This is a genomic window from Pseudomonas sp. MF08831, from assembly GCF_059862645.1.
This window is the reverse complement of sequence record NZ_JCBCUX010000014.1, coordinates 113,496-208,477: the sequence shown is the minus strand read 5'-3', so window position 1 is coordinate 208,477 and position 94,982 is coordinate 113,496. Positions and strand designations below refer to the sequence as shown.

Annotated in this window: 97 protein-coding genes (1 of these 97 only partly in view); 64 read left to right on the top strand and 33 right to left on the bottom strand. The window is 60.7% G+C overall.

Going from position 1 to position 94,982, the window contains the following annotated elements:
• Positions 1–73 precede the first annotated feature (73 nt).
• Genes AC19YS_RS25310 through AC19YS_RS25300 form a run of 3 tightly spaced genes read left to right on the top strand, consistent with a single transcriptional unit; the run spans position 74 to position 1,324 of the window.
• Positions 74–328: a hypothetical protein gene (locus tag AC19YS_RS25310; RefSeq protein ID WP_500602858.1), complete on the top strand. Its 255-nt coding sequence runs from the start codon at positions 74–76 to the stop codon at positions 326–328.
• 58 nt (positions 329–386) lie between these two features.
• Positions 387–812: a structural protein gene (locus tag AC19YS_RS25305; RefSeq protein ID WP_500602857.1), complete on the top strand. Its 426-nt coding sequence runs from the start codon at positions 387–389 to the stop codon at positions 810–812.
• Entirely contained in the window at positions 809–1,324 is a 516-nt protein-coding gene (locus tag AC19YS_RS25300; RefSeq protein WP_500602856.1) for a lysis system i-spanin subunit Rz, read from the top strand. Before AC19YS_RS25305 ends, AC19YS_RS25300 begins: the two co-directional genes overlap by 4 nt.
• Before the next feature lie 581 nt (positions 1,325–1,905).
• Here the strand turns inward: AC19YS_RS25300 and AC19YS_RS25295 are convergent.
• Positions 1,906–2,583 carry an SOS response-associated peptidase gene (locus AC19YS_RS25295; RefSeq protein WP_500602855.1) on the bottom strand — a complete coding sequence of 226 codons (678 nt, stop codon included), beginning with the start codon at positions 2,581–2,583 and terminating at the stop codon, positions 1,906–1,908.
• A gap of 83 nt (positions 2,584–2,666) precedes the next feature.
• On the opposite strand from AC19YS_RS25295, the gene AC19YS_RS25290 reads away from it, so the two are divergent.
• Positions 2,667–2,876 carry a hypothetical protein gene (locus AC19YS_RS25290; RefSeq protein WP_500602854.1) on the top strand — a complete coding sequence of 70 codons (210 nt, stop codon included), beginning with the start codon at positions 2,667–2,669 and terminating at the stop codon, positions 2,874–2,876.
• Here the strand turns inward: AC19YS_RS25290 and AC19YS_RS25285 are convergent.
• The 3 genes from AC19YS_RS25285 to AC19YS_RS25275 all read right to left on the bottom strand — a co-directional run bounded on the left by AC19YS_RS25285 (position 2,868) and on the right by AC19YS_RS25275 (position 6,553).
• Positions 2,868–3,227, bottom strand: coding sequence for a hypothetical protein (locus AC19YS_RS25285; protein ID WP_500602852.1), 360 nt, complete (start codon positions 3,225–3,227; stop codon positions 2,868–2,870). The genes AC19YS_RS25290 and AC19YS_RS25285 overlap by 9 nt on opposite strands.
• Positions 3,228–3,877: 650 nt before the next feature.
• Complete coding sequence (locus AC19YS_RS25280) at positions 3,878–4,159, bottom strand: DUF3077 domain-containing protein (RefSeq protein WP_119738629.1); 282 nt, start codon at positions 4,157–4,159, stop codon at positions 3,878–3,880.
• Positions 4,160–4,930: 771 nt separating this feature from the next.
• Entirely contained in the window at positions 4,931–6,553 is a 1,623-nt protein-coding gene (locus tag AC19YS_RS25275) for a methyl-accepting chemotaxis protein (RefSeq protein WP_500602851.1), read from the bottom strand.
• Positions 6,554–6,863: 310 nt separating this feature from the next.
• On the opposite strand from AC19YS_RS25275, the gene AC19YS_RS25270 reads away from it, so the two are divergent.
• From AC19YS_RS25270 to recX, 24 genes are all read left to right on the top strand, one after another.
• Positions 6,864–7,598 carry a LexA family transcriptional regulator gene (locus AC19YS_RS25270; RefSeq protein ID WP_119738633.1) on the top strand — a complete coding sequence of 245 codons (735 nt, stop codon included), beginning with the start codon at positions 6,864–6,866 and terminating at the stop codon, positions 7,596–7,598.
• A complete protein-coding gene (locus tag AC19YS_RS25265; RefSeq protein WP_500602859.1) occupies positions 7,577–7,906 on the top strand; it encodes a hypothetical protein in 330 nt (109 codons plus the stop codon). Before AC19YS_RS25270 ends, AC19YS_RS25265 begins: the two co-directional genes overlap by 22 nt.
• A 290-nt stretch (positions 7,907–8,196) precedes the next feature.
• A complete protein-coding gene (locus tag AC19YS_RS25260) occupies positions 8,197–8,535 on the top strand; it encodes a phage holin family protein (protein WP_106577252.1) in 339 nt (112 codons plus the stop codon).
• Between the two features lie 23 nt (positions 8,536–8,558).
• Positions 8,559–9,074, top strand: a complete 516-nt coding sequence (locus AC19YS_RS25255) for a hypothetical protein (RefSeq protein ID WP_448198788.1) — start codon at positions 8,559–8,561, stop codon at positions 9,072–9,074.
• 3 nt (positions 9,075–9,077) lie between these two features.
• Positions 9,078–9,689 carry a phage baseplate assembly protein V gene (locus AC19YS_RS25250; RefSeq protein ID WP_124416550.1) on the top strand — a complete coding sequence of 204 codons (612 nt, stop codon included), beginning with the start codon at positions 9,078–9,080 and terminating at the stop codon, positions 9,687–9,689.
• 9 nt (positions 9,690–9,698) lie between these two features.
• The gene (locus AC19YS_RS25245) at positions 9,699–10,031 is read left to right on the top strand and encodes a phage baseplate protein (protein WP_106577249.1); all 333 of its coding nucleotides are present in this window, start codon (positions 9,699–9,701) and stop codon (positions 10,029–10,031) included.
• Positions 10,028–11,023: a baseplate J/gp47 family protein gene (locus tag AC19YS_RS25240; protein ID WP_500602850.1), complete on the top strand. Its 996-nt coding sequence runs from the start codon at positions 10,028–10,030 to the stop codon at positions 11,021–11,023. The genes AC19YS_RS25245 and AC19YS_RS25240 overlap by 4 nt, the downstream gene beginning before the upstream one ends.
• Positions 11,020–11,652: a phage tail protein I gene (locus tag AC19YS_RS25235; protein ID WP_500602849.1), complete on the top strand. Its 633-nt coding sequence runs from the start codon at positions 11,020–11,022 to the stop codon at positions 11,650–11,652. Before AC19YS_RS25240 ends, AC19YS_RS25235 begins: the two co-directional genes overlap by 4 nt.
• A gap of 2 nt (positions 11,653–11,654) precedes the next feature.
• Positions 11,655–14,033, top strand: coding sequence for a phage tail protein (locus AC19YS_RS25230; RefSeq protein ID WP_200624595.1), 2,379 nt, complete (start codon positions 11,655–11,657; stop codon positions 14,031–14,033).
• 20 nt (positions 14,034–14,053) lie between these two features.
• Positions 14,054–14,599: a phage tail assembly chaperone gene (locus AC19YS_RS25225; protein WP_119738648.1), complete on the top strand. Its 546-nt coding sequence runs from the start codon at positions 14,054–14,056 to the stop codon at positions 14,597–14,599.
• A 93-nt stretch (positions 14,600–14,692) separates the two neighbouring features.
• The gene (locus AC19YS_RS25220) at positions 14,693–14,872 is read left to right on the top strand and encodes a hypothetical protein (RefSeq protein WP_200624596.1); all 180 of its coding nucleotides are present in this window, start codon (positions 14,693–14,695) and stop codon (positions 14,870–14,872) included.
• A 2-nt stretch (positions 14,873–14,874) separates the two neighbouring features.
• Complete coding sequence (locus tag AC19YS_RS25215; protein WP_106577244.1) at positions 14,875–16,041, top strand: phage tail sheath protein; 1,167 nt, start codon at positions 14,875–14,877, stop codon at positions 16,039–16,041.
• Entirely contained in the window at positions 16,041–16,547 is a 507-nt protein-coding gene (locus tag AC19YS_RS25210) for a phage major tail tube protein (RefSeq protein ID WP_500602848.1), read from the top strand. Before AC19YS_RS25215 ends, AC19YS_RS25210 begins: the two co-directional genes overlap by 1 nt.
• Before the next feature lie 182 nt (positions 16,548–16,729).
• Positions 16,730–17,302, top strand: a complete 573-nt coding sequence (locus AC19YS_RS25205) for a phage tail assembly protein (RefSeq protein WP_500602847.1) — start codon at positions 16,730–16,732, stop codon at positions 17,300–17,302.
• Complete coding sequence (locus AC19YS_RS25200; RefSeq protein ID WP_017844653.1) at positions 17,299–17,424, top strand: hypothetical protein; 126 nt, start codon at positions 17,299–17,301, stop codon at positions 17,422–17,424. The genes AC19YS_RS25205 and AC19YS_RS25200 overlap by 4 nt, the downstream gene beginning before the upstream one ends.
• Before the next feature lie 6 nt (positions 17,425–17,430).
• Complete coding sequence (locus AC19YS_RS25195) at positions 17,431–19,644, top strand: phage tail tape measure protein (protein ID WP_500602846.1); 2,214 nt, start codon at positions 17,431–17,433, stop codon at positions 19,642–19,644.
• Positions 19,644–20,027, top strand: coding sequence for a phage tail protein (locus tag AC19YS_RS25190; protein ID WP_145161628.1), 384 nt, complete (start codon positions 19,644–19,646; stop codon positions 20,025–20,027). Before AC19YS_RS25195 ends, AC19YS_RS25190 begins: the two co-directional genes overlap by 1 nt.
• Positions 20,020–20,232: a tail protein X gene (locus AC19YS_RS25185; RefSeq protein WP_200624599.1), complete on the top strand. Its 213-nt coding sequence runs from the start codon at positions 20,020–20,022 to the stop codon at positions 20,230–20,232. Before AC19YS_RS25190 ends, AC19YS_RS25185 begins: the two co-directional genes overlap by 8 nt.
• A 9-nt stretch (positions 20,233–20,241) precedes the next feature.
• Positions 20,242–21,249, top strand: a complete 1,008-nt coding sequence (locus AC19YS_RS25180) for a contractile injection system protein, VgrG/Pvc8 family (RefSeq protein WP_106577238.1) — start codon at positions 20,242–20,244, stop codon at positions 21,247–21,249.
• Positions 21,250–21,255: 6 nt separating this feature from the next.
• Positions 21,256–21,813, top strand: coding sequence for a glycoside hydrolase family 19 protein (locus AC19YS_RS25175; RefSeq protein ID WP_179606633.1), 558 nt, complete (start codon positions 21,256–21,258; stop codon positions 21,811–21,813).
• Complete coding sequence (locus AC19YS_RS25170) at positions 21,801–22,280, top strand: lysis system i-spanin subunit Rz (protein ID WP_500602845.1); 480 nt, start codon at positions 21,801–21,803, stop codon at positions 22,278–22,280. Before AC19YS_RS25175 ends, AC19YS_RS25170 begins: the two co-directional genes overlap by 13 nt.
• 81 nt (positions 22,281–22,361) lie before the next feature.
• A complete protein-coding gene (locus AC19YS_RS25165; protein WP_106577235.1) occupies positions 22,362–22,862 on the top strand; it encodes a CinA family protein in 501 nt (166 codons plus the stop codon).
• Positions 22,863–22,945: 83 nt separating this feature from the next.
• Positions 22,946–24,004 carry a recombinase RecA gene (gene recA / locus AC19YS_RS25160; protein ID WP_003189042.1) on the top strand — a complete coding sequence of 353 codons (1,059 nt, stop codon included), beginning with the start codon at positions 22,946–22,948 and terminating at the stop codon, positions 24,002–24,004.
• Between the two features lie 8 nt (positions 24,005–24,012).
• A complete protein-coding gene (gene recX, locus AC19YS_RS25155; RefSeq protein ID WP_017137076.1) occupies positions 24,013–24,480 on the top strand; it encodes a recombination regulator RecX in 468 nt (155 codons plus the stop codon).
• A 195-nt stretch (positions 24,481–24,675) separates the two neighbouring features.
• Here the strand turns inward: recX and AC19YS_RS25150 are convergent, their stop codons facing one another.
• Together AC19YS_RS25150 and AC19YS_RS25145 are read right to left on the bottom strand one after the other, a co-directional pair.
• A complete protein-coding gene (locus AC19YS_RS25150; RefSeq protein WP_500602844.1) occupies positions 24,676–25,788 on the bottom strand; it encodes an LOG family protein in 1,113 nt (370 codons plus the stop codon).
• Positions 25,789–26,166: 378 nt separating this feature from the next.
• The gene (locus AC19YS_RS25145) at positions 26,167–26,607 is read right to left on the bottom strand and encodes a PA3611 family quorum-sensing-regulated virulence factor (protein ID WP_106577233.1); all 441 of its coding nucleotides are present in this window, start codon (positions 26,605–26,607) and stop codon (positions 26,167–26,169) included.
• A gap of 198 nt (positions 26,608–26,805) precedes the next feature.
• On the opposite strand from AC19YS_RS25145, the gene AC19YS_RS25140 reads away from it, so the two are divergent.
• From AC19YS_RS25140 to AC19YS_RS25130, 3 genes are all read left to right on the top strand, one after another.
• Positions 26,806–27,525 carry a tRNA-uridine aminocarboxypropyltransferase gene (locus AC19YS_RS25140; protein WP_124416582.1) on the top strand — a complete coding sequence of 240 codons (720 nt, stop codon included), beginning with the start codon at positions 26,806–26,808 and terminating at the stop codon, positions 27,523–27,525.
• Positions 27,526–27,777: 252 nt separating this feature from the next.
• Positions 27,778–28,428: a response regulator transcription factor ErdR gene (gene erdR / locus AC19YS_RS25135; RefSeq protein WP_106577231.1), complete on the top strand. Its 651-nt coding sequence runs from the start codon at positions 27,778–27,780 to the stop codon at positions 28,426–28,428.
• A 75-nt stretch (positions 28,429–28,503) separates the two neighbouring features.
• Positions 28,504–28,866 carry a diacylglycerol kinase gene (locus tag AC19YS_RS25130; RefSeq protein WP_094949927.1) on the top strand — a complete coding sequence of 121 codons (363 nt, stop codon included), beginning with the start codon at positions 28,504–28,506 and terminating at the stop codon, positions 28,864–28,866.
• 4 nt (positions 28,867–28,870) lie between these two features.
• Here the strand turns inward: AC19YS_RS25130 and AC19YS_RS25125 are convergent, their stop codons facing one another.
• Positions 28,871–29,797, bottom strand: coding sequence for a LysR family transcriptional regulator (locus AC19YS_RS25125; protein ID WP_057012105.1), 927 nt, complete (start codon positions 29,795–29,797; stop codon positions 28,871–28,873).
• A 124-nt stretch (positions 29,798–29,921) separates the two neighbouring features.
• Between AC19YS_RS25125 and AC19YS_RS25120 the strand changes: the two genes are divergently transcribed.
• Positions 29,922–30,701: a ferredoxin--NADP reductase gene (locus AC19YS_RS25120; RefSeq protein ID WP_500602842.1), complete on the top strand. Its 780-nt coding sequence runs from the start codon at positions 29,922–29,924 to the stop codon at positions 30,699–30,701.
• A gap of 131 nt (positions 30,702–30,832) precedes the next feature.
• Here the strand turns inward: AC19YS_RS25120 and tsaA are convergent, their stop codons facing one another.
• The 5 genes from tsaA to rimO all read right to left on the bottom strand — a co-directional run bounded on the left by tsaA (position 30,833) and on the right by rimO (position 34,955).
• On the bottom strand, positions 30,833–31,528 hold the full coding sequence (gene tsaA, locus AC19YS_RS25115; protein WP_106577230.1) for a tRNA (N6-threonylcarbamoyladenosine(37)-N6)-methyltransferase TrmO: 696 nt from the start codon (positions 31,526–31,528) through the stop codon (positions 30,833–30,835).
• Positions 31,529–31,597: 69 nt separating this feature from the next.
• Positions 31,598–32,059, bottom strand: coding sequence for a YehS family protein (locus AC19YS_RS25110; protein ID WP_034118394.1), 462 nt, complete (start codon positions 32,057–32,059; stop codon positions 31,598–31,600).
• Positions 32,060–32,127: 68 nt separating this feature from the next.
• Entirely contained in the window at positions 32,128–32,838 is a 711-nt protein-coding gene (locus tag AC19YS_RS25105; protein WP_106577229.1) for an rRNA pseudouridine synthase, read from the bottom strand.
• A gap of 211 nt (positions 32,839–33,049) precedes the next feature.
• Positions 33,050–33,517, bottom strand: coding sequence for a GNAT family N-acetyltransferase (locus AC19YS_RS25100; RefSeq protein ID WP_500602841.1), 468 nt, complete (start codon positions 33,515–33,517; stop codon positions 33,050–33,052).
• 97 nt (positions 33,518–33,614) lie between these two features.
• Positions 33,615–34,955 carry a 30S ribosomal protein S12 methylthiotransferase RimO gene (gene rimO, locus AC19YS_RS25095; RefSeq protein ID WP_106577227.1) on the bottom strand — a complete coding sequence of 447 codons (1,341 nt, stop codon included), beginning with the start codon at positions 34,953–34,955 and terminating at the stop codon, positions 33,615–33,617.
• Positions 34,956–35,244: 289 nt separating this feature from the next.
• Here rimO and AC19YS_RS25090 point away from each other — a divergent pair, with 289 nt between their 5' ends.
• From AC19YS_RS25090 to AC19YS_RS25080, 3 genes are all read left to right on the top strand, one after another.
• Complete coding sequence (locus tag AC19YS_RS25090) at positions 35,245–37,146, top strand: potassium transporter Kup (protein WP_200623426.1); 1,902 nt, start codon at positions 35,245–35,247, stop codon at positions 37,144–37,146.
• Between the two features lie 126 nt (positions 37,147–37,272).
• Positions 37,273–38,379 carry an NADH:flavin oxidoreductase/NADH oxidase gene (locus AC19YS_RS25085; protein WP_106577225.1) on the top strand — a complete coding sequence of 369 codons (1,107 nt, stop codon included), beginning with the start codon at positions 37,273–37,275 and terminating at the stop codon, positions 38,377–38,379.
• A gap of 302 nt (positions 38,380–38,681) precedes the next feature.
• Positions 38,682–38,867: a hypothetical protein gene (locus AC19YS_RS25080; protein ID WP_106577224.1), complete on the top strand. Its 186-nt coding sequence runs from the start codon at positions 38,682–38,684 to the stop codon at positions 38,865–38,867.
• Between the two features lie 50 nt (positions 38,868–38,917).
• Here AC19YS_RS25080 and AC19YS_RS25075 read toward each other — a convergent pair whose 3' ends face one another.
• The 9 genes from AC19YS_RS25075 to AC19YS_RS25035 form a co-directional block, all read right to left on the bottom strand.
• On the bottom strand, positions 38,918–40,543 hold the full coding sequence (locus tag AC19YS_RS25075) for a glucan biosynthesis protein D (RefSeq protein ID WP_124416585.1): 1,626 nt from the start codon (positions 40,541–40,543) through the stop codon (positions 38,918–38,920).
• A 355-nt stretch (positions 40,544–40,898) separates the two neighbouring features.
• Positions 40,899–42,761 carry a flavin monoamine oxidase family protein gene (locus tag AC19YS_RS25070; protein ID WP_500602840.1) on the bottom strand — a complete coding sequence of 621 codons (1,863 nt, stop codon included), beginning with the start codon at positions 42,759–42,761 and terminating at the stop codon, positions 40,899–40,901.
• A gap of 140 nt (positions 42,762–42,901) precedes the next feature.
• A complete protein-coding gene (locus tag AC19YS_RS25065) occupies positions 42,902–44,326 on the bottom strand; it encodes a gamma-aminobutyraldehyde dehydrogenase (RefSeq protein ID WP_500602839.1) in 1,425 nt (474 codons plus the stop codon).
• Positions 44,327–44,492: 166 nt separating this feature from the next.
• On the bottom strand, positions 44,493–45,302 hold the full coding sequence (locus AC19YS_RS25060; protein ID WP_106577220.1) for an ABC transporter permease: 810 nt from the start codon (positions 45,300–45,302) through the stop codon (positions 44,493–44,495).
• Entirely contained in the window at positions 45,292–46,221 is a 930-nt protein-coding gene (locus tag AC19YS_RS25055; protein ID WP_119738680.1) for an ABC transporter permease, read from the bottom strand. Before AC19YS_RS25055 ends, AC19YS_RS25060 begins: the two co-directional genes overlap by 11 nt.
• Position 46,222: 1 nt before the next feature.
• Positions 46,223–47,257, bottom strand: a complete 1,035-nt coding sequence (locus AC19YS_RS25050) for an ABC transporter ATP-binding protein (protein WP_500602838.1) — start codon at positions 47,255–47,257, stop codon at positions 46,223–46,225.
• Positions 47,258–47,455: 198 nt separating this feature from the next.
• The gene (ydcS, locus tag AC19YS_RS25045; RefSeq protein WP_500602837.1) at positions 47,456–48,607 is read right to left on the bottom strand and encodes a putative ABC transporter substrate-binding protein YdcS; all 1,152 of its coding nucleotides are present in this window, start codon (positions 48,605–48,607) and stop codon (positions 47,456–47,458) included.
• A gap of 72 nt (positions 48,608–48,679) precedes the next feature.
• The gene (locus AC19YS_RS25040; RefSeq protein ID WP_177416146.1) at positions 48,680–50,137 is read right to left on the bottom strand and encodes a gamma-aminobutyraldehyde dehydrogenase; all 1,458 of its coding nucleotides are present in this window, start codon (positions 50,135–50,137) and stop codon (positions 48,680–48,682) included.
• Positions 50,138–50,270: 133 nt separating this feature from the next.
• Positions 50,271–51,182, bottom strand: coding sequence for a LysR family transcriptional regulator (locus AC19YS_RS25035; protein WP_003209548.1), 912 nt, complete (start codon positions 51,180–51,182; stop codon positions 50,271–50,273).
• A 168-nt stretch (positions 51,183–51,350) separates the two neighbouring features.
• On the opposite strand from AC19YS_RS25035, the gene AC19YS_RS25030 reads away from it, so the two are divergent.
• From AC19YS_RS25030 to AC19YS_RS24955, 16 genes are all read left to right on the top strand, one after another.
• Positions 51,351–52,058: a tellurite resistance TerB family protein gene (locus AC19YS_RS25030; RefSeq protein WP_119738689.1), complete on the top strand. Its 708-nt coding sequence runs from the start codon at positions 51,351–51,353 to the stop codon at positions 52,056–52,058.
• 217 nt (positions 52,059–52,275) lie between these two features.
• Positions 52,276–53,898 carry a methyl-accepting chemotaxis protein gene (locus tag AC19YS_RS25025; protein ID WP_200623431.1) on the top strand — a complete coding sequence of 541 codons (1,623 nt, stop codon included), beginning with the start codon at positions 52,276–52,278 and terminating at the stop codon, positions 53,896–53,898.
• Entirely contained in the window at positions 53,898–54,410 is a 513-nt protein-coding gene (locus AC19YS_RS25020) for a chemotaxis protein CheW (RefSeq protein ID WP_500602836.1), read from the top strand. Before AC19YS_RS25025 ends, AC19YS_RS25020 begins: the two co-directional genes overlap by 1 nt.
• Entirely contained in the window at positions 54,407–55,666 is a 1,260-nt protein-coding gene (locus tag AC19YS_RS25015; protein WP_500602835.1) for a CheR family methyltransferase, read from the top strand. The genes AC19YS_RS25020 and AC19YS_RS25015 overlap by 4 nt, the downstream gene beginning before the upstream one ends.
• Positions 55,663–56,364 carry a chemotaxis protein CheW gene (locus tag AC19YS_RS25010; RefSeq protein WP_200623435.1) on the top strand — a complete coding sequence of 234 codons (702 nt, stop codon included), beginning with the start codon at positions 55,663–55,665 and terminating at the stop codon, positions 56,362–56,364. Before AC19YS_RS25015 ends, AC19YS_RS25010 begins: the two co-directional genes overlap by 4 nt.
• Entirely contained in the window at positions 56,361–58,640 is a 2,280-nt protein-coding gene (locus AC19YS_RS25005) for a hybrid sensor histidine kinase/response regulator (protein WP_500602834.1), read from the top strand. Before AC19YS_RS25010 ends, AC19YS_RS25005 begins: the two co-directional genes overlap by 4 nt.
• Entirely contained in the window at positions 58,637–59,647 is a 1,011-nt protein-coding gene (locus AC19YS_RS25000; protein WP_106577209.1) for a chemotaxis response regulator protein-glutamate methylesterase, read from the top strand. The genes AC19YS_RS25005 and AC19YS_RS25000 overlap by 4 nt, the downstream gene beginning before the upstream one ends.
• A 51-nt stretch (positions 59,648–59,698) precedes the next feature.
• A complete protein-coding gene (locus tag AC19YS_RS24995; protein WP_200623437.1) occupies positions 59,699–60,700 on the top strand; it encodes a response regulator in 1,002 nt (333 codons plus the stop codon).
• Between the two features lie 235 nt (positions 60,701–60,935).
• Positions 60,936–62,031, top strand: a protein-coding gene (prfB, locus tag AC19YS_RS24990; protein WP_096236834.1) for a peptide chain release factor 2 whose coding sequence is annotated in 2 segments (ribosomal slippage) — positions 60,936–61,007 and positions 61,009–62,031 — 1,095 coding nt in all. Because the reading frame shifts where the segments join, the coding sequence is not laid out codon by codon here.
• A gap of 95 nt (positions 62,032–62,126) precedes the next feature.
• Positions 62,127–63,629 carry a lysine--tRNA ligase gene (gene lysS, locus AC19YS_RS24985; RefSeq protein WP_119738697.1) on the top strand — a complete coding sequence of 501 codons (1,503 nt, stop codon included), beginning with the start codon at positions 62,127–62,129 and terminating at the stop codon, positions 63,627–63,629.
• A 152-nt stretch (positions 63,630–63,781) separates the two neighbouring features.
• Complete coding sequence (locus tag AC19YS_RS24980) at positions 63,782–64,498, top strand: TetR/AcrR family transcriptional regulator (protein ID WP_106577206.1); 717 nt, start codon at positions 63,782–63,784, stop codon at positions 64,496–64,498.
• A 128-nt stretch (positions 64,499–64,626) separates the two neighbouring features.
• Positions 64,627–65,187, top strand: a complete 561-nt coding sequence (locus AC19YS_RS24975; RefSeq protein ID WP_106577205.1) for a hypothetical protein — start codon at positions 64,627–64,629, stop codon at positions 65,185–65,187.
• Positions 65,188–65,208: 21 nt separating this feature from the next.
• Complete coding sequence (locus AC19YS_RS24970) at positions 65,209–66,486, top strand: flavohemoglobin expression-modulating QEGLA motif protein (protein WP_106577204.1); 1,278 nt, start codon at positions 65,209–65,211, stop codon at positions 66,484–66,486.
• Positions 66,487–66,598: 112 nt separating this feature from the next.
• Positions 66,599–67,504 (top strand): alpha/beta hydrolase, encoded by a 906-nt coding sequence (locus AC19YS_RS24965; protein WP_106577203.1) that lies wholly within the window; start codon positions 66,599–66,601, stop codon positions 67,502–67,504.
• Positions 67,501–67,827: a PA3694 family proteiin gene (locus AC19YS_RS24960; RefSeq protein WP_106577202.1), complete on the top strand. Its 327-nt coding sequence runs from the start codon at positions 67,501–67,503 to the stop codon at positions 67,825–67,827. The genes AC19YS_RS24965 and AC19YS_RS24960 overlap by 4 nt, the downstream gene beginning before the upstream one ends.
• Before the next feature lie 125 nt (positions 67,828–67,952).
• Positions 67,953–68,246 (top strand): hypothetical protein, encoded by a 294-nt coding sequence (locus AC19YS_RS24955; RefSeq protein WP_106577201.1) that lies wholly within the window; start codon positions 67,953–67,955, stop codon positions 68,244–68,246.
• Between the two features lie 51 nt (positions 68,247–68,297).
• On the opposite strand, the gene lptF is transcribed toward AC19YS_RS24955, so the two are convergent.
• The 3 genes from lptF to AC19YS_RS24940 form a co-directional block, all read right to left on the bottom strand.
• Entirely contained in the window at positions 68,298–69,083 is a 786-nt protein-coding gene (lptF, locus tag AC19YS_RS24950) for a lipotoxin F family OmpA-related lipoprotein LptF (protein ID WP_106577200.1), read from the bottom strand.
• Positions 69,084–69,137: 54 nt separating this feature from the next.
• Positions 69,138–69,563: a DUF4398 domain-containing protein gene (locus AC19YS_RS24945; protein ID WP_106577199.1), complete on the bottom strand. Its 426-nt coding sequence runs from the start codon at positions 69,561–69,563 to the stop codon at positions 69,138–69,140.
• Positions 69,564–69,846: 283 nt separating this feature from the next.
• The gene (locus AC19YS_RS24940; RefSeq protein WP_124416598.1) at positions 69,847–70,191 is read right to left on the bottom strand and encodes a pilin assembly protein; all 345 of its coding nucleotides are present in this window, start codon (positions 70,189–70,191) and stop codon (positions 69,847–69,849) included.
• A gap of 184 nt (positions 70,192–70,375) precedes the next feature.
• On the opposite strand from AC19YS_RS24940, the gene ppc reads away from it, so the two are divergent.
• The 7 genes from ppc (at position 70,376) to AC19YS_RS24905 (ending at position 77,618) form a co-directional block, all read left to right on the top strand.
• Entirely contained in the window at positions 70,376–73,021 is a 2,646-nt protein-coding gene (ppc, locus tag AC19YS_RS24935; protein WP_119738706.1) for a phosphoenolpyruvate carboxylase, read from the top strand.
• Positions 73,022–73,301: 280 nt separating this feature from the next.
• Positions 73,302–73,949 (top strand): adenylate kinase, encoded by a 648-nt coding sequence (gene adk, locus AC19YS_RS24930; RefSeq protein WP_106577196.1) that lies wholly within the window; start codon positions 73,302–73,304, stop codon positions 73,947–73,949.
• Positions 73,950–74,039: 90 nt separating this feature from the next.
• Positions 74,040–74,726, top strand: coding sequence for a tRNA (adenosine(37)-N6)-threonylcarbamoyltransferase complex dimerization subunit type 1 TsaB (tsaB, locus tag AC19YS_RS24925; RefSeq protein WP_500602832.1), 687 nt, complete (start codon positions 74,040–74,042; stop codon positions 74,724–74,726).
• A gap of 160 nt (positions 74,727–74,886) precedes the next feature.
• A complete protein-coding gene (locus AC19YS_RS24920; protein WP_500602831.1) occupies positions 74,887–75,201 on the top strand; it encodes a hypothetical protein in 315 nt (104 codons plus the stop codon).
• Positions 75,201–76,061: a DUF72 domain-containing protein gene (locus AC19YS_RS24915; RefSeq protein WP_500602830.1), complete on the top strand. Its 861-nt coding sequence runs from the start codon at positions 75,201–75,203 to the stop codon at positions 76,059–76,061. Before AC19YS_RS24920 ends, AC19YS_RS24915 begins: the two co-directional genes overlap by 1 nt.
• 27 nt (positions 76,062–76,088) lie before the next feature.
• Positions 76,089–76,916: an isocitrate lyase/PEP mutase family protein gene (locus AC19YS_RS24910; protein ID WP_500602829.1), complete on the top strand. Its 828-nt coding sequence runs from the start codon at positions 76,089–76,091 to the stop codon at positions 76,914–76,916.
• A gap of 3 nt (positions 76,917–76,919) precedes the next feature.
• Positions 76,920–77,618, top strand: a complete 699-nt coding sequence (locus tag AC19YS_RS24905) for an extensin-like domain-containing protein (protein WP_106577191.1) — start codon at positions 76,920–76,922, stop codon at positions 77,616–77,618.
• A gap of 3 nt (positions 77,619–77,621) precedes the next feature.
• On the opposite strand, the gene AC19YS_RS24900 is transcribed toward AC19YS_RS24905, so the two are convergent.
• Entirely contained in the window at positions 77,622–78,242 is a 621-nt protein-coding gene (locus tag AC19YS_RS24900) for an energy transducer TonB (RefSeq protein ID WP_106577190.1), read from the bottom strand.
• 96 nt (positions 78,243–78,338) lie between these two features.
• Here AC19YS_RS24900 and AC19YS_RS24895 point away from each other — a divergent pair, with 96 nt between their 5' ends.
• Entirely contained in the window at positions 78,339–79,121 is a 783-nt protein-coding gene (locus AC19YS_RS24895) for a class I SAM-dependent methyltransferase (protein WP_179606661.1), read from the top strand.
• Between the two features lie 114 nt (positions 79,122–79,235).
• Here the strand turns inward: AC19YS_RS24895 and AC19YS_RS24890 are convergent, their stop codons facing one another.
• The gene (locus AC19YS_RS24890) at positions 79,236–79,871 is read right to left on the bottom strand and encodes a TetR/AcrR family transcriptional regulator (RefSeq protein WP_448198802.1); all 636 of its coding nucleotides are present in this window, start codon (positions 79,869–79,871) and stop codon (positions 79,236–79,238) included.
• Positions 79,872–79,964: 93 nt separating this feature from the next.
• Here AC19YS_RS24890 and AC19YS_RS24885 point away from each other — a divergent pair, with 93 nt between their 5' ends.
• The 3 genes from AC19YS_RS24885 to AC19YS_RS24875 are packed head-to-tail and all read left to right on the top strand — an operon-like array spanning position 79,965 to position 84,739.
• Positions 79,965–81,068, top strand: a complete 1,104-nt coding sequence (locus AC19YS_RS24885; protein WP_119738723.1) for an efflux RND transporter periplasmic adaptor subunit — start codon at positions 79,965–79,967, stop codon at positions 81,066–81,068.
• A 6-nt stretch (positions 81,069–81,074) separates the two neighbouring features.
• Positions 81,075–84,140 carry an efflux RND transporter permease subunit gene (locus AC19YS_RS24880; protein WP_200623517.1) on the top strand — a complete coding sequence of 1,022 codons (3,066 nt, stop codon included), beginning with the start codon at positions 81,075–81,077 and terminating at the stop codon, positions 84,138–84,140.
• Positions 84,141–84,142: 2 nt separating this feature from the next.
• Entirely contained in the window at positions 84,143–84,739 is a 597-nt protein-coding gene (locus AC19YS_RS24875; protein WP_119738728.1) for a LysE family translocator, read from the top strand.
• Between the two features lie 65 nt (positions 84,740–84,804).
• Here AC19YS_RS24875 and AC19YS_RS24870 read toward each other — a convergent pair whose 3' ends face one another.
• The 3 genes from AC19YS_RS24870 to plsB are packed head-to-tail and all read right to left on the bottom strand — an operon-like array spanning position 84,805 to position 88,490.
• The gene (locus AC19YS_RS24870) at positions 84,805–85,494 is read right to left on the bottom strand and encodes a DUF4197 domain-containing protein (RefSeq protein ID WP_119738730.1); all 690 of its coding nucleotides are present in this window, start codon (positions 85,492–85,494) and stop codon (positions 84,805–84,807) included.
• 29 nt (positions 85,495–85,523) lie between these two features.
• Positions 85,524–85,919 (bottom strand): YbaY family lipoprotein, encoded by a 396-nt coding sequence (locus tag AC19YS_RS24865; protein ID WP_106577183.1) that lies wholly within the window; start codon positions 85,917–85,919, stop codon positions 85,524–85,526.
• 51 nt (positions 85,920–85,970) lie between these two features.
• Complete coding sequence (gene plsB, locus AC19YS_RS24860; RefSeq protein ID WP_106577182.1) at positions 85,971–88,490, bottom strand: glycerol-3-phosphate 1-O-acyltransferase PlsB; 2,520 nt, start codon at positions 88,488–88,490, stop codon at positions 85,971–85,973.
• 181 nt (positions 88,491–88,671) lie between these two features.
• Here plsB and AC19YS_RS24855 point away from each other — a divergent pair, with 181 nt between their 5' ends.
• Positions 88,672–88,881 carry a cold-shock protein gene (locus AC19YS_RS24855; protein ID WP_032891681.1) on the top strand — a complete coding sequence of 70 codons (210 nt, stop codon included), beginning with the start codon at positions 88,672–88,674 and terminating at the stop codon, positions 88,879–88,881.
• A gap of 143 nt (positions 88,882–89,024) precedes the next feature.
• On the opposite strand, the gene AC19YS_RS24850 is transcribed toward AC19YS_RS24855, so the two are convergent.
• The 4 genes from AC19YS_RS24850 to AC19YS_RS24835 form a co-directional block, all read right to left on the bottom strand.
• Complete coding sequence (locus AC19YS_RS24850) at positions 89,025–89,402, bottom strand: hypothetical protein (protein ID WP_106577181.1); 378 nt, start codon at positions 89,400–89,402, stop codon at positions 89,025–89,027.
• Positions 89,403–89,456: 54 nt separating this feature from the next.
• Positions 89,457–90,266 carry a putative RNA methyltransferase gene (locus AC19YS_RS24845; protein WP_448209692.1) on the bottom strand — a complete coding sequence of 270 codons (810 nt, stop codon included), beginning with the start codon at positions 90,264–90,266 and terminating at the stop codon, positions 89,457–89,459.
• Positions 90,266–91,417: a succinyl-diaminopimelate desuccinylase gene (gene dapE, locus AC19YS_RS24840; protein ID WP_119738734.1), complete on the bottom strand. Its 1,152-nt coding sequence runs from the start codon at positions 91,415–91,417 to the stop codon at positions 90,266–90,268. Before dapE ends, AC19YS_RS24845 begins: the two co-directional genes overlap by 1 nt.
• Before the next feature lie 252 nt (positions 91,418–91,669).
• Positions 91,670–94,261 carry a glycosyltransferase gene (locus AC19YS_RS24835; RefSeq protein WP_119738737.1) on the bottom strand — a complete coding sequence of 864 codons (2,592 nt, stop codon included), beginning with the start codon at positions 94,259–94,261 and terminating at the stop codon, positions 91,670–91,672.
• A gap of 217 nt (positions 94,262–94,478) precedes the next feature.
• On the opposite strand from AC19YS_RS24835, the gene tcdA reads away from it, so the two are divergent.
• Positions 94,479–94,982 carry the 5' portion of a tRNA cyclic N6-threonylcarbamoyladenosine(37) synthase TcdA gene (tcdA, locus tag AC19YS_RS24830; RefSeq protein ID WP_372239289.1) on the top strand. 306 nt of this gene lie beyond the right edge of the window, so the window shows 504 of its 810 coding nt (coding positions 1–504); its start codon is at positions 94,479–94,481; its stop codon lies beyond the right edge, outside the window.

The following is a 94,982-nucleotide window of genomic DNA, read 5'->3' as shown; positions in this document are numbered from 1 at the left end:
AGGACGCTACGGCCGCTGCAAACTTCCCCGCCGATATCGTCAGTCCGCCTGACGGGAACGTGAGTCTTCCCCAATGAAAAACATTGATTTCAGCAAGATGGTGACTGTCGAGCAGCGTCAGAAAGAAGACCGCCGGGCAACGCTAGAGGCTGTCCTGGCTTCTCGCCGGGCCGCATACCTCGCCGAGTCTGATCCGCTCCGCCTTGAGGCGGACTACGACGCACTGAGCCAAGGTCTCGAACCAGACTATGCCGCGTGGCTTTCCTCCGTGGCCGCCATCAAGGCGCGTTTCCCGCTTCCGGCGTCTGAATACCGCACTGAAGCCTGATCTTCCGCAGAACACCACAGCCGCCATTGAGCGGTTTTTTTTCGCCTGGAGAAAAGCTATGCCCATCACTGAAACCCGCGGCGTGCGCAACAATAACCCCGGAAACATCGACTACAACCCAGCCAACCAGTGGCAAGGCCAGCTCAAGCCAGATCCGCAGATCGAGAAGCGGTTCGCCCGGTTCGATACGCCCGAGAACGGCATCCGCGCCCTGGGCAAGGTGCTGCTGACCTACCAGCGAAAGCATGGCTTGAAGACGGTAAAGGCGATCATCAGTCGCTGGGCGCCGGCCGTGGAGAACGACACCGCGGCCTACGTGCGTGCCGTCGAGGCAAACACAGGCACCCGCCCTGGCGCCGAGGTGGACCTTTCGCAGCCTGCGGTGATGTCCGGTTTCGTCAAGGCGATCATCCACCACGAAAACGCCGGGTATGCATATCCCGATGCTGTGCTGGCGGAAGGCGTGCGGCGGGCGCTGGCATGACGCCGGTGCAGAAGCTGGCGAGCCTGGCTCTGCTGATTCTGATGCTGATGGCCGGCCCCGCGGGCGTGGCCTGGCAGGTGCAGGACTGGCGCATGGGAGAGAAGCTCGCCGAGCAGGCCGGCCTGCACAAGGATGATTTGGCCGCGATCAGCAATGCCGCAGCGGCCCAGGCCCGCGCTGAACAGGACAAGCGCCGGGCCATCGAGAAAGAACTAGCGGCCCAGGACCAACAACACACTCGAGAACTATCCGATGCTCAACGCAACCAGGCTCTTTTGCGCGACCGCCTTGCCACTGCTGATGTGCGGCTGTCAGTCCTCCTTGCCGACGATCCAGCCAGTGGCTGCAACGTGCCTGCCGCCGCCGGCGCCGTCAGCGTGGTTCATGCAGCCCGTCGAGCCCAACTTAACCCAGCGCATGCGCAACGAATTATCGCCATCACCGGCGATGGGGATAACGGATTGATAGCGCTGCGTGCGTGCCAGGCGTATGTCAGAGCTATCGCACGGTGAGCATGAGTCGATATGGATCAATTCAAATAAGCAGCCCCCATCCACCAGACACGAGCTCTGATTTTCAACTTTGTAAATACAGAAACCTCGTGTTTGAAGGATAGCCTTGGGATCTTTTGCGTCGCAGAGCAAGCGAACGCCCCAATAGGCGATTTACTCCGCATATACCCTACTTGAAATATCTCGTTCCTTGTCTCAAGTTTCGATGAGCTGCGTAGATCTGGGTGTTGGCTGCCGAAGCCCGGCTCACTTGACTCTGAGCGTATCGATCGTAAGCGATTGTCTTCATCTATCCACCCCCAGTCCATCAACTGGATCGGGTGATCACTGAGGCTTATGACGTGCATAAACTCTCGGGGATCGGGGTCGTGATATGTGGAATAAGGGGAAACAGTAAAGCGATCGCGTTTTCCTCGAACCTGAATCACAGCGTTAAACAAGCCAGTAAAGCCCGCTACGAGCGCACCAATTAAAGTTGCCCACCCCTTGAAGTCTTCCATGGAAAGCCTGTTGTTCTGTAGAGAGTTCGCGAGAATAGCGAAATAAAGGTTGGATGTGTTTGTTTGGATGTCGCCGTATTTTTACATCCGCTCAATCAGCTCCGGCCCTTTGTTCCTCACATTACCCACGGCGGTGCCGACACTGAACCACTCGAAGGCCTCGGACGGCTCGCCCTGGTGCAGCACCATCTGCTCGGCGCGCTCCTTGGGCGTATCCGGGTCCAACCATTCCCGAGCCAGGTCCGGCGTCAGTACCACTGGGCGCCGGTCGTGGATATCCACCATTCCGCCTGCGCTGTCGGCGGTGATGATCACGAACCCGTCATGCTCGCCCGGGCCTTCATCGCTGTCGGGTAGTTGGCCAATAGCGGCGCACAGCACGGGCGCGCCATCCCGCCGGCGGATCAGATAGGGCTGCTTCTTCGGGCCGCCTTCGTCCACCCACTCAAACCAGTTATCGATGGGCGTGATTGCCCGGTGCGGCCAGATCGCTCGGAAGAACGGGCCGTGGGCTACCTTCTCGACGCGGGCATTTATCGGCGCCGCACGATCCTTGGCCCAGTGTGGCCGCCAACCCCAGCGCACCAGGTCGGCGTGCAGCAGCTCGCCCCGCTGGTGGAGCAAGGCGACTTGTGTTGTAGGGGCAACGTTGTAGCGCTCGAGTGGCAACTCACCGACTGAGTTCGCCAGGGCATTGGGCATGCTCAGCGCTGTGACAAAGTCGTGGATGCCGCGGTACTGTGAAATTCTCCCGCACATGGTGTTCTCCGCTCGTCGGACCTGCTGAACAGCTGGGCGCTGGTCAATCTCTACACTGTAGACACTGACCTCGAGTATTCGTCATGACGATCAACATTGAACAAGTTAACGCGATGGAGGCGTGGTTCGCCTTGCGCAATGAGCCAGAGTTCATCGCGGCCACACCGGAGGAGCGTTACGAGAGGCGGCTGGCGCTGGCTGACGACATGAAAGAGCGCGGCGTAATCGACAGCGGCGAGTGGCGGGAGCTGACAGAAGAGGCAGTCGCAGCTTATGCCGACGAGTTAGGCTGAGGGTTCTTTCAGGCTTTTGATCTCGGTCAGCAGCCGCTGGTTCTCCACGAGCAACTGGTCGCGCTGCTCGGCAACGATCATCAGGCTGTTTACCTGGCGGCCCAGCAGAGAATTTTCCAGATAGGCATCGGCCAAATCGGCTGCAGCCTTTTTCAGTGCTACCTCGGCCAATGCTTTGCCAGTGGCCAGCAGGTCGCCCATCTGCACCAGCCCGGCAATATTCCGGCGCGCATCACTCAACCGCTTCAAGGTTTCGTTCAGCTCGTCCTCGAGCAGGGCGCACTGATGCTTGTACATTTCCAAGGGTGTAGGGCAGCCAAGCCACGCCGAGGTGTCTTCGTCGATGTTCATGGTGTTGAAACTCAAATACTGTATGTGCGTACAGTAATCGAGGTGTTGCGGATTTGGGAGTGGTGTTCGTCGGCAGGACGCCGGAGAGAGGTTTTTCTGTCTAATACTACCTGGCGCTAAGCCGGTTTCATTGGCCTTAAAGCCTCCAAAATGACGGTAGGGTTTTAGACGGCTACGCTCCGAAAGCCACGCGGAACGTGGCCTAAGCATTGTTCAAGCCCATACTGCTGCATCATCGGCGTGTGGGAAGACAGATCGGACGTGTTTTTACTCATTGGATAGTAGGCAAATTCGTTGAAAGTGATGGGGCAAAGGGCGCGCGTGGTCCAGTGTCGATCAGTTGCGCAGCGCAGGCTTCCAAACGACGCAGGCCGAATGTGGGAGCTGTCGAGCCTTAGCGAGGCTGCGAAGGGATCGCCGCGCTGTACCTGCAGGCCGCAGCCCCTGCATCGCTGAAGTTCGAAAGCTCAACATCGTGCCCAATCGGGGGCGCTTAACTAAACGGCATTGGGCGCTTGGCCCAGCATTTGTTGCGATGGGCGCAAGGTTAACACGTGAAGTCGGCCCTTCGCAGGTCGCAAACGGCCAGGTAAAACACAAAAAAGGGCGGTGCCTTTATATAAAGCGCCGCCCCTTTTTACGGTTGGCCCTTACTGAATGTTGCCGGGCGAATCCAACACCTTCACTGCATCATCAACCACCGCTTTCACCATCTCCTGCAAGTAATGCGACGCCCAGGCGTAACGGTCCGTCTCCCTGGTCATCGCCGCATCTTCTGCGAGCTGCTTGGCGACATGGAGGAGGTCGGAGGCATGGTGCAAGGCTTCGTGCAGGGAAACACCGCTGTTGACACGGAATAGCGGTTGGTCGGAATGAAAGGAGAAGGGGGTGACGCCGAGGGTGGTTAACGCAGACGGATCTGTAGCGGTCATCGGTAAAACTCCCATATCAATTGAGAGCTACCCCGTTCGTTCTCAGGCGAATGGGTGGCAGCTGTGCGCAGGCTGAGAAACCGGAGATACAGGAACCCGGCAGACCCGAAGGTCTCCCACGCACAGCCGCCATTGCACGAATTGTGAGGCGAAAAAAAACGCCTGCAAATCGGGTTTTGGGGGCGCTTGGTGCGCCTGCATCTTGCCGGGTTCTCAGGCCCGATCGCTGAATTGGCAGCGACGGGAAGGAGGGTAGCGTGGTGCTGGGGTGGGTGCAACTGGGAAAAAGGGGAGCCTCTTTGCTTTGCCAGTTGCCAGCGGGCCCATGCGGGGGGATACGCCCCGCCAATGATCACCTGAAGATAAGAGCCCTGGTCAGTGGCTTAAAGGTGAAAGCAGCTTTAGGCCACTACCGATCAATCGACTGATCAAGTGGAAACGGACAAAAGATGCCCGTCGCGAGAGCTCGACTGAACCTGACCTGTGGCCAGTTGAAAAGGTTTGGCAGCGCTACTCAATCAACGCGCTCGAAAAAGCGGAGACGCGATTATCGGATCTAACGCAGTTGCTGCCAAAAGAGCCTGGCAAAAAAGCTGTCCAGCGTGCCCGCAAAAAAAGCCTACGTTTCGTCGATTAGGTATCACCGCCGCAAGGTCACGCAAATGCTGAGAGTTTTTGGTCTGAGCATTGCCCCGTGTAAGGCTATGAAATACGGGGCTCGGTCTTCCAACACTGCTCAGCCTGAAGCCGATCTAACCGCTAACGGTCCGGCTAAGCACTCAGGCGTGCCGTCACTTCATTCAACTGCCCTGACAACCCGTGAAGGTTGCGGCTTGCCGCTTCGGTGCGCTGCATGTTGTCCAGGTTGGTACTGGCAATCGTGGTGATTTCGGTGAGGTTGCGCGAGATGTCTTCCGCCACCGAGGTTTGCTCTTCGGCGGCGGTGGCAATCTGGCGGTTCATGTCGCGAATGGCTTCCACGGCATGGGTGATGCGCTCCAGCATGGCGCCGGCCTCATTTACTTGCGCGACACTTTCTTCACTGCGCGACTGGCCACTTTCAATCGCCTGAGCCGCGTCCACCGCGCCGGTTTGCACTGTTTGGATGATCTGGTTGATTTCGATGATCGACGCCGCCGTGCGCTGGGCCAGGCTTCGCACTTCGTCGGCCACGACCGCAAAACCGCGTCCGGCTTCACCGGCGCGGGCGGCTTCGATCGCCGCGTTCAGCGCCAGCAAATTAGTCTGTTCGGCGATGCCGCGTATCACTTCCAGCACCTTGCCGATGCGGCCACTGTCGGTTTCCAGGCGACGGATCACCGTGGCTGTGTTGGCGATCTCGCCACGCATTTGGGTGATGGTGTGAATGGTGCCCCGCATGACTTTTTCGCCCTGCTGCGCGGATTGGTCGGCATCATCGGCAGCGCGTGCGGCATCGGCTGCGTGACGAGCCACTTCCTGGGCGGTGGCGGACATTTCGTTCATCGCCGTAGCCACCTGATCGGTACGGTTGAACTGCTCGTTGGTACCGCTGGCCATGAGACCGGCGATGGCGTTTAACTCGCCACTTGCGCTGTCCAGATCCTTGGCGCTGCGCTGCAAGCGGTTGAAGGTTTCGGCGAGAAAGTCGCGCAAGGTGTTGGCGGCCATGGCCAGTTTGCCCAGCTCGTCTTCACGGCTACTGACCACGCGTTCGGTCAATTTGCCTTGGCTCAGTTGCGCCACGTAGTCGATCAGCTTGCGGATGGGGTCAACCAAGTTGCGGTTGATGAGCCACAGGCTCAACAGGCCGATCAACAGACCCGAGGCGAGCATTACGATAATCCCCAGCATCACCGTGCGTTTTGCAGCAGCGCTGATCAGCGTCGATTGCTCGGTGCCCTGTTTGCGCAGTTCGCCGACAAGTTCGCTCATCTGGTCGCTGGTAGCACGGTCGACGCCTTTAACTGCGGTGTCGCCTGCGGTGGGGTCTGCACCCGCGGCGATATAGGCATCGCGACCTTTCTGGTAAGCGCTTCCCAGCTGACGGTGTTCGTCACGCAGGCGTTCGATGCGGGCCTTGAGTTGGCCGTCCAGGCCTTTCTGGTTAGCCAGTTCGCCGAGAATCCCCTGTACGTCGCGCTGACGTTCTTCGAATTGCTTCCAGTATTTATCCAGGTCTGCCGGCTGCTTGCCCCGTAGTAATACGTTTTTCCATTCCTGCACCTGCACCTTGAATTGCAGGTTGGCCTCGTCGATCAATTGCGACGTGTGCAGCGGACCTTCGATTAGGTTGGCGTAGTTTTGCACCCCGCTGGACAGGAAATGAAAGCATGCCAAAGCAATCAGCAACATCGCCAACAGGCTGCCGCTCAGCAGCGCGAGAATTTGGGTTCTTAGGGATCTTTGCAGCATCGGATGATACTCATGACAGAAATTAGGCACGCCTGGTTGGGCGTGAAAGACGTCCAAACATCCCTGTCTGCGGTTCCGGTTCGTGGCCGGAGCCGCGCAAATTAACACCTGTGGTATCGGCCTTCCAGAGCGGTGCTTGAGACGAGTCCGACCGCCGGTGCCTCATAATTTCTCGATTGTCGTTCTCCGTATAAATACCTCTTGTTTGAAGATCAGATGAATGACTGCTTTTGGCTGTCGCTTTCTGATTTGCATAAATTATGCAAATTAGCATTTGCCAACCCCTAAAACTCCCGGCACTATCCGCGTTATGCAAAAACGCAACGTTTCTATCGTCTTAAGAGAACTGCTGGACCGCGACCGGATCTCCCCCACGGAGCTTCACCGGCGTACCGGCGTGCCTCAATCCACACTCTCGCGGATCCTCAGCGGCAAGATCGTTGACCCGTCGGACAAGCACATCTCGCGCATCGCCGAGTACTTTCGCGTCAGCACCGACCACCTGCGCGGGCGCGCGGCGGCGGGGGCTTTGCGCGATGACGGGCGCGACCCGATGCATTCGGAACTCAAGGACATAAGCCTGTGGGACGACGACACGCCCGTTAATGATGACGAGGTGTCGATCCCCTTTCTGCGCGAGGTTGAATTGGCTGCTGGATCAGGAAGATTCGTCATCGAGGAAAGCGAGAAGGCCAGCCTGCGGTTCGGCAAGCGCAGCTTGCGGCATAACGGTGTGCAGTTCGACCAGGCCAAGTGTGTGACGGTGCGCGGCAACAGTATGTTGCCGGTGCTGCGCGACGGCGCCACGGTCGGGGTGAACGCAGGCAAGAGTGGCATTGGCGATATCGTCGATGGCGATTTGTATGCCATCAACCACAATGGCCAGTTGCGGGTGAAACAGCTCTACCGCCTGCCTACCGGGATTCGCCTGCGCAGCTTCAATCGCGATGAACACCCGGACGAGGACTACAGTTTCCAGGATATCCAGGATGAGCAGATCAGCATCCTCGGTCATGTGTTCTGGTGGGGCATGTACGCCCGTTAACCTCCTTACGTAAGACAACGCCCGCCATTGCGCGGGCTTTTTTTCGCCTGCAGAAAACCACCAAGCCCTCTGCCCGCAAGGCCGCGAATGCACGCATGCATTTCCACGGCAAAAATAAATGCATTTGTGCATTGACTGTATATGCATACATGCATATTCTTCGTCTCAAGCCAGCCAACAAGGTGGTGGAGGCGGCAAGGATGCTGCCAAGGAAAGTGACAAGGACGGCACGCAACATCGGCAAGGACGCCATCGAAGCGATGGCAGGGATGCCAGGCAACACCGGCAAGGATGCCGACGCTCTTTAGTTTCAACGCTTCAAAAACAGGCAGCGATGAACCGGCCTAATAACGGTTCAGAGGGTTGGCAACTGACCCGGGTGTGCAGCGTAAAGCACCAGAAGCAGTTATCCGGCAGACAGGGATCGTGGTCGGAAAAACATCTTAGGAAAGGTCCGTACCGCGCCAGTAGCGCCGAAAGACCGAATCTGGACCGCATTACTGAAAAGCCCGGGCGACCGGGCTTTTTGGAATGCCTACCTATCGAAGCATTTGTAAATGAAAAACGGACTATCTATTGCTCAGCCAGGAGGCGTGACATGACAAATGAACAGCAAGCGTTAGCGGAAATGCCTATCTGGCTGGTCATCGTATTGGCAGTGATCGGCGGGGTATCCGGCGAAATGTGGCGCGCCGACAAAGAGGGCGCACGGGGTTGGTCGCTGATCCGCCGTCTGGCCCTGCGCTCCGGGGCCTGCATGGTGTGCGGCGTTTCAGCGCTGATGCTGTGCTACGCCGCCGGCATGTCGATCTGGACGGCCGGCGCCATCGGCTGCCTGACCGCGATGGCGGGTGCCGATGTGGCCATCGGCCTTTATGAGCGGTGGGCGGCCAAGCGCATCGGAATCAACGAAAACTCCCGTCAGGACCCGCAGTAACTGTTGCAAGGACGCTACTTAAAATGATGCTCATCGAAAAGCCCTCTCAACTGCCCCTCGCCATTGGCGAGGCGCTGCAAGCGGCCTTCCCGGACCTGAAAATCGGCAATCACCAGGACTTTAACGGCACCGGGGATAACACCGGCGTATTGATCACGGTCGAGGGCAATGGCCCCGGCATTCGCTCCCGAGAAGGGCGCAAGGCTCACGCGTTGACCCTTTCGCTCAAGGCCATGGTTGCGCCCGGGGCATTGCCATTTGATGCCTGCGACCTGGCTAGCCAACTGATGGACCTGGTGCTGGATAACCGCTGGAACCTGCCGCAGGCACAGTGTGATTTGCCGATGAATATCGTCGCCGCGCCGTCTGTGCGCACCACGGCGGAAACGGACTACGACACCTGGACCGTTTCCTTCACCCAAACCCTTTACTTGGGACCTGTATTACTCACCGATCCCACAGGCCAACCGCTGTTCGCTCGCACCTGGGAAGTCTCGAACATCAACGACCCCGATCAATACAAACCCCTGGCGGAGTAGCCCATGTTCGACGCGCTGTTACGCATGCAACTGGGGCCGATCGTAGAGCGCCTGGTGGAAATGGAAACCCAGCTTGAAGACCTTTACCGGCGTGCCGAAAGCTTCTGCCGCATTGGCGTGTGTCAGGAGGTCGACGCCGCCAGCAATACCTGCAAGGTCAGCCACGGTGAGTTGCTCACGCCGGCCATCCGTTTTTTCAACCCTAGCGCCGGTGCACAGACTGAAACGCGCATTCCGTCCGTGGGCGAACAATGCCTGTTGCTCAACTACGGCGGCGGCGAGGGCGGCGGCCAGTCTGTGGCCTTGTTCGGCCTGAACACTAGTCAGTTTCCGCCGGTCTCCAGCGTTGCCAGCTTGACCCGGCGCCGCCATCAGGACGGCACTCAAAGCGACTACGACGACGCCAGCCACACGTTCAACTGGGTCAACGGCCCCACCACCTTTACCGGCTCCCGCGAGCAGGTCGACGTCAAGGTCGGCGCCGCCAGCCTGACCATGAGCGCCCAGGGCATCACCCTGCAAATCGGCGGCACCCGCCTGTTGCTCGATGCCGGCGGCGCACACTTCAGCGGCCCCGTAGTGGACCACCAAGGACGCGTCATCAGCCCCCGATAAGGACACCGCATGATCGGAATCGACAGGAACACCGGGGCAGCCGTTGATGACTGGCTGCAATTCGTGCAGCGCGCCACCCGAGCGCTGACCACCCCCGTGGGCACTCGCCAAAAACGCCCGCTGTACGGCTCGCAGATCCCGCAACTGCTCGGCCAGAACCTCGGCGACGACCTGCTGATTCTCGCCCAAAGCCACGCCGCCCAAGCGTTCTATAACGCGCAGAACGGCATCGGCGATTTCCAACCCCAGGTCATCGTCGCGACCCGCCAAGGCGCCGGCCTGTTGCTGCGCTTTGCCGGTACCTGGAAAAACCGCCAACAATCCTTTGAGGTCGTGACATGAGCATGCTGATCCCCGGCCAGAACCAACTGGCGGAACCGGCCATCATCGCGGTGGATGAGTTCGAACCGTTGCTGGCCGAATTCAAGGCGTTTGTCGTTGACTACGTCGCCACCCGAGCGCCGCAAAGCGCGGCCAAACTCAAGGTCAGCCTCGACAATGAAAGCGAGCTGCTGACCCTGGCGCTGGAAGCGTTTTGTGTGCGGCTGCAAACCCACGAGCGCAAATACAATGCGCGCATCAAACAGATGCTGGCGTGGTGGGCCACCGGTAGCAACCTGGATGCACGCCTGGCCGATATGGGCCTGGAGCGCCAAGTACTCGACCCTGGCGACCCGGCGGCATTTCCGCCTGTGCCGCCAACATTGGAGAGCGATGACGACGCTCGCCTGCGTTACTACCTGGCGCCACATGCCCCGGCGGCAGGTTCGCGAATGCAGTATCGGCGTGAGGTTTTCACTCTAGGCGAACGGCCGTCGGTGAAGGTGCAAAGCGCTACGCCAGGTGTGGTAACCGTCAGCTACACCTTTGACCCGGACGGCTATGCGGCCCAGGTCAAAGACGGCAACGGGCGTCGAACAGCGCCCGGCGAAGTGATGGTCACCGTGCTTTCCCGTGAGGGCGACGGCACGCCTTCTGTCGATTTGCTTGACGGCGTTCGTCGCCATTTCGCACGGCCGGATGTACGGCCGGAGACGGATCTGGTCAGCGTGCAAGGCGCGCAAATCCTGCCGTACAAAATCCGCGTGGTCGCCAAGATCAATGCCGGCCCGGATTCGGGGCTTACACAAGTCGCCGCTCAAAAGCTGCTGCAGGACTACGCGGAGTCTTGTCACCGGCTGGAAGGGCGGGTGGATCCGAGCTGGATTGATTATGCGATTCACAGCGCCGGCGCTGCGCAACTGCTGATCCTTGAGCCCGTTTCTCCGATTCAGGCAACGGCCTTTCAGGCTCCCTATTGCACCGATATCGAGATTGAGGTGCGAATCTTATGAGTGAAGAGCAAATCGATCATAGCCTCCTGCCAACGAATAGCTCGGCACTGGAGAGGGCGCTGGATCTCGGCTTCGCAAAGCTGGTCAACCGTATTACGCCGCCTTTTCCGAGTCTGATGAACCCTAATGAAACGCCTACGGAGTTTCTACCCTACCTGGCTGCGGATCGCGGTGTGGCGGAATGGAGTGCTAACGCTGCGGAGTCTGAAAAGCGTCTTACCGTCGGGTTTTCTTGGCCAACAAAACGCCAGGCAGGCACGCGCCTTGCGCTCGAAAATGCGGTCCGGGGGCTTGAATTATCGCCTCAGATACAGGCGTGGCATGAGAAGTCTCCTACGGGTGCGCCATACAGTTTCACCGTTAGAGCTTTCACTGATCGGCCTTACAGCGAAGAGATAAACACTCGGCTCGACAAGCGCCTCGCGGATGCAAAAAGCGAGCGTGACACGTTGGCGGTGAGTGTCGGGTTATCCGCATCAGGCAATCACTGCATCAGTGCGGTCACTGTGTGTGGGGAACTGACCACGATTTCCCCCTTCAAGTTGGAAGGCCTCTCATCCATTTCGCCGCTTTATATGGCGGCGGGTATTTACACCGTCGAGACCATGACCCTTTACCCGTTGGAGTAAAAATGGCTGATTACTACACACTGTTAACAAACGCCGGGATCGCGCACGAGACCGCTTGCAAGGCAAGCGGGACGCCTATCAAGTTGACGCATATGTCGGTCGGCGATGGCGGCGGTTCTGTTTATAACCCCGACGCGACCGCGGTCGCTTTGCGCCGTGAGGTATGGCGAGGCAGCATCAACGCATTGATGCAGGATCAAAAAAACTTAAGCTGGTTACTGGCTGAGGTGACGATTCCTAATGAGGTGGGTGGCTGGTATGTGCGTGAAGCCGCCATATGGACTGACACCGGTATCCTCTATGCGGTCATTAAGTATCCAGAGTCATTCAAACCGGTAATGGCCGATCAAGGCGCAGGCAAAGAGTTTTATCTGCGTGCTATTTTTCAAACAAGCAACGCGTCGAATGTGGTGCTGTCGATCGATGACTCGATCGTCAAGGCCACGCGTGCCTGGGTGGCCGATTACGTGGCAGGCGAGCTGGCGAAACTGGACACTAAAAAGTCCGTGCGAGCCGCTGCAACTGGGCCAATTGTGTTGAGCGGTGCTCAAATGCTCGACGGCGTTGCCGTTGTTGCGGGCGACAGCGTACTGGTAACGTTCCAGGCGATTGCGGCCAATAATGGTATTTACACTGTTGCCAATGGCACTTGGTTTCGCCGTACTGATGCAGATGTCAGTGGTGAAGTAACACCTAACTTGATAGTCAGTGTTGAGGAGGGCACGAAGTACGCTGACACGCTGTGGCAACTGACCACGAACGCACCGATTATCCTGGGCACTACAGCGCTCGAATTCGAGCAGATTTATGGCCCGAGTGGGGTCATTCCTGGCACGTATCGGAGTGTCTCGGTTGACCGTCGAGGTTTTGTGATCGGTGGCACCAACCCAACCAGTCTCGCGGGTTTCGGTATTGTGGATGCTTTCACAAAAACCGAGAGCGACGTGCGCTTTCAGTCAAAATTGACCTACCTCCCTGTTCAGCAAGGCACGGGTATTGGCCAGCTCCAAAACACGGTAAAGCTGGGGTGGTCAGGTAATAATCTGAAGTTGACCATCGATAATTCCGATCTCGGAAAAATCTGGACGTCTTCTGATTTCTCTCCCGATACCAAGGCTAATTGGGGGTCGACGCTTGCCGCTTATGGAGTGACTAACGCATTTACCAAGGACGAAACCAATTATCTGGTCGGGCAACGTGCTTTGCGCGACGGTGTTACTAACATAGGCATGGCCAGTAATGACCCATCACTTATGTATATGCGCCGTGAAACAGATAACCTGGTGTATTTCATACAGAAGAAATTGGATTACACACCCGTCTCGCAAGGGACCGGCGTAGGCCAAAATAACTCAAGAGTAAACATTGGATGGTCCAGCGCTGGTTTGAAAGTAACGGTTGATACAACAGACCTGGGGAATTTTTGGTATTCCGGAAACTTCTCTCCCGACGCCAAGGCAAATTGGGGGTCGACGCTTGCCGCCTATGGCATTACCAACGCTTATACCAAAGATGAAACAGGATACTTGGTTGCACAACGCGTCATGCGCGATGGTATTACCAACATCGGCATGGCCGGTAATGATCCAGCGCTTATGTACATGCGTCGTGAATCGGATAACGCGTTGTACTTTATCCAGAGAAAACTGGATTACACACCCGTCGCGCAAGGCACCGGGGTGGGACAGACGGGATCAAGGGTTAACATTGGCTGGTCCCCTGTCGGCTTGAAGGCGACGGTGGATACAACGGATCTTGGCAATTTTTGGTATTCCGGAAACTTTTCGCCTGACACCAAGGCAAATTGGGGCTCTACGCTTGCCGCCTATGGCATTACCAACGCGTATACAAAAGACGAAACAATTGCCAAGTGCGAAGAGTATGTTTTGTCCAGGCCAATTCGCGATGCCATCACCACGGTGGGAATGGCGTCCGATAACCCTGAATTCATGTACATGCGCCGTTTGACAGACGGTGTCGTTTATTACATTCAGCCGCGTTTGGGCTACACGCCGATACAACAGGGCGGTGGCGTGGGGCAGGTTAATAACAAAATCAAACTGGGCTTTAACTCGGCAGGGAGTCTGCGTTTAACGGTAGATGCAACAGATTTTGGCGATTTGATCAGTGACGCAAATCATGGTGCAAAAGTGGCTGCCCTTGGCCTAAGTGCAGTCGGACAATATGCATTTGCGCGTCCGCTGGTTGCGCAGCCTGCCTCTAACCAAGGCACGATATTGGCGGGCAGTCAGTTGCTCTATACATCGCTCACTGTAAGTGACGGTGCAGGCAATAATTCAGGCCTGCTCAACGTAGGGCAGTGGCGCTTGCATGGCGCTTTGACTGGCTACAACGCTTCGTTGTGGCAACGTGTTTCTTAACTAAAATATAAGGTGATCAAATGTTTACCGTTCTAAGTGCAAACAATCCACGTTGGACCGACCAGGCGCATAGCGCAATAGTGCTGAACGTGGTTTTTGAACAAACCAAAGAGACCATTGGGGAACAGCCCTTCGCGGCATCTCCTAATGACGCTGAGCCTCACGGTGTTGAGCTTTTCGAGCGTGCGAAGGCTGGCGAGTTTGGAGAGGTTCAAGAGCCTACGCGTGAAATGATCCTCGCGCTGGTGATGTGCATGCGTACGGATAAGGCTGCATCCGCTACCCAGAAAATCAACGAATTGCTGACGGCTGTTGAGGTATTGCAGGACACCATCGCAGCTGGTTTGGCGGGAGAGGAGGCGGACGAATTGCCCGCCAGGCAAGCTGAGGTGGCGGCTTGGCGCCTGTACCGCGTGCATCTTGCACAGATGGAGGGCCAACCTGATTTTCCACAGGCAGTGATCTGGCCGGAACAGCCCGCGAGCCCTTTCATTTACACACCGCCATCCGAGCCTGAAGTGAAGGCATTTCAGGGCGTCGATCCCTCCGAACTTCCGAAGAAATAACCTCGCGCCTTGGCGCGTAATGCTTAACCCGATATCTGAAACATCCCCCGAGAGCCGCGTTGCGGTTTTTTTTATGCCTGGAGATTCAAAAAAATGGCTACGTCTAATCGCCAGAAATACACCGTCCTCATCCCATTCCCCCTCGGAGGTGGCCACTGGTCCACCGCCGGCGAAGAACTGGAACTGCTGGACGTTGAAGCATCCGCCCTGCGCACCGCCGGCCGCCTGGAACTGACCAGCGTCCTCAACTCCACCCCCAAGAAGGCTGACTAACCATGGCTGAGGTTCTTAACTTCGAGCACAACGGCATCACCGTGAATGCCACTGAATCCCCCGAGGCCATGGGTGGCCTTGGCGATAACGTCATCGGCCTGGTCGGCACTGCGCCGAATGCCCACGCGTCGATCCCGAAAAACGCGCCATTCCGCATCAACAGTTTCACCACCCAGGCGTTGCTGGACCCGACCGGCGCCGAGTCGGGCACGCTGTTCCAGGCCGTCTACCAGATCCTCAAAGTGGTGAAGGTGCCGGTCTACGTGGTGATCGTGGAGGAGGGCGCAACCCCGGCCGACACCCTCAACAATGTGATCGGTGGCAACGAGCCGACCACTGGACGCAAACTGGGCCTGGCTGCCCTGAGCAGCGTCCCTGAAGACCTGACCATCATCGGCGCCCCGGGCTTCACCGGCACCAAAGCCGTGGCCGGTGAGTTCGCCTCTTTCGGCAAGCGCATCAAGGCCCGTGTGGTGCTGGATGGCAAGGATGCTTCGGTTGCTGATCAGGTGACCTACAGCGGCGAGCTGGGCGGTGCCGACCTCGGTTTCGACCGTTGCCTGCTGGTGCACAACATGCCGTCGGTGTACTCCAAGGCGGCGAAAAAGAACGTGTTCCTGTCGCCGTCCTCGCTGGCCATCGCTGCACTGGCCAAGGTCAAGCAATGGGAAAGCCCGGGCAACCAGGTGACCTTCGCCGAGGACGTTTCCCGCGTGGTCGAGTACAACATCCTCGACACCTCCACCGAAGGCGACCTGCTCAACCGCTACGGCGTGAGCTACTACGCGCGCACCATCCTCGGCGGCTTCTCGCTGCTGGGTAACCGCTCCATCACCGGCAAGTTCATCAGCTACGTCGGCCTGGAAGATGCCATCAGCCGCAAGCTGGTCAAGGCCGGCCAGAAAGCCATGGCCAAGAACCTCACCAAGTCGTTCATGGACCAGGAGGTCAAGCGCATCAACGACTGGCTGCAAACCCTGGTCGCCGACGAAACCATCCCCGGCGGCAGCGTGTACCTGCACCCGGAATTGAACAGTGTCGAGAAGTACAAGAACGGCACCTGGTTCATCGTCATCGACTACGGCCGCTATGCGCCGAATGAACACATGATTTACCAACTCAATGCCCGCGATGAAATCATCGAGCAGTTCCTGGAGGACGTTCTCTAATGTTTACCAACCGTGTAAGACAGGCCATTGCGGCCACCCTTCAAGGCCTGCCGTTGTCCGCGACGGTGGAGGAGTTCACCCCGCCAAAGATCGAGTTCGACATGGAATCCATGTCCGGCGGGCGCTTCATCGCCGAAGAGATGGCCAAGAGCGGCAAGGTGCTCAATGCCAAGTTGGTTCTGCAAGGTGCCGGGCCGGAAATCATGCTGGCCCTGGGCGTGCGTATGGGCGACGACATCCTGTTGAACGTGCGTGAAGCCGGTCAGGACCAGGACGGCAAGACCTATTTCACCTACCACACCGTCGGCGGAAAACTCAAATCCCTGGAGGAGGCGAAGCTGAAGATGGGCGACAAGGTCACCACCACTTTGGAGCTGTCCTGCCGTACCTACAACCGTCTGGAAAACGGCATTCCGGTGATCGACATCGACGTGCGTACCCAGAAGTTCATGCTCAACGGTGTCGACATTCTCGGCGATGCGCGCCGCGCGGTGCTGATGCCTTAAGGGCTACCGTGACCTGAAGTGAGCACAGTCAATGTGGGAGCCGGGCTTGCCCGCGATGCAGGCGACTCGGTGTGCCTGGCGTATCGAGGTGATGCCATCGCAGGCAAGCCAGCTCCCACATCGACCGCGCTCAGCTTTAGATTCGCGCTGCTTTCAACAACGCTTAAACAAGGAATTGCCCCATGGCCTGGATGCCACCGCTGCACATTCTGCTGTCTCCGATCACCGCCGACACCGGCGCGACGATCCAGCAAATTCAACTCAAGCCGCTGTTCTACGCCGCGCAAAAAAACGCGCTGGCCCGGGCCGGTGATGACGAGGACGACCAGTTTTTTGAACTGGCAAAACTCGCCACCGGCCTGTCGGAAAAAGAACTCGATCAGCTCAAGCGCCCGGACTACGTGAGCATTGCTCAGTACGTGCACGAAATGTCGACGCGCCCAGCGTCGTTCTTCCTCGGCGAACGCGATGAGCCGTCGCAGCATGAACAGGTGCACCTGCTGCTGCCCCTCGATGCCGCCGGCCGCAACCTGACCGCACTGAGCCTGGAAATGCCCGCCCTGCGCGCTACCAAGGCCATGAAGAAACTCGCCACCAACAAAGAACGCGCCGAATTCATCACCGCTCACTGCACCGGCCTGATGATCCCCGACCTGGCCGGGCTGACCGTTCCCGACTGGACGGAACTGCAGGAGCGCATCGACGATTTTTTAAACAAACCGGCGGACTTCTTTCGGAGCGCGACATCGAAGTGATCCTCGATGTGGTGCCACTGATTTACTCGGTCAATGAGGCGGAGATCCTCGACTGGGACGCCGGAAAAGCATTGCGCCGCTACGACATCGCGATCACTCGCCTTGGCGTCAAACAGGAGTAGAGCGGTATGGCAGGCAATAACCATGCAAGCCCGTCAGCCATCGCCACGGAAGGCGAGCTGACGCTGGGCTCACGTGACACCGCAGTGGCGCAGGCCAGTATCAAACCCATTGCGTCAACACTCGCCGGGCCCTCGGGCGCGATGCCGGTAGAGGCCGCGAGTCTGGGGTTGGCCCTGGCGACTGCCAGCCTTGAGATCAATCTCCTGGCGGCGGGGCAGGATCGGCTGGTGAATACCCTCGAGCTGTTCAACGCCTCACTGCTCAAGATGATGGACGCCCGGCAAGTTGAAGCTGGCGAAGGCGCGGGAGCAGCAAAAGCTGCAGCCCCCGCTGAGGCGCGCAAACCCTCGCACGCACTGGATGCCGCGATGACTGACCTGGATCAGTTGTTGATGTTTGTCGGCCGCCAGCGCAAACAACTGCGCGAAACCAACTTGGCCATGGCGTCGGAACCGATGGTAGCGGCGAGCGGTGCAAGCGCCGTGGACCTGGCACAGGTCGAGTATGTGGCCGCCCGGTCCGGCATCGGCAGCGACCGCAAGGATGCCTCGGGCAATATCGACCGCGCGGCTCGTCAGGACGACCTGACCCAGTTCGCCCGCGACGCAGCCATCATGGCGACGGCCTTCAAGGTCGACGTCAAAAATGCCGGCGACATGATGGGCGGCTGGCGCGAGTCGATGAAAATCGACCGCGAGCAAACCCGGGACCTGGCTGACGCGACCAATGTGTTGGGCACCCATGTTTCGCTCAAGGCAGAAGCGGCGGATATCGGCGCTATTGTGCAGCGCGCAGGGGGTACGGCCACCGCCGCGGGCATGAGCCCCGAGCAGGCAGCGGCGCTTTCGGCGGCATTGCTCAGTGCCGGCAACAGCAAGAGTGCAGCGGGTGTCGGGCTGGAAAAAATCAGCAGCACCCTGGCCAAAGGCGACAGCGCTTCTGAAAGCCAGCGCAACGCGTGGGCGACGCTCAAGCTTGATCCCACGTTGCTCGCTGGCGGGATGCAGCAGGATGCGCCCCAGACCCTGCTCACGGTGCTTGAAGCGCTCAAGGCGCAACCGGCTGAGAAACAAGCGGCGTTGGCCACTCAATTGTTCGATGGCAACCAGTCGATTCTGAGCCTGGTGCCCGCCATCGACACGGTAAAGCAGGCGTTTACGCTGGTGGCCGACAAGTCGGTGTACGCGACGTCGACACTTGGCGAACAAGGCTCGGTCCTGCGTTCGGCAGCGGTTCGCGCAGACTCCACACAGGCACGTCGTCAAGCCTTCGAGGCCAGCACCACGCGGCTGGATACCGTCAAGGATGCCGCGCTGGCGCCGATCGTGGACACCTCGTTGACCGCGATGACCGGGCTGGTGACGGGCGTGGGCTGGTTGGCCGAGGCGCTGCCCAAGACCACGGCCGCTGTAACGCTGGCTGGCGCGGCGCTGGGGCCGGTGTTTTCTGGTGTGTTCGATGCGGTGAAGGACAAGGTGTTCGAGAAGGTCGCCGGCAAGGTTCTCGGAGGCGGCGATACCACACCAGGCAAGGTGAGCGCGCCAGCCAGCCAGAACACACCTAAAGGCAACGAAACGCCGCGCGGTGATCACTCCGCAGACAAGCCTTCACGAACTGCGAGAGCCAGTAAGGTCGCACGAAGAGGCTCCCTTGGCGTGGTGCTGGCGGGTGCTGGCATTGACCTTGTCCAGGGCGCGATGTCGGGGAACCTGGGTAAAGCCGTCGGCACCACGGTAGGGTCAGTCGGCGGCGGCGTTGCCGGTGGCGTTGCTGGCGAATTTGCGGGCATGGCCGTTGGCCGCGCGCTCGGCACGCTCGCCGGGGCGGCGATCGGCTCGGTGGTGCCGGGGGCTGGCACAGTGCTGGGCGGGGTCATGGGCGGTGTCGCTGGCGGTGCCATCGGCAAAGTGGTCGGCGGCGCGCTGGGTACGTTTGCCGGCAGTGATATCGGCGCCTGGCTGAGTGAAAAACTGATGGGCTCCGATGACCGTCTGCCATCACCCGGCGAGACCAGCAAAAAACTCAGTAGCGCTCAAGCCGACAACCGCCAAGTCAACTTCGCGCCGCAAATCACCATCAACGCACCCGAGCAGGCCAACCCACAACAACTGGCCGCGATCGTGGTGCAACAGATCGAGGCGCAATTCTCGCCGCTGTCGATGGACAGCCTGCTGGCGACGCGACGTGACTCGGCCCTGACCGATACAGGAGTGGTGTGATGCGACAACAAATGGCGTTGGGCCCGTTTATTTTCGGGCTGTCCCGTGGGTTTGCCTACGACACCCTGGACCGTTTGAGCAGTGGGGGGTGGGGCAGCCTGGATATCGTTTCCGGCAAGCCCAAATCCACCCAAGTTGGCCAGGCGCTCGAAACGCTGTCATTCGGCGGCAAGGCTGCACGCGCGCTGGGCATGGCGCGGATGGACGAATTGCGTGCGCTGCAAGCCCAGCGTGTGCCGTTGCCGCTGGTCGATGGCGTAGGCCTGAACTGGGGGCTGTGGACCATCAAATCGGTGGACGAAAAACAGTCCTGTGTGATCGATGACGGCACGGCCATGGTGGTCAATTGGGTGTTGGTACTGGAGGAATTCGTCAATGCGTAAGGTTCGAAGTATTGCCGGTGACTCGGTCAACCTGTTGCTCTATCGCGAGCTCCGTCGCTGTGATGATGCCGCCGAAGAGGTGCTGTGGCGCTTGAATCCGCAGTTGGCCGAACAGGGCGCGGTATTGCCGGCAGGCGTCAATGTGATTGTGCCTGAGCTGGATACCCAGCCCGTGGCCAGGCAGCCGGTTACGGCCTGGGATTAAGGAGCAACCATGACACTTGGATTTACACCCGTGGTGGAGATTTACGGTGCCAATGCCGCACTCCTCAATGAGCGGCTATTGGAGTGGGAGCATACCGACATGGCCGGCTTTACGTCCGACCAGCTCAAGCTGACACTCGACATCGAGGGCCTTGAAGGGCTGCCCAGCCTGGGCGGGCGTATCGGCCTGCGCATCGGGTATCGGGAGTCGGGCCTGGTGGACAAGGGCCGCTTCAAAATCACCCAGCGCACACCGTCACTGTTCCCGCTGCGTCTGGTGCTGGTGGCGACGGCGGCGCCCTTTGATGAGCCCGAATTCAAGAAGCGACGCACTGCCAGTCACGGGCCGATCAGCCTGGGTGCGTTGTTTCGCCAATTGACCACGCGCTACGGTTTTTCACCGCGCGTGGCGCCTGATCTGGAAGGCGAGCATATCCCGCACATCGACCAGACCAATGAAAGTGACATGGCGTTTCTCACGCGTCTGGCCAATCGCTTCGATGCCGTGGCCAAGCCTGTCGACGAGCTGTATGTGCTGGGCCGCAAAGGGCAGACAAAATCGCTGTCGGGCAAGGTCTTGCCGGTCGTGCCGTTGTCGATCACCCGCGACAATCGTCCGGGTGATCGCGCGTTTATCACCGCCAGCTTTACCCAAACCAGCCGCGCTACTTACCTGGGCGCACAAACGTCCTGGTGGGACGCGGCAGCCGGTAAACAACGGGTGGTGCAGGTGGGCATCGCGCCGTTCAAGGTGGTGACGCAGCGCTACCAGAACGAGGCCGAAGCCAGAACCGCTGCCGAGGGCGAGATGCGCCGAGTGGGCCGCGAAGGGATGCAAGTTAATGTGATCTGCCCCGGAAACCCCTTGTTCGGCGCTGAAGGCCTGTTGCTGCTGGACGAATCGTGGCCCGACTTCATGCGCGGCCGTTGGTCGATCAAGACGGTGACCTCCAGTGGCAAGCGCAGCGAGAGTTATCGATGCACGATTATGGCCAACGGTTTATCCGCGGCCGAGTGAGGACCCATGGCTATAACGCTTTCTCAACTGGTTCAAATCCTGCCCGGAGCCCGCCCTGTTGCGGGCCTTTTTTTGTCCGCATTGAACACTGCAATGTCCAGGTTCCAGATCGGCCAACCCAAGCGCATCGCTGCGTTCCTCGCGCAAGTCGGCCACGAATCCGGTGAGCTGCGCTACGTGCGCGAACTGGGCAGCGACCAATACCTCAGCAAATACGACACCGGCATTTTGGCCGCGCGCCTGGGCAACACCCCCGAAGCGGACGGCGATGGCCAGAAGTATCGGGGCAGGGGACTGATCCAGATCACCGGGCGGCGTAACTACCTGGCGTGCAGCCAGGCATTGTTCGGCGATGATCGCCTGCTCGGACAGCCGCAGCTGCTGGAACAGCCACAGTGGGCATGTGAGTCCGCGGCGTGGTTTTGGCAGAGCAACGGCTTGAATGAGCTGGCCGACAAAGACCAGTTCACCACCATTACCCGCCGCATCAATGGCGGCCTGAACGGGCTGGAGGACCGTTTGCAAGTGTGGGCGCGGGCCAAGTCGGTGTTATGCGTTTCTTAGGCGCGTTACGGCTGATCGGCGTTTGCCTGCTGGTGGTCGTGACCTGGCAAGTGCAGGCGTGGCGTTATGGCTCGCAGCTCGAGCGCCAGGCGGATGTGCAGGCACAGGCGGTTTTGCTTCAACACCTGGCTGAGCAAAAAGAACGGTTGGCGTTGGAGAAGCAGCTCAGCGCCAACGATCAGCAACACGTACAGGAGTTGAACGATGCCCAACATAACCAAGCTGCTCTGCGCGACCGCCTGGCCACTGCTGATGTGCGGTTGTCAGTCCTTCTCGACGCCACCGACCGCAGCCTCAATTGCTCAGTGCCAACCGCCGCCACCGCCAGCGGCGTGGTTCATGCAGCCCCGCGAGCCCAACTTGACCCGGCGCATGCTCAGCGAATTATCGCCATCACCGACGACGGCGATAACGCCCTGATCGCCTTACGTGCCTGCCAAGCGTACGTGCGCGCCGTCGGGCGTTAGCATCTTGATCCAGTCTGTCGCTTGCGTGTGCGATTTGCTCCTGTAGGGTAGGCAAATCCCCGCCTACTTCTGGAGTCGACCGTGAAGGAAATCACTCAACTGGCCGCTGAACTGGGTCGCCGTTTGCAGGTGCTCAACGCCCACGTCACCACTGCCGAGTCGTGCACCGGCGGCGGTATCGCCGAAGCCATCACGCGGATTCCGGGCAGTTCGGCCTGGTTCGAGGCGGGATATGTCACCTATTCCAACCGGCAGAAGACCCGGCAGCTGGGCGTACCGGAGAAGCTGTTCGGCAAAGTCGGCGCTGTCAGCCAGGAAGTGGTGGAGGCGATGGTCCGTGGTGCACAGGAAAAAAGCCTGTCGCGCTTTGCCGTGGCGGTCAGCGGTGTTGCCGGGCCTGACGGCGGTTCGCCGGACAAACCGGTCGGCACCGTTTGGCTGGCTTTTGGCGTTGGCGAAGAGGTGACGGCCGAGCTTGCGCACTTCCCCGGCAACCGCGACGAGGTCCGCCGACAAACGGTAAAGGCCGCGCTTGAGGGCTTGTTGCGACGAGCTGCACTAGAAATAGAAAAACAGGGGTAGGCGATCTTCGATCTTTGTGGAACAATACTGTCTACTTATACAGGTGTTGGCCGTCAGGCCTTATTGATTACGTGAGGACTTTAATGGACGACAACAAGAAGAAAGCCTTGGCTGCGGCCCTGGGTCAGATCGAACGTCAATTCGGCAAGGGTGCCGTAATGCGTATGGGCGATCACGACCGTCAGGCGATCCCGGCTATTTCCACTGGCTCTCTGGGTCTGGATATCGCACTCGGCATTGGCGGCCTGCCAAAAGGCCGTATCGTTGAAATCTACGGCCCTGAATCTTCCGGTAAAACCACCCTGACCCTGTCGGTGATTGCCCAGGCGCAAAAAATGGGCGCCACCTGTGCGTTTGTCGACGCCGAGCACGCCCTGGATCCTGAATACGCCGGCAAACTGGGCGTCAACGTAGACGACCTGTTGGTTTCCCAGCCAGACACCGGTGAGCAAGCCCTGGAAATCACCGACATGCTGGTGCGCTCCAACGCCATCGACGTGATCGTGGTCGACTCCGTGGCAGCCCTGGTACCGAAAGCTGAAATCGAAGGCGAAATGGGCGACATGCACGTGGGCCTGCAAGCCCGCTTGATGTCCCAGGCGCTGCGTAAAATCACCGGTAACATCAAGAACGCCAACTGCCTGGTGATCTTCATCAACCAGATCCGTATGAAGATCGGCGTGATGTTCGGCAGCCCGGAAACCACCACTGGTGGTAACGCGTTGAAGTTCTACGCTTCGGTCCGTCTGGACATCCGTCGTACCGGCGCGGTGAAGGAAGGTGACGAGGTTGTCGGCAGCGAAACCCGCGTTAAAGTCGTGAAGAACAAAGTGGCTCCGCCTTTCCGTCAGGCTGAGTTCCAGATTCTCTACGGCAAGGGTATCTACCTGAACGGTGAGATGATCGACCTGGGCGTGTTGCACGGTTTCGTCGAGAAGTCCGGCGCCTGGTATGCCTACAACGGCAGCAAGATCGGTCAGGGCAAGGCCAACTCGGCCAAGTTCCTGGCAGACAACCCGGATATCGCCGCCACGCTCGAGAAGCAGATTCGCGACAAGTTGCTGACCGCAGCGCCAGACGTGAAAGCTGCTGCCAATCGCGAGCCGGTGGAAGAAGTCGAAGAAGCTGATACTGACATCTGAAGCAAACGATGACTGTTGTACTGGATACACTCGTCGCCGTTCGGCGCACTGCGATGGACCTGCTCGCTCGACGCGAGCATGGTCGAGTCGAGCTGACGCGTAAACTGCGTCAGCGCGGCGCAGAGCCCGAGATGATCGAAACTGCCCTCGACCGCTTAACGGAGGAAGGGCTTCTGTCGGAAGCGCGTTACCTGGAAAGCTTTGTCTCCTACCGCGCACGCTCCGGCTACGGCCCGGCGCGAATTCGCGAAGAGCTGAGCCAGCGCGGTCTGCAACGCGCTGATATCGACCTCGCCCTGCGTGAGTGCGGTATCAGTTGGCAGTCGCAGTTGGAAGATACTTGGCGCCGCAAGTTTGCCGGCCATCTTCCGATTGATGCCAGGGAGCGTGCTAAGCAAGGTCGCTTCCTGAGTTATCGCGGGTTTTCGATGGACATGATCAGCCGCCTGCTAAGCGGCCGAGACATGGAAGACTGAGCTTTCGAGCTGCTGAAATTTAGAATGTAGGCGCTGGCTTGACTGCGACGCGGACACTTTGGTTTCCAGTGGATAGCGGTGACGCCATCGCAGGCAAGCCAGCTCCCACATCGAATCTGCTGTACCTCATTGAACTCGGTAAATTAAAAAGGCCCACTATGAAAATAGTGGGCCTTTTTTTTTGCCTTCAAAAAATCATGCTGGCTCGGGCGTTACCCGCTGCTGCGCTTTCCCCTGAGCCTGTGCCCAGTTTTCCGGCAAGTTGATGTAATCCACCAACTCTCGTAGTCGGCCTTGATCGCGGCCATTGAAGTTGAACACCAAGCGCGTTAAATGGCTGAACCTCGGCTCATCGTGTTCCTCGCCGGTATAGGCAAGCTGCTGGAATTCACCACTCAGCCGCAGGCTGGCAAACTCGCTTTGCAAATGGGCCAGCGCCCGTTCACTGAGCGGATGGTTCATGCGCACCACAAACTCACGCTTCAACCAGCGCGTGGAGTGGAAGTTGGCATAGAACTGGTTAATTTCGTCCACTGCTGCTTCAGCACTGTGTACCAGTCGGACCAGCTTGAGGTCGGTGGGCAGAATATAGCGATTGGCTTCCAGTTGGCTGCGGATAAAGTCCAAAGCCCCTTGCCAAAAGCCGCCGCCTGGAGCATCCAGCAGTACCACTGGCACCAGTGGGCTTTTGCCGGTCTGGATCAGGGTGAGCACTTCAAGCGCTTCATCCAGGGTGCCGAACCCGCCAGGGCACAACACCAGCGCATCGGCTTCCTTGACGAAAAACAGCTTGCGGGTGAAGAAGAAGTGGAAGGACAGCAGGTTCTCGGTGCCATCGATGGTCGGGTTGGCGTGCTGCTCAAACGGCAGGGTAATGTTGAACCCCAGGCTGTGCTCCAGGCCGGCGCCTTCGTGGGCTGCCGCCATGATGCCGCCGCCACCGCCGGTGATCACCATCAGGTCCGATTGCGCCAGCTGGGCGCCGACTTCTCGGGCCAAGGCGTACAAAGGGCTTTCAGCCGGTGTGCGCGCCGAGCCGAACACGGTCACCTTGCGGCGGTCCTTGAACTGTTCGAGCACGCGGAAGGCATTGTCCAGCTCGCGGATCGCCTGCAAGGTGATTTTGGCGTTCCAACGGTTGCGATCGTCCTGGGCCATGCGCAGAACGGTGAGGATCATGTCGCGATAAAGGGGAATGTTCGGGCTGCTGGGCGCGACCAGCTGGAGTTGCGCGTCGACCTGCTGAGTGAGGTCGGTCCCGTATTCTTCAAAATGACGGAGCAGGCGGTCATTCGATTCGTAAGGCATTCAACTTCTCCTTCTTCACAGAACCTGGGCCCTCGGCGAGGTATTCGTCCGCGGCCACGACACTGCATGTGTCGCTGCACGCCAGGGGCGTTGCACGGTGTGCACCGAGCGGCAAAGCGGGCTCTGGATGTTCCTTGTGATTTGGAAACCTTTGCACTGCAAGTCGCAGGAGGGCAACCCTCTTTTGCCCTGAAAATGTTACAGAACGGCTTGGAAAATGCGCGGAGCAGGCTGTCGGGATGACTTGATCATGAGCCGAAAAACCCTTGGCTGGCAACCGGTTATTGGCCGCACATCAAGCAGTTTAGTTGTTGGCAAGCAAAGACAGCGAGGGATGTGCGCGCCACAGGACAGCAGCGCGCGACGGTGGAGCAATCGTTACTTTTTCTTCTTCGCTGCGGCAGGTGCCGGGCAATCGGCCTCGACAAACTTGACCGACGCCACCGGGCGGTTGGTCTTGTTCTCGGAGATGTCATAGCGCATCACAGCGCCTTTGGCCATCAACTCGCGGTAACCCTTGTTCAGGCACACGCTTTGACCCAGCTGGAAATACACGGCCTTGGGGTTGGCGCGCATCTGTTCGGCCCGGTCAGGTTGCACGCTGAGGTGATCGATCAGCTGCATGCCTTCAACGGTGTAGGCCACTTCCAGGGTTTTTTCATCGATTTCCCGGGGCAGGTCCTTGTTGCTTTCGGCCGCGACGCTTTGCAGCTTCCTGTTCATTTGGGCCTCCAGCAGCGAGGCCGCGTGGGCGCCCATGGGCAATACCAGCGCAAGGGCGACGGATGGGGCAACAAGACGCAGCATGGAACGCAGCATGAAAATCTCCTGATTCGGTTACTGGTGCATAGACCAGCCACTGCGCTGTGCGTTCAGTGGCGCGCAATTATAGGTGAGCGCCTGCCACTACAGCCAGGCGTATCGCTCAGAAGTGCCGGCGGCTCTGCTAAACTGCCGCCACTTAAGCCTGTCTCGAGTTCCCCCAGTGTCGATTTTCCCTTCTACGGGTTACGCCCGATGAGCCATGCCGTTTCCCGTTTGCGTACCCAACGGCTGGCGCGGGCCGTGCGCCCGTTCCTCAACCGTGGTTCGCGCGCCGAGCGTTGCCCCGGCTGCCGGGTGATTCCCGAATATTGCCTGTGTGCCTGGCGGCCGCAGGTAGAAGCGCGCTCGGCAATGTGCCTGCTGATGCACGATGTTGAACCGATGAAGCCGAGCAACACCGGCTGGCTGATTGCTGATGTGATTGACGACACCACCGCGTTTGCCTGGTCGCGCACCGAGGTCGATCCCGCGTTGCTGACCTTGCTGGCCGACCCGCAGTGGCAACCCTATATCGTGTTTCCCGGCGAATTCGTCGCGCCAGAGCGGGTGGTCAGTGAGGTGAACGTGGAGGAGGGCAAGCGCCCGTTGTTCATCCTGCTGGACGGCACCTGGAGCGAAGCGCGCAAGATGTTCCGCAAGAGCCCCTACCTGGAACACTTGCCCGTGTTGAGCCTGGCGCCTGAACAGCTGTCGCGCTACAAGCTGCGTCGCTCCAAGCGGGATGATCATTTTTGCACTGCCGAAGTCGCCGCGCTGTGCCTGGAGCTGGCAAGCGATCAAGCGGCCAGTGAAGTGCTGGATGCTTACCTCGACGTATTCAGCACCCATTACCTGGCGGCCAAGTTCCTGTTACCGCTGGACCCGGCGGACAGCGTTCATGCGCGCCTCTCGCCCCACGTCCCGGCAGTATGACCAGACGACGTTTGCATGATGGCACTGCAAACCTGCAACTCGCTAAAATGCCCACGGGCGTAGTGCTTGACCCCCCAGGCTACGCTGGGCATGCTGGGCGCCGATTGGGGCGTAACCGTGAATTTTCAGCGTCGTTGCAGGTGTTTTTGACGCTGAGCCTGCCCCGTGGCGATGGCTGCCTGGCCGTTGCCTTGTGTACTGGCGAACCCTGAACCCGTCAGGGCTGCCATAAAAAACAGGATCATTTAATCAATGGCCACATACGAAATCCTGATAGCCGATGACCACCCGCTGTTTCGCAGTGCGCTGCATCAGGCGGTAACCCTGGGCCTTGGCCCGGACGTGCGGCTGGTTGAAGTGGCCAGCATTGCCGAGCTGGAAGCACGACTCACCGAAAAATCCGACTGGGACCTGGTGCTGCTCGACCTGAACATGCCCGGTGCCTACGGTTTTTCCGGGCTTGTGCTGTTACGCGGGCAATACCCGCAGATCCCGGTGGTGATGGTCTCGGCCCAGGAAGAAGCTGACGTGGTGGTGCGCTCCAAGGAGTTTGGCGCCAGCGGTTTCATTCCCAAGTCCAGTTCAATGGAAGCGATCCAGAAAGCCGTGCGCACCGTGCTTGACGGCGATGTGTCCTGGCCGCCGCAAGCGTTTGAAGAAATCAACGTGTCCGACGAAGCCAAGGCTGCCCGTGATGGTCTCGCCAGCCTGACGCCTCAGCAATTTCGGGTGTTGACCATGGTCTGCGAAGGTCTGCTGAACAAGCAGATTGCTTACGAATTGAGCGTGTCCGAAGCGACCATCAAGGCCCACGTGACGGCGATTTTTCGCAAGCTGGGCGTGCGCACGCGCACCCAGGCGGCGCTGCTCTTGCAACAACTTGAGTCAATTTCGCAGCACTAAGACATTGCCGATTCACGCTTTTTTGACTTTGCGTGATCTAGTTTCCCCACTTCTTTGGTTCAGTTGCCTACATCTATGTCGCCTTTCAAGGGTCAAACCGGTATCAAACGTATCTTCAACGCAGGGGGCTATTCCCTGGATGGCTTGCGTGCGGCCTTCACTGGCGAGGCGGCATTCCGTCAGTTGGTGTTGCTCAACGTGATCCTGATTCCGCTGAGCTTTTTCCTGCACGTCAGCCGGGTCGAGCGAGCCTTGCTTATCGCGGTGTGCCTGCTGGCCCTGATCGTCGAGTTGCTCAACTCCGCGGTGGAAGCGGCCATCGACCGGATTTCCCTCGACCTGCACCCGCTGTCGAAAAACGCCAAGGACATGGGCAGCGCCGCGCAATTCGTGGCGCTGACCATGATCACCCTGGTGTGGGCCGTGATTCTGATCTAAGGCATCAGGCGATGCTCGGCAGCACGATTTCGTCGCTGCGCTGAACCCCGGCGGTGAAGGCGCGGCACAGTTCCAGAAACTCGCGCATTGCCGAGGTCTGGTACTTCTGTTTATGCCAGATGAAGTAAAACTGCCGGGCCAGGTCCAGGTCCGGGGTTTCCACCGGCACCAGGCTGCCGCGGCGGAACGCATCGCGCAGCGCCAGCCGGGAAATGCAGCCAATCCCCAAGCCCGATTCCACCGCACGTTTGATCGCCTCGGTGTGTTCCAGCTCCAGGCGGATATTCAGCGCGCTGCGGTGGTGACGCATGGCCTGGTCAAAGGTCAGGCGCGTGCCGGAGCCTTGTTCGCGCAGGATCCACGCTTCATGGGTCAACTCTTCCATGCTCGCCACGCCGCGTTTGGCCAAGTGATGCTGCGGTGCGCAAAACACCACCAGCTCATCTTCCACCCAGGTTTGCACTTCGATGTCCGGGTGGCTGCAGTCGCCTTCGATTAGACCCAGGTCAATTTCGTAGTGCGCTACCTGATGCACGATATGCGCAGTGTTCTGCACATGCAGCTTCACCTGACTCTCGGGGTGCTGCTGCATGAAGCTGCCGATCAACAGCGTCGCCAGGTAATTGCCGATGGTCAGGGTGGCGCCGACCGCCAGGGAGCCGAAGCCGGACTTGCCGTTGAGCAAGTCCTCGATCTCCTTGGCCTGGTCCAGCAGCGCCACTGCCTGGGGCAACAGCTGGTGGCCGAGGGCGTTGAGGCTCAGGCGTTTGCCGGCGCGGTCGAATAATTGGCAGCTGGATTGACGCTCCAGCTCGGTGATCGAGGTGCTGGCGGCGGATTGAGATAAGGCCAGAAGGCCAGCAGCGCGTGAGACGCTTTCCTGCTGGGCGACGGCGACGAAGACTTGCAGTTGACGGAGAGTAAATCGCATATCGATATAACCGATAACCCTTATCTTAATAATCCAGTTAACAGATATTGTCGCCGCCATTAGAATGCTGTGCAATTGCGCATCCCAACTTTGGCGCAGACCCATTTCCAGGAGTCCCCCGTACATGAGCAACATGAACCACGAGCGTGTCCTCAGTGTTCATCACTGGAACGACACTCTGTTCAGCTTCAAGTGCACCCGCGATCCGGGCCTGCGCTTTGAGAACGGTCAGTTCGTGATGATCGGCCTGCAACAGCCAAATGGCCGCCCGCTCATGCGCGCTTACTCCATTGCCAGCCCGAACTGGGAAGAGCATCTGGAGTTCTTCAGCATCAAGGTGCCCGATGGCCCGCTGACTTCCCAATTGCAGCACTTGAAGGAAGGCGACGAGATCATCATCAGCAAAAAACCGACAGGCACCCTGGTGCTTGACGATTTGAAGTCGGGCAAACACCTGTACCTGCTCAGCACCGGTACTGGCCTTGCGCCGTTTATGAGCGTGATCCAGGACCCGGAAACCTACGAGCGTTTCGAAAAAGTGATCCTGTGCCACGGCGTGCGTTACGTCAACGAAGTCGCCTACCGCGAATTCATCACCGAGCACCTGCCGCAGAATGAATTCTTCGGCGAGGCCCTGCGTGACAAGTTGATCTACTACCCGACCGTGACCCGCGAGCCATTCGAAAACGAAGGCCGCCTGACCGACCTGATGCGCAGCGGCAAGCTGTTCAGCGACATCGGCCTACCACCGATCAACCCTGAAGACGACCGCGCCATGCTGTGCGGCAGCCCAAGCATGTTGGATGAAACCAGCGAAGTGCTGAACAGCTTCGGCCTGAAGGTTTCGCCGCGTATGCGTGAGCCGGGTGATTATCTGATCGAGCGTGCGTTCGTCGAGAAGTAAACAGTCAGGGCAACAAAGAAGATCTAAATGTGGGAGGGGGCTTGCCCCCGATGGCGCCAGGTCAGTCAACAGAGATGTTGAATGTACCAGCGCTATCGGGGGCAAGCCCCCTCCCACATTTTGTTTCCGGTTTATTCAGCTGGAACCACTTCCAGTACACAGATAAGGCCCGCCTCGGGATAGTGCCAGCGCACATCCACATCCCAGAACTGCGCCCCGTACTCGCGCTCCGGCCCAGGCGTCTGATACGCCGGCCGTGGATCCTGCGCCAAACACTGCTCGATCAACGCCACCAAGGGCTCGTCAAGGCGCTCAGCATGGCCTTGTGCCTGGAACAGGGCAGTCTTCAGCCACTGCACGGGAATCAGCGGCGGTGCGCTGCTGGCGATGCTGTTGGTGGCGCCCTCGATAATGTCGGCATACGGCACATACGGCTTGATATCCAACACGGGCGTGCCATCAAGCAGATCAATCCCGGAAATCCACAGCCGGCCGGGCTCGACCTTGTCCAGCTTCACCACCGACTGGCCAATGCCGTTCGGGCGGTGCGTTGCACGGGTGGCGAACACGCCCATGGACGTGTTGCCGCCCAGGCGTGGCGGCCGCACTTTGAGGCGCGGCGTGTCTTCCAGGGCCTGATGAAAAAGAAACAGCAGCCACACATGGCTGACCTGCTCCAGGCCCTGTACCGCGTCGCCGCTGTCGAACGGCGCCACCAGCTCCAGCACGCCACGGGCGGCCGGCGCCAATTGCGGCTGGCGCGGGATGGCGAACTTCTCCTTGAAGCAAGAGCGCACGAAACCGACGGGCGAAACGTGGTAGGTCATTTCTGAAGCCTCAAGTTACAAGCTGCAAGCCGCAAGCGTTAACGTGCAGCTTGAGGCTCGTCGCTGCCCTTAAGCTCTGACGCGCAGCGTCAGGCCCTTGAGGAAGTTACGCAGCAACTGGTCGCCACACGGGCGGTAGTTGGTGTGGCCGAACTTGCGGAACAGCGCGCTCAGCTCTGGCTTGGACACCGGGAACTCGGCAGCCTTGAGGATTGCGTGCATATCGTCCTCCTTCAATTCGAAGGCCACGCGCAGCTTCTTCAGGATGATGTTGTTGGTCACTGGAGTTTCGATCGGCTGCGGCGGACGGCTTTCGTCCTTGCCGCGCTTGAAAATCACCAGGCCGTCAAGGAAGTGCGCCATGACGTCGTCGGGGCAGAACACAAAACCTTCTTCCTCATCTTTTTTGAGGTAGGTCAGCAGGTCTTCCTTGGTCACGTCCATGCCGCCGAGCTTGATGATCTCGACCATCTTGTTGTCGCTGATGTCGAGCATGTAGCGCACGCTGCGCAGTACGTCGTTGTGAATCATGGTGGGCAATCCTGGTATTCAACTGAGGACACCGCCCGGTCAGGCGGCGTCGAGAAAGGGGCAGCGGCTTAGAACTTCTCTTTGCCGGACAGGTAACGCCATTGGCCGACCGGCACTTTGCCGATGGACACGCCGCCAATGCGGATGCGGCGGATGGCGATGACTTTCAAGCCAACGGCTTCGCAGAACAGGGCGATCACACCCGGTTGCGGGTTTTTCATCGCAAAGCGCAAGCGGTTTTCGTTTTGCCAGCTGGCTTTCACGGGGGGCAGCTCTTTGCCCTTGTAAGTCAGGCCGTGGTTCAGGCGATTGAGGCCGTGGGCGACCATGTCGCCTTCAACCTCCACCACGTATTCCTGCTCGATCTTGGCGGCATCGGCGGTCAACTTGCGCAGAATCTTCCAGTCCTGGGTGAACACCAGCAGGCCGCTGGCCTTGGCTTGCAGGTCGGCACTGGCGGTCAGACGCAGGAAGTGGCCCTTGAGCGGGCGTTTGCTGAAGCGATGCTCTTCGGACAGGGTTTCGGCGCTGATCGAGGCCATCGCCGTTTCCGCGTCCACGCCGACCGGCGCGTGCAGCAGAATGGTCACCGGCTCCGGTGCAGTGGCTTTGGCCTCTGGGTCCAGCTCGACCTTCTGGGTGGTGATCTTGAACTGCGGTTCGTCGATCACTTCGCCGTCCACCGAGACCCAGCCGCCTTCGATAAACAGCTCAGCCTCCCGACGGGAGCAACCGACCAGTTCGATAAGGCGTTTGGAGAGGCGTATGGGGTCAGTCATGACAAGGGCCGTAGCAAAAGGGGGCGGCTATTGTACCTGCCTGGCGCGGGTTAATCCCGGCTCCATTTCAGCGCAGGGGCTTTATTGGTCAATACACGGTTCACACTGTGGGAGCGGGCTTGCTCGCGAAGGCGGTGTATCAGCCCAAGGTGTGCTGATGGGGCTGCCGCTTTCGCAGGCAAGCCCGCTCCCACATTTATTCTGTGTTGCGTCAGCCTCTGCGCAGTTGCTGCTGGCGTAAACGCATGTGCAGCAACGGATATGGCCGGCCCAGGCCGTCATGCTCTGCGCGGCCGATCACCTCAAAGCCCTGCTTGAAGTAAAAACCCAGGGCCTGGGGGTTCTGTTCGTTGACGTCCAGTGTGTCGGCGTTCATGTGCTCGATCGCGTAACGCAGCAGTTGTCGGCCAAGGCCCTGTCCACGGTGCTGCGGGTCGATAAACAGCATCTCGACCTTGCCTGACGCCACCCCGGCGAACCCGGTGATGCGTTGGCGCGCGTCCTTGGTGCAGATCAGCATCACCGAGTCGAGGTAGCGCGTCAGCACCAGCTCCTTGAGCAACACGATGTAGCTGTCCGGCAAAAAGTCGTGGGTCGCCCGCACCGAATCTTCCCAGAGCTGCGCCAGGTGCGCGAAGTCGCTGAGTTTGGGTGTATGAATTGCCGAAAGCTGACGCATGCCCGCTGCCTCTTGCCTGTTTCTACGCCAATGGGCAAACGATAGACCTAAAAAAGCCCCGCATCTTGTTCAGAGGCGGGGCTTTTAAGGTTTTTTTTTAGTCGCGCTTGACGGCCCACAGGTCATATTCGTCGGCGTCGGTCACGGTGCACCAGACCTTGTCGCCCGGCTTCAAACCGCTGGCATCGTCGATAAACACGTTACCGTCGATTTCCGGCGCATCGAAGAAGCAACGGCCTACGGCGCCTTGCTCGTCGACTTCGTCGATCAGCACTTCGATCTCCCGGCCGATGCGCAGTTGCAGGCGTGCCGAGCTGATGGCCTGCTGGTGCGCCATGAAGCGCTCCCAACGGTCTTGCTTGACCTCATCCGGCACGATGGCTGCGTCGAGCAAATTGGCCGGAGCGCCTTCCACCGGTGAGTACTGGAAGCAACCGACGCGGTCCAGCTGCGCTTCGGTCAGCCAGTCCAGCAGGTACTGGAAGTCTTCTTCGGTTTCGCCGGGGAAGCCGACGATGAAGGTGGAGCGGATGATCAATTCCGGGCAGATCTCGCGCCAGTTCTTGATGCGCGCCAGGGTCTTGTCTTCAAAGGCCGGGCGTTTCATGGCCTTGAGGATTTTCGGGCTGGCGTGCTGGAACGGGATGTCCAGGTACGGCAGGATCTTGCCCGCAGCCATCAACGGGATCAGCTCGTCCACGTGCGGGTACGGGTAAACGTAGTGCAGGCGCACCCATACGCCGAGGCTGCTCAAGGCTTCGCAGAGTTCGGTCATGCGGGTTTTCACCGGCGCGCCGTTCCAGAAGCCGGTGCGGTATTTCACGTCGACGCCGTAGGCGCTGGTGTCCTGGGAAATCACCAACAGCTCTTTGACGCCGGATTTGACCAGGCGCTGGGCCTCGTCCAGCACATCACCCACCGGGCGGCTGACCAGCTTGCCGCGCATCGACGGGATGATGCAGAAGCTGCAGCTGTGGTTGCAGCCTTCGGAAATCTTCAAATACGCGTAGTGGCGCGGGGTCAGCTTGATGCCTTGCGGCGGCACCAGGTCGATCAGCGGGTTGTGGTCCTGACGCGGCGGCACTACGTCGTGCACGGCGTTGACCACCTGCTCGTACTGCTGCGGCCCGGTCACGGCCAGCACGCTTGGGTGCACGTTGCGGATAGCGCCTTCTTCCACGCCCATGCAGCCGGTGACGATGACCTTGCCGTTTTCCTTGATGGCTTCGCCAATCACTTCCAGCGACTCAGCCTTGGCCGAGTCGATGAAGCCGCAGGTGTTGACCACCACTACGTCAGCGTCCTGGTACGTGGACACGACGTCATAGCCTTCCATGCGCAGTTGCGTAAGGATGCGCTCGGAGTCGACCAGAGCCTTCGGGCAACCCAGGGATACAAAGCCGACCTTGGGGTTGGCTTTTGCGATGGTGGTGGACATGTCTAACCTCGGTATTGAATGGCGCCGCCAGTCGGGCACGACACGGCGGTAGGCGGGCGCTTGGTGCGCCTCTGATCAAAAAGTGCGCAATTCTAGCGACGGGCAACGCACTTGACCAGCTTTATACCGGGAAATGCGACGAGTGCTGCGCTATGCTTCGCGCCGTTGCGCATGGGTAAAACCCTTGGGTCAATAAAACGTCTGTTACGAGAAGTAAAACAGCGCATGCTACGGTCAGCTTAGACGCGTTGTTTATAAAAGACCTTGGGTCAAAAGGCAGGAGTGGTTGATGGGTCAGGCAAATAGTCAGGCGGCAGGTGCCGAGCATTCCAATGCAAAGCCGATTGGCATGCTGGTGGCGGCAGTCGGGGTGGTTTACGGCGATATCGGTACCAGCCCGCTCTATACCCTTAAAGAAGTGTTTACTGGTGGTTACGGAGTTCAAGTCAACCATGACGGGGTCTTCGGCATTCTGGCGCTGATTTTCTGGTCGCTGGTGTGGGTCGTCTCGATCAAGTACGTGCTGTTTATCCTGCGCGCGGACAACCAGGGCGAGGGCGGCATCATGGCCCTGACGGCGCTGGCGCGGCGTGCGGCGTCGCCGTACCCCAAATTGCGTTCGGTGCTGGTGATCCTTGGTCTGATCGGCGCGGCGCTGTTTTACGGCGACAGCATGATCACCCCGGCGATCTCGGTGTTGTCGGCGGTCGAGGGCCTGGAACTGGCCTTTGATGGCCTGGAGCGTTGGGTGGTGCCGCTGTCTTTGGTGGTGCTGGTGGGCCTGTTCCTGATCCAGAAACACGGCACCGACCGCATCGGCAAACTGTTCGGGCCGGTGATGGTGGTGTGGTTCCTGGTACTGGCCGGGCTCGGCATCCATGGCATTGCGCAACATCCGGAAGTTCTTAATGCACTGAACCCGGTGTGGGGCGTGCGCTTCTTTGTCGTCCACCCCGGCATGGGCGTGGCGATTCTCGGCGCGGTGGTGCTGGCGTTGACCGGTGCCGAAGCGCTGTACGCCGACATGGGCCACTTCGGCCGCAAGCCGATTGCGCGCGCATGGTTCGCGCTGGTGCTGCCGGCGCTGGTGCTCAACTACTTCGGCCAGGGCGCCTTGCTGCTGGAAAACCCGGAAGCTGCGCGCAACCCGTTCTACCTGCTCGCGCCGGACTGGGCGTTGATCCCGCTCGTGGCACTGTCGACCCTGGCCACGGTAATTGCCTCCCAGGCGGTGATTTCCGGCGCGTTCTCGCTGACCCGCCAGGCCATCCAGTTGGGTTACATCCCGCGCATGCATATCCAGCACACCTCCAGTGCCGAGCAGGGCCAGATCTATATCGGCGCGGTGAACTGGTCGCTGATGGTCGGCGTGATCCTGCTGGTGCTGGGCTTCGAATCTTCGAACGCCTTGGCCTCGGCGTACGGCGTGGCAGTGACGGGCACCATGCTGATCACCAGCATCCTGGTGTCGGCGGTAATGCTGCTGCTGTGGAAATGGCCGCCCGTGCTGGCGATTCCTGTGTTGATCGGCTTCCTGTTGGTCGATGGGCTGTTCTTCGCCGCCAACGTGCCGAAGATCGTGCAGGGCGGTGCCTTCCCGGTGTTGGCGGGGATTGTGCTGTTTATCCTGATGACCACGTGGAAACGCGGCAAGGAACTGCTGATGGACCACCTCGACGAGGGCGGCCTGCCGTTGCCGATCTTCATCAGCAGTATTCGCGTGCAGCCGCCTCATCGCGTGCAGGGCACCGCGGTGTTCCTCACCGCGCGCCCGGATGCCGTGCCCCACGCGCTGTTGCACAACCTGCTGCACAACCAGGTGTTGCATGAGCAAGTGGTGATGCTGACGGTGGTCTACGAAGACATTCCGCGTGTGCCGGCCTCGCGGCGCTTTGAGGTGGACGCCTACGGGGAAGGGTTCTTCCGGGTGATCCTGCACTTCGGGTTTACCGATGAGCCGGACGTGCCCGAAGCACTCAAGCTGTGCCATCTGGACGACCTGGATTTCAGCCCGATGCGCACCACCTACTTCCTCAGCCGCGAAACGGTGATTGCCTCGCGCATCAAGGGCATGGCCCGTTGGCGAGAAAGCCTGTTTGCCTTCATGTTGAAGAACGCCAACGGCAACCTGCGCTTCTTCAAACTCCCGGTCAACCGGGTGATCGAGCTGGGCACCCAGGTCGAAATGTAAGCCGCTGCTGCACGGGAGCCGGCAATCGGCTCCCGTTTTCCATCTGAACCCTATGCAAGCCACCGTTGTCGACTAGGCTCTAAGCACTGTTTGAATAGTGCCCACAGAACCCAGAAGAGGTGCGCCATGAGTCAGCTGCTCGAACCCTACACCCTCCGCCAATTGACCCTGCTCAACCGGATTGCCGTCTCGCCGATGTGCCAGTACTCATCCGACGATGGCCTGGCCAATGACTGGCACCTGGTGCACCTTGGCAGCCGCGCCGTGGGCGGCGCCGGGCTGATTTTCACCGAAGCCACCGCCGTGACCGCCGATGGCCGCATCACTGCCCAGGACCTGGGCCTGTGGAACGACGCACAGATCGAACCGTTGCAACGCATCACGCGTTTCATTGCTGCCCAAGGCGCAGTGGCAGGCATTCAACTGGCGCACGCTGGGCGCAAGGCCAGCACGCACCGGCCGTGGATCGGCAAGCACGGCAGCGTCAAGCCGGAAGAGGGCGGCTGGGTGCCGGTTGGGCCTTCGCCGATTGCCTTTGATCCCAACCACACCCAGCCCAAACCATTGGATGACGCGCAAATCCAGCAAGTGATCGCCGACTTTGTCGCCGCTGCCAAACGCGCGCTTACGGCGGGTTTCGAGGTGGTGGAAATCCATGCGGCCCACGGTTACCTGCTGCATCAATTCCTGTCGCCCATCAGCAATCAGCGCCAGGACCACTACGGTGGCTCGTTTGAAAACCGCATACGGCTGGTGCTGGAAGTAACCCAGGCTGTGCGTGAGGTCTGGCCACAGGAATTGCCGCTGTTTGTGCGCGTGTCGGCCACCGACTGGGTGGAAGACGGCTGGAACCCGGATGAAACCGTGGAACTGGCGCGCCGCCTCAAAGACCTGGGCGTAGACCTGATCGACGTGTCGTCCGGTGGCACCGCCGCCAACGCCGAGATCCCCACTGGCCCCGGCTACCAGACGCGCTTTGCCGAGCGTGTGCGCAAAGAGTCGGGCATCGCCACCGGCACGGTCGGCATGATTACCGAGCCGGCCCAGGCCGAGCACATTCTGCGCACGTGTCAGGCCGATATCATCTTCCTGGCCCGCGAGCTGTTGCGTGACCCGTACTGGCCGCTGCATGCCGACGATGACTTGGGCGGGCGCCAGGCGACGTGGCCGGCGCAGTACCAACGGGCGACCCATCGTGATCAGCCGATTCATGAGTCTGATCTGCGCGACTGATCAGCGCCTGGTTCACCGAAACCCACCCTGACCCGGTGGGTTTTTTCTTGCGCGCGTTTCTTACAACTTCCAGCGCTGGCGGTTGCTGCGTGCGAAAGGGTTGTAGGTCTTTGTTACCTAAGCGAATTATTTAAGTTAATACTCTAAAAAAATCCCACACGTGACGAGATTGTTTCTACGCTTAAGGTAAGTCTGATTTCTGGCCCAGGGAGTCAGTCGGTGTGTCCGCGAAGGCATTGCGCCTCAGGGAAGGTGGGTGATGGGCGACAGGAGTCTTAGATCGATATCAGGAGAAACAGTCCATGGCCAAGTCCTATGGTGTAGCGGGTGTGGTGGCGTCTTTTCTGACCCGCAGGATGTTCTTGCGTGGCCGCAGGTTGAGTTCGGATGAAGCCGAATTGCTGGCGCAATATCGCGCCCTGACCGAAAACGATCAGGTCGCGATGCGGTATCTGATAGGGGCGATGAAGAGTGTGTCGCGGTTTTAGACAACCCTTTAATCGCGTGGGCGCTGGCTAGCCAGCCCCCACTTTGTGGGTCAGGTGTACTTGCGCTTGTCCGGTGCAGGCGGGAAGTACTGGTACAACCAGGTTTCACTCAAGGTGCGGTCCTGGGTGCGGATAAACAGCCGCAATTCCACCGGCTCGACGCTGTCGCTGGTCGGGTACCAATCGAACAGAATGCGATAGCCCTTGATGTTGTCGAGCACCAGCACGCTGAAGTCTTTCACTTCACCGTGCGAGCAAGTCACCACGGGCTCGATGCCGGTGCCGGCCGGCAGCCGGTCCAGGCCGCCGCCCTTGAAGTCCACGGCAAAGCGGCGCGCCCACACTTCGGGGTAGTGCTCGCCCGGTGCCCAACCTTCGGTGAAGCCGCCCATGCCTGAACGGGTGGCATCGACTTGCGCCAGCGGCGTGCTCACCGGTGGCAATGCGCTCCAGTACAGCTTGTAGCCATAGTTGAGCGAATCGCCGGCGGCCACGGGCTTTTTCGGGGTCCAGAAGGCCACGATGTTGTCCAGGGTTTCGCCGGTGGTGGGGATTTCCAACAGGTCGATGGAGCCTTCGCCCCATGCGGTCGTCGGTTCAACCCACAGGCTTGGGCGCTTGCTGTACCAGTCGACGGTGTCCTGGTAGCTGGCGAACTCATGGTCGGTCTGCACCAGGCCGAAGCCTTTCGGGTCGGTGTCGGCGAACGCGTTGAATTGCAGTGTGGCCGGGTTGTTCAGCGGGCGGCAGATCCACTCGCCATTGCCGCGCCACATCGCCAGGCGGTCAGAATCGTGGATCTGCGGGTGGATGGTGTCGCACATGCGGCGTTCAACGGTGCCGCAGCTGAACATGCTGGTCATCGCCGCGATGCCCAATTGTTCGATGGCGGTGCGCGCATTGATGTTCGCGTCGATGGCCATCACCACCTGATTGGCCTGGCAATCGATGTCGAAGCGGTAGGCACCGGTGGCGCTCGGCGAGTCGAGCAGGGCATAGACCACAAAATGCGTGGCGTCCTTGGCCGGGGTTTCGAACCAGAACTGCGTAAAGTCGGGGAATTCTTCGCGTTTTTTCGCGTAGGTATCAATCGCCAGGCCACGTGCGGAAAGGCCGTACTGGCCGGTGGAATCCACCGCACGGAAGTAACTGGCGCCAAGGAACGACAGCACGTCATGGCGATCCAGCTCCGGCGCCTTGAACAGCTTGAAGCCTGCGAAACCCAAGTCGCCGGTCAGTTGCTTGGTGTCCACCGTGGTTTTTTCATAGTTGAACAACGACGGGCGGAAATGCACCTCGCGGGCTTCACGGGTCTTGGGGTCGACGCTGTGCATGCGCACCGGCGTCTTGAAACCCATGCCGACGTGGAAAAACTGCACGTCGAGCTGGCCGTTCAATTCCTTCCACAGCGAATGGTTGCCGTCGTAGCCGATGGCATTGAAATTCTGCGGCGTCATGTTTGCCAGGGTCGGCGGCAGCACCTGTCTGGTGTCTTTATACGCGGTGCCGGCGAGCTGTTTGGCCTGGGCTTTGAGTGTTTCAAAGTCAAACGCCACGGCCTTGCCATCGGCGGCACGGTTACCGGCCCAGGCCTGCGCGGCCAGCAGGCCACTGGCCGACAAACCGGTGTAAGCCGCAATGGCCATGGACGCTTTAAGCAAATTCCTGCGATGCATAGAGACAACCTGTCGTGAGCAAATCCCGCGCCGTTCCTGGCACGTGCTGGATCAGAAATAACGGTTCGGACATGCCTTCGGCCAAACGCAACGGACTATAAACAGACGCCGGATAGCTTAAGCGGTTCGGTGACGTAGGAAAATTGATTGATGGCGGCGTGATGGCCTTGCATGTGAAACAAGTTATTTCCGGGGCTCGGTCCAACACCTCACTCAAAAATGATGAAGAGCCAATGTGGGAGCGGGCTTGCTCGCAAAAGGTTTGAATCAGTCATTAAATCCCGAGACTGACACAGCGCATTCGCGAGCACGCCCGCTCCCACAATGGAACCTGTATTGGCCTATAGGCCTTATTTCAGGCTACTTCACCCACCGCCCGATACGCCTCATCAATCGCCGCATGCGCATACGCGCTCCACGCCGCATCCGAGTTGGCGATGCTCACATGTCCCACCGGCTTTTTCGCCAGCTTCATCCACGCCTCACTGTCATTGGCGTCATCAAACAAGCTGTTGGAGAACGTCGCATAACCGTGTGACCAGCGGTTGACAGTGATCGCCAGAATGTCGGTCTCGTGGTTGAACCCACCCGGGCCGAGCATGCGTTGCAACTGATCCCGCAATTGCGCTTCCAACTGCTCGAACGTCTGCCCGTACAGCTTGCCTCGCCCGGCGCGCGCCTGGTCGCGGGCGTTCATGCCACTGTTGGGGCTGGTCGGTACGTACACCATGTGCAAGCCAATCGGCTGTGTCGGGTCGCGCGGGTGATCGTAGCCACCCATGCTCACCGGGTAGTCCAGTTTGATGCGGCTGTAAGGCTGGGTCGCCGCATAAATCTCATGCACGCCCAGTTTCTGGAACGACTGCCAATTACGGATCACCACTTTGGTGTACACCAGCGGGTATTTCACGTTTTGGCTCAGCGCATGCGCCTGCGCTGCCGGCAGGTCTTTGAGCAGGTACGGAATCATCATGTTGTAGCAGGCCAGGATGCAGCGTTTACCGCGCACCTGTGCGAGTTGGCCGCCACGGCTGTAGCCGATGTGCACGCCATCGCCGACGTTGCGCACACTCACCGCCGTGCTGTTGAGTCGCAGCCGTACCGCGGCCTTGGGCTGGTCGAGCTTGGCGTAGTCGAACGCCGCCAACACGATATCGTCCATGGTGTGCCCCGGCGCCACGCCCGGGATCAGGCTGCGCACCAGCAGGCGTGCCACCGACGCGTTGCCATCCGGGAAGTGGTAGATGTAGGGTTCTTCCATTTCCGCCGCCGCTTCTTCGCTGATCGGCGCCAGGTTCATCCCGCCGAAGCCTGGGAAACCTACGCTGTAAGCATCGGCCGACGCCACCGCATCAATGCTCAACGCCATGAAGTCATTGGTGCGGCTTTGGAAGTACTTCACCGCGCCTTCCGACAACCCGACGTTCTTGAGCAGAAAATCGCGGTAGCTGGTGGCGGCAAGGTAGGCGGTTTTTTCCTCTGCGGATTTACCCGCCAGGTAATCCTTGGGCGCCGTGTGCAGCTCGATCAATGCCTGACGGTCTGCCGGCGGCAAGGGAAAGTCATTGATGAAGTCACTGATGGCGCGCGCGTTCAATTGGTCCGGGGCGATGTCGTCGGCCACCATCGGCGTCGGGTCGCCGGTCACCAGCTTGTCTTCGCCGAAGTTTTCCTTGTCGAAGAACACCCCGCGCGACAGCCCCAGGCCAGGGTAGAACTGGCGGTCGAAGGCGGTTTCGAAACGCTGGATATTCACCCCGAGCTTTTTCAGCAAGCCATTCACGTGTTGACTGTAGAGGTGTTTCGGCGACTGGAAGGCCTCACTGCCGCCGTAGCCGATGATCATGCGGCCACCGGCCTGGAATTCATTGCGCTTGGCGTGGCCGCCGAAGTCGTCGTGGTTCTCCAGGATCAGGATTTTCGCCTTCGGGTGCTTCTCGCGATAGAACCAGGCGGCCGACAAGCCACTCAGGCCGCCGCCGACCACCACCAGGTCATAGTCCTCGGTGATGGGCAGTTGCTCGGTGGCGAACACCTTCTTTTCCCAGCCCATCTGGTGTGCCACCTCGAACGAGCCGACATGGCTGCCGCGCAAGCCGGTGAGGGCGGGTGGGTAGTAACGGCCATCGGGCGCGGCCTGGAGCAATTGCAGCGGGGTCATGCTGGCGGCAAGGGTAATAGCGACGCCGTTGAGGAAGTCGCGGCGGGTGATGTCCATGGGAAGAACCTGCGAATTTTTATTGTTATAAGAAGATCCCTTGCGGGAACGGGCTTGCTCGCGAATACGGTGTGTCACTCCACACAGGTGTGCCTGATGGACCGCATTCGCGGGCAAGCCCGCTCCCACAGGGCAGGGTGTCAGTGCTTGAACATCACATGCCGGACGGTGGTGTAGTCCTCCAACCCGTACATGGACATGTCCTTGCCATACCCCGACAGTTTCTGACCGCCGTGGGGCATTTCGCTGACGAGCATGAAGTGGGTGTTCACCCAGGTGCAGCCATACTGCAGGCGTGCGGCCAGGCGATGGGCACGGCCTACATCGGCGGTCCATACGGACGACGCCAGCCCGTAGTCCGAATCATTGGCCCAACCCAATACCTGCGCTTCATCGGTGAACCTGGTCACCGACACCACCGGGCCAAATACCTCGCGGCGCACGATTTCATCGTCCTGTTGCGCATCCGCCAACACCGTAGGCTCAAAGAAGAACCCATTGCCTTCCACCGCCTTGCCACCCGTGACCAGGCGGATGTGCGACTGAGCCACGGCGCGTTCAACAAACCCGGCCACGCGGTCGCGGTGTTGTGCGGTGATCAGTGGGCCCAGCTCGGTGGCCGGGTCATCCTGCAAGCCGTACTTGATGCTGGCGACTGCCGCGCCGAGTTTCTCGATAAACGCCTCGTAGATGTCTGCCTGGGCATAGATGCGGCAGGCGGCGGTGCAGTCCTGGCCAGCGTTATAGAAGCCGAAGGTGCGAATGCCTTCGACGGCCGCGTCGATGTCCGCGTCGTTGAAGATGATCACCGGCGCCTTGCCACCCAGCTCCATGTGCATGCGCTTCACGCTGTCGGCGGTGCTGGAAATGATGTTCGCACCGGTGGCGATGGAGCCGGTCAGCGAGACCATGCGCACTTTCGGGTGATTGACCAGCGGGCTGCCCACGGTCGGCCCACGGCCAAACACCAGGTTGAGTACACCGGCTGGGAAGATTTCCGACGCCAGTTCGACCAGGCGCAGCGCTGTCAGCGGGGTTTGTTCCGACGGCTTGAGCACCACGGTATTACCGGCAGCGAGTGCGGGGGCGATTTTCCAGGCGACCATCATCAGCGGGTAGTTCCACGGCGCGATGGACGCGATCACGCCCACCGGGTCGCGGCGGATCATCGAGGTGTGGCCCGGCAGGTATTCACCGCCGGCCGAACCGCTCATGCACCGGCTGGCGCCGGCGAAGAAACGGAACACGTCGGCAACTGCCGGGATCTCGTCGTTCAGCGCGGCGCTGTAGGGTTTGCCGCAGTTGTCCGATTCAAGCTTGGCCAGTTCTTCGCCATGGGCCTCGATCGCGTCCGCGAGTTTGAGCAGCAACAGCGAGCGATCTTTCGGCGCGGTTTGCGACCAGCCTTCGAAGGCTGCATCGGCCGCGCGCACGGCGGCGTCGACCTGGGCTTCGCTGGCTTCCTTGATTTCCACCAGCACGCGGCCGAGTGCCGGGTTGAATACGGCTTGGGCCGGGCCTTCGCCTTCGACCAGATGGCCATTGATCAGTAATTTGGTTTGCATGGTTCAGCTCTCCACCAACTATCGTTATTTCCTTGAATAAACTGGCTCTAAATGTGGGAGGGGGCTTGCCCCCGATAGCAATCTTCCAGTCATACCCTCTACAACTGACCCACTGCCATCGGGGGCAGGCCCCCCACATTTGAACCGTGTTCCTTCAATGGCACCGTTATTTACCGCCACTCCCGGCCACGCTTTCACCGCCGCGTGTCAGGTAATAGGCACCGAGAATCGGGAACATCGTGACCAGCATCACCAGCATCGCCACCACGTTGGTCACCGGCACATCGCGAGGGCGACTCAGCTGGTTGAGCAGCCACAGCGGCAAGGTGCGCTCGTGGCCGGCGGTGAAGGTGGTGACGATGATTTCGTCGAACGACAGCGCAAACGCGAGCATGCCGCCGGCCAGCAGCGCCGAGCCCAGGTTGGGCATGATGATGTAGCGGAAGGTCTGCCAGCCGTCGGCGCCCAGGTCCATCGAGGCTTCGATCAGGCTGTGGGACGTACGGCGCAAGCGCGCGATGACGTTGTTGTAGACGATCACTACGCAGAAGGTCGCGTGGCCGACGATGATGGTGAACATCCCCGGCTCGATCCCCAGCGTCTTGAACGTCGCCAGCAGCGCGATACCGGTGATGATGCCCGGCAACGCAATCGGCAGGATCAGCATCAGCGACACGCCTTGCTTGCCGAAGAACTCACGGCGATACAACGCGGCCGAAGCCAATGTGCCAAGCACCATGGCGATCAGGGTGGCGATAGCGGCGATCTGCAGCGACAGCTTGATCGCTTCCAGCACGTCCGGCCGGGCGAAGGCCACGCTAAACCACTTCAGGGTAAAGCCCTGGGGCGGAAAGCTGAACGCGGCTTCTTCGGTGTTGAAGGCGTAGAGGAAGATGATCAGGATCGGGAAATGCAGGAAAACCAACCCGCCCCAGGCCGCGATTTTTAAACCCAGTGAGGCTTTTTCAGAGTGCATCGAAGGCCCCCAGACGTTTGACGATGGACAGGTAAACCGCGATCAGCACGATCGGCACCAGGGTGAATGCAGCGGCCATGGGCATGTTGCCGATGGCGCCTTGCTGCGCGTAGACCATGCCGCCGACGAAGTAGCCCGGCGGGCCCACCAGTTGCGGCACGATGAAGTCGCCCAGGGTCAGCGAAAACGTGAAGATCGAGCCGGCAGCAATGCCCGGCACCGACAGCGGCAAAATCACCTGCATGAAGGTCTGGCGCGGCTTGGCGCCCAAGTCGGCCGAGGCTTGCAGCAGCGACGGCGGCAAACGCTCCAGCGAAGCCTGGATCGGCAGAATCATGAACGGCAGCCAGATGTAGACGAACACCATGAATCGCCCCAGGTGCGAGGTGCTCAAGGTGCTGCCGCCCACGCCGGGAATGCCCAGCACGAACTGCAACAGGGGTTCCAAGCCCAAATGCTGCACGAACCACTGCGCCACGCCGCCCTTGGCCAGCAGCAAGGTCCAGGCATACGCCTTGACGATGTAGCTGGCCCACATCGGCATCATCACCGCGATGTAGAAAAACGCCTTGGTCTTGCCGGTGGTGTAGCGCGCCATGTAGTAGGCGATGGGGAAGGCCACCACGGCACTGGCGATCGACACCACAATCGCCATGCTCAAGGTGCGCACGATGATGTCGAAGTTCGACGGCTGGAACAGCGCGGCGAAGTTGGCCAGGGTCAGGTCTGGCGTGACCGCCATGGTGAAGTCGTCAAACGTGTAGAAACCTTGCCACAGCAGGGTCAGCAGCGAGCCCAGGTAGATCGCGCCGAACCAGATCAGCGGCGGTATCAACAGCATCGCCAGGTACAGGTTGGGCTTCTTGTACAGCAGGTTCGAAAACCTGCGCATCGGCGGTTGGGAAAGGGCCAGGCTCATGTCACACCTCGCCTGCGGTATCGGTCAGCGGGGTCATGGCTTCCCGCGCCCAGCGCGCGGTGATCGACTGGCCGACCTGATGGCCGCTGCTGATGTCCAGCCATTGGGTGTTGGCCTGGCTGATGTTCAGCGCCTGGCCGTTTTCCAATTTCAACTCATAGCGGGTGGCGCTGCCCTGGTACTGAATGTCGTGCAGCACACCGCTGATTTCGACGTCGCCGGCGCCCAGCGGGCCTTCGGCAAAACGCACGTGTTCCGGGCGAATCGAAAATGGCTGCGCACTGCCGCTGAGGCGCTGGGCCAGTTCACCGCGAATCACGTTGGAGGTGCCGACAAACTCGGCGACGAAAGTGGTCGCCGGTTTCATGTACAGGTTGCGCGGGGTATCGACCTGTTCAATGCGGCCCTTGTTGAACACGGCCACGCGGTCAGACATCGACAGCGCTTCGGTCTGGTCATGGGTGACGAAGATGAAGGTGATGCCGAGCTGGCGCTGCAGCTTTTTCAGCTCGCTTTGCATTTGTTCGCGCAGCTTCAAGTCGAGGGCGCCCAGCGGTTCGTCGAGCAGCAACACGCGGGGGCGGTTGACCAGCGCGCGGGCCAGGGCCACCCGTTGGCGCTGGCCACCGGAGAGCTGCACCGGCTTGCGCTCGCCATAGCCTCCGAGGGCGACCATGCCCAAGGCTTCTTCGGCGCGGTTCAGGCGTTCGGTCTTGCCGATGCCTTTGACCTTGAGGCCGTAGGCCACGTTGTCGCGCACATTCATGTGCGGGAACAGCGCGTAATCCTGGAACACGGTGTTCACGTCGCGCTGATACGGCGGCAAGCCGGTGGCTTCCTCGCCATGAATACGGATCGAGCCCGCGCTCGGCTGCTCGAACCCGGCAATCAGGCGCAGGCACGTGGTCTTGCCGGAGCCGGAAGGGCCGAGCATGGAAAAGAACTCGCCGTCCTGGATATCGATGCAAACCCGGTCAACGGCTTTCACTTCGCCGAACTGACGGGAAACGTGGGTGAATTGGACTGCAAGCGTCATGGTGCGGTGCTCCAAAAAGGCGCGGGTCGTCGCAGCGGCCCGGCCTGGACTTCTGAAAAATCAAACATCTGTGAATGCGGTCAATGTGGGAGGGGACTTGCCCCCGATAGCAGTTGGTCAGTGACCGATAGGTTGGCTGACACATCGCTCTCGGGGGCAAGCCCTCTTCCACAGGGGATCTATGCCGTCTGCAGGGTCTTACCTGCCGCCCATGATCGCGATGTAATCCTGGGTCCAGCGGCTGTACGGCACGAACTTGCCGCCTTCAGCCTGCGGGGTTTTCCAGAAGGCGATCTTGTCGAACTGGTCGAAGCCGTTGGTCTTGCACCCTTCGGCGCCCAGCAGTTCACTTTCCTTACAGGCCGCAGGCACCGCCGGCAGCGAGCCGAACCAGGCAGCAACATCGCCCTGGACTTTGGGCTGCAGCGACCAGTCCATCCACTTGTAGGCGCAGTTCGGGTGCTTGGCCTCGGTATGCAGCATGGTGGTGTCCGCCCAGCCGGTGGCGCCTTCTTTGGGGATGGTCGAGGCAATCGGCTGCTTCTCGTTGACCAGGCCGTTGACCTGATACGGCCAGGCGCTGGAGGCCACCACGCCTTCGTTTTTGAAGTCGCTCATCTGCACGGTGGTGTCGTGCCAGTAGCGGTGGATCAACGGTTGCTGGGCGCGCAGCAATTCGAGCACGGCCTTGTACTGGGTTTCGGTCAGCTCGTACGGGTTCTGGATGCCCAGTTCCGGCTTGGTGCTCTTGAGGTACAGCGCCGCGTCGGCAATGTAGATCGGGCCGTCATAGGCTTGCACGCGGCCCTTGTTCGGCTTGCCGTCCGGCAGGTCCTGCGCCTGGAACACCACATTCCAACTGGTGGGCGCGGTCTTGAACACGTTGGTGTTGTACATCAACACGTTCGGGCCCCACTGGTACGGCGTGCCGTACGTTTGCTGGCCGACCACGTACCACGGGGCATCCTTGAGACGCGGGTCGATGTTTTTCCAGTTCGGGATCAGCGCCGTATTGATCGGCTGCACGCGCTTGCCGCCGATCAAGCGCAGCGACGCGTCGCCGGAAGCGGTGACCAGGTCATAACCGCCCTTGGCCATCAGGCTGACCATTTCGTCGGAGGTGGCGGCGGTTTTCACATTGACCTTGCAGCCGGTTTCCTTCTCGAAACCGGTGACCCAGTCGTAGCCCTTGTCGCTTTCGCCACGTTCGATGTAGCCGGGCCAGGCGACGATATCCAACTGGCCTTCACCGGCGCCCACCGCCTTGAGCGGTTCGGCGGCCTGCAGGCTGGCGCTGGCCAGCAGCGCGGTGGTCAGGGCACTGAGCAGTGCGGTCTTGTGCGCAGACATGGGGGTTCCCTCTTCTTTAATTATGGTCGGGGCAGTTTGTGCAGCAGGTAATGCGTGAGCGTCGTTGTTGTTTTAAAGGTGCTGGCCGTGGCGGGCCATGATGTGGCGCACCACGCTGTAGTCCTGCAGCGAATCGCTGGACAGGTCTTTGCCATACCCCGAGCGCTTCAAGCCGCCGTGGGGCATTTCGCTGACCAGCATGAAATGACTGTTGATCCAGGTGCAGCCGTATTGCAGGCGCGACGCCACTTGCATGGCCTTGTCCAGGTTCTGGGTCCAGACGGAAGAGGCCAGGCCGTATTCGGAGTCGTTGGCCCAATCCACCGCCTGTTCCAGTTCGTCGAAGCGGGTCACGGTAACCACCGGGCCAAACACTTCGCGCTGCACGATTTCATCGTTCTGTTTGCAACCGGCCAGCAGGGTTGGCTGGTAATAGAAGCCGGCGCCGGAGTGCACGGCCGCACCGGTGACGCGCTCGATATGCGGCTGGCCAAGGGCGCGCTCGACAAAACTGGCAACGCGGTCGCGCTGGCGCGTGCTGATCAGCGGGCCGAGTTCGTTGTCGGCATCGCGCTTGCCGGCAAAGCGCAGGCTGCTGACGGCAGCGCCGAGGTCGGCGACCAATTTGTCGTGAATGCCGGCCTGGGCATAGATGCGGCAGGCGGCGGTGCAATCCTGGCCGGCATTGTAGTAACCGTAGGCGCGCACGCCTTCGACCACGGCCTGCAGGTCGGCGTCGTTGCACACGATCACCGGCGCCTTGCCGCCCAGTTCCAAGTGCGTGCGTTTGAGGGTTTTGGAGGCGGCCTGCAGAATCTTCTGCCCGGTGACGATATCGCCGGTCAGCGAAACCATGCGCACTTTGGGATGGCTGACCAAGTGACTGCCAACGCCTTCACCGCCGCCACACAGGATGTTGATCACCCCGCGCGGCAGCAGGTCCTTGAGGACGGGGGCCAGAGCCAGGATCGACAGCGGCGTATGTTCTGACGGTTTGAACACCAGCGTGTTACCGGCGGCCAGTGCCGGGGCGATTTTCCAGGCGGCCATCATCAGCGGGTAGTTCCACGGCGCAATCGAGGCGACGACGCCAATCGGGTCGCGGCGCACCATGCTGGTGTAGCCGGGCAGGTATTCGCCGCTGAGCTGGCCGGTCTGGCAACGCACGGCACCGGCGAAAAAGCGGAATACATCCACGGTGGCGCTCAAATCATCCTGGCGCGCCAGGTGCAACGGCTTGCCGCAGTTCAGCGATTCCAGGCGGGCGAGGTAGTCGGCTTGTTTTTCAATGGCGTCGGCAATCCCCAGCAGGATGTTCGAGCGTTGCTGCGGCGTGGTCCGCGACCAACCGGCAAAGGCGCGATGAGCGGCGAGGATGGCGCTTTCGACCTGCTCGCTGCTGGCTTCGGCGATCTGGGTGAGAACTTCACCGCTGGCCGGGTTGATGATCGGCTCGCCAAGCCCCTGGCCCTGGACCAGTTCGCCGTCGATCAGCAACGCAGTGAGCAGCGGGGTGGGCGCGCCGGACATTTTTCGCGATCTCTTTTCTTGTGTGGCCATGGGCGTTCTCTTACAAGGCGCCTGACCTTCTCTTATGGGATAGGCAGAGACTAGAGGTCAGGCGCGAGGTCAACAAATACTAAATACTGAAAGCAGCATTCGATTAAATAGATGGCTTGCGCGGATGTGGCTGTTCGCGGGCCACCGTCAGGAATGGATCAACCAGCGCCGGCCGCGCGGTGCCGCGGCGCCAGGCCAGGCCCACGTCGAGGGTCTGGCTGAGGTCGGCAATCGGCCGCGCTTCAATAATGTCGCCCTCAAGCGACCAGGGGCGGTACGTCATGTCCGGCTGGATCGACACGCCGAGGCCGGCGGCCACCAGGCTTCGCACGGCCTCAGTGGAGGCGGTGCGCAAGGTCACGCGCGGTTGCAGGCCGGCGCCGGTCCACATCCGTTGGGCGTTGTGGCCCATTTCATCCACGTTCAGCTGAATCAGCGGTTCGCGCGCCACATCGGCGAGGTTGATGCTGTCGTGTTCCAGCAGCGGGTGCTGGGCCGGCAGCCATAAACGGTGGGGCGAATGGGTGAGCACTTCGGTCTGCAGGGCGTGGCGGTCTTCAAGGTTGGAGAGGATCAACACGCCGACATCGATTTCGCCGCTGACCAGCAGGTGCTCGATGTACGGACGTTCATCCTCCATCACGCGGATTTCCACATTCGGGTAAGCGCGTTGAAAGCGCGTGAGCAAGTCGGCGAGGTAATAGCCGGCCACCAGGCTGGTCACGCCGATGATCAACTGGCCGGCCACTTGGTCGGTGCTCTGTTGCAGGCTGCGCTTGGCGTTGTCGACGGTGGCGAGGATCAGGTGCGCCTGGCGCAGAAACTGATGGCCCTGATGGGTCAGGGTCATGCCCTTGGCGTGGCGGTTGAACAGGTTGACGCCGATTTCCTGTTCCAGTTGCTGGATCGCCAGGGTCAGGGTCGACTGGGAAATAAACGCCGTTTGCGCGGCGGCGGAGATCGAGCCGGTCTCGGCCACGGCGATGAAGTGCCGGATTTGACGCAAGGTCATCATGCTGGAATTACCAGTGGGGTATTTTTATAGATTTGCCCGAGTGTATATCGTTTTAATCGAAGGGCAGTGGCGTTACATCTGGAAGCACTCTAGATCGCGGCTTTTTGGCACTTAGTTTTACGCTGGCGACCTATTACTCCTACAAACCCAAGTGCCTGGAGGCTGCGAATGAATACCCGTGGATTGCTCGATCAGTTGCTCAAATCTGGCCAGGACATGTTGCAGAAGAAAGCCGGCGGCCAGCCCAAGTCCGACGACAAGGGCGCCCTCGGCGGGCTGCTCGGCAGTGGTGGCCTGGGCAGCCTGCTCGGTGGCGCAGGTGGCGGGGCCCTGGCGGCGGGGGCCATGGGCTTGCTGCTGGGTAACAAGAAAGCGCGCAATTTCGGCGGCAAGGCCCTGACCTATGGCGGCTTGGCGGCCTTGGGCGTGATTGCCTATAAGGCCTACGGTAATTGGCAGGCGCAACAGGCCAATGCGCCCCAGGGTGAGCCGCAGACCATCGACCGCCTGCCACCGGCCCAAGTCGAGCAGCACAGCCAGGGCATTCTTAAAGCGCTGGTTGCGGCGGCCAAGGCCGACGGGCATGTGGATGAGCGTGAGCGCGCACTGATCGAAGGCGAGTTCACCAAGCTGGACGACGACCGTGAGCTGCAAAGCTGGCTGCACGCGGAGTTGAACAAACCCCTGGACCCGGCCGATGTGGCGCGCGCGGCAAGCACCCCGGAAATGGCCGCCGAGATGTACATCGCCAGTGTGATGCTGGTAGACGAAGAGAATTTTATGGAAAAGGCCTATCTGGATGAATTGGCGCGCCAGCTGAAACTGGAACCCGGCTTGAAGGCCGAGCTGGAAAAACAGGTGCGGCTCACCCCATAAACCCAGGCTGTTCACACATCAAAAAAGGTGGGAGGGGGCTTGCCCCCGATGGCGGTCCATCAGTTGCAGATATTTCAACTGAGCGACTGTCATCGGGGGCAAGCCCCCTCCCACATTTATTCGCATTCTGTGCACGCTCCATCAAAACCCATTGATAAATGAGGGCAAAGGCTCAGCTATACTCCCCTCCATTTGAATGGCCCTTCGAGGAATTACTGTGAAGAACTGGACCTTGCGCCAACGGATTTTGGCGAGCTTTGCGGTCATTATCGCGATCATGCTGTTGATGGTCGTGGTCTCTTATTCACGGTTGCTGAAGATCGAGGTCAGCGAGACGGCTGTCCGCGATGACGCGGTGCCGGGGGTTTATCTCAGCTCGGTGATCCGCAGTGCCTGGGTCGACAGCTACCTGCAAACCCAGGAATTGCTCGGTCTGCGTGACGACAAGGGCCTGACCGATGCCGACAGGGCTGACTTCAAGTCATTTGAAGGGCGCATCCAGGCGCAGATGGCCAACTACCAGCAAACCATCCACGGTCGCGATGACCAGGCCGAGTTCGACAAATTCGAAGCCTTGCACCAGGCCTATAACAAGAGCCTGGCCACAGTACTCGATGCCCTGCAGCGCAATGACCTGGTTGCTGCACGCAAGGAATTCAACGCCAACCTGACGCCCGCCTGGACGGCAGGGCGCATGAAGCTCAACGACATCATCACCGAAAACAAAAACGTCGCCGACCGTGCGACCACCGCCATCGATGAGGCGGTATCCGCCGCCAAGGTCAGCATGTTCGTGTCGCTGGCCCTGGCCATCCTCGCCGCCGGCCTGTGCGGTTTGCTGCTGATGCGCGCGATCATGGCGCCGATGCAGCGCATCGTCTCGATCCTCGGCACCATGCGCGATGGCGATTTGAGCAAACGCCTGAACCTGGAGCGCAAAGACGAATTCGGCGCCGTCGAAACCGGCTTCAACGACATGATGACCGAGCTGACGGCCCTGGTGTCCCAGGCCCAGCGCTCATCGGTGCAGGTGACCACCTCGGTCACCGAGATTGCCGCCACCTCCAAGCAGCAACAGGCCACCGCCACCGAAACCGCGGCAACGACCACCGAGATCGGCGCAACGTCGCGGGAGATCGCCGCCACGTCCAAAGACCTGGTGCGTACCATGACCGAAGTGTCCACCGCCGCCGACCAGGCCTCGGTCGCCGCCGGTTCCGGCCAGCAGGGCCTGGCGCGCATGGAAGAAACCATGCACTCGGTGATGGGCGCCGCCGACCTGGTCAATGCCAAATTGGCGATCCTCAATGAGAAAGCCGGCAACATCAACCAAGTGGTGGTGACCATCGTCAAGGTCGCCGACCAGACCAACCTGTTGTCGCTCAACGCCGCCATCGAGGCCGAGAAGGCCGGTGAATATGGCCGCGGTTTCGCCGTGGTCGCCACCGAAGTGCGGCGCCTGGCCGACCAGACCGCCGTAGCCACCTACGACATCGAGCAGATGGTGCGCGAGATTCAGTCGGCGGTATCGGCCGGTGTGATGGGCATGGACAAGTTCTCCGAGGAAGTGCGCCGCGGCATGTTCGAAGTGCAGCAAGTGGGCGAGCAACTGTCGCAGATCATTCATCAGGTGCAGGCGCTGGCGCCACGCGTGTTGATGGTCAACGAGGGCATGCAGGCCCAGGCCACCGGTGCCGAGCAGATCAACCACGCGCTGGTGCAATTGGGCGATGCCAGCAGCCAGACCGTCGAATCCCTGCGCCAGGCCAGCTTTGCCATCGATGAATTGAGCCAGGTTGCGGTCGGTCTGCGCAGCGGCGTGTCGCGTTTCAAAGTCTGATGAGCGACCTCGCGGCTAAACGCGGCGCCGTCCCGGCAGCGAAAAAGGCGTTGTTTCTGGTGTTTCACATCGGCGGCGAACGTTATGCCCTCAAAGCCACGGAAGTGGCCGAGGTGCTGCCGCGCCTGCCGCTCAAACCCATCGCGCATGCGCCGGTCTGGGTGGCGGGGATTTTTGCCCACCGTGGCGCGCTGGTGCCGGTGATCGACCTGTGTGCGCTGACCTTCGGCGCGCCGGCCCAAGCCCGCACCAGTACGCGGTTGGTGCTGATCAACTACCAGCCGCAACCGTGGATTGAAGCGCGCTGGCTGGGGCTGATCCTGGAACAGGCCACCGACACCCTGCGCTGCGACCTCGGGGAGTTCAAGCCCTATGGCCTGGACAATCGCGAGGCGCCCTACCTGGGGCTGGTGCGTGAGGACGCCTTGGGCTTGATGCAATGGATTGGTGTCAACGAATTGCTCACCGAGCCCGTGCGCACCTTGTTGTTTTCTGCCGAGCTGAGTCTATGAGCAACGACCCGCGCTTCTTTGCCTTCTTGAAGGAACGCATCGGCCTGGACGTCGCGTCAGTGGGCGAGGCAATCATCGAGCGCGCGGTGCGCCAGCGCAGTCAGGCTGTGCTGGTGCAGACGCCAGAGGCTTACTGGAGGCATCTGCAGAGCTCGCATGATGAGCAGCAAGCGCTGATCGAAGCCGTGATCGTGCCCGAGACCTGGTTTTTCCGTTACCCCGAGTCGTTTGCCACCCTGGCGCGGCTGGCCAAGGCACGTCTGGCCGAGATCAAGCAGATGCGCGCGCTGCGTATTCTGAGCTTGCCGTGTTCCACCGGCGAGGAGCCGTATTCGATTGCCATGGCCCTGCTCGATGCGGGCCTGGCGCCGCATCAGTTCAAGGTGTTGGGCCTGGATGTCAGCCCGCTGTCGGTGGAGCGCGCCAAGCGTGGCGTGTATGGCAAGAATTCGTTTCGCGGCAGCGATATCGACTTTCGCGAGCGCCATTTCACCGAAGAGGCCGACGGCTTCCACATCGCCGACCGGGTGCGCGAACAAGTGCGCCTGCAAGTCGGCAACCTGCTCGATCCGGGCCTGCTGGCCAATGAGCCGAGCTATGACTTCGTGTTTTGCCGCAACTTGCTGATCTACTTTGACCAGCCGACCCAAAAGCAAGTCTTTGATGTGCTCAAGGGCCTGACTCACCTGGACGGCGTGCTGTTTATCGGCCCGGCCGAAGGCAGCCTGTTGGGCCGCCATGGCATGCGCTCGATTGGCGTACCGCAATCTTTTGCCTTCAGTCGGCACGTCGAGCCGGTCAAGCCTGAGCCGGTGTTTGTGCCCGTGCCTGCGCCGGTTCCACAACGCAGTGCCGCACCGATTCCGGTCAAGCCACGGCCGTTCAGCACGGTCAGCGCGCAGGTGCTGCCGATCAAGGCGCCGCACACGGATGCCGGCGACTTGCTCAGCCGTATCGCCACGCTGGCCAATGAAGGCAAAAGCGCCGAAGCCCGCGCCGCCTGCGAGCAGTATTTGAGTAACCATCCGCCGGCCGCCCAGGTATTTTATTGGCTGGGGTTGCTCAGCGATGTGGCCGGCAGCGCCCTGGAAGCCCAGGGCTATTATCGAAAAGCGTTGTACCTGGAGCCGCAGCACCCGCAGGCCTTGATGCACCTGGCGGCGTTGCTCGAGTCTCAGGGCGACAGTGCGGGGGCGCGCCGTTTGCAGGCGCGGGCCGCGCGTAGCGAGCGAGCTGACAGTGAGTCCAAACGATGAGTAGCACCGACGCGCTCAACACCGCGGGCCTGGACCTGACCCTGGCCGACACCCAAGCCATTGACGACTGCTGGAACCGCATCGGCATCCATGGTGACAAGTCCTGCCCGCTGCTGGCGGAGCATATTCACTGCCGCAACTGCTCGGTGTATTCCGCCGCCGCCACCCGTTTGCTCGACCGTTATGCCTTGCAGCAGGGCGATGAGCGCGCCTATGCCGTGGCCGAACTCGACGAAGACATCGTTACCCGTTCCCTGTTGATGTTCCGTCTGGGCGAGGAATGGCTGGGCATCGCCACCCGGTGCCTGGTCGAAGTGGCGCCGCTGCAACCGATTCATTCGCTGCCGCACCAGCGTTCCCGGGCGCTGCTCGGCGTGGCCAATGTGCGTGGCGCCTTGGTGGCGTGCCTGTCGTTGGTGGAGCTGCTGGGGTTGGATGCGACCAGCAACGGGGCCAGCGGCGGGCGCATCATGCCGCGCATGTTGATCATCGCCGCGCAGGACGGCCCGGTCGTGGTGCCGGTCGATGAAGTCGACGGCATCCACTCCATTGATGAGCGCACCTTGAAGGCTGCATCGGCCTCTGGCACCCAGGCCAGTGCGCGCTTCACCCAGGGCGTGTTGCAGTGGAAAGGCCGCAGCCTGCGTTGGCTGGACGAGGCGCAATTGTTGTCCGCCGTGACCCGGAGCCTCACATGACCCCCGACCAGATGCGCGATGCCTCGCTGCTGGAGCTGTTCAGCCTGGAAGCCGATGCGCAAACCCAGGTGCTGAGCGCCGGTCTGCTGGCGCTTGAGCGCAACCCGACCCAAGCCGACCAGCTGGAGGCGTGCATGCGCGCCGCGCATTCGCTCAAGGGCGCGGCGCGGATTGTCGGCGTGGACGCTGGGGTCAGCGTGGCCCACGTCATGGAGGATTGCCTGGTCAGCGCCCAGGAAAGCCGCCTGTACTTGCAACCCGAGCATATCGACGCGCTGCTGCAAGGCACCGACCTGCTGATGCGCATCGCCACGCCCGGCAACGACGTTGGCCCGGCGGACATCGAGGCTTATGTGGCGTTGATGGAGCGCTTGCTCGATCCGTCGCAGCCGACCGCCAGCATCGCGCCACCGCCGCCTGTGCAATCTGCACCGGCGCCGATTGTCGAAGAGCTGCCGCCGGAACCCGAGCCTGCACCGCCCGTGACCAGCGAGCTGCCACGCCAGAACAAACGCATGACCGAAGGCGGCGAGCGCGTGTTGCGGGTCACCGCCGAGCGCTTGAACAGCCTGCTCGACCTGTCGAGTAAATCCCTGGTGGAAACCCAGCGGCTCAAGCCTTACCTGGCGAGCATGCAGCGCCTCAAACGCATTCAAAGCAACAGCGCCCGCGCCCTGGACACGTTGGACGGCCAGCTCAAGGCCCTGGATTTGAACCTCGAAGCCCAGGAAGCGCTGGCCGACACCCGGCGCCTGTTGAGCGAAGCCCAAGCCTTGCTGGCGGAAAAAACCGCCGAGCTGGACGAGTTCGGCTGGCAGGCCGGGCAGCGTGCCCAGGTGCTTTACGACACCGCACTGGCCTGCCGCATGCGCCCGTTTGCCGATGTACTGGCCGGGCAGGTGCGTATGGTCCGCGACCTGGGCCGCAGCCTTGGCAAGCAAGTGCGCCTGGAAATCGAAGGCGAAAAAACCCAGGTTGACCGCGACGTGCTGGAAAAGCTCGAAGCACCGCTCACGCACCTGCTACGCAATGCCGTCGATCACGGTATCGAAATGCCCGAGCAGCGCATGCTGGCCGGTAAACCGGCCGAAGGCCTGATCCGCCTGCGCGCCTCGCACCAGGCAGGCTTGCTGGTGCTGGAGTTGAGCGACGACGGCAACGGCGTCGACCTTGAGCGCCTGCGCGGCACCATCGTCGACCGGCACCTGTCGCCGCTGGAAACCGCTCAGCGCCTGAGTGAAGAAGAACTGCTGACGTTTCTGTTCCTGCCCGGGTTCAGCCTGCGTGACAAGGTCACCGAAGTGTCCGGGCGCGGCGTCGGCCTGGATGCGGTGCAGCATATGGTGCGCCAACTGCGCGGCGCGGTGGTGCTGGAGCAGACGGCGGGGCGCGGCAGCCGCTTCCACCTTGAGGTGCCGCTGACCCTGTCGGTGGTGCGCAGCCTGGTGGTGGAAGTCGGCGAGGAAGCCTATGCGTTCCCGCTGGCGCACATCGAACGCATGTGCGACCTGGCCCCCGATGACATCGTGCAGCTGGAAGGCCGCCAGCATTTCTGGCACGAGGGCCGCCACGTCGGCCTGGTCGCCGCCAGCCAGTTGCTGCAGCGCCCGCCGGGGCAGAGCAACCAGGAGACGCTCAAAGTCGTGGTGATCCGCGAGCGCGATGCGGTGTATGGCATCGCGGTGGAGCGCTTTATCGGCGAGCGCACGCTGGTGGTGTTGCCGCTGGATGATCGCCTCGGCAAGGTTCAGGATATTTCAGCCGGTGCCTTGCTGGACGACGGCTCGGTGGTGTTGATCGTTGACGTTGAAGACATGCTGCGTTCGGTGGACAAGTTGCTCAATACCGGCCGGCTGGAACGCATCGCCCGGCGTAGCCAGCAGGCTACCGAGGCGCCGCGTAAACGCGTGCTGGTGGTGGACGACTCGCTCACCGTGCGTGAACTGCAACGCAAATTGTTACTTAATCGCGGTTATGAAGTGGCTGTCGCGGTCGATGGCATGGATGGCTGGAACGCGTTGCGTTCCGAAGACTTCGACCTGCTCATCACTGACATTGATATGCCTCGCATGGACGGTATTGAATTGGTCACACTCTTGCGCCGTGACAGTCGCCTGCAATCGTTGCCGGTGATGGTGGTGTCGTACAAGGATCGCGAAGAAGACCGGCGTCGTGGACTGGATGCCGGCGCCGACTATTATCTAGCTAAAGCCAGTTTCCATGACGATGCCTTGCTGGACGCCGTGATGGAACTGATCGGAGGCGCCCGGGCATGAGGATTGCGATCGTCAATGACATGCCCATGGCAGTAGAGGCCTTGCGCCGCGCCTTGAGTTTCGAACCCGCGCACCAGGTAGTGTGGGTCGCCAGCAACGGGCTGGAAGCCGTGCAGCACTGCGCCGAGGTGATCCCGGACCTGATCCTGATGGACCTGATCATGCCGGTGATGGATGGCGTGGAGGCCACTCGGCGGATCATGGCCGAGACCCCGTGCCCGATCGTGATCGTCACCGTGGACCGCCAGGCCAATGTCAGCCGCGTGTTCGAAGCCATGGGCCATGGCGCCCTGGACGTGGTGGATACGCCGGCGCTGGGCGTTGGCAACGCCAAGGATGCGGCGGCGCCGTTGCTGCGCAAAATCCTCAACATTGGCTGGCTGGTCGGCCAGCGCGGCAGCCGGGTGCGCACCGAAACGGCGCCCCAGCGCGGCACCGGCAAACGTCAAAGCCTGGTGGCGATTGGTTCGTCGGCAGGCGGGCCGGCTGCCCTGGAAATCCTGCTCAAGGGTTTGCCACGCGACTTTTCTGCGGCCATCGTGCTGGTGCAGCATGTGGACCAGGTGTTTGCCGCCGGCATGGCCGAGTGGCTGAGCAGCGCGTCCGGCCTGCCGGTGCGCCTGGCGCGTGAGGGCGAGCCGCCACAAAGCGGTGTGGTCCTGCTGGCCGGCACCAACCACCACATTCGCCTGTTGAAAAACGGCACGCTAGCCTATACCGCAGAGCCGGTTAACGAGATTTACCGGCCTTCCATCGACGTGTTTTTTGAAAGCGTCGCCAGCCATTGGAACGGCGACGCCGTCGGCGTATTGCTGACCGGCATGGGGCGCGACGGCGCCCAGGGGCTCAAATTGCTGCGTGAACAAGGATATTTGACCATCGCCCAGGATCAACAGAGTTCGGCGGTGTATGGCATGCCCAAAGCGGCGGCGGCCATTGATGCCGCTGTTGAAATTCGCCCACTGGACAGAATTGCGCCCCGATTGCTGGAGGTCTTTGCAAAATGATCGAACCCTCCGCGGTGCCGGCTTGCAGGAAAGTAATTCAGGTGACTGCACATGAATGATCTACAGATCGACGACATCAAGACCGACGAAAATGCCGCCATGGTGTTGCTGGTCGACGACCAGGCCATGATCGGCGAAGCGGTGCGGCGTGGCCTGGCCCATGAGGAAAACATCGACTTCCACTTTTGCGCCGACCCGCATCAGGCGATTGCCCAGGCGATTCGCATCAGGCCCACGGTGATCCTGCAGGATCTGGTCATGCCCGGCCTCGACGGCCTGACGCTGGTGCGTGAATACCGCAACCACCCGGCCACCGCGAATATCCCGATCATCGTGCTGTCGACCAAGGACGATCCGCTGATCAAGAGCGCGGCCTTCTCGGCCGGGGCCAACGACTATTTGGTCAAGCTGCCGGACAACATCGAACTGGTGGCGCGCATTCGCTATCACTCGCGCTCGTACATGACGCTGCTGCAGCGGGATGCGGCGTATCGGGCACTGCGGGTCAGCCAGCAGCAGTTGCTGGACACCAACCTGGTGCTGCAACGGTTGATGAACTCCGACGGCCTTACCGGGCTGTCCAATCGCCGGCACTTCGATGAGTACCTTGAGCTGGAATGGCGTCGCGCCATGCGTGACCAGACTCAGTTGTCGTTGTTGATGATCGATGTGGATTTCTTCAAGACCTACAACGACAGCTTTGGCCATGTCGAAGGTGACGAAGCGTTGCGCAAAGTCGCTGCGACGATCCGCGAAGCCAGCAGTCGTCCTTCCGATCTGCCGGCACGTTATGGCGGTGAAGAGTTTGCGCTGGTGTTGCCGAACACCTCGCCGGGCGGCGCACGTCTGGTGGCAGAAAAGCTGCGCATGGCCGTGGCGGCGCTGAAAATTCCGCACATTGCTCCGGCTGAAGGCGCGAGCCTGACCATCAGCATCGGCCTGTCGACCCTGACGCCGGTGCAGGGCACGGATTGCCGGCAGCTGATCATGGCGGCCGATAAAGGCCTGTATACGGCCAAGCATAATGGGCGCAATCAGGTGGGTATCGAGTGACCTGAGGTCGTGCCCCATTCAATGTGAGAGGGGGCTTGCCCCCGATAGCGGCGGGTCAGTCACAACATCATTGAGTGACAGACTGCCATCAGGGCAAGCTCCCTTCCATATTTGGAACTTCATGGGGCTTGGATTGTGTATAAATCCGGCCTTTTCGCCAAGCGGGCTGCCGTTTCCGCTGGTTTGTCGTTATACTCGTCGGCTTTCAAAAGTTCGCCAACGAGTGCTGCCCGCCATGGAAATCAACCCGATCCTTAACACCATCAAGGACCTGTCCGAGCGCTCCGAAACTATTCGGGGGTATCTTTGACTACGATCAAAAGCATGAGCGTCTGACCGAAGTCAATCGCGAGCTTGAAGATCCGGCTGTCTGGAACAAACCTGAATACGCCCAGGAACTGGGCCGCGAGCGCGCTGCGCTGGCACAGATCGTCGACACGCTTGACGAACTGAACACCGGTCTGGGCGATTGCCGCGACCTGCTGGACATGGCCGTCGAAGAAAACGACGAAGGCGCAGTGGGCGATGTCGTCGCCGAGCTGGCCCGTCTCGAGGAAAACCTCGCCAAGCTTGAATTCCGCCGCATGTTCAGCCACGAAATGGACCCGAACAACGCCTACCTGGACATCCAGGCCGGTTCCGGCGGCACCGAAGCCCAGGACTGGGCCAACATCCTGTTGCGTATGTACCTGCGCTGGGCTGACAAACGCGGTTTCGACGCGACCATCATGGAGCTGTCGGCCGGTGAAGTCGCGGGTATCAAAGGTGCGACCGTGCACATCAAGGGTGAATACGCCTTTGGCTGGCTGCGCACCGAAATCGGCGTGCACCGCCTGGTGCGCAAGAGCCCGTTCGACTCCGGCAACCGTCGTCACACCTCGTTCTCTGCGGTGTTTGTCTCGCCAGAGATCGACGACAAGGTCGAAATCGAGATCAACCCGGCCGACCTGCGCATCGACACCTATCGCTCCTCCGGTGCCGGTGGTCAGCACGTTAACACCACCGACTCGGCCGTACGTATTACCCACGTACCGACCAATACCGTGGTCAGCTGCCAGAACGAACGTTCCCAGCACGCGAACAAGGACACCGCCATGAAAATGCTGCGGGCCAAGTTGTACGAGCAGGAAATGCAGAAGCGCAACGCCGCTTCCCAGGCGCTGGAAGACACCAAGTCGGATATCGGCTGGGGTCACCAGATCCGTTCGTATGTGCTCGATGCTTCGCGGATCAAGGATCTGCGCACTAACATCGAACGCAGTGACTGCGACAAGGTGCTCGACGGCGACATTGACGAATACCTGGAAGCCAGCCTGAAATCGGGCCTGTAAAAAGACTGTAGGAGCCGGCGGGACGCCCAGTCCTTGCCCGGCGATCCCCAGCCGAAGGTTGGGGAAAACGTACCTGTGATGGAATTTCAAAAGACATGAGCGACCAACAACTCGACCCGCAAGCCCTGCAACAGGAAGAAAACTCCCTGATCGCCCTGCGCAAGGAAAAGCTTGCTGCCGAGCGCGCCAAGGGCAATGCCTTCCCGAACGACTTCCGCCGCGACAACTACTGCGATGCCTTGCAGAAGCAATACGCGGACAAGACCAAGGAAGAGCTGGCAGAGGCTGCAATCCCGGTCAAGGTGGCAGGTCGCATCATGCTCAACCGTGGCTCGTTCATGGTGATCCAGGACATGACCGGGCGCATCCAGGTCTACGTCAACCGTAAAACCCTGCCGGAAGAAACCCTGGCCTCGGTGAAAACCTGGGACATGGGCGACATCATTGCCGCCGAAGGCACCCTGGCCCGTTCCGGCAAGGGCGACCTGTACGTTGAAATGACCAGCGTACGCCTGCTGACCAAATCCCTGCGCCCGCTGCCGGACAAGCACCACGGCCTGACCGACACCGAACAGCGCTACCGCCAGCGCTACGTTGACCTTATCGTCAACGAAGACGTGCGCCAGACTTTCCGCGTGCGTTCGCAGGTGATTGCGCACATCCGCAGCTTCCTGATGAAGCGCGACTTCCTGGAAGTGGAAACGCCGATGTTGCAAACCATCCCCGGTGGTGCCGCAGCCAAGCCGTTCGAAACCCACCACAACGCGCTGGACATGGAAATGTTCCTGCGCATTGCGCCTGAGCTGTACCTCAAGCGGCTTGTTGTTGGCGGCTTCGAAAAAGTCTTCGAGATCAACCGCAACTTCCGTAACGAAGGCGTCTCGACCCGTCACAACCCTGAATTCACCATGTTGGAGTTCTACCAGGCGTACGCCGACTACGAAGACAACATGGACCTGACCGAAGAGTTGTTCCGCGAGTTGGCGCAGCTGGTTCTGGGCAGCACCGACGTGCCGTACGGCGACAAGGTGTTCCACTTCGGTGAGCCATTCGTGCGCCTGTCGGTGTTCGATTCGATCCTCAAGTACAACCCTGAGTTGACCGCTGACGACCTGACCGACATCGACAAGGCCCGCGCCATCGCCAAGAAAGCCGGCGCCAAGGTGCTGGGTTTTGAAGGCCTGGGCAAACTGCAGGTGATGATTTTCGAAGAACTGGTGGAGCACAAGCTGGAACAGCCGCACTTCATTACCCAGTACCCGTTCGAAGTGTCGCCGCTGGCCCGTCGCAACGACGACAACCCGAACGTCACCGACCGTTTCGAGCTGTTCATTGGCGGGCGCGAAATCGCCAACGCCTACTCCGAGCTTAACGACGCGGAAGACCAGGCCGAGCGTTTCATGGCCCAGGTGGCCGACAAGGACGCCGGCGACGACGAGGCGATGCACTACGACGCCGACTTCGTCCGCGCCCTGGAATACGGCATGCCGCCAACCGCCGGTGAAGGTATCGGCATCGACCGGTTGGTGATGTTGTTGACCAACTCGCCGTCGATCCGCGATGTGATCTTGTTCCCGCACATGCGGCCACAAGCGTAACCGTAGCGAAATCCGAAGCCGCCTTTTATAAGGCGGCTTTTTTGTGTGGCACATTCAGCCGTCAAGAGAACGGCGCCAGGTGATCGTTCCCATGCTCTGCGTGGGAATGCAGCCCGTGACGCAGCGCGTCACCTTTTAAAGGAAGATCTGTCGTGAACCGCGTAATGGCTCAAGAAGGTGCCGCCGGCATTGCTGCTGCCGTGGCTGAAAGCGTTCAGTATCAGGGCCGCAAGGCCAGCCGGCGGGGCAGCGAGCAGCGCAGGCAGGATATTCTCGATGCGGCCATGCGCATCGTTGTGCGCGATGGTGTACGAGGCGTGCGCCATCGCGCCGTAGCGGCAGAGGCCGGTGTGCCGTTGTCGGCCACCACCTACTATTTCAAGGACATCGATGACCTGCTCACCGATACCTTCGCCCAATACGTGGAACGCAGCGCCGCTTTCATGGGCAAGCTGTGGGTGCGCAACGAAGGCCTGCTGCGCGAGATGGTCGCCTATGGCGATGGCAGCCCGCAGTCGCGCTCGCAATTGGCCGATGACATTGCGCGGCTCACCGCCGACTACGTGATGCGCCAACTGACCAACCGCCGCGAACACCTGATGGCCGAGCAGGCCTTTCGCCAGGAAGCCTTGCTCAACCCGCGGCTGGCGCAACTGGTGCGGTCTCATCAGCAGATTCTGTTGCAGGGAACCGGGCAGTTTTTCCAGGTATTGGGTTCCCGCGAGCCGCAACAGGATGCCAAAGTGTTGACGGCGATAATCGGTCGGATGGAATATCAGGGCCTGCTTGGCGGGCCAGAGCCTCTCACCGCTGACGAGATGCTTGAAATCCTCAAGCGTTACATGCATTTGGTGTTGGCCTCGGTCTAGCACACCCTGTGCGCTATCCGCTTTATGTGGGCGCCGGCTTGCCTGCGATAGCATCGCCTTGGATTACCGGATGCACCGAGGCGCCTGTATCGCAGGCAAGCCAGCGCCCACACTTGATGGAGTACGCAATGAAAGCCTGGCATGTCGCGCTAATCGCTTTGTCATTCCTGTTGCTCAGCGGTTGCCTGGTGACCTTCAAGGACCCGCTGCCAGCCCGTGAAGCCGCGCCGGCTGCCTTGCTCGGCCATTGGTCGAGCAAAAATGCCTGGGGCGAGCCGCTTAACCTGCAGATCACTCGGGTTGGTGAGCACCGCTACAAAGCCGTGAGCTACCCTAAAGCCAAGCCGGCCCAGCGCGATGAGTACCTGTTTACCGTGGCGCGCCATGGCAACCGCTGGTATTTGTCGGCGCCGTTGCCGGGCAAACTGGGTGGGCATTTCATCCTCGCCGGCTTCGACTTTGAAAGTGAGGGCGACAAAAAGCCTGAGTTGGTGGTCTACAACCTCGACCTTGAGCAGATCCACCAAGCCATCGGCCAAAACGTGTTGCACGGCAGCACCGTCGACACGGTCGAAGGCGCCGGCGTGCTGGTGGACAGCTCCATGGACCAGGTGTTTGCCTACCTGGATGACCCGGCCAATGCCGATGTGTTCGTTGAAGCCGTACGCTACCAGCGCGCGGGCAAATAACGTTTAAAGAGGAAGCACCGGGTGGACGATTACCAGCAGACGATACGCACCTTGTCTGATCGCATTGTGCTGGCGCAAACACCGATTCGCGTCCTCGACGCCGTGAAGTGGGACGAGAACATTCGCCAGGGTTTCCTCAAGGCCAAGGGCAAGGCGATGCCGGCCGTGGACCGCGATTACTACCTGAACCGGCCACTGTCGTTCGATTCCAGCGCAGTCAAGCTGGAGTTCCAGAACATCGAGCGCGACATCACCCGTCGCCTCGGCCAATTCAGCCCGGTGGGGCAGATCATGCGGCGCATGTGCCGTGAATACCGCATGGTGGTGCGCATGCTCGAGGCGCGCGGCACCGAGGATTTCGGCCTGATCTCCCAGGAGCTGTATGGCGCCGCGTCCGATGCGTTCCACGCTGGCGACCCGACCCTGGCGGACCTGGGCTTGATGCTGTCTGACTACCTGAACAACATCGACGGCCGTGGCGACCTCAAGGACGAAGCCAAGACCCTTACCGCCAAGGATGCAGTGGCGTTGCTGCAAACCCGCCTGAACAAGGTGTTTGGCGAAGCGGAGGAAACCATCCGCGTGTTTGAGTCCGACGGGATTGTCGCGGACGCGGCGGCTGGCGCCGACTACATCAAGATCCGCGCCGATGCGATGTTCAACGACCGCGACGTGCGCGCCCTGGAAGTGCATGAAGGCCTGGTGCACGTCGGCACCACGCTCAACGGCCAGAACCAGCCGATCTGCACCTTCCTGTCCAAGGGGCCGCCGTCGTCCACGGTGACCCAGGAAGGCCTGGCGATTCTGATGGAGATCATTACCTTCGCCTCATACCCGAGCCGCTTGCGCAAGTTGACCAACCGCACCCGTGCCATCCATATGGTGGAGGAGGGCGCCGACTTCCTGCAGGTGTTCGAATTCTTCCGTGAGCAAGGCTTTGAGATGGCCGAAAGCTACGGCAATGCCAGCCGGGTTTTCCGCGGCTCGACGCCGACCGGTCTGCCGTTTACCAAGGATTTGTCCTACCTCAAGGGCTTTATCATGGTCTACAACTACATCCAGCTGGCCGTGCGCAAAGGCAAGCTGGAACAAGTGCCGCTGCTGTTCTGCGGCAAGACCACGCTGGAAGACATGCGCACCCTGCGCCAGTTGGTCGATGAAGGCCTGGTGGTGCCGCCCAAGTACCTGCCCGAGCAGTTTCGCGACATGAACGCGCTGGCGGCGTGGATGTGCTTCTCCAACTTCCTCAATCACTTGAGCCTGGACCGGATCGAGGCCGATTACTCGAATATCCTGTAGGCGATAGTCCTGAAAAAACGGATCAAAAGGTGGGAGCAGGCAAGCCAGTTCCCACCTTTGATCCCTATTGATCTCAAGATTGATTTCCAACCCACTTGCGAGGCTTCAACGGATGAGAATCCTCGGCATTCTTTGCCTGCTACTCACATTGAACGGCTGCAGCTCACTGCTGTTCTACCCCGAACCCGGCCTGCCGTTCACGCCGGAAAAAGCCCATCTGCAGTACCGCGATGTCACCCTGACCACTGCCGACGGGGTAAAACTTCACGCCTGGTGGCTGCCAGCCAAATCCGGCGTGCCAGTCAAAGGCACGGTGCTGCACTTGCACGGCAATGGCGGCAACCTGGCGTGGCACCTGGGGGGCAGTTGGTGGCTGCCGGAGCAGGGCTATCAAGTGCTGCTGCTGGACTATCGCGGGTATGGTCTGTCGGAAGGCAAGCCGTCGTTGCCGGCGATCTACCAGGACATTGATGCGGCGTTCAACTGGATCGACAAGGCGCCTGAAACCCAGGGGCGGCCGTTGATTGTGTTGGGCCAAAGCCTGGGTGGCGCACTCGCCGTGCATTACCTGGCGGCGCACCCGGAGCGCCAGCCGCAGCTCAAGGCGCTGGTATTGGACGGTGTGCCCGCCAGTTATCGTGACGTAGGACAATTCGCCCTGAGTACGTCCTGGATAACATGGCCGTTTCAAGTGCCCCTGTCGTGGCTGGTGCCCGACGCTGACAGTGCGATCAACGCCATGCCGCAACTGACCGGCGTACCCAAGCTGCTGTTCCATAGCCTGGATGATCCGATCGTGCCGATGGCCAATGGCATTCGCCTGTATCAGGCCGCGCCGCCGCCCAGGGTGTTGCAGTTGACGCGTGGCGGCCATGTGCAGACATTTGCCGACAAGACCTGGCAAACCGTGATGCTGCGTTATCTGGACGACCCGCAGCACTTCAACGGCCTGCGCCGCCTGGGGGAAATCCCCAATTACCCGAACCCTAACGTTGATAGGTCAGAGAGCCCGCAATGAGCGAAGAACGCAACATGATCCCGCTGATCCTCACCGGCGTCGGCACCATCATCGGCACTGTCGGTTGCCTGTGGTACTACGGCTACCTGCACTTCGCCAAGCCGGAAGATGCGTTGCTGCTCAGCGACTTCACTTTGCTCAAGACGGTGCCGGGCGAGGATTACAAAATCTCCCTCACGCCAGCTGCGCAAGTGGCGCAGTGCGTCGACGGTGTGTTGGTGATGTTTGATACCGAACAAAAAGGCTTGAGCGGCGTGCTGGTGAACAACAAGAAGCAGGCCGTGCGCTGCATGGGCCAGGAGACGCCGCAACTGCAGGAGTGACCTGCGCTTCATCCCCGCCACATGATCACGGAAATATCTGGAACCGTATCGCGTAAGAAGCCACTGAATGACGTGTCAGTGTTGCTGATAGTTAATTTGCGTATATCGAATCCGGGAGAGTGATCATGGTTGGTGGAATTGGCGCGATCAGTAAGATGTTGGAAATGGCCCAGGGCGCAGCAAAGCTGGGGCAGGGCGGTGAAGACGGCGCCCAAGGCGGGCAGGACGCCCAGAAGCAAGAGAAACAAGACCCGATGAAGATGCTCATGGACATGCTGTCGAAGGCCGCGGGTGGGGCTCAGGGCAGTGGCGCCGAGGACCAGAAAGGTCCGCAGGAGCTGGAGAAACTGATGGCGGGTCGACAAGGCATGGAGGCCATGATGCCCGCCGATGACAGCAGCCGTAAAATCGAAGTCTGAGGCATAAAAAAACCCACCGAAAGGTGGGTTTTTTTTTACTGCTTCAATCGATCAATTAGCGACGGACGAACGTGGCTTGACCGGTTGGTTATCGTTGGAGATGGTCACTTCAACGCGACGGTTCATGGCACGGCCCGATGCGCTGCCGTTGTCGGCAACCGGGTATTCCTTGCCGTAACCCTGGGTCACGATGCGCGAGATATCCACGCCTTGCTGAGCCAGTGCGCGCTGCACGGAAGCGGCACGACGCTCGGACAGGCTCTGGTTGTACGAGTCGGAGCCGGTGCTGTCGGTGTAGCCTTCGACGATCACTTTACGGTCCGGGTTGTCGCGCAGGAACTGCGCCAGCTTGGTGATGTTGACCAGGCCGCTGGACTTGAGGTCGGACTTGTTGGTGGCGAACAGCACGTCACCGAACGTCACCAGGGTGCCGCGATCAGTTTGCTTGGCGTTCAAGCTGTCTTGCAGTTGCTTGATCTGGGCATCACGGGCTTGCAGCAGGGCGCGAGCACGTTCGTCACCAGCGTTTTTCAACTTGGCTTCGGATTCACGCAGCACGATGGTGTCTTTGGCCACTTCAACGCGCTGGTTGGTCAGGTAGGCCAGTTGGTCGACCTTCTTCTCGTCTTCCTTGTCGCGGTAGGCCTTGTCAGCCTTGTCCAGCCAGTCGCTGGCGTCCTTGGTTTCCAGCGCCGCAAGCTTGGTGGCTTGTGGGTTGGTCTGCAGGGCCGAGAAATTGGTCCGTGCGTTTTCCAGGTTCGCGTTCGGCGGGGTGGAGCAGGCCGCCAGGGCAACGCTCATCGCCAGCAGGGCAGGGATCATCAATTGTTTACGCATAGTCGTGTCGTCCTTTCAATTCGATTTCGGGTGCAATGCAATCAGGGCGTTGGCTTATTGCTGTTGGATAACAGCTGGGCGCATGCCTTCCTGACGCAGCTCCTGAACAGCCTTCTGGGAGTCCTTCACAGCCTGTTGGGCTTTGGCGGCCTGGGCTTTGCGCTCTGCAACGCGAGCGTCCCACTCGGCTTGTTCGGCCAGCTGACGAGCCTTGTCGTAGTTCTTGTCATGCATGGCGATTTCGGCTTCTTTGAGCTTGTCCTGAGCCGACTTCATTTCCACGGCTGCGTACTCGGTGCCGCCGGCGCTCACAGCGCTGTTGACCGCAGATTGGGTCACGGCATATTGCTCAGTCGGTGGGTTGCCGGCGCAGCCTGCCAGAAGGAAGCTGGTGCCGATTGCCAGCGCGGCCAATTTAAGCCCGCGCAGGTGGTTAAACGAGGTTTTGGCAGTGCTGGTCTTCATCGTCTTCAACTCCATTGGGTAACTCCTGAAAAACATCAAAATCCATGGCACTGGTCAGCGGTTCGGGTCTCGGCGGTTAAGCTCGAAACACGCTTTCAAACGGCCGTTCCAAGTGATGGCTTACTGGCTGTGACCGGAGGCTTTTTTCAAAAGTTCAGAGAAGATGGCGAATTGCCTAAAAAAATATCTGACTGAATGGTCAGCGTTTAAAAGTTGGAACTTTTACAACGCGCAGAGGTACTCCGAGCCCGTGAAAGGCCCGGAATAATTGGGTTAAATAAGGTTTGGCGGGCGTGTATCAGTGCTTTTTTTCTTCAGCACTGTCTGACAAATCATGCAGATAGCGCCGGGACAACGTGAGAAAGCGTGGCGTCGGGCCAACGTCTTCGTACAGAGGGTCACCCTCTTCGTCGGTGGCAATCACGTGCTGGCCCTTGACGTAGGGAAAGCTCGCTTCCAGCTCTTCAAGGGCGGCGCCGATCAGCTCGCCGAGCAGTTCTTCGGTGTGGCGCTTGGGGTACATCTCGGCAATGGCGGCCAGCCGTGCAGCAGACTCCACATCCAGATGAATCGCGTATTCGGTCTTGGTCAAGCGACCCGTGGCGTTCTCTTCCCAATGCTGGGCCAGTTCTCGAATCTTCATGGCAACCTCAATGAGCCCGCAGTAGCAGGCGGTGATGAGTGTCCGGCCGCCAGCGCGGATAACGCGGCGGCTCACTGTTGAGACTAGCTGCAACTCACAAGGTTTAAAGTGTCTTGTCAGAAACCGACGCGGGCGGCACTCTGGAACACCTGCGCGTCCCGGATTTCTGGCTGGAGATTGGCTGATGAGTGATATCGATGCACGCTTGCGTGAGGATGTTCACCTGCTGGGTGAGCTGTTGGGCAACACCATTCGAGAGCAGTACGGCGACGACTTTCTCGACAAGATCGAGCAGATCCGCAAAGGCGCCAAGGCTGACCGCCGTGGAGCCGTCGCCGAGCAAGCCGCCGGCGAGGAACTGAGCGCCAGCTTGAACCAATTGCAGGAAAACGAACTGCTGCCCGTGGCGCGGGCCTTCAACCAGTTCCTCAACCTGGCCAACATTGCCGAGCAATACCAACTGATCCACCGGCGCGATGAGTCGCAACCGGCACCGTTCGAATCCCGTGTGTTGCCCGAGTTGCTGGCCCGCCTGCAAAGCGAAGGTCACAGCAACGAGTCGCTGGCCCGCCAGTTGGCGCGGCTGGAGATTGAACTGGTCCTCACTGCCCACCCGACCGAAGTGGCGCGGCGCACCCTTATTCAGAAATACGATGCGATTGCCGCGCAACTGGCGCTGCAGGACCACCGCGACCTCACCAGTGCCGAGCGCGAACAGATCCGTGAACGCCTGCAACGACTGATCGCCGAAGCCTGGCACACCGAAGAAATCCGTCGCGTACGGCCCACCCCGGTGGACGAAGCAAAATGGGGCTTTGCGGTGATCGAGCATTCGCTGTGGCACGCCATCCCCAACTACTTGCGCAAAGCCGACCATGCCCTGCACGCCGCCACCGGCCTGCACCTGCCGCTGGAGGCAGCGCCGATTCGCTTTGCTTCGTGGATGGGCGGCGACCGTGACGGCAACCCGAATGTCACCGCGCCGGTGACCCGTGAGGTGCTGTTGCTGGCGCGCTGGATGGCGGCGGACCTGTACCTGCGCGACATTGATCACCTGGCGTCCGAGCTGTCGATGCAACAGGCCAGCCCGGCGTTGCAGGCCAAGGTGGGCGACAGCGTCGAGCCCTACCGCGCCTTGCTCAAGCAACTGCGCGAACGTCTGCGCGCCACGCGCCAATGGGCGCACACCTCGCTGACCGCCAACACCCCGGCGCCGGCCGAAGTGTTGCAGAACAACCGTGACCTGCTGGACCCGCTGGAGTTGTGTTATCAGTCGCTGCACGAGTGCGGCATGGGCGTGATCGCCGATGGCCCGTTGCTCGACTGCCTGCGCCGTGCGGTGACCTTTGGCCTGTTTTTGGTACGCCTGGACGTGCGCCAGGATTCCAGCCGGCATTCGTCGGCCATGACCGAAATCACCGATTACCTGGGCCTGGGTCGTTATGAAGACTGGGACGAAGAGGCGCGCATCAGTTTCCTGACCCAGGAGCTGACCAATCGCCGACCGCTGCTGCCGGGCTACTTCAAACCGTCGGCGGACACGGCCGAGGTGTTGAACACCTGCAAGGAAATCGCCGCCGCGCCGGCTGCGTCGCTGGGCTCGTATGTCATCTCGATGGCAGGCGCCGCCTCCGATGTGCTGGCGGTGCAGCTGCTGCTTAAAGAGTCGGGCGTGCAGCGGCCGATGCGAGTGGTGCCGCTGTTCGAAACCCTGGCCGACCTGGATAACGCCGGGCCGGTGATGGAAACCCTGCTGCAATTGCCGGGCTATCGCGCGCGGTTGCAAGGCCCGCAGGAAGTCATGATTGGCTACTCGGACTCCGCCAAGGATGCCGGCACCACCGCCGCCGCCTGGGCACAGTACCGGGCACAGGAACGTTTGGTGGATATCTGCCGCGAACAACAGGTGGAGTTGCTGTTGTTCCACGGTCGCGGCGGCACCGTCGGCCGTGGCGGCGGCCCGGCGCATGCGGCGATCCTGTCGCAGCCGCCAGGCTCGGTAGCGGGGCGTTTCCGTACCACCGAGCAAGGCGAAATGATCCGCTTCAAGTTCGGCTTGCCGGACATCGCTGAGCAGAACCTCAACCTCTACCTGGCCGCCGTATTGGAAGCCACGCTGTTGCCACCGCCACCACCGGAGCCTGCCTGGCGCCATTTGATGGATGAATTGGCGGCAGACGGTGTCAGCGCCTACCGCGCCGTAGTGCGGGAAAATCCGCAGTTCGTCGAGTACTTTCGCCAGTCCACGCCAGAGCAGGAGCTCGGCCGCTTGCCGCTCGGCAGTCGCCCGGCCAAGCGCCGCGCGGGCGGGATCGAAAGCCTGCGGGCCATTCCATGGATATTCGGCTGGACCCAAACCCGCCTGATGCTGCCTGCGTGGCTCGGTTGGGAAGCAGCACTGAGCAAGGCCCTGGAGCGTGGTGAAGGCGAGTTGCTGGGGCAGATGCGCGAGCAATGGCCGTTCTTCCGCACGCGCATCGACATGCTGGAGATGGTGCTGGCCAAGGCCGATGCCGATATTGCCCGCCTGTATGACGAGCGTCTGGTGCAACCGGACCTGCTGCCATTGGGTGCGCACTTACGCGACCTATTGTCGCAGGCGTGCAGCGTGGTGCTTGGCCTGACTGGCCAGTCGCAACTGCTGGCCCACAGCCCGGACACACTTGAGTTCATCCGTCTGCGCAACACCTACCTCGACCCGTTGCACTTGTTGCAGGCCGAGTTGCTGGCGCGCTCACGTGAGCAGGAGGCCGCACAGGACAGCCCTCTGGAACAGGCGCTGCTGGTGTCTGTGGCCGGTATTGCCGCCGGTTTGCGCAACACCGGTTAAGGTTTTCTGCGTGTTCTCAACGGCTTGCAGATAAACCATGACGACCGCCCCGAAAAGGGCGGTCGGCGTTTGCGGGGCAAGGTTGCACTTAGGCACACCCGACCTGTGACGCATGCCGGGCGTGGGTTCCTGCGACTTTCGGCGGCTTGTATGGATAGAGCCCGCTGTGTATCTTGATCAGCCTTTGGCCGTTTCATCGGCCTAGACCCATATTTTTACGAGATTGGCCCCACGCGGCGAATCCGAGCGTCATCTCTATAAAAAATTGAGGAGCACATCGATGCGCGTCATTCTGCTGGGAGCTCCCGGGGCCGGTAAAGGTACTCAGGCAAAGTTCATCACTGAAAAATTCGGCATTCCACAAATCTCCACCGGCGACATGCTGCGCGCGGCCGTCAAGGCCGGCACCGAGCTGGGCCTGATCGCAAAAAGCGTGATGGACAGCGGCGGCCTGGTTTCCGATGACCTGATTATCAACCTGGTCAAGGAACGCATCAGCCAGGAAGACTGCAAGAACGGCTTCCTGTTCGACGGTTTCCCACGCACCATTCCTCAGGCCGAAGCCTTGGTGAAAGCCGGCGTAGAGCTGGATGCCGTGGTTGAAATCGCAGTTGAAGACGAAGAAATCGTCCAGCGTATCGCTGGCCGCCGTGTTCACGAGGCCTCGGGCCGCGTTTACCACATCGTCTACAACCCGCCTAAAGTGGCTGGCAAGGACGATGTCACCGGCGACGACCTGGTGCAGCGTAAAGACGACACTGAAGAAACCGTGCGTCATCGCCTGTCGGTCTACCATTCGCAGACCAAGCCGCTGGTGGATTTCTACCAGAAGTTGTCTGCCGCCCACGGCAAGCCGAAGTACAGCCATATCCCTGGCGTCGGCTCCGTAGAAGCCATCACCGCCAAGGTGCTGCAAGCGTTGAGCTGATCCATCGATCGGCTTCACTGACAACGGCCCGCTTGCGGGCCGTTGTTGTTTATACTGGCGCACTTTTTTTCGACTTGGACACCTACACCCATGAGCACCCTGCTGGCCCTGGACACCGCGACTGAAGCTTGCTCCGTTGCCTTGCTGCACGATGGCAAGGTAACGAGCCACTACGAGGTGATCCCGCGCCTGCATGCGCAGAAGCTGTTGCCGATGATCAAGCAGCTGCTTGAGGACGCGGGCACCACGCTCTCTGCCGTCGATGCCATTGCCTTTGGCCGTGGCCCGGGTGCGTTCACCGGTGTGCGGATTGCCATCGGCGTGGTCCAGGGCCTGGCCTTTGCGTTGGAGCGTCCGGTATTGCCGGTCTCCAACCTGGCAGTATTGGCCCAGCGCGCCTTGCGTGAACACGGCGCGTCGCAAGTCGCCGCGGCCATCGACGCGCGCATGGACGAAGTCTATTGGGGCTGCTACCGCGAGCACGCTGGTGAAATGCGCCTGGTGGGCGTGGAAGCAGTGCAATCGCCGCAGTCCTCTGTGTTGCCGGCCGATGCCAGCGGTGACTGGTTCGGTGCCGGCACTGGCTGGGGTTATGGCGAGCGCATTGGCGTGAAACTGGCGGGCCAGGATGCTGGGATGTTGCCCCATGCCCACGACTTGCTGACGCTGGCACGCTTCGCTTTCGAGCGTGGCGAAGCGATTCCGGCTGATCAGGCGGCGCCGGTCTACCTGCGCGATAAGGTCGCGCAGACCAAGGCTGAACGCGGGATTATTTGACGTCAAAAATGATGGAGATGTGGGGCAAATTTCGCCAATCGTCAGAATTTGCCCGCGTTTTTAAACCTTTTACAAATTATGTGTTCTAGTTATCACCAGAGCATTTGCGCACCACGGAAAGTGCCGCTAAATTGCCATCATTGATACCGAGTCTGCATGTATGCGTATAGACGGCTTCTCCTCACAGTCCTACCCCCTCAAACGTAAGCCGCGCAAGGCGAACGTGACGGTAGACGATTCCGTCGAGGATTCGCCGGACTTCATCGAGGTCCACTCCGAGTCGCATGCCAGTTCTCATTCCAGCGCCCAAGGTTCAGCCGGCGCGCGTATCAGTGGTCTTCCCGCGCGTCAGCAAGACATGGTCTTCCCTCGCTCCATGAGCAAAAGCGTTGCTACCGCCCTGGCCAGCTACCTGACCACTGCCGGCTTTGTCGAATGGGATATGGAAGTGCTGGGTCTCGACATCCATATCTGATGCGTCTGCCTTACTTTATCGGTTGCCCGTCCTGGAGTGAAAACGCCTGGCGCGAGTACCTGTACCCAGCCGACGCACGCGCCAGCGACTACCTTTCGCTGTATACCCAAGTCTTCAACGCCGTTGAAGGCAACACCACGTTTTATGCCCGACCCTCGGCCGCCACCGTGCAGCGCTGGGCTGAAATCATGCCCGCGGATTTTCGCTTCACCGCCAAATTCCCCGGCGACATCAGCCACAGTGGCGACCTGCTTGAACAGTTGCCGGCAGCGCAAAGTTTTGTCGGCTTGATGAGCCCATTGGGTGAGCGTGTTGCGCCGCTGTGGTTGCAACTGCCGGCGAGCTTTTCGCCACAACGCCTCGGTGAACTGGCCGGTTTTATTGATGGACTGGAACGCCCGTTGGCGGTGGAAGTGCGCCATCAGGCGTTCTTCGCCAAGGGCGATGACGAGCGCAGCCTCAACCGTCTGCTGCGTGACCGTGGCGTCGAGCGGATCTGCCTCGACCCGCGTGCTTTGTTCAGTTGCACCTCTACCTCAGCCGCCGTGCTGCACGCCCAGTCGAAGAAACCCAAGGTGCCGCCGCGCCCGGCCGCGCTGACGCTGTTTCCCCAAGTGCGTTTCATTGGCCATCCGGAGCTGGGAGCCAACGACCCGTTCCTGGTGCCGTGGGTGGAAAAAGTCGCCACTTGGATCGAGGAAGGGCGCACGCCGTATGTGTTTCTGCACACCTCGGATAACCGCCTCGCCGCGCAACTGGCGCTGCGTTTTCATCAACAGCTGATGGTGCGTTTGCCGGGCCTGCCGCCGCTGCCGACCTTGCATCGAGAACCCGCAGCGGAGCAACTGGGGTTACTCTAAGGCTCCTTTTTCCGCCAGGAGTCAGACATGGATGCCCAAACCCTTCGCGCCGAAACCTTCAAAGCCTTGCACGAGCGTGACCGCGCGTTCGTGATGCCCAACCCGTGGGATGCCGGCTCGGCCATCATGCTCGCCAGCCTGGGTTTTGAAGCCCTGGCCACCACCAGCGCGGGTTACGCATTCAGCCTGGGGCGGCCGGATGCGGAAGGTGCGTTGTCGCTGGAGGACACGCTGGGCAATGCGTCAGCCATCGTTCGGGCGACTGCACTGCCGGTGGCGGCCGATCTGGAAAACGGTTTCAGCGATACCCCCGAAGGCTGCGCCCAGACCATCCTGCGCGCGGCCGCCACGGGCATCGTCGGTGGCTCCATCGAAGACGCCACAGGCATTGCCGTCGACCCGATCTATCCTTTTGATTTGTCTGTTGAGCGCGTCGAAGCGGCGGTTGCGGCTGCCCGTAGCCTGCCATTTGCGTTCACCCTGACGGCCCGCGCCGAAAACCTCCTGCATGGTCGCCTGGATTTGCCTGACACCATTCGCCGCCTGCAGGCCTATGCCGAGGCGGGTGCCGACGTGCTCTATGCGCCGGCGCTGCGCAGTGCCGAGGACGTGTTGGCGGTGGTCAGGGCGGTCGCGCCCAAACCGGTGAATGTGTTGATGTCCGGTGGCTTGAACCTCAGCGTTGCGCAGTTGAGCGAGATGGGCGTGCGCCGCATCAGTGTCGGCTCGGCCATGGCGCTGGCGGCGTATGGCGAGTTCTATCGCGCCGCGCAGGAGGTCTACCAGTTGGGCACCTTTACCTTCACCGAGCGCAAGATGCCATTCAGCCAGGCCAACCAATTCTTCAAGGCCTGAGCCGTGCGTTTTCTCAACGTGAGCGGTGCGCTGCTGTTGCTGGCGGGTGTGTTTGCAGTGGGCGTGTGGCGTGGCTGGGTGCCGTTGCCTGCCGAGTGGAACCCCTGGGCGCCGCTGGACGTGCGTGCCAAGCCGAACCTGCTCACGCGCTTCAAGCTCGGCCGCCTGCAGGATGATCCAGCGCTGTGCGATCAGGTGCTGAAAACCTCGGGCTTGCGCGTCAGCCATCAGGCTGACAGCCCGGCTGATGCCGCGTGCCCGTTGCGCAATGTCTTGCGCGTACAAGGCGCTGACGTGGCCCTGAGCAGCAGCTTTCTGGCCAGTTGCCCACTGGCGGTGGCCTTTGCCCTGTTCGAACGCCACAGCCTGCAACCTGCGGCGCAGGCGGTGTTTGGCCAGGCGGTGACGCGGGTCGATCACTTGGGCAGCTTCGCCTGTCGCAACCTGTATAACCGTGCAGAGGGGCGGCTCAGTCAGCACGCCTCGGCCAATGCCCTGGATATCGCCGGCTTTCGCCTGGCAGATGGGCGCAGCATCAATGTGCTCAAGGATTGGCCGGGGACGGGCGACAGCGCGCGGTTTTTGCGCCAGGTGCGCGATGGCGCCTGCGATGATTTCAATGTGGTGTTGAGCCCGGACTACAACGCTGCTCATCGCAACCATTTCCATCTGGACATGGGGCGGTGGGGAGTGTGTCGCTGAGCGTCAGGCGGCCAGGCGCAGGTTGTTGAGGATCAATGGGCGTGCCCAGTGGGAGTCAAAGTCGAGCGCTTTCTGTTGCGCCACCAGCTCTTCCATTGGATAAGGCGCGGCGGGCGGCGGCAGCAAGTCCAGTTCGAACTCGGCGATGGGCAGGTGCAGCGGCTGGGGTTCCGGCGCCGGGCCAGGCTCAGGCAGCGGCTGGCCGGCACTCAGCACGAGCGGGCGTACCCAGCCACTTTCGAAGTTCTGCTGGCGCTGTTGGGCAACGATTTCTTGCGCCGGGAACGGCGTAGCGGGTGGCGGCAATAACTCGGTTTCGAATTCGGCGATCGGCAGGAACAGCGGTTCTGGCGGGGCGATCTCGGTGTCTTTCACCTCGCATTCACGCTGGGTGAGGATCTGCGACAGCAGGTCGGCGCCTTCGCTGGGTTCTACCGCCGGGTCTCTGGGAGCCGATGCCTTGGCGGCGCGCGCGTCCGGCGTGTCGCCGAGCTGCTCGGCCAGCGCCCGGGCGAAGAAGTCCTGCCACACATGACTCACCCCGGCCAGCGCTTGAGTATTGCGCAGGCCGTAGTGGTTGTGGGTCGGCAGTACACCGATGGTTAGGGGAAGAATGTCTGACATTTTTCTCGGTCGACGCTCAGCTCTGGCAAAATACCTGACTGTTGTTTTTATCGGCCGCTGTTTGCCGATCCTTAATATTTTTGAGCGTAGCGATTGATGAGCGAACAACCAGCGGCCAGCCGCATTCGGGTCGAGGCTTTGGCCGAAGGTTTTCAGGCGCGTGCCGAGCAGTGGGCGTCGCAGCTCGGCCTGCCTGTGCAGCTGGAGGAGGCGGATTTTGCCCTGCAAGTGGGCGAGCACGGCTTGCAACTGCAACAGCTCGGGCCTGATGCGCCGGGGCCGGTGCGCGTGGATTTTGTCGAAGGTGGCGCGGCGCACCGGCGTCTCTACGGCGGTGGCAGCGGGCAGATGATCGCCAAGGCTGTGGGCATCGCTCAAGGCGTGCGCCCACGCGTGCTGGATGCCACGGCGGGGCTGGGCAAGGACGCGTTCGTGCTGGCCAGCCTGGGTTGCGAGATGAGCCTGATCGAGCGCCAGCCGCTGATCGGCGCCTTGCTCGAAGACGGCCTGGCCCGTGGCGCGGATGACTTTGAAGTGGCGCCGATTGTGGCGCGCATGAAGTTGCTCAAGGGCAACTCCATCGACGTGATGCGCAATTGGGAAGGTGAGCCGCCGCAGGTGATCTACCTGGACCCGATGTTCCCTCACCGTGAGAAAACCGCGCTGGTGAAGAAGGAAATGCGCCTGTTCCGGCCGTTGGTGGGCGATGATCCGGATGCGCCGGCTTTACTCGCCGCGGCGTTGGCATTGGCCAGTCACCGCGTGGTGGTCAAGCGTCCCCGCAAGGCGCCGTGCATTGAAGGGCCAAAGCCTAGCCATGCGCTGGATGGCAAGTCGAGCCGGTATGACATTTATCCCAAGAAAGCGCTCAAGCCCTAAATTTTCATTGGTTTGCCGGGCCTCTTCGCGAGCCAGCCCGCTCCCACATTTGGCATGCATTCCAAGGTGGGAGCGGGCTTGCTCGCGAAGAGGTCTTTCAAGGCGCTACAAGGCTCAGGGCCGATAAGCCCGCATAAACAACCCCACCACCTCCTGCACATGCGCCTCGGCGGCTTCTTCGCTCAGTTGCCCGCCGCAGCCATACAGCAAGCAGAAATTCGCCGTGCCCTTGAGCAGGCAAAAGAAGTGCTCGGCCGCCGTAAACGGTTTGTCGATGCTCAGGGTGCCGCTCTGGTGGATGCGGCTGAGCAGGCGCTCCATGCCCTGCAGCATGCGCATCGGCCCGGCTTCAAAGAAGATCTGTGAGAGTTTCACGTCCTGATTGCCGGTGGTCATCATCAGGCGATGCAGGTTTACCGACTCCTCGCTGTTGATCAGCCGATGAAAGCCCCGTGCGATGTTCAGCAGCACGGTGTCCACCGGCATGCCGGCGGGCAGCTCGAAATACATCACCGGCAACTGCTCTTCGCATTTGGCCACGACGGCGGCGGTGAACAGCGTCTCTTTGTCGGTGAAGTGGCTGTAGACCGTCAGTTTCGACACGCCGGCCTCCATTGCCACGGCATCCATGCTGGTGCTGGCGTAGCCATTGCTCAAAAACAGATTTTTCGCCGCGTCGAGGATTGCCTGGCGTTTTGCCATGTCCTTGGGACGCCCGGGGCTATTGGTGTTTACGGGATTGTCGGACATTTTCACCTTTAATACTGGACTGGTGAGTTTGGTATTAATAACATACCGGCCAGTATAATTATTCCAAGCTCCATTTGCGAAAGGTCCTTCAGCATGCGCAGCACTTTCCTGCCCCTTGCGTTGCCTGTCAGCCTGATCTTCCTGTTGGCCGCCTGCGGCCATGAAGAAGCGGCCCAAACCACCCCCCGTCCAGCCATGGTGGTGCAACCGCAGCCCTCGGCGCAGGCGATGGACAGCTTTCCAGGCGAGGTACGTGCCCGTTATGAGCCGGACCTGGCCTTTCGCATTGGCGGCAAAGTCAGTAAGCGCCTGGTGGAGGAGGGCGAGCGGGTCAAGGCCAACCAACCGCTGGCCGAACTCGATCCGCAGGACGTACGCCTGCAACTGGAAGCCACGCGCGCCCAAGTGGCCGCCGCCGAAGCCAACCTGAGCCTGGTGCGCGCCGAGCGAGATCGCTACAAGACCCTGATGGACCGTCAGATGGTCAGCCGTTCTCAGTACGACAATTCCGAAAACCTCTACCGATCCGGTGAAGCACGCCTCAAGCAGATCAAGGCCGAGTTCGACGTGTCCAGCAATCAGGCCGGTTACGCCGTGCTGCGCGCCCCCCAGGACGGTGTGGTCGCCAAGCGCGCGGTGGAAGTTGGCCAAGTGGTGTCTGCCGGCCAAACCGTCTTCACGCTGGCCACCGATGGCGAGCGCGAAGTGCTGATCAGCCTGCCGGAGCAAGGTTTCGGCCGGTTCAAGATCGGCCAGCCGGTGTCGGTTGAATTGTGGAGCCAGCCCGACCAACGTTTTGCCGGGCGTATCCGTGAACTGTCGCCCGCTGCCGATCCAAAATCGCGCACCTTTGCCGCCCGCGTTGCCTTCACTGGCGGCAAAGTCCCGGCCGAACTGGGCCAGAGTGCCCGCGTATTCATACAGGCTGACGGCGTAATTGCGCTGGCGGTGCCGCTGTCAGCGCTGAGTGCAGAGAATGGCGCGTCCTACGTCTGGTTGGTGCAACCAGACAACACGGTCAAGCGCACGCCGGTGCGGATCGGCGCCTTTGGTGAAAAAACCGTGCCGGTACTGGAAGGCCTGGCCCCCACCGACTGGGTGATTGCGGCCGGCGTGCATGTGCTCCATGAGGGCCAGCAGGTGCGCCCGGTGGATCGCTCCAACCGCGTGGTGAATCTGGCGGCCAACAAGGAGTAGTCCCCGATGGGTTTCAATCTTTCCGAATGGGCGTTGCGTAATCGCCAGATCGTACTGTTCCTGATGATCCTGCTGGCGGTCGTCGGTACGCTGTCCTACACCAAGCTGGGGCAAAGCGAGGACCCGCCGTTTACCTTCAAGGCCATGGTGATCAAGACCAACTGGCCTGGAGCCACGGCCCAGGAAGTCTCGCGCCAAGTCACCGAGCGTATCGAGAAAAAGCTCATGGAGACCGGCGACTATGAGCGCATCGTTTCTTTCTCGCGCCCCGGTGAATCCCAAGTCACTTTTATAGCGCGCGACGCGATGCACTCGGCGCAGATTCCGGACTTGTGGTACCAGGTGCGCAAAAAGATCAGCGACATTCGCCAGACCTTGCCGCCGGATATTCAGGGGCCGTTTTTCAACGATGAATTCGGCACCACCTTCGGCAATATCTACGCGTTGACCGGTGACGGTTTCGACTACGCCGTGCTCAAGGACTACGCCGACCGCATCCAGATTCAACTGCAACGTGTGCCGGATGTGGGCAAGGTCGAACTGCTCGGCCTGCAGGACGAAAAAATCTGGATTGAATTATCCAACCTCAAGCTCGCCACCCTCGGCCTGCCACTGGCCGCCGTGCAGCAGGCGTTGCAGGAGCAGAACGCCGTCTCTACCGCCGGCTTCTTCGAAACCCCGACCGAGCGTGTGCAGTTGCGTGTGTCCGGCAACTTCAAGACGGTGGAGGAGATCCGCAATTTCCCGATTCGCGTCGGTGACCGCACCTTTCGCATTGGCGATGTGGCCGATATCCACCGGGGTTTCAATGACCCACCGGCACCGCGCATGCGCTACATGGGCGCGGACGCCATCGGGCTGGCCGTGGCCATGCGTGACGGCGGCGACATCCTGGTATTGGGCAAGGCCCTCGAAGGTGAATTCGCACGCCTGCAGAAGAACCTTCCGGCAGGCATGGAGCTGCGCAAGGTGTCGGACCAACCGGCCGCGGTGAAAACCAGCGTCGGCGAATTCGTCCAGGTACTCGCCGAAGCACTGGCGATCGTGTTGCTGGTGAGCTTCTTCTCCCTCGGTGTGCGCACCGGCATGGTGGTGGCCCTGGCGATTCCGCTGGTGTTGGCGATGACCTTTGCCACCATGTATTACCTGGGCATCGGCTTGCACAAGATTTCCCTCGGCGCATTGGTCCTGGCCCTGGGCCTGCTGGTCGACGACGCGATCATCGCCGTGGAAATGATGGCGATCAAAATGGAGCAGGGCTACGACCGGCTCAAGGCCGCGAGCTTCGCCTGGACCAGCACTGCGTTCCCGATGCTCACCGGTACGTTGATCACCGCTGCAGGGTTTCTGCCGATTGCCACCGCGCAATCGAGCACCGGTGAATACACCCGCTCGATTTTCCAGGTCGTGACCATCGCACTGCTGGCCTCATGGGTGGCCGCCGTGGTGTTTGTGCCGTACCTGGGGGAAAAACTCCTGCCGGACCTGGCGAAAATTCATGCTGCCAAGCACGGCACCGATGGGCCCGATCCCTACGGCACGCCGTTCTATCAGCGTGTACGACGTTTGGTTGAATGGTGTGTGCGTCGGCGTAAAACCGTGATCGTGCTGACGTTGCTGTTGTTTATCGGCTCGGTCGCGCTGTTCCGCTTTGTGCCGCAACAGTTCTTCCCGGCCTCTGGCCGCCTGGAGTTGATGGTCGATCTCAAGCTGGCTGAAGGAGCTTCCCTGAGCAACACCGCCGAGCAGGTCAAACGCCTGGAGGCGCTGCTCAAGGAACACGCTGGCATCGACAACTATGTGGCCTATGTCGGCACCGGTTCGCCGCGCTTCTACCTGCCGCTGGACCAGCAATTGCCGGCCGCCAGCTTTGCGCAATTTGTGGTGCTGGCCAAGACCATCGAAGAGCGTGAAAGCCTGCGCACCTGGCTGATCGAAACCCTCGACGAGCAATTCCCCGAACTGCGTTCGCGGGTCACACGCCTGGAGAACGGTCCGCCGGTGGGTTACCCGGTGCAGTTTCGCGTGACTGGCGAACACATCGAAGAGGTCCGTGCCCTGGCCCGCAAAGTGGCGGCCAAGGTTCGTGAAAATACCCACGTGGTCAACGTGCACCTGGACTGGGAAGAGCCGAGCAAAATCGTCTACCTCAATATCGATCAGGACCGGGCCCGCGCCCTTGGTGTAAGCACCGCCAACGTGTCGAAATTCCTGCAGAGTTCGCTGACCGGTGCAAGCGTCAGCCAGTACCGCGAGGACAACGAGCTGATCGAAATCCTCCTGCGCGGCACCGTGCACGAGCGCACCGAGTTGGCGTTGTTGCCAAGCCTGGCCGTGCCGACCGACAACGGCAAAAGCGTTGCGCTGTCGCAGATAGCCACCCTCGAATATGGCTTCGAAGAGGGCATTATCTGGCACCGTAACCGCCTGCCGACGGTGACTGTGCGCGCCGACATCTATGGCAAGGAACAACCGGCGACCCTGGTCCAGCAGATCCTGCCGACCCTTGAAGGTGTGCGCGCCGAACTGCCGGAAGGTTACTTGCTGGAGGTTGGCGGCACCGTTGAAGACTCCGCGCGTGGCCAGAATTCGGTCAAGGCCGGGGTACCGCTGTTTATCGTGGTGGTCCTGACCTTGCTGATGCTGCAACTGCGCAGCTTCTCACGCACTGCGATGGTGTTTCTGACGGCACCGCTGGGCCTTATCGGCGTGACCTTGTTTCTGCTGGTGTTCCGCCAGCCATTCGGGTTTGTCGCCATGCTCGGGACCATCGCCTTGTCCGGCATGATCATGCGCAACTCGGTGATCCTGGTTGATCAGATCGAGCAAGACATCAAGGCTGGCCTGACACCCTGGCAAGCGATCATTGAAGCGACCGTGCGACGCTTCCGCCCGATTGTGCTGACGGCGCTCGCGGCGGTGTTGGCGATGATTCCACTGTCACGCAGCGTGTTCTTCGGGCCAATGGCCGTGGCGATCATGGGCGGGTTGATTGTGGCGACGGCGTTGACCCTGTTGTTCCTGCCGGCCCTGTATGCTGCGTGGTTCCGAGTGAGGAAGGACGTCGCGTAATCATGCTGGCCACTGTTTCAGCCTTAATGTTGTTGCTGCTTGCCCCTGGCCCGACCAACACCCTGTTGTTTCGTGCCGGAGTGTTGTTCGGGTACCGGGCGTCGTGGACGCTGGCGCTGGTCGAGTGCCTGGCGTACCTGTTGCAGGTCTCGGTGTGGGGCGTGGCGTGGCTGTATCTGGCGGCGCATTCGCCGTGGGCGTTGAAAACCACGCAACTGGCGGCGGGCTGCTACCTGCTGTATGTCTCATTCAAGCTGTGGCAACGCAAACACAGCGCCATCGATTCGATCCGTGACCGCTTCTCTGGCCTGTATTTTTTCTGGCTCACTGTGATGAATCCCAAAGGCCTGTTGATCGTTTCGTTCATCGCCCCGATCAGCGCATTTGCATCGTTGCAAGGCTATGCCGGGTTCATGGCCACGCTGGCATTGGTGGTGGTGCCGGTGGGGTCTGCCTGGATCGTGCTGGGCAGCCGCTTTGAAGGGGTTCAGAAGACGTGGCTCACGCCACTGAAGATCAACCGCGCGGCATCCGTGGCGATTTGTTGTTTTGCCACGCTCATGCTTGGGCGGTTGGCGCAGGCGGTTATCCAGGGCTGAAACAACGGCGCCAAGGCCCGTGAACAGCGGCCTTGGCGCAGGTGTCGAAGGTTTACTGCGAGCGGTTACAGCGCGCCGAATACCTTCTTCGCCAGGCTGGTGGCAGCCGCGGCGGGGTTCTTGCGGATGGTTTCTTCCTGCTGCGCGATCATCTTGAACAGGCCGTCCAGCGCCTGTTCGGTCACGTAGCTTTCGACGTTGGCACTTTTGGCATCAACCGCGCCGAATGCTGCGGCCTTGCCGGCCAGGGCGTTGTATTGCTGGGCGACGCCGACCTTGTCGGTGGCGGCCTTGACGATCGGCAGGAACTTGGCACGAATCTCTTCGCGGCTGCTTTTGTTCAGGTATTGAGTGGCCGAGTCCTGGCCACCGGTGAGGATGCCCTTGGCGTCGGTCACGCTCATGTTCTTCACCGCATTGACCAGAATCGGCTGAGCCTGGGTCACGGCGGTTTCTGCCGCTTTGTTCATGCTGGTTTCGAGCTGCGTGACCTGATCACCCATGCCGAACATTTTCAGCTTGTCGGCGACTTTGCCGAGTTTGCCGGGCAGGCCGATTTTCACTTGCGGGTTGTTGCTGAAGCCACCGGGTGCGCCCAGTTGTTTCACGGCGATCTGTGCGCCTTGGGTCAGTGCATCCTTGAGGCCGCCGCTGGCGTCGCCCTGGGACAGGCTGCCAAGTGACACCGCCATGGCGTTGGCGCCAAGCAGCAGGCCGGCGCACAGGGCAGTGAGGCGAAGAGAATTACGGAGCATGGGCGCTTCCTTTTTTAAGCTGGGAATAATCAGTGTGCGACCGCATCAACCCGCAGACGCAGGGGTTGTGGGTCTTGGCCGTTGAGTTGCACGGCGTGCCGCTCGGTGGTGATAAACAGTAGCTTGCCATCGAGCTCGATGCGAGCGCTGACCGAGTACGTGTGCCCCGGCTTGATCTGGGCCGGGTCGTAGCTCAGGTGAAACGGCAGCGGCACCTGGCCTTTGACCGGGCCTTTCTGCTCGGCGAGGGTCACGGCCGGAGCGTCCATCAAGGACACGTCCTGCAGGCTGACGCTCAAGGTGGCGGCGGGCGGCAGCGCGATGCGTTGCAGGTAGAACACTTCGCCGTCGAGGCTGGCCTTGGGGGTCATGGATTGGCAGGCTCCGAGCAGGGCGGTCAGGCCCAGGAGGATGATCTTTTTCATGGTACAGCTCCTTTTCAACGGCGCCGGAAACCGCCCGACGCCTCGTTCACTCTAGCGGCTTTCTTCAGCGTTTACCGGCTCGGGTTCGGTCGGCGTTTCGGCTGCGCCATCGACGCGATGCAACGCCACTTGGCGGATCGACAAACGAATATCGGCGGGCAGCACGCGTTTGGCTGCACCTTCGGCCAACTCACCGAGCAGGTCGTGATAACTCAACTTGCCGGCCTCATCGCGACGCAGCACATCTTGCTCGAGCAACGTCTGGATAAAATGTCGGAAAAGGCTCTTGTCGAAGAACTCCGGGGCATTGAGGCCATGCAGGATCGACAGGCGCTGAGCCATGATCGTGCACAGGTCTTCCAGCTCTTCGGCGCTGATGGTGTTCTGGCCGCTGTTGAGCAGCAGCGAGATCGCCATGTAGAAGCGTTGCAGGGTCTGGGCGATGCTCTTGGACAGCAGCGTCAGCAGCACAAAATGCCGCGAGCTCGGTGCCGGGCGCAGGTACACCTCATTCTCGAAGCGCAGCAGGCCTTGTTCGACAAACGCCTCCAGCCAGTGGTCGACCACCGCGTCCAGCTCATCCAACGACCAGCGGATAAACAGCTCCGATTGCAGGTACGGGTACAGCGCACGGGTGTAGCGCAGGATTTGTTCGCGGCTCATGCGCGAGCTGCTCTGGAAGAAACTCGCCAGCAACGCCGGCAGGGCGAAGATGTGCAGCACGTTGTTGCGGTAGTAGGTCATCAGGACGGCATTTTGCTCGTCCAGGTACAAAATCTTACCCAGGGCGTCGCTCTGCTCCGACAGCAGGTCCATGTCCTTGACGTGCTTGATCAGCGCCAGGCCATCACCTTCCGGCAAGGTGGTGTGCGGTGAGTAGGGCACGCGGCGCAGCAGCGCCAGGTACAGGTCCAACTGGCGCGCCATGGCCTGTTCATCCAGGGCCAGGCGGGTGGTGGAAAGCAACGCCAAGGCCACCAGGTTCACCGGGTTGACCGCGGCGGCTTCGTTCAAATGGCGGGCCACCTGCTCGCCAAGGCGGTTGGTGGTTTCGTTGAGCCACGCCGGTTTGTAGTTCGGGCCCAGTTCCTGGGCGCGCCAGTCGGGTTGCTCGGCGTCGAGGAACTCGGCCAGTTTGATCGGCTCGCCAAAGTTGACCGCGACTTGGCCAAAGCGCTGCTTGAGCGCGCCGACCACCTTGAAAATATCGAAGATCGACTCTTTTTTCTTGCTCGCGCCGCGCAGCTCGCCGAGGTAGGTGCGGCCTTCCAGCACGCGTTCATAGCCGATGTACACCGGCACGAAGACGATCGGCATGCGTGAGGAGCGCAAAAAGCTGCGCAGGGTAATCGCCAGCATCCCGGTCTTCGGTTGCAGCATGCGCCCGGTGCGCGAGCGTCCGCCTTCGACGAAGTACTCCACCGGAAAGCCCTTGGTGAACAAGGTGTGCAGGTATTCGTTGAACACCGAGGTGTACAGCGGGTTGCCCTTGAAGGTGCGGCGCATGAAAAACGCACCGCCACGGCGCAGCAGGCTGCCGATCACCGGCATGTTCAGGTTGATACCGGCGGCGATGTGCGGCGGGGTCAGGCCGTTTTTGAACAGCAGGTAGGACAGCAGCAAGTAGTCGATATGGCTGCGGTGACACGGTACGTAGATCACCTCGTAACCCTGGGCAACCTTTTGCACACCTTCGATGTTGTTGACCTTGATGCCGTCGTAGATCTTGTTCCAGAACCAACTGAGCACCACTTCCAGGAAGCGAATCGCGGTGTAGGTGTAGTCCGAAGCGATCTCGTTGCCGTAGCGCAAGGCTTGGGCCTTGGCTTTTTCCGGGGAGATTTTCTCGCGTTCGGCCTCTTCGCTGATGGCTTGGCGCACCAACGGCATGTTCACCAGGCCTTTGACCAGGTTGCGCCGGTGCGACAGGTCGGGGCCGATCACGGCGGTCTTCAGGTTACGGAAGTGCACCCGCAGGATGCGCTGGGCCATGCGCACGGTGCGTTCGTGACCTTTATTGTGCTCGATCAATTCACGCAGATTAATAGGCGCGGAGAATTGCACGCGGGTCTTGCGACCCAGGATCAGGATGCTCAGCAAACGGCGCAGGCGCCCGGTGACGGCCCAGCTGTCGGCAAACAGCAGTTTCCACGGGCTGGACTCGCTCTCGGGCGATTGGCCCCAGAACACGCTGACCGGAATGATTTGTGCATTCTCTTCGGCGTGTTCGGTCAGGGTGTTGACCAGCCGGGTCAGGGTCGGCGGTGCGCCGCGCTTGTCCTGACGGCCGAGCCAATCCGGTTCGGGCGTGAGGTAGAAGAACGCGGCGGGTTCGATCTGCGGGCCTACCGAGACCGGCAGCACCGGGCGCGGCAAGCCGGCCTTGGTGCACTCGGTATCGACCACGGCCAATTCGGTGAGGGAGGGCGATTGCAGGACGTAAAACACCGGCCGGCTGCGGTCGAGGTTAAGGGTTAGGGACGACTGGTTGATCGTCTCCGAGCGAACCCAGAGGTACAACAGTCGGCGCAAGGTGCCAAACACCAGACGGCGGAACGGAGAGCGGGTCATAGGCGTGCTGCTTCAAGTGGAAAAAACCGAGCAGGCGCTCGGGCGGGTAGTGTGCCGTATTCGCCGAAAATCGGCAAAAAAGCAGCGATGTAAACTTGAGTTGAACGTTTTTGAGCCTGTCTTATACTCGGCAGTTCAATGCGACTGACTCAACAATAAAAAGCATGTGGGAGCAAAACTGATGGCAACGCGCGAAACCGGCAATGTGAAGTGGTTCAACGATGCGAAGGGCTACGGCTTTATTCAACGCGAGGACGGCAAGGATGTGTTTGTGCACTACCGCGCCATTCGCGGTGACGGCCACCGCTCACTGGCCGAGGGCCAGCAGGTGGAATACGCCGTGGTGACCGGCGAGAAGGGGTTGCAGGCGGAGGATGTGGTGGGGTTGTAACCTGAGTTTTTGCCACACAGCTGAACCCCTGTGGGAGCGGGCTTGCTCGCGAAGGCGGTGTGTCAGTCAAAATAAAGGCGACTGACCCACTGCTTTCGCGAGCAAGCCCGCTCCCACATTTTGATTGGGTTCACACTTCAGGTTCAGGCCGTTTTCCAGGTGATCTGCTCTTCACCGTCTGCGCTGATACGAATCCAGGTGTCGGCACTTTCCTCACCTTCTTCCTCAACCCACGTGCCCGGTGCGCAACGCACTTCGACGTTCAGCGCAGCAAACGCAGCGCGGGCGCAGGCGATGTCGTCTTCCCACGGGGTCTGGTCACTTTCCAGGTACAGACTGTTCCATTTGCCTACCGCTTTTGGCAGCCAGGTGACCGGCACATTGCCGGCCTTGCACTTGTAGGTCTGGCCCTTCTGAACCCAGTCGGTGCACGGGCCCAGCGCGGCGCCCAGCCAGGCGGCGATGGCTTTGTGGTCGACGTCGGCGTCCTTCAGGTAAATCTCGATATCAGGTTGGCGCATGGATGTTCCTCGTTGCGGGATTCGAAAATCCATTCGCGGATGCTTAAAAGTCGGTTATTGAAGCACGAAATAATCGTAGCGCATCGACACCGTGACCTGCAGCGGCTCGGCGGCCTCGATCACCTCGGCGCGGCGCTCGGCACTCGCGCGCCAGCCGTGCGGTGTCATCGCCAGCAGGTTGGCACGGTCGTTGGGCTCGACCAGGCTCAAGGTGAATTCCAGGGTTTCGCTGTGCGCCAGGCTCATGCCATCCGGCACCAGGGCCAGATGTTTGTCGTCGGTGTACTCGCGCACTTCGTCGTACAGGCGTTCGCGCAGTTCCATCAGGTGGCCGGCCGTCGGGCCGACTTTCATCAGACCGCCGCCAGGGCTGAGCAGACGCTTGGCCTCTTGCCAATCCAATGGGCTGAAAACGCTGGCGAGGAATTGGCAACTGCCTGAGGCCAGCGGCACGCGAGCCATGCTGGCAATCAACCAGGTCAGCGCCGGGTTGCGCTTGCACGCACGTTTGACCGCTTCCTTGGAAATGTCCAGCGCGTAGCCGTCAGCATGGGGCAGGGCCTCGGCGATTTGCGCGGTGTAGTAACCCTCGCCACAACCGATGTCCACCCAACGCTGCGGCGCACGTTCAGCGGCCAGTTCAGCCAGGCGCTTGGCCACCGGCGCGTAATGCCCGGCGTTGAGGAAGTCGCGGCGTGCCTCGACCATGGCGAGGTTATCGCCCGGGTCGCGGCTGTTTTTGTGCTGCACCGGCAACAGGTTCAGGTAACCCTGGCGCGCGCGGTCGAAACGGTGCCCGGCCGGGCACGCCACGCCATTGTCCACCGCGTGGAGCGGTGCGCTGCAAATGGGGCAGGCGAGCATCAGGCGAGCAACTTGATCAGGGTCTGGTAATAGATTTCGGTCAGCACATCGAGGTCGCTGGCCAGAATGCGCTCGTTGACCTGATGGATTGTCGCGTTGACCGGGCCCAGTTCCACGACCTGAGTGCCGAGGGTGGCAATGAAGCGTCCATCGGACGTACCGCCGCTGGTGGAGGCTTTGGTTTCGCGACCGGTGATCGCCTTGATGCTGGCCGACACCGCATCCAGCAACGCGCCGGGCTCGGTGAGGAACGGCAGGCCCGACAGCGCCCACTCCACGTGCCAGTCCAGGCCATGCTTGTCGAGAATCGCCGCAACGCGCTGTTGCAGGCCTTCGACGGTGGACTCGGTGGAGAAGCGGAAGTTGAACACCGCCGTCAGGTCACCGGGGATCACGTTGGTGGCGCCGGTGCCGGAGTTGAGGTTGGAAATCTGGAAGCTGGTCGGCGGGAAGAAGGCGTTGCCGTCGTCCCAGTGCTCGGCGGCCAATTCAGCCAAGGCCGGTGCGGCGAGGTGGATCGGGTTCTTCGCCAGGTGCGGGTACGCCACGTGGCCTTGCACGCCGCGCACGGTCAGGGTGGCGCCGAGGGAGCCACGACGGCCGTTCTTGACCACATCGCCCACCAGCGTGGTGCTCGACGGTTCGCCGACGATGCACCAGTCCAGGCGTTCCTTGCGTGCAGCCAGGCGTTCGATCACGGCTTTGGTGCCGTGGTGCGCCGGGCCTTCTTCATCGCTGGTGATCAGGAAGGCGACCGAGCCTCTGTGGTCCGGGTAGTCGCTGACAAAACGCTCGGAGGCCACCAGCATCGCGGCCAGGCTGCCTTTCATGTCTGCCGCGCCACGGCCGCAGAGCATGCCGTTTTCGTCGATCAGCGCGTCGAACGGGTCGTTCTGCCAGGCGCCCACCGGGCCGGTCGGCACCACGTCGGTGTGGCCGGCAAAGCACAGCACCGGGCCGTCGTGCTTGCCGTGGGTGGCCCAGAAGTTGTCCACATCTTCGATACGCATCGGCTCCAGCGCAAAGCCGGCGTCGCCCAGGCGCTGCATCATCAGCTTCTGGCAATCGGCGTCGATCGGCGTCACGGAGGGGCGACGGATCAGGTCGATAGCGAGTTGAAGGGTCGGCGAAAGGTCGGCATGGGCCGTCATGGGGGAACTCCGAAAGCGTGTTATGGGCGCAGGACGAATGTGGAATACACAACCTGAATCGGCGCAAATCTAATGTGGGAGCTGGCTTGCCTGCGATAGCTTCGCCGCGGTGTACCTGACAGACCGCGGCGTGTGCATAGCAGGCAAGCCAGCTCCCACAGAAAGCAGGGCGTGGCCAAGTCTCACAAAACGGCCGTTATCTTATAGCAAAACGGCGGCCAAGGGCCGCCGTTTAGTGCATTGCGCAAGTTTTTACTCAGCCGTTGCCGGCTCAACCTTCGGCGCAGGTTTTGGCAGCGACGAGAGGAACGCCATGATCAGCGCCGCCACATACGGCAGCGACTGTACCAGCAGCATCACCACCCAGAAGCGTATGTCATTGCTCGGCAGGCCCTGCACCAGGTAGATCCCCAGCGCCGCGCCCCACAACAGCAGCATGATGAACATTTCTTCGCGAGCTTCGGAAATCGCTACCCAGAAGCCGTGGTTATCCGCGTTTTTCGGGGTACGAAAGAACGGAATACTGGTGGTGAAGAAGCCGTACAACACCGCCTTGGCGATGGTGTGCGACAACGCCAGGCCGGCCAGCGCCGCGCAGAACGCATCTTTCAAGTTCACACCCACCGCACGGCGGTAGAGGAAAATGATCTTGCCCACTTTGAACACGAACAGCGCCAACGGCGGAATCGCGAAAATCAGCAGCGGCGGATCAACCCGCGTTGGCACGATGATCATCGCCGCCGACCACAACAAGGCGCCAACGGTGAAGAAGATGTTCATGCCGTCCGCTACCCACGGCAACCAGCCTGCAAGGAAGTGGTAGCGCTGGCCACGGGTCAGCTCGGTGCCCTTGCCGCGCAGCAGGCTGGCGGTGTGGCGCTTGATGATCTGGATCGCGCCATAGGCCCAGCGGAAACGCTGCTTCTTGAAGTCGATAAAGGTATCGGGCATCAAGCCTTTGCCGTAGCTGTCGTGGTAATACGCCGCCGACAGGCCTTTCTCGAATACGCGCAGGCCCAGTTCGGCGTCTTCGCAGATGCACCAGTCAGCCCAGCCGAGTTCTTCGAGCACCGAGCGACGGGTCATGGTCATGGTGCCGTGCTGGATGATCGCGTCGCGGTCGTTACGGGTGACCATGCCGATATGGAAGAAGCCTTTGTATTCCGCGTAGCAGAGCTTCTTGAAGGTGCTTTCGTTCTGGTCGCGGTAATCCTGCGGCGACTGCACCACGGCGATTTTCGGGTCGGCGAAGTGCGGCACCATGTGCTTGAGCCAGTTCGGCGACACGCAGTAGTCCGAGTCGATCACCGCGATCACTTCGGCGTCCTTGGCGGTGTGCGGGATCAGGTAGTTCAGCGCGCCGCCCTTGAAACCGGCCAGGGGCGAGACGTGGAAGAACTTGAAGCGCGGCCCGAGGGTTTCGCAGTAGTCGCGCACCGGTTCCCATACAGCCGGGTCCTTGGTGTTGTTGTCGATGATCAGGACTTCATAGTCCGGGTAATCGAGGGCGGCGAGGGCGTCGAGGGTCTGTTTGACCATCTCCGGCGGCTCGTTGTAGCACGGCACATGAATCGACACTTTCGGGCGGTAGTCCGAATCGCCTTCCACCGGCAGGAATTCACGCCGGCGCTTGTGCGTCCACACCGCTTCCGCCAGTTCGTGGGCTTCGGTCAGCAACACGATAAACACACCGAGGGCGCCCAGTGCCAACAAGATCCCCACGGTCACGCTGAACCAGGTGCTGTATTGCTGGCTGTAGTCGTAGCCGATCCACACCAGGACCGAGCCGCACAGGAACGCGATAAAGGTCAGGAACGTACGGCCACGCTGGCGCAGGGCCGAGCCGTCGATCATCAGCAAGGTCAGCGACAGCAGTGCAAGCACCACCGAGCCGATGGCCAGCACGCGCCATTGCGGGATCGCGACCACCGGGCCTTCAAAGTTGAATTTCTGCTGGCGCGCGGCGTTGTACACGCCCCAATAGGCGCCGGCCGAGCCTTCGTCGCTGACTTTCCACGGCTGATCGAACGCCTCGATCACGAAGTAGTTGTAGCCCTGGCGGTTGAGCTTGTTGACCAGCGTACGCAGGTAAATCGCCTGGTCGGCGGGCGAGGTTTCATTGCCCCCGCGCATGCGGCCGTTACTCGGCCAGCCAACCTCCGACAGCAGCAGCGGCTTTTTCGGGAACAGTTTCTTCAGATCCCGGGCGCGGTCGAGTACGTATTGGCCGGCCTTGTCCATCGGAATAAATTCCCAGAACGGCAGGATGTGCGCGGCGATAAGGTCGACGTGCTTGGCCAGTTGCGGGTTCTTTTCCCAAATGTGCCATTGCTCGGACGTCGTTACCGGCACTTTCACGGCGGCGCGCACGCGGTCGAGCAGCGCAATCAGCGCCTCCGGGGTGATTTCTTCACGGAACAACGCTTCGTTACCGACCACCACGCGCACGACGCTGCGTGAGCTGTTGGCCAGTTCGATGGCCCGCTGGATCTCGCGTTCGTTACGCGCAAGGTCCGGGCTGATCCAGATGCCCAGCGTCACGCGCAGGCCGAACTCTTCTGCCAGCTTGGGGATGTCGCCCAGGGTGCCGTCGACCGAGTAGGTACGGATGTTGTCCGTCAGCTTGCTCATGATCTCGAGGTCACGACGCATTTCTTCGTCGCTTGGGTACTGGTCTTTCTGCGGGAACTGGCCTTGCTGGAACGGCGAGTAGGAGAACCCGGAGATCTGTTCAGGCCAGTTGGGTGTGGTGACCGGGCGGTTGATCAGCGCCCAGAAACCGGTGAACAGCGCGGCAATTGCCAGCACCACCACCAGGTTGAGTCCAAATTTACGCGATGACATGGCTATTTCGGGTTCCAAAGGGTGTGGAACGAAAAGAGGTGTCGGCTTACGCCGAACGGCGCGCATCCTACACTGGCCTTTCCCCGAGCGTACAGAAGACAGAGAAAAGCCGGACGTTAGTCCGCGAATGTTCACCTAAGTTCTTTACTTGTAGCTGGAAGCTTCGAACTTGTCGCTACGTAGTCCATAATGCGCGCCGGTTTTTGGGGTAATGGTCATGAGCACAGAAGATCCGCGGTTTGCAGGCGTCGCCCGCTTGTATGGCATTGAAGGCCTGGAACGCTTGAAAGCGGCCCATGTGGCGATCGTCGGCGTCGGCGGCGTAGGCTCGTGGGCGGCGGAAGCCATGGCCCGTTGCGGGGTGGGCGAGATTTCGCTGTTTGACCTGGACGACGTCTGCGTCAGCAACAGCAACCGCCAGTTGCACGCGCTGGACAGCACCGTGGGCAAGCCCAAGGTCGAAGTCATGGCCGAGCGCCTGCGCGCTATCAACCCCGATTGCACCGTGCATGCGGTGGCGGACTTCGTGACCCGCGACACCATGGCCGAGTACATCACGCCGACTATCGATTGCGTGATCGACTGCATCGACGCCGTCAACGCCAAGGCTGCGCTGATTGCCTGGTGCAAGCGCCGCAAGATCCAGATCATCACCACCGGCGGCGCCGGCGGGCAGATCGACCCGACGCTGATCCAGGTGTGCGACCTGAACCGCACCTTT

Coding starts and splice junctions, on each gene's coding strand:
- AC19YS_RS25230 (WP_200624595.1), top strand. CDS start 11,655: ATGGCTGATTACTACACACTGTTAACAAACGCCGGGATCGCGCACGAG.
- AC19YS_RS25290 (WP_500602854.1), top strand. CDS start 2,667: ATGACGATCAACATTGAACAAGTTAACGCGATGGAGGCGTGGTTCGCC.
- AC19YS_RS24845 (WP_448209692.1), bottom strand. CDS start 90,266: ATGCTCGCCTGCCCCATTTGCAGCGCACCGCTCCACGCGGTGGACAAT.
- AC19YS_RS25070 (WP_500602840.1), bottom strand. CDS start 42,761: ATGGACATCACCCGCCGCGACTTCCTCAACGGCGTCGCTATTACCCTT.
- AC19YS_RS25150 (WP_500602844.1), bottom strand. CDS start 25,788: ATGCCTTACGAATCGAATGACCGCCTGCTCCGTCATTTTGAAGAATAC.
- AC19YS_RS25130 (WP_094949927.1), top strand. CDS start 28,504: ATGTCGCCTTTCAAGGGTCAAACCGGTATCAAACGTATCTTCAACGCA.
- AC19YS_RS24865 (WP_106577183.1), bottom strand. CDS start 85,919: ATGAAAAAGATCATCCTCCTGGGCCTGACCGCCCTGCTCGGAGCCTGC.
- AC19YS_RS25180 (WP_106577238.1), top strand. CDS start 20,242: ATGACACTTGGATTTACACCCGTGGTGGAGATTTACGGTGCCAATGCC.
- lysS (WP_119738697.1), top strand. CDS start 62,127: ATGAGCGACCAACAACTCGACCCGCAAGCCCTGCAACAGGAAGAAAAC.
- AC19YS_RS25225 (WP_119738648.1), top strand. CDS start 14,054: ATGTTTACCGTTCTAAGTGCAAACAATCCACGTTGGACCGACCAGGCG.
- AC19YS_RS25240 (WP_500602850.1), top strand. CDS start 10,028: ATGAGCATGCTGATCCCCGGCCAGAACCAACTGGCGGAACCGGCCATC.
- AC19YS_RS25000 (WP_106577209.1), top strand. CDS start 58,637: ATGAGGATTGCGATCGTCAATGACATGCCCATGGCAGTAGAGGCCTTG.
- AC19YS_RS25100 (WP_500602841.1), bottom strand. CDS start 33,517: ATGCGTCAGCTTTCGGCAATTCATACACCCAAACTCAGCGACTTCGCG.
- AC19YS_RS25305 (WP_500602857.1), top strand. CDS start 387: ATGCCCATCACTGAAACCCGCGGCGTGCGCAACAATAACCCCGGAAAC.
- AC19YS_RS24900 (WP_106577190.1), bottom strand. CDS start 78,242: ATGTCAGACATTCTTCCCCTAACCATCGGTGTACTGCCGACCCACAAC.
- AC19YS_RS24945 (WP_106577199.1), bottom strand. CDS start 69,563: ATGGAGTTGAAGACGATGAAGACCAGCACTGCCAAAACCTCGTTTAAC.
- AC19YS_RS24875 (WP_119738728.1), top strand. CDS start 84,143: ATGCTGGCCACTGTTTCAGCCTTAATGTTGTTGCTGCTTGCCCCTGGC.
- AC19YS_RS25295 (WP_500602855.1), bottom strand. CDS start 2,583: ATGTGCGGGAGAATTTCACAGTACCGCGGCATCCACGACTTTGTCACA.
- tsaB (WP_500602832.1), top strand. CDS start 74,040: ATGAGCACCCTGCTGGCCCTGGACACCGCGACTGAAGCTTGCTCCGTT.
- AC19YS_RS25010 (WP_200623435.1), top strand. CDS start 55,663: ATGAGTAGCACCGACGCGCTCAACACCGCGGGCCTGGACCTGACCCTG.
- AC19YS_RS25015 (WP_500602835.1), top strand. CDS start 54,407: ATGAGCAACGACCCGCGCTTCTTTGCCTTCTTGAAGGAACGCATCGGC.
- AC19YS_RS25255 (WP_448198788.1), top strand. CDS start 8,559: ATGATGCTCATCGAAAAGCCCTCTCAACTGCCCCTCGCCATTGGCGAG.
- AC19YS_RS25300 (WP_500602856.1), top strand. CDS start 809: ATGACGCCGGTGCAGAAGCTGGCGAGCCTGGCTCTGCTGATTCTGATG.
- AC19YS_RS25275 (WP_500602851.1), bottom strand. CDS start 6,553: ATGCTGCAAAGATCCCTAAGAACCCAAATTCTCGCGCTGCTGAGCGGC.
- AC19YS_RS25085 (WP_106577225.1), top strand. CDS start 37,273: ATGAGTCAGCTGCTCGAACCCTACACCCTCCGCCAATTGACCCTGCTC.
- AC19YS_RS25215 (WP_106577244.1), top strand. CDS start 14,875: ATGGCTGAGGTTCTTAACTTCGAGCACAACGGCATCACCGTGAATGCC.
- recA (WP_003189042.1), top strand. CDS start 22,946: ATGGACGACAACAAGAAGAAAGCCTTGGCTGCGGCCCTGGGTCAGATC.
- AC19YS_RS25175 (WP_179606633.1), top strand. CDS start 21,256: ATGGCTATAACGCTTTCTCAACTGGTTCAAATCCTGCCCGGAGCCCGC.
- AC19YS_RS24920 (WP_500602831.1), top strand. CDS start 74,887: ATGCGTATAGACGGCTTCTCCTCACAGTCCTACCCCCTCAAACGTAAG.
- AC19YS_RS24855 (WP_032891681.1), top strand. CDS start 88,672: ATGGCAACGCGCGAAACCGGCAATGTGAAGTGGTTCAACGATGCGAAG.
- AC19YS_RS25030 (WP_119738689.1), top strand. CDS start 51,351: ATGAATACCCGTGGATTGCTCGATCAGTTGCTCAAATCTGGCCAGGAC.
- adk (WP_106577196.1), top strand. CDS start 73,302: ATGCGCGTCATTCTGCTGGGAGCTCCCGGGGCCGGTAAAGGTACTCAG.
- AC19YS_RS25195 (WP_500602846.1), top strand. CDS start 17,431: ATGGCAGGCAATAACCATGCAAGCCCGTCAGCCATCGCCACGGAAGGC.
- erdR (WP_106577231.1), top strand. CDS start 27,778: ATGGCCACATACGAAATCCTGATAGCCGATGACCACCCGCTGTTTCGC.
- ydcS (WP_500602837.1), bottom strand. CDS start 48,607: ATGTCTGCGCACAAGACCGCACTGCTCAGTGCCCTGACCACCGCGCTG.
- ppc (WP_119738706.1), top strand. CDS start 70,376: ATGAGTGATATCGATGCACGCTTGCGTGAGGATGTTCACCTGCTGGGT.
- AC19YS_RS25035 (WP_003209548.1), bottom strand. CDS start 51,182: ATGATGACCTTGCGTCAAATCCGGCACTTCATCGCCGTGGCCGAGACC.
- AC19YS_RS25250 (WP_124416550.1), top strand. CDS start 9,078: ATGTTCGACGCGCTGTTACGCATGCAACTGGGGCCGATCGTAGAGCGC.
- AC19YS_RS25065 (WP_500602839.1), bottom strand. CDS start 44,326: ATGCAAACCAAATTACTGATCAATGGCCATCTGGTCGAAGGCGAAGGC.
- AC19YS_RS24880 (WP_200623517.1), top strand. CDS start 81,075: ATGGGTTTCAATCTTTCCGAATGGGCGTTGCGTAATCGCCAGATCGTA.
- AC19YS_RS25310 (WP_500602858.1), top strand. CDS start 74: ATGAAAAACATTGATTTCAGCAAGATGGTGACTGTCGAGCAGCGTCAG.
- AC19YS_RS25060 (WP_106577220.1), bottom strand. CDS start 45,302: ATGCACTCTGAAAAAGCCTCACTGGGTTTAAAAATCGCGGCCTGGGGC.
- AC19YS_RS25005 (WP_500602834.1), top strand. CDS start 56,361: ATGACCCCCGACCAGATGCGCGATGCCTCGCTGCTGGAGCTGTTCAGC.
- dapE (WP_119738734.1), bottom strand. CDS start 91,417: ATGACGGCCCATGCCGACCTTTCGCCGACCCTTCAACTCGCTATCGAC.
- AC19YS_RS24915 (WP_500602830.1), top strand. CDS start 75,201: ATGCGTCTGCCTTACTTTATCGGTTGCCCGTCCTGGAGTGAAAACGCC.
- plsB (WP_106577182.1), bottom strand. CDS start 88,490: ATGACCCGCTCTCCGTTCCGCCGTCTGGTGTTTGGCACCTTGCGCCGA.
- AC19YS_RS24870 (WP_119738730.1), bottom strand. CDS start 85,494: ATGCTCCGTAATTCTCTTCGCCTCACTGCCCTGTGCGCCGGCCTGCTG.
- AC19YS_RS25125 (WP_057012105.1), bottom strand. CDS start 29,797: ATGCGATTTACTCTCCGTCAACTGCAAGTCTTCGTCGCCGTCGCCCAG.
- AC19YS_RS25080 (WP_106577224.1), top strand. CDS start 38,682: ATGGCCAAGTCCTATGGTGTAGCGGGTGTGGTGGCGTCTTTTCTGACC.
- AC19YS_RS25190 (WP_145161628.1), top strand. CDS start 19,644: ATGCGACAACAAATGGCGTTGGGCCCGTTTATTTTCGGGCTGTCCCGT.
- tsaA (WP_106577230.1), bottom strand. CDS start 31,528: ATGACCTACCACGTTTCGCCCGTCGGTTTCGTGCGCTCTTGCTTCAAG.
- AC19YS_RS25120 (WP_500602842.1), top strand. CDS start 29,922: ATGAGCAACATGAACCACGAGCGTGTCCTCAGTGTTCATCACTGGAAC.
- AC19YS_RS25285 (WP_500602852.1), bottom strand. CDS start 3,227: ATGAACATCGACGAAGACACCTCGGCGTGGCTTGGCTGCCCTACACCC.
- AC19YS_RS24895 (WP_179606661.1), top strand. CDS start 78,339: ATGAGCGAACAACCAGCGGCCAGCCGCATTCGGGTCGAGGCTTTGGCC.
- AC19YS_RS25040 (WP_177416146.1), bottom strand. CDS start 50,137: ATGTCCGGCGCGCCCACCCCGCTGCTCACTGCGTTGCTGATCGACGGC.
- rimO (WP_106577227.1), bottom strand. CDS start 34,955: ATGTCCACCACCATCGCAAAAGCCAACCCCAAGGTCGGCTTTGTATCC.
- AC19YS_RS24965 (WP_106577203.1), top strand. CDS start 66,599: ATGAGAATCCTCGGCATTCTTTGCCTGCTACTCACATTGAACGGCTGC.
- AC19YS_RS25270 (WP_119738633.1), top strand. CDS start 6,864: ATGCAAAAACGCAACGTTTCTATCGTCTTAAGAGAACTGCTGGACCGC.
- AC19YS_RS24975 (WP_106577205.1), top strand. CDS start 64,627: ATGAAAGCCTGGCATGTCGCGCTAATCGCTTTGTCATTCCTGTTGCTC.
- AC19YS_RS25050 (WP_500602838.1), bottom strand. CDS start 47,257: ATGACGCTTGCAGTCCAATTCACCCACGTTTCCCGTCAGTTCGGCGAA.
- AC19YS_RS25055 (WP_119738680.1), bottom strand. CDS start 46,221: ATGAGCCTGGCCCTTTCCCAACCGCCGATGCGCAGGTTTTCGAACCTG.
- lptF (WP_106577200.1), bottom strand. CDS start 69,083: ATGCGTAAACAATTGATGATCCCTGCCCTGCTGGCGATGAGCGTTGCC.
- AC19YS_RS24995 (WP_200623437.1), top strand. CDS start 59,699: ATGAATGATCTACAGATCGACGACATCAAGACCGACGAAAATGCCGCC.
- AC19YS_RS24940 (WP_124416598.1), bottom strand. CDS start 70,191: ATGAAGATTCGAGAACTGGCCCAGCATTGGGAAGAGAACGCCACGGGT.
- AC19YS_RS24960 (WP_106577202.1), top strand. CDS start 67,501: ATGAGCGAAGAACGCAACATGATCCCGCTGATCCTCACCGGCGTCGGC.
- AC19YS_RS25235 (WP_500602849.1), top strand. CDS start 11,020: ATGAGTGAAGAGCAAATCGATCATAGCCTCCTGCCAACGAATAGCTCG.
- AC19YS_RS24955 (WP_106577201.1), top strand. CDS start 67,953: ATGGTTGGTGGAATTGGCGCGATCAGTAAGATGTTGGAAATGGCCCAG.
- AC19YS_RS25145 (WP_106577233.1), bottom strand. CDS start 26,607: ATGCTGCGTTCCATGCTGCGTCTTGTTGCCCCATCCGTCGCCCTTGCG.
- AC19YS_RS25220 (WP_200624596.1), top strand. CDS start 14,693: ATGGCTACGTCTAATCGCCAGAAATACACCGTCCTCATCCCATTCCCC.
- recX (WP_017137076.1), top strand. CDS start 24,013: ATGACTGTTGTACTGGATACACTCGTCGCCGTTCGGCGCACTGCGATG.
- AC19YS_RS25210 (WP_500602848.1), top strand. CDS start 16,041: ATGTTTACCAACCGTGTAAGACAGGCCATTGCGGCCACCCTTCAAGGC.
- AC19YS_RS25245 (WP_106577249.1), top strand. CDS start 9,699: ATGATCGGAATCGACAGGAACACCGGGGCAGCCGTTGATGACTGGCTG.
- AC19YS_RS25075 (WP_124416585.1), bottom strand. CDS start 40,543: ATGCATCGCAGGAATTTGCTTAAAGCGTCCATGGCCATTGCGGCTTAC.
- AC19YS_RS25140 (WP_124416582.1), top strand. CDS start 26,806: ATGAGCCATGCCGTTTCCCGTTTGCGTACCCAACGGCTGGCGCGGGCC.
- AC19YS_RS25020 (WP_500602836.1), top strand. CDS start 53,898: ATGAGCGACCTCGCGGCTAAACGCGGCGCCGTCCCGGCAGCGAAAAAG.
- AC19YS_RS25090 (WP_200623426.1), top strand. CDS start 35,245: ATGGGTCAGGCAAATAGTCAGGCGGCAGGTGCCGAGCATTCCAATGCA.
- AC19YS_RS24885 (WP_119738723.1), top strand. CDS start 79,965: ATGCGCAGCACTTTCCTGCCCCTTGCGTTGCCTGTCAGCCTGATCTTC.
- AC19YS_RS24850 (WP_106577181.1), bottom strand. CDS start 89,402: ATGCGCCAACCTGATATCGAGATTTACCTGAAGGACGCCGACGTCGAC.
- AC19YS_RS25185 (WP_200624599.1), top strand. CDS start 20,020: ATGCGTAAGGTTCGAAGTATTGCCGGTGACTCGGTCAACCTGTTGCTC.
- AC19YS_RS25105 (WP_106577229.1), bottom strand. CDS start 32,838: ATGACTGACCCCATACGCCTCTCCAAACGCCTTATCGAACTGGTCGGT.
- AC19YS_RS24910 (WP_500602829.1), top strand. CDS start 76,089: ATGGATGCCCAAACCCTTCGCGCCGAAACCTTCAAAGCCTTGCACGAG.
- AC19YS_RS25260 (WP_106577252.1), top strand. CDS start 8,197: ATGACAAATGAACAGCAAGCGTTAGCGGAAATGCCTATCTGGCTGGTC.
- AC19YS_RS25205 (WP_500602847.1), top strand. CDS start 16,730: ATGGCCTGGATGCCACCGCTGCACATTCTGCTGTCTCCGATCACCGCC.
- AC19YS_RS24890 (WP_448198802.1), bottom strand. CDS start 79,871: ATGTCCGACAATCCCGTAAACACCAATAGCCCCGGGCGTCCCAAGGAC.
- AC19YS_RS24835 (WP_119738737.1), bottom strand. CDS start 94,261: ATGTCATCGCGTAAATTTGGACTCAACCTGGTGGTGGTGCTGGCAATT.
- AC19YS_RS25280 (WP_119738629.1), bottom strand. CDS start 4,159: ATGACCGCTACAGATCCGTCTGCGTTAACCACCCTCGGCGTCACCCCC.
- AC19YS_RS25170 (WP_500602845.1), top strand. CDS start 21,801: ATGCGTTTCTTAGGCGCGTTACGGCTGATCGGCGTTTGCCTGCTGGTG.
- AC19YS_RS25110 (WP_034118394.1), bottom strand. CDS start 32,059: ATGATTCACAACGACGTACTGCGCAGCGTGCGCTACATGCTCGACATC.